Origin of the sequence: uncultured Sphingomonas sp. (genome assembly GCF_964235535.1) — a bacterium.
Lineage (GTDB): Bacteria > Pseudomonadota > Alphaproteobacteria > Sphingomonadales > Sphingomonadaceae > Sphingomonas.
The window spans coordinates 1-81833 of record NZ_CAXSBH010000008.1; the positions used below are offsets into that span (position 1 = coordinate 1).

Below are 81833 nucleotides of genomic sequence, written 5' to 3' on the forward strand. Positions count from 1 at the left end.
ATGCCGCACAAGCGCAACCCGGTGCTGACCGAAAACCTGACCGGCCTCGCGCGCATGGTCCGCGGCTACGTCACGCCCGCGCTGGAGAATGTGGCGCTCTGGCACGAGCGCGACATCAGCCATTCGTCGGTCGAGCGCTACATCGCCCCCGACGCGACGATCACGCTCGATTTCGCGCTCGCTCGACTGACGGGCGTGGTGGACAAGCTGCTCGTCTATCCCGACCGGATGCGGCGCAACATGGACCGGATGGGCGGTCTCATCCACTCGCAGCGCGTGCTGCTCGCGCTCACGCAAGCGGGCGCGCCGCGCGAGGACGCCTACCGTCTCGTCCAGCGTAGCGCGATGAAGGTGTGGGAGTCGGACGGCGCGCTGTCGTTGCGCGAGCTGCTGTTGGCCGACCCGGACGTCACGGCCCTACTCTCGGCCGAGGAGATCGACGACAAATTCGATCTCGACTACCACCTCAAGCACGTCGACACGATCTTCACGCGTGTGTTCGGGCCAACCGAGTAAAAGCCGTCAACCACGAGTGCGTTTGTTGCACTTGCGATAGCCCGCAACAAAATTGCGCCGAGCTGAAATAAAACCCACATGCGTCCGTGCCGGACCGTTCCGGCATGGAGACCGAACCATGCGTACCTTCGAGACCGTAGTCAGCAGCCTGCTGGCGCTCGCGGCACAGGCGCTGGTGGTCGGGGTGGTTGTCACTACCCTTTAATCCACCTGCCCGACCGCCCCTTCCCGCGAGGGGGCGGGATGGGTTCCGGCAATTACGTGACATGGCGGCACGGCTTAAGACGTGCGGTATGGATCGGCCCATAACTTCGACCCAAGCGAGCGATCATTTTGGTGACGTCCTCCGCGACGTTGAAAATGGCGATACATTCGTGGTGACATCGGCGGGTGAACCCGTCGCCAAGATTATCCCGGTCTTCAAGAGTCGCAAGCAGCAGCAGCACGGCATGCTAGAGCTTCTGGACTATTTAGAAGCACTGCCGACCCGCGACTCGGGCGAGTGACAGCGGGATGATCTGTACGCGCGGTGAGGATCGCGTTCGACACCAATATTCTAGCTTACCTCGCAGGCGTGAAACGCGCCTCGGCCGATCCCGAAAAAATCCACAGGGCGCGGCATGTCGTTCGTCATCTTAACAATGAACATCATTTCGTTGTCGCTACCCAGGTGCTTGGAGAACTACTCAACGTTCTTCTAAGAAGCGGTATCGAGCACCAAGATGCTCGAATGATAGTTCGACGCTATTCCGATCAGTACGAGATTGTAGCATCTGACCAAGCCTGTTTCGAACAAGCGTTCGAATTGGTGGTTGATCATCGCATGCAGGTCTGGGACGCATTGATCGTCACTACTTCGGCTAGAGCAGGCTGCGAGCTGCTTTTAAGTGAGCACATGCAATATGGCTTTGCCGTCTTGGGTATTACCGTCCTCAACGCAGTTGCAACACATCCGCACTCCCAGCTTGTCGCACTTCTGGACGGCTGACACCTACCCCGCGATCGCCGCCTTCAGCTTGGCGAAGAAACCCTGGCTGGCCGGGCACTCGTCGCCTGTTTCCGTTTCGCGGAACATCTCCAACAGTTCACGTTGGCGGACCGACAGCTTGGTCGGCGTTTCGACCTCGATCTGTACGACCAGATCGCCCGCGCCCCGGCCTTGGAGGACCGGCATGCCCGCGCCGCGTTGGCGGAGCTGCTTGCCCGACTGGATGCCGACCGGGATGCGGATCTCGTGATGCTCGCCGTCGAGCCCGGGGATCTGGAGCGTGCCGCCCAGCGCGGCCGTGGTGAAGCTGATCGGCGCGCGCGCGAACAGGGTCGTGCCCTCGCGCTCGAAGATCGCGTGCCGCTTGATGTGCAGGAAGATGTAAAGGTCGCCCGCCGGCGTGCCGCGCGCGCCCGCCTCGCCCTCGCCCGACAAGCGGATGCGCGTGCCCTCGTCGACGCCCGGCGGCACGTTGACTTCAAGCGTCTTGGTCCGATCGACGCGGCCGTCGCCGCGGCACTCGGCGCACGGATCGGCGATCACCTGACCGGCACCCTGGCAGGTCGGGCAGGCGCGCTCGACCACGAAGAAGCCCTGCTGCGCGCGCACCTTGCCGTGCCCCGCGCAGGTCCCGCACGTCTTCGCCTTGGTTCCCGCCTTCGCGCCCGATCCGTGGCAGGTGTCGCACTGCGCCGACACGTCGACCGTGATCTCGGTCGCCTTGCCGTGATAGGCCTCCTCCAGCCCGATCTCCATATCGTAGCGCAGGTCGGCGCCGCGGCGCCCCGAGCTACGCCCGCCGCCGCCGCGCTGGCCCCCCATGAATTCGCCGAACACCGATTCGAAGATGTCGGAAAAGCCGGAGAAGTCCTGCGCGCCGCTCCCGCCGCCGCCCTGGCGGAAGGCGGCGTGGCCGAACCGGTCATAGGCCGCGCGCTTCTGCGGATCCTTGAGGATGTCGTAAGCCTCGCTGACCGCCTTGAACTTGGCTTCGGAGTCCTTGCACCCGGCGTTCTTGTCCGGGTGGAACTTCATCGCGAGCTTGCGGTACGACGCCTTGATCGTCCCCGCATCGGCGGTCCGCTCGCATTCGAGCTGTTCGTAGAAATCGATATCGGCCGTCACTTGCTTCTACTCCCTCTCCAGCCCTCTCCCCCGAAGGGGAGAGGGAGAAGAGATTACGCTTTCTGGTTGTCGTCGACTTCCGAGAACTCGGCGTCGACCACGTCGTCGTCCTTGGGCGCGTCGCCGTCCGACTTGGGTGAAGCCTCGTCCTGCGCCTGCTTCTCGTAGATCGCCTGGCCCATCTTCATCGCCGCAGTCGCCAACGCCTGAGCTTTCTCCGACATGCGGTCGGCGTCGCCGCTCTCCACCGCGGCCTTGGCCTCGGCGATCGCCGCCTCGATCTCGCCCTTAAGCGACGCGTCGATCTTGTCGCCATTGTCGGCCAGCTGGCGCTCGGTCGTGTGGATCAGCGACTCGGCATTGTTCTTCGCCTCGGCACCCGCGCGGCGTTTCTTGTCGTCCTCGGCGAAGCGCTCAGCGTCGCGGACCATCTGGTCGATGTCGGAGTCCGACAATCCGCCCGACGCCTGGATGCGGATTTGCTGCTCCTTGCCCGTGCCCTTGTCCTTGGCGGACACGTTGACGATGCCGTTCGCGTCGATGTCGAACGTGACCTCGACCTGCGGCACCCCGCGCGGCGCGGGCGGGATGCCGACCAGATCAAACTGACCGAGCATCTTGTTGTCCGCCGCCATCTCGCGCTCGCCCTGGAAGACGCGGATCGTCACCGCGCCCTGATTGTCCTCGGCGGTCGAGTAGGTCTGGCTCTTCTTGGTCGGAATCGTCGTATTGCGGTCGATCATGCGCGTGAACACGCCGCCCAGCGTCTCGATGCCGAGCGACAGCGGCGTCACGTCGAGCAGTAGCACGTCCTTGACGTCGCCCTGCAGCACGCCCGCCTGAATCGCGGCACCCATGGCGACGACCTCGTCCGGGTTGACCCCCGTATGCGGTTCCTTGCCGAAAAAGGATTTCACCGCCTCGCGGACCTTGGGCATGCGCGTCATGCCGCCGACCATCACCACTTCGCTGATGTCGTCCGTCTTGATCCCAGCGTCGGCCAAAGCCTTCTTCATCGGCTCGATCGTGCGCTTGATCAGGTCGTCGACCAGCCGCTCCAGGTCGGCGCGGTTGATCGCCTTAACCAGATGCTTGGGGCCGTTCTGGTCGGCGGTGATGAAGGGCAGGTTGACCTCGGTGGTCGCGGCCGAGCTCAGCTCGATCTTGGCCTTCTCGGCAGCTTCCTTCAGCCGCTGAAGGGCGAGCTTGTCCTTGGCGAGGTCGATGCCCTCGTCCTTCTTGAAGCCCTCCGCCAGGAACTCGACGATCTTGTTGTCGAAATCCTCACCGCCCAGGAAGGTGTCGCCGTTGGTCGCCTTCACCTCGAACACGCCGTCGCCGATCTCCAGGATCGACACGTCGAACGTGCCTCCGCCCAGGTCGTAGACCGCGATCGTCTTGCCGTCCTGCTTCTCCAGGCCATACGCGAGCGCCGCCGCGGTCGGCTCGTTGATGATGCGCAGCACTTCGAGGCCCGCGATCTGGCCGGCGTCCTTGGTCGCCTGGCGCTGCGCGTCGTTGAAATAGGCCGGCACCGTGATCACCGCCTGCGTGACCGTCTCGCCGAGATAGGATTCGGCGGTCTCCTTCATCTTCTGGAGCGTAAAGGCGCTAATCTGCGAAGGCGAATAGTCCTTGCCGCCCGCCGAGACCCACGCGTCGCCGTTCGACCCGCGCGTGATCTTGTAGGGGACCAGCTCGGTATCCTTCTTGGTGATCGGATCGTCGAACCGCCGCCCGATCAGCCGCTTGACCGCGAAGATCGTGTTGTCGCCGTTGGTGACGGCCTGGCGCTTGGCGGGCTGACCGACCAGTCGCTCGCCGTCCTTGGCAAAGGCGACGATCGATGGCGTGGTGCGCGCGCCTTCCGCATTCTCGATCACCTTGGGCTTGCCACCCTCCATCACAGCGACACAGCTGTTGGTGGTGCCCAGATCGATGCCGATGACTTTAGCCATGTTTACTGAATGCCCCTCGAGATTAAATGCATGATCGCACCCCGTTACGGCGGCGCAACCTTCTTGGATGACGGCGGCGATATAGGTTGGGTTCGGCTTGCGACAAGATTTGCCCGCCGCTAGTCGGTGCGGCCGAGAAACGCCGGTCGCCGAGGGAGTGCGCGCGTGTCCAGATTGATGAGGTCCGGAGCCGCTGCGCTGCTGCTGTTCGGCTGCTCGGGACCGGGTGAGGTAACGGTGGACGATGCGTGGGTCCGCCTTCCCGCCGCGCCGGGTCGTCCGGGTGCGGGCTATTTAACCGTCCATGGCGGTGCGACCGACCGCACGCTCGTGCGCGTCACCGCCGACTATGCGCTCCGGTCGGAGATGCACGAGTCGATGGGGACCGGCAGCCGCATGTCGATGCGCCCGCTCGCGCGCGTTGCCGTCCCCGCCGATGGCGAGGTGGTCTTTGCGCCGGGCGGTCGCCACCTCATGCTTTATGATCTCGATGCGCGCGCCAAGCCGGGCACGAGCACGCTCTTGACGCTGACCTTCGAGAACGGCGAACGCCTGTACCGCAAGGCTTACATCATCGGGCCGGGCGATCCGGCTCCCGAGTGAGCCGCTCTCCGCCATGAACGCCCGTCGCCCGCTTACTCCCGGCGAAACCGACCTCGCCCGCTCGGTCTTCGGCGACACGGTCGATTATTCGCGGGTGACGCTGTCCCGCACGAAATGGGCGTTCTTCCAACCCCGGCGCGTCGTCATGGCCCCGCTCGGCTGCATCCACTTCCACCCCAAGGGCGATCTATGGCGTGAGGATTTTGCGGCGGCCCCGCTCGGCGACCAGGGGCTGTTCATCCATGAAATGACGCATGTCTGGCAGCATCAGTGCGGGGCCTGCCTGCCGCTCGCGCGCCATCCCTTCTGCCGTTACGGATATGTCTTGAAGCCCGGGCGGCCGTTCTCGCGCTACGGGCTCGAGCAGCAGGCGGAAATCGTCCGCCACGTGTTCCTGCTCCGTAACGGCGCGACCGTTGCGGCCGCTCCGGCGCTCGCGCAATACGAGACATTGATGCCGTTTCGGCCTCGATAAGCGGCCGGCCCGGCCGGCGGCGCATCAATGAAAAAGCCGCCGAGCGGGTGTCAATCCACCCGGTCGACGGCTTTCGATCAAGCCCGCCCGACGGGCCAGGGATCAGTTTTTGTCGGCGCCGTCCTTGTCACTCTTGCCCTCGGTCACCTTGAGCTTGGGCACCTCGATGACTTCCTTTTCGGTCGTCAGGTCCACGCTCTTGGAATCGACATCCACGTCGGGCAGCGCGCCGCCCTTGACGCTGACATCGACGTTGGGGATCGCGCCGCCGTTCACGTCCGCGCGGAAGAAGCCGGTCGCGAACAGCACGGCCGCGATGATCGCGGCGATCGCGGCCAGGATCAGCAGCGTACGGCCTATGCCGCCGCTCTTGCGCTCGACGACATGATCGGTCCGATTGCCCGATACGTCTACCCGGCGCGGGCCGTTGTCCGTGCCCGTTCCGTTGCCCCGATAATCACTCATGACGATCCTCCTGTTGATCTAGGTAGCCGAACGACGCGGGACGGGCGATTGTTCCTGTTGCGCAACGGAAATGCGTCGAACGGCGTCCGTACGACCTCCTTCGCCGCAAAGTTATTCCATGGTTCCCAGCGGTTGCGCCAAGTGGTACGGGCCGCGACGTGAATCCCAGCCTCCCGCATAACTACCGGATCGGCATCGATCCCGCCGACATCGATTTCATGGGTCACGTGAATAACGCCAGCTATCTCAAATGGGTGCAGGAAGCGGTGATTAGCCATTGGCAGCGCATCGCCCCCGCCGACGCGGTCGCGGCGCACCTGTGGGTCGCGCTCAAACATGAGATCACCTACCGCAAGCCGACGTTTCTGGATGACGACGTGATCGCCACCGTCCTGCTCGAAAAGGTGCAGGGCGCGCGGGCGTTCTACCAGACGGTGATCCGCCGCGGCGAGGAGGTGCTCGCCGAGGTGAAATCGAGCTGGTGCTGCCTGGATGCCCAGACGCTGCGCCCTGCACGCCTCGCCACAAGCGTGTTGGAACGCTTTTTTCCGAAGGACTGAACCCTCTCCCGCTTTCGCGGGAGAGGGAAAGACGCGCGTAGCGCGGCGAGGGTAAGAACCGGGCCTTTCCGGGAGAGGTCTGGCCCTCACTCTGGCGCTCCCGCGCCTGTCCCTCTCCCGCGAAGGCGGGAGAGGGTTATCCGAACATCTCGAAGTCGATCGCCTGATGTCGGTCCAGCCATTGCGGCGCATCCGGCAGCGGGTACTTCAGCCCCGTCGCGCAATTGAACAGCACCACCCGCTCCTCCGCTTCGATCAGCCCGTCGCGCACCGCCTGCCCGTACGCCGCCAGCGTCGCGCCGCCCTCCGGGCACATCAACAGCCCGTCCTTCGTCGCGCACTCGTCGACCGCGCGCAGGATCGCCGGGTCGCCGACGCCCAGCGCCCGCCCGCTGCTTTCACGCACCGCGCGCAGGATTAGGAAATCGCCCACGGCGCGCGGCACCCGGATGCCCGCCGCGACCGTCGCGGCGTCCTCCCAGCGTTCGGCGTGCTCCGCGCCGGCTTCGAACGCTCGGACGATCGGTGCGCAGCCCGACGCCTGCACCGCGTACATGCGCGGGCGCTCCGGGCCGATCCAGCCGAGCCGTTCCAGCTCGTCGAACGCCTTCCACATCCCGATCAGGCCCGTGCCGCCACCGGTGGGATAGAAGATCGCGTCGGGCAGCTTCCAGCCGAACTGGGCCGCGAGCTCCAGCCCCATCGTCTTCTTGCCCTCGATCCGGTACGGCTCCTTCAGCGTCGAGAAATCGAACCACCGCCCCTCGGCTGCGCCTTTGCCGACGATCGCGCCGCAATCGTCGATCTGGCCGTTGACCCGCCACACGCGCGCGCCCTGAGCGGCGATCTCGCGGACGTTGATCTCGGGCGTCTCCTCCGGGCAGAAAACGATCGTCTCGATCCCGCAGCGCGTGGCGTAGGCGGCCAGCGCCGCGCCCGCATTGCCGTTGGTCGGCATGGCGATCCGCGTCACGCCCAGCTCGCGCGCCATCGCGACAGCCATCACCAGCCCGCGCGCCTTGAACGAGCCGGTCGGCAGGCGACCCTCGTCCTTGACGAGCACGTTCGGTCCGCCCGACTTGGGGATCGGCACCAGCGGTGTCTCGATCTCCCCGAGCGATACGATCGACGCCGTCCGCCGTACCGGCAACAGCTCGCGCCACCGCCATAGATCGGTGTCGCGAGCCGCCACCACGTTACGCGACAACGCCGCCCCGACTGCCGGGAGATCGTACCGCACCAGCAGTGGCCGCCCGACGCGCGACAGGCCGTGCGGACGGTCCGCCTCATACCGCTCGCCGGTCATCGAGCATTCCAGGTGCGACACGAAGGTCGCGCGGTCGGCGGTGATGTTCGAATTCATACCGCTACTAATCCAGTGATCGCGCGACCCCGACCATCGCCGGCCTGAGCAACCGGTCGCGAATCATATAGCCCGTCTGCATCTCCTGAACGATCGTGCCCGGTGCCGCGTCGCTCGGGACCTCAAGCATCGCCTGATGCCGATTTGGGTCGAGACCCTCGCCAAGCGCGCTGATCTTGGTGATGCCGTGCCGCTGAAACACGCTCTCTACCTCGCGTCCGGTCGCGTCGAGGCCGATGACCAGCCCCTTGAACTTATCGTCGCCGCGCAGCTCTTCGGGGATCGCCTGGAGCGCGCGCGTCAGATTGTCGGCGACCGACAGGATGTCGCGCGCGAACGCGGTCGCGGCATAGGTGCGCGCGTCCGCCGCCTCCTTCTCCGCCCGGCGACGCACGTTCTGCACCTCGGCCTGTGCGTAGAGCACGGCCTGGCGCGCCTCGGCGAGCTCGCCCTCCAGCCGGGCCGCGCGGTCGTGTTCGGCGAGTTCGGGGGAGGCGTGCGCGGTTTCGTCTCGCAGGGCCTTGGCGTCGGTGGTGCTGATGTCTTCCATGGCTGCCCCAATTAGGTCGGCTTCAATGGCCCATCAAGCGCGCAAGCGTCGCGGCGGTGAAATCCACCATCGGCACCACCCGCGCATAGTTCAACCGCGTCGGCCCGATCACGCCGACCACGCCCACCACCCGCCCATCCAGCCCGCGGAACGGCCGGGCGATGACCGACGAGCCCGACAGCGCGAACAGCTTGTTCTCCGCGCCGATGAAGATGCGTGTGGCGTCGCCCGCCCGCGCCGCCTCCAACAGTCCCGCCACCTCCTGCTTCCCCTCCAGATCGTCGAGCAGTTCGCGCACCCGGTCGAGGTCGGCCGCCGCGCCCTCATCGATTAGTCGCGACTGGCCGCGCACGATCAACACCGGCCGCCGGTCGCCGTCCTCGCTCCACACCGCGATCCCGCGCTCGACCAGGTCGCGCGCGGCACCCTGGATGGCGGTCAGCCCCTCCGCCAGCTCGCGCTCGATCCGCGTACGCGCCTCCGCCAGCGTCAGGCCCGACAGGGTCGCCGACATGTAGTTGCCCGCCTCGACCAGCGCCGACGACGTCATGCCGCCCGACAGCGCGATCACGCGGTTCTCGACGGCACCGTCCTCGCTGACCAGCACCGCGAGCGCCTGCGCATCCCCGAGCGGCACGAACCCGATCGACCGCAGCCGCGCCTCGCGCTTGGCGACCATCACCAGCCCCGCGCACGCCGACAGGCCCGACAGGGCGGCCGTGGTGGCCGCGAGCGCCTGCTCCACCGGGCCGCTACCCGGCCCGATCCCGACTTCCAAAGCCGCGCGCTCTTCCGCCGACGGCTCCGACGCCTGCATCATGCCGTCGACGAACAGCCTGAGCCCACGGTCGGTCGGCATCCGTCCCGCGCTGACATGCGGCGAACTGAGTAGCCCGCGCTCTTCCAGCTCCTGCATGACGTTACGGATCGAGGCGGGCGACAGGTTCAACCCCGACGCCGACGCGATCGTCTTCGACCCGACCGGCGCGCCGGTGGCCACATACCCATCCACCACCGCCCGGAAGATATCCCGCGCGCGGTCGCTCAGTTCGGAAACGGGAGGCGGAGTCACAGGGAGGGTGTAGACGGTCACGGACCAAGCGTCTCCCCTCCCTATCCAGGGAGGCGAGTAGAAAGGTGGACGCTCCTCCTCACCCCCGCTACGGCCCGGCCCGAACAACAGGAGCCACCCCATGCGCCCCAGCGGTCGCGCCCCCGACCAGATGCGCCCGATCACCATCGAGGCCGGCTATACGCGTCACGCGGAAGGGTCGGTCCTGATCGGTTTCGGCGACACCCGCGTGCTCGTAACCGCGTCGGTCGAGGAGCGCGTGCCGCCCTTCCTGCGCGGCAAGGGCGAGGGTTGGGTCACGGCGGAATACGGCATGCTTCCCCGCGCCACGCACACCCGCTCCAACCGCGAGGCCGCCAAGGGCAAGCAGTCGGGCCGGACTCAAGAGATACAACGACTTATCGGCCGATCCTTACGCGCCGTCACCGACTTGCGCGGGCTTGGCGAACGTCAGATCACGCTCGATTGCGACGTGCTCCAGGCCGACGGCGGCACCCGCACTGCCTCGATCTCCGGCGCGTGGGTCGCGCTGCGCCTCGCGGTCGACGGCCTGCTCAAGAGTGGCAAGCTCACCGCCGACCCGATCCGCCAAAAGGTCGCGGCCGTTTCCTGCGGCATCTTCGAGGGCACCCCCGTTCTCGACCTCGACTATCCGGAGGATTCCTCCGCCGACGCCGACGCGAACTTCGTCCTGCTCGAGAACGGCCACATCGCCGAGGCGCAGGCGACCGCCGAGGGCGCGACCTACGACGAGGAGGCGCTGCTACGCCTGCTTCGCCTGGCGCGCATCGGCTGCACCAACATCTTCGCCGCCCAAGCCCGCGCGCTCGCATGAGCCTTGAGGTTCTTGGGGCCCAAGCCGTGCGCAAGCTCCGGCCGGGCAAGCTCGTCATTGCCAGCCACAATATCGGCAAGGTTCGCGAAATCAGGGCGTTGCTCGGACCGTATGGGGTCGAGCCCGTCTCGGCCGCAGAGCTCGACCTGCCCGAGCCCGAGGAGACCGGCACCACCTTCGTCGCCAACGCCGAGCTGAAGGCGCGGGCCGCCGCCGACCTGTCCGGCCTGCCTGCGCTCGCCGACGACAGCGGCTTGTGCGTCGAGGCGCTCGGCGGCGATCCGGGCATCTTATCGGCGCGCTGGGGCGGGCCGGAGAAGGATTTCGACGAGGCCATGCGCCTTGTCGAGCGGGCGATCGCCGCGACCGGGCCCGACGCGTCGCGCGACGCACACTTCGTCTGCGCGCTCGCGCTCGCCTGGCCGGACGGGCATGTCGAATGGTTCGAGGGTCGCGTCGACGGCACGCTCGTCAATCCGCCCCGTGGACAGCGTGGCTTCGGTTACGACCCCATGTTCGTCCTGAACGGCATGACCGAGACCTTCGGCGAGATCGACCCCGATCACAAACATGCGGTCAGCCACCGCGCCCTGGCATTCGAGCAACTCGTCGCTGCGGCGTTCTAGGCGGCCGCGCGCACCTCGGTAGCGTTCAACCCGAACTCCTCGACGCTGTAGCGATGTCGCTCGAGACCTCGGCCCGCGCGAGCTAGGTAGGCGGCCATGCGCGCCTCCAGTCCCGTATCGAGTTCAAGCCTCAACATCACGTAAACACGCCGCATCTCGGCTCGCCAGTCGCGGTTTATTGCGTCAAACGCGACCGTTACTTGCGGCAGATCGAGCCGTTCCGCCAGCGCCGCCTCGAGCCGTCCGCGCCGAAGCGCGACCTTGCGCAGCCACTCCCGCCCGATCCAGCCGTCGTCGACCGCGCCCGATTGCACGCGCATCTGGTGACGCACCAGCGACGCCGCCGATGCGACCACCGCCACCGGCTCGCGCTCGACCCGCACGACGCGCGCATCCGGGAACAGCTGGAGCACGGTGCCCAGATCCTGCGTCAGCTGCGGCACCTTGAGCACCCAGGGCCGCGCCGTCCGGTCACGCCGCAGCCACGCCAGCGTCTGAAGCATCAACCGGAACTCACGGTAAACGCCCGACGAGTCCGCATTCTCGCAGTGGCGCGCGAAGCTCGGCACCCGCCACTGCGCCTCGAATACCGATCCGTGGAACGACAGCGCGTGAAGCCCGATCTCCTCGTCCGGGCCGTCGAGGCTACTCGAATGAATCGCGTCAAAGCCCGGGTTCAGCATGCGCATCCCCGCCAGCATCGCGCCCGCCCGCATCCGCCGATCGTCCACCGGCCAGCCCGTCGCGGGCACCGGACACCAGCTCTCGTAGAACCGCGTCCAGTTCAAGCGAGGATCACACGCCAGCAGCCGCTGCATCCGCGTAGTCCCCGACCGCATCTGCCCCAGCACGATGACGGGCGCGGGGAGCGACACGTCCGCGATCTCCGGATGCCGCGCCCACAATGCGTGCGCGCGCAGGCGGTCGCGCAGGGCCGCCGTCAGCTGGCCGTACGCCATCGTCCGCCCCAGCGGCGACAGATCCGCCTCCTCCGCCAACGCGCGGCACAGCAGGGCCAGCCGCTCGCGCCACACACCCGCATCGCCCAGATCGCGCAGGCCGGTCGATGCGCGCGCACCCGCGATCAGCACTTCCGGCTCAAGCAACGGCTCGCTCGACCAGCCCCGTTCCCACGCTCGCGACAGTGCCCTGTTGGCCAGCGCCACGCGCCGCGATCCGGCTCTCGCCTCGATCGCCGCAGCCGGCGCGAACCTAAGTGCGCTTGCCCCCGTCACCGTCGCGGCCATGCCTCGCCTGCCCTGCGAACGCCAATCAATATTCGCCTGCGATGTCGCGGATCTCGGCCGTCCGGTCGGCATAGGCCTGGGCTACGCATGCTTCGCTCCCGCACCGGTCGCGGAACCGCAGGAACCGGTCGCGACTCCCGCGCAACTCGGCGCGCGTGGGCCCGTCGGCATCCGCCAGCGCCGAGTAGAATGTCGCGCTCATCGCCCGGTCCGCGCGCGCCAGCCCGTCGCTCCCGCACACCATACGCTCCACCCGGCTGCGCCCGCGCCGGCAGTCGAAACTCGGCCGCGCCGCCGCGGGCCTTGCGAGTTCACGCCGCGGTGTCTCCTGCCGTTCGCGCGGGATGATGGGAGCCGGCCGTACTACTTGCTCCGAGCGCGGCGGCGGGATCGGCGCGCGCGGTACCGGTCGTGGCTGAAACTCGGTCGATTCGGCGTCCATCGGAGCCGGCACGGGCTGCGCGACCGCTGCCGTCTCCATCTCCGCCGCCGGCGCGGTGCCGCGTGCCAGTCCCACCGCCGCGAGCCGGAACACGATCGGCTCGGCACCGTCCATCTGGTATACCAGCCCGCTGCCGTCGACCGCCTCCTGCGCGGCATATTCGACGTCCGCCTCCAGCCGCCGGTCGCCGTCGAACGCGTCCTCGGCTCCCGGCGGCAGCTCGAGCACCAGTCGGCCCCTGCACACCGTGACGTTGAGCGCCTCGTCGCGGCTCTTCACCACCGGGCGTTCCATCCGCACGACGCTGCCCGCTGCCAGCCGGTCGAGGGAAGGCGAGCCGGCCTTGCGCACCCGCGCCGCGTCCTCGAACGCCACCGCCTTCAGCCGGTCGTACGTCTCCGCCGACCCGCAGGCGCGCTTGAGTCGCCGCGCGTCCGCCTGCTGCGCCTTCGTCGCGCGCTCGGCCGCGCCCGGCACTTTAGGCTCCACCGATCCGCATCCCGCGACCAGCACCGCCGCCAGCACCCACCCCGTCTTCATACGCACACCTTTACTCGTCATGCCCCGCCCAACGCCCGACCGCGCGGTTCAGCCCACCGAGTCGTCCGGAATGGCCTCCGTAGCCCATATATGCTCGACGGACATGACGGAGCGCCCCGGTCGCCCTTGCGAGTCGCGCCACGGCCGATAGCGAAAGCGCTCCCCCACCAAACGCACCGTCGTCCTGTCCAGCGCCGCGTTACCGCTCGATTTCTCGATCCGGCAGTTGGAGAGACGCTCATCGATTTCGACGACGCAGCGGACCGAGACCAGACCGCTCGCCGCCGCTCCCTCCGCTTCCTCCGGATAGTCCGAGTCGCGTATCCGCCCACGTCGCCAGCGCGGCGGCGTCTCGTCGCGCCAGCCGCCCCCGTCGCCGTCGCCGTCGCCGTCGCCGTTCCCGCCGCTTCCCGTCCCGTTCCCCTGCCCGCCCGCGCCCGTCCCGGGTCCGACCGCGGCCGCCGCGCCTTGGCTCGGGTCGCTCCCCGGCCCCGCGACCGGCGCTGCGATTACCGGCGAGGGCAGCCGCACGACCACGATCGGCACCGGCGCGACGATGGGCGTCGCGGTCGACCGCAGGTTCGGCGGCGCGGCCTCACCCTCCGGCCGTCGGTTCCGCGTCGGCGCGGGCGTGATCCGCACCGGCGGTGGGGGAAGCGGCGGCGCGACCTCGAATACGTCCAGCGCCCGCTCGCTCACCCCGGGCACCCGCACCCCAAGCCCGACCACGAGCAGCCAGCCGAGCAGCGCCACAAGCGTGGCGGACAGCAGAGCTGAGATGGCGCGGTCGCGCGGAGCCGGACGGAAAGCATGCACGGCCTAGGACTGGCGCTTGAGCCGCATCGCCGCAACAGGCCATTTACATTGTCGCCCGGCCGCGTCCCATCTCGGCTCCGGACGCGCAGCTCGACCGCGCGCGGACGTCAAGCCGCCTCCCTCGGCATCACCGTACTGAAGCCCCCGATCTTCGTCAGTCCCTGGTGGCCGTCGATGCCTGTATAGCGCAACGAGGCGTCCTCGTACCGGCGGAAGACGAACACGGCCTCGTTCATCCACTCGGTGTCGAACACCTTCAGGTCCACCAGCAGGTGGAACTCCGCGACGAGGCTCCAGAAAGCGCGAGTCGATCCGTTCGGTCTCGCCCTTGACCAGGTCCAGCATCTTCTCGACCAGGCAGGACGGCGTGAACACCTCGGCATGGTCGGCGACGCGCTTTTTCGACCGGATCAGGTCGGACGACCGGCCCGCCGCGCGGCGAAGGACGGTTGGTCAGCGGGCACGCGCGAAGCTCACGCGTCGTCACCCATCCTGAGCGCGGCGATGAAGGCTTCCTGCGGGATCTGCACCGATCCGTACTCCCGCATCCGCTTCTTGCCTTCCTTCTGCTTGTCGAGCAGCTTCTTCTTGCGTGAGATGTCCCCGCCGTAACACTTTGCGGTAACGTCCTTTCGCATCGCCGCGATCGTCTCGCGCGCGATCACCTTGCCGCCGATCGCCGCCTGGATGGGGATCTTGAACAGATGGCGCGGAATCAGGTCCTTCAACCGCTCGCACATGCCCCGCCCCCGCGCCTCGGCGGTCGCCCGGTGGACGATCATGCTCAGCGCATCGACCGGTTCCGCGTTGACCAGGATGCCCATCTTGACCAGGTCGCCCTCGCGGTAGCCGATCTGGTGATAATCGAACGACGCATAGCCCCGGCTGATCGATTTCAGCCGATCGTAAAAATCGAAGACGACCTCGTTCAGCGGCAGCTCGTAGGTCGCCTGCGCGCGTCCCGCCACGTAGGTTAGGTTCTTCTGAATCCCGCGCCGGTCCTGGCACAGCTTCAGGATCGATCCGAGATACTCGTCGGGGACGTAGATCGTGGCCTCGATCCACGGCTCGGCGATGGTCGCGATCTTGTTGGGATCGGGCATATCGGCCGGGTTGTGGAGCTCGAGATGCCCATCCCCATGCGTCAGCTCGATCTCGTACACCACGCTCGGCGCGGTCGTGATCAAGTCCAGGTCATATTCGCGCGTCAGCCGTTCCTGGATGATCTCTAGATGCAGCAGCCCCAGGAACCCGCACCGGTAGCCAAACCCCAATGCCGCCGACGTCTCGGTCTCGAACGAGAAGGAGGCGTCGTTCAGCCGGAGCTTCGAGATGCTTTCGCGAAGCTTCTCGAAGTCGTTGGCGTCGACGGGAAACATCCCGCAGAACACCACCGGTTGCACTTCCTTGAACCCCGGCAATGCCTGCGCCGCGGGCTTCTTCGCGTCGGTCAGCGTATCGCCCACCCGCGCCTGCGCCACGTCCTTAATCTGCGCGGTGATGAAGCCGATCTCGCCCGGACCCAGGTCCGCCAGCTGCTCGATCTTGGGCCGGAAGCAGCCGACCCGGTCGACCAGGTGCTTGGTGCCCGCCTGCATGAACTGGATTTCCTGGCCCTTCTTGAGCGACCCGTCGATCACGCGCACCAGGATGACGACGCCCAGATACGGGTCGTACCAGCTGTCGACCAGCATCGCCTTGAGCGGCGCGGCCACATCGCCCTTGGGCGGCGGGATACGCCGGACGATCGCATCCAGGATCTCGGTAATGCCGATGCCCGCCTTGGCCGATGCCAGCACCGCGTCGGACGCGTCGAGCCCGATCACCTCCTCGATCTCTTTGCGCACCTTCTCGGGCTCGGCGGCGGGCAGGTCGATCTTGTTGATGACGGGCACGATCTCGTGGTCGTGCTCGATCGACTGGTACACGTTGGCCAGCGTCTGCGCTTCGACCCCTTGCGCCGCGTCGACCACCAGCAGCGCGCCCTCGCACGCCGCCAGGCTTCGCGACACCTCGTAGGCGAAGTCGACGTGCCCCGGCGTGTCCATCAGATTGAGGACATAGCCCTTGTAATCGAGCCGGACCGTCTGCGCCTTGATCGTGATCCCGCGCTCACGCTCGATATCCATATTGTCGAGGACCTGCGCCGACATCTCGCGCGCGGTCAGCCCGCCCGTTTCCTGGATCAGCCGGTCGGCGAGCGTCGATTTGCCGTGATCGATATGGGCGATGATCGAAAAGTTGCGGATGCGGTCGAGCGATGTGGCCATGATCGCCCGCGCTTAGCGCGGCCCAGATAGCCGTACTAGTCGCCGATCGCCCGCGTGTAATCCATCATGGTGGGGGCGAGGTGGCCTTTCGCGTCCGCGCCACCATATACTCGCCGTCGTCGGCCGGAGTTCGTCAGCCGCGACGATCAGGAGACAGCCGCCTTGACCACCGATCCCGATACGACCGAAGTGGACGGCGCGACCCCGGCGGCGAAGAAGCCCGAGTTCAAGCGATTTCGGAGCAAGTTCAACGCGGTCAAGCTGTCCCCCGACCAGGCCAGCCGTCAGGGGCAGGTGGCGCGCGTCGCCTGGGCCGCGCTGGGCGACCGCGAGGCCGTCATGGCGTTCCTGAATACTCATGACGACGCGCTCGGCGCGCGTCCGCTCGATCTGGCCGTCGCGAGCGCGGAAGGGCTGGTCGCGGTCGAACAGGCGATCGCGGCGCGCGCCGCGCCCAGGGCTTGAGCGGTCGACGGCGACCGTCGACCGGAACACCCGCCGCCCACGCCGCCCTGCGACGCGGGATCGCCTTCGTCTCGGCGAGGATCGGCTGCGGCGGCTTGGTCGGCCGGCATGGATCGGCATGTTCGGTCCGGGTAGTCGGCAACATGCTTGCGGAGATCGACCGCCTGCTCGTCGTGCTCATATCCGAAGTCGCCCGCGACCGCGACCTACCCTTCACCGGACGATCTCGCGATCCCGGCGTGATACTTTCGGCCCTGCGCGGTCCACGTCACTCCGCATCGCCGGACGGGACGCGGCTGAGGGCGCTGTACCGGTCGACCTCCTGCTTGCGGCGCGATGACGGCGTGGTCACGCGCGTCGATCGACGCGGCGGCCGATCGATGACGGTGGGGTGGCCGAGGGTAGAGACGGACATCGCTCGAACCCATACCGCAGCGTTAGGCTCATCGATCCTGCCCTCGGCGGTCCAGCTGATCGACGTCTGCGCATTCTACGATCGTCTTGGCCGCGAGATCGTCGCGACCGACATAGCGGTCCGGCCGGCCCGTCCTTTCCATGGACACGCGCCCCACCCCGTCTAAGATCGGAGCCGACGGGAGAACCAGGGCTATGCGGCACATCGTCATCGTCGGGTCGGGGCCCGCCGGATACTACACCGCCGAGGCCGCGCTCAAGCTGTGGGGCGACGGCGTCCGGGTCGACATCATCGACCGCCTGCCCGTTCCGTACGGCCTTATACGCAGCGGCGTCGCGCCGGATCACCAGTCGATCAAGGGCGTGACGCGTCGTTACGAGGCGACCGCGTCGTCCGACAACGTCTGCTTCGTGGGCGGCGTGACTCTCGGGCGGGACGCGACCGTCGCGGAACTGCAGCATCTGTACGACGCCGTCGTGCTCGCGACCGGCGCGCCGTCGGATCGGCCGACCGGCGTGCCCGGCGGCGATCTGCCCGGCGTGATCGGATCGGCGGCGTTCGTCGGCTGGTACAACGGTCATCCCGATCACGCGGCGCTCGCGCCGCCCCTCATCGGCGCCGGCGCGGTGATCGTCGGCGCCGGCAACGTCGCCCTCGACGTCGCGCGCATCCTGGCCAAAACCGGTGAGGAATTCGACGGCTCGGACATTGCCGCGCATGCGCTGGGCCAGCTCGGTCGCGGCGGGTTCGAGACGATCACGATCCTGGCGCGGCGCGGACCGCACCAGATAGCGATGACGCCTAAGGAGATGGGGGAGCTCGGCCATCTCGCGCGCGCCGCCCCGGTCGTCGATCCCGCGGACCTGCCGCCGGTCGAGGACGACGCCGCGCTCGATCCCGGACAACGCAAGTCGGTCGCACTCTTGCGCGAGTTCGCGGCCCAGGACGAAGCCAAGCCGGTCCGCATCCTGTTCGACTTCTACGCCGTGCCGCTCCGGATCGAGGGCGAAGACCGGGTCGATCGTGTGATCGTCGAGCGCACGCGCCTTGACGACGTGGGCCAGGTCGTGCCTACCGGTGAGACCTACGAGGTGCCCGCGAGCTTAGTCGTCAGCTGCATCGGATACAGGACGCCGCCGATCGACGGCATTCCTTACGACGCCAAGCTGGGCCGGTTCGCCAACGACGACGGACGGATCGGACCGGGGCTGTACACCGTCGGTTGGGCCAGGCGAGGCCCGACCGGAACGATCGGTACCAATCGTCCCGACGGCTTCGCGATCATCGACCACATCGCCGCGGATCTCCCCGCGGAAGGCGGCAAGCCGGGTCGCGCCGGACTGGACGCGCTGTTGGCTGAACGCGGCGTCGAGGCCGTGACGTTTCGCGATTGGCGGCGCATCGACCAGGCCGAGATCGCGGCCGCGCGCGCTGGGTCGCCGCGCGAGAAGCTCGTCAGCATCGAGGCGCTGCTCGCCGCCCGCGCATGACGCTTGCACGGGACGGGGGCGCTGGGTATGAACGCGCGTCCAAGCAAACCGGTCGATCCGCGCGACCGGGCTCCGTCGGGGAGTAGCTCAGCCTGGTAGAGCACTGCCTTCGGGAGGCAGGGGCCGGAGGTTCGAATCCTCTCTTCCCGACCATTATCCAGCCGCTCGGCGCGACCATCCTCATGAATAGCTGGGTACCGCGCCGGACGCGGGACGTTATGACCTTGTCGTCCACGGCCGCGATAATCCCGAATTCCAGCTCCTTTGCCAGGAAGCCGCGCCAGAGCGCGAGGAGATCGGCGGCGGCGAGCAGCGGGTCGTCGATCTCGATTTCCCCTCCCGGTCGGCCTCGGCGAGCATCGCGCCGATGCGCGCGCGGCAGTGGCCGGGGCCGGCGTCGAAGAACCGGCGCGCCAGGCCGGGGGATTGATCGAGGTCCTGCGCAAGCATTCGGTCGAGCGGCAGATGAGCGGGACTGAAGAGGAAGCGCAGCAGGACCATTCCGAACGCGTCGAGACGGTCGGCGAGCGTACAGTCACCGTGCAGGGCGTCATCGAAGGCGCGCTCCATACGCTCCATCTCGGCGCGCACCGTGGCCTCGAACAGCGCCTCCTTATCGTCGAAACGCTTGTAGATCGTCACCTTGGAGACGCCGGCGCGGGCGGCTATGTCCTCGATCGTCGAAGCGGTGAAGCTGCAGCCGATCCGCACCCCCGCCTCCGCCCCCGCCGGTGCCGGCGCGGTCGTGGCCGAAGCGGGCGTGGTCGAGCCGTCGAGCGAGCTGATCGAGATCGGCGCGCAGATCGGCGGCGTGATCGACCGGATGTATGTCGAGGTCGGCCAGCGGGTCGCCGCGGGCGCGCCGCTATTCTCGGTCGACAGCCGCGAGGCACGTGCGTCGGTCGTGGAGGCCGAGGCCCGGCTCCGGCGCATCCGGCAGGGCGTAGCGGCGGCGCACACGAGCTTGGGCGTCTCGCGGCGGCAGGACGCGCTGTACCGATCGGCAGGCGATCCGCGCGCGGTGAGCCGGCAGGAGGTGATCGCCAGCGGCGGTACCGTCGAGGAAGCGGCCGCGCGCGTCGCGGTGGCGCAGGCCGAGGCGAACGAGGCCGCTGCGCAGCTGGCGGCGGCGCGGGTGCGGCTGGCCCGGCACACCGTCCGGGCTCCCCGCGCCGCGACCGTGCTGCAGGTCAGCACGCGCGCGGGCGAGTACGCTAACGCCGGCAATCAGGGCGGCGACTCGGCCGGCCCGCTGATCACGATGGGCGTCACCGACCCGCTGCATGTCCGCATCGACACCGACGAGAATGAGATCGATCGCGTCGCGCTGACCCGCCCGGCGATGGTCACGCCGCGCGGCGCGGCGAACAAGCGGATCAGCGTGACGTTCGTACGTGCCGAGCCGCTGGTGGTGCCAAGCGGTAGCTGACCAACACGTCAACCGAGCGGGTCGATGTACGGGTGCTGCAGGTGACCTTCGCCTTGCCCGGCGACGGCGCGGGCTTTTTCGTGGGGCAGCAGGTCGACGGCTTCGTTCCGGCCAAGGCGACTCGGTGAAGTACCCGGCCCTACTCGCGCTGCTGCTCGCCGGGTGCGCCGTCGTCGAGCGCGCGCCGCCCGCGTCGAGCGCGGAGGCTCCCCTGCCCGCCGCGTTCGCGCTGCTCGACCGCGAGCGGGTGGCGACGGGGACGATCGCGCAACTGCTGCCGCGCGGCGACGGGGGGCTATGTCGAGCTGGAGCGGCAAGCGTTAGGCGGTGTGCCTACACTCGCCGCCCCCGTCGCGCGGATCGACGCGGCGCGGGCTGGATTACGCGGCGTGCCGGCCGAGCAACTGCCGAGCGTGAACGCGTCTGGATCGGTCGTGCGGCAACGGTTCAACCCGGGCGCGCAATTCGGCGGCGGGCTGCCCGACGGCATCGCGATCAGTCCCAACCGCACCAACTTCAACACCGGCATCGATGCGAGCTTCGACGTCGACCTGTTCGGGCGGCTGCGTGCAAGCCGGCGCGCCGCGGCGGCGCGGCTCGACGCGGCCGGGGCGGACGCGGCGGGCGTGCGGCTGTCGCTCAGCGCCGACACCGCGCGCGCGGTGGTGGACGTGCGGACGCTCGACCTGCGTGAGGCGGTTGTGCGGCGCGACATCGCCAGCGCGGCCGACCTCGTCGCGGTCACGCGGGTCCGTGCGCGCGCGGGTGTTGCGCCTGAGTTCGATCTGGTGCGCGCGCAATCGCTGGAAGCGGAGGCGCAGGGACGAATCGAGCCGATTCGGAGCGAGCGCGCCGGGGCAACCGGGCGGCTGGTGACGTTGACGGGCGTGCCCGCGCAAGAGGTGCTGGCATTGCTCGCCGCGCCCGCCGGCCCGCCCTTGTCGGTGCTGCCGCCGCTCGGGCTGCCGTCGGTGCTGCTGCGCGCGCGGCCCGACGTCGCCGCGGCCGAGCGTCGGCTGGCGGCCGCCGACCAGCAGATCGCGGCCGCGGTGGCAGGTAGGTACCCGCGGCTGTCGATCACCGCCGCACTGGGGCTGTTCTCGCTCGGGCTGGGAAGTCTGTTCGATGATGATGCGATCATCGGTTCGGTCGGGCCTGGGCTGGCCGGGCCGCTCCTCGATTTCGGGCGGGTGGGCGCGCGGATCGATGCACGGCAGGCGGACGTGCGTGAGGCGTTCGCGAACTACCGCGACGCGCTGTTCACCGCGCTGGGCGACACGGAGGCGGCGCTGGGTCAGGTCGCGGCGGCCGACGCACGCGCGGTCGTGCTGGAGCGGCAGGCGTTCCTCGACCGCGACGCCGCCGGGCTGGCGCGCGAGCGGTATCGGCGCGGGCTCGACACGTTCCTGACGGTGATCGACGCCGAGCGAAGCGCGAACAATTCGAACACAAATGCGATCGACGCCCGGGGCGAGGTGTCGCGTGCGCGCATCGCGCTGTACCGGGCGGTCGGCGGCGAGGGTGAGGCGGGTCGCTGACATGCGGAACCAACCGGTCGCGTCGAGGCTTCCGGGTTCATGACACAGAACAGCAACGACGCCGCCGCCCCGACCTTGCTTAAGCGCATCGGCATGACCGCGCTCGGCGTCGGCGCGGCCGGGGCCGGGCTCGCCGCGATATCGGCGCTGCTGGGACGCGACGCCGAGCGCAAGGTGCCCGCGGACGGCGGGTTCGTCGAGATCGACGGTGCACGGCTGCATTATATCGACCGTGGAACGGGGCCGGCGATTGTCATGGTGCATGGGCTCGGCGGACAGCTGCGCAACTTTACCTACGCGCTGTCCGAGCTGATCGAGGGCGAGCACCGGCTGATCGTCGTCGACCGGCCGGGATCGGGTTATTCAAAACCCAAACCAGGAACGAACCCCGACATCCGCGCGCAAGGGCGGCTCGTGGCGCGGCTGGTCGACAAGCTCGGGCTGGAAAGACCGCTGATCGTCGGCCATTCACTGGGCGGCGCTGTGGCGCTGGCGGCGGCGCTCGCCGCGCCGGGCAAGATCGGCGGGCTGCTGCTGCTCGCCCCGCTAACCCAGCCGATGGACCAAGTGCCCGAAGTGTTCCGGAGGCTGCAGCGCGACTCGGCGTTGTCGCGCAAATTGATCGCACGAACGGTCGGCGTGCCGATGGGCATGCTGACGAGCAAACCGAATTTGACCATAATCTTCGCGCCCGATCCCGTGCCGAGTGATTTCGGGACGCGCGGCGGTGGTCTGCTGGCGCTCCGGCCCGGCAATATCGAGGCGGCGATGCACGACATCTTCGCAGCGCGCGACGATATGGACGCGATCACCCGGCGCTACGGCGAGCTCGCGTTGCCGGTGTCGATCCTATTCGGGCGCGGCGACCGGCTGCTCGACCCCGAGCTGCATGGGCGGACGACGGCGGCGGCGATCGCGGGAGCGGTGTTCGAGGTGATCGAGGGCGGGCACATGCTGCCCATCACCCATCCGGACGAGTGCGCGCGAGTGCTACGCGCGGTGCTGGCGCGGATCGACCGCTGACGCGGCGCGATCGAGAGGATGCCGCTAACGCGGCGCGATCGAAAAGATGCCGCTAACGCGGCGGGCGCAGACGTCGGCGGAACAGCCCGCGTTTGGCGAGCGACTCGAACATTTCATCCGGGCCTTCCGGGTCCAGCACCTCGTTGTCGGCGAGCCACCGCGTGACCGCGCCGACGTCGGGCACCTCGTAGGGGTCGAGCGTCTTGCCCGAGCCGCGTAGGCGCTCGATCGTCTGGATCAACGATCTGGTCTCGGCAAAGACCCGGTCGACCTCGGCGGGCGCGACGTCCAGATGTTCGGCGATCAAGCGAGTGCGGATGCGTCCGATCGTCGCGCGAGCCGCGTCATCGGGCGCCTCGAGCGCGAGGTCGCATTCGGTGTCGAGGCGGAGCGAGCGGTTATTCATGTTGGATGAGCCGAGCCGGAACACGTCGTCGTCGGCGATCAGGATCTTGGCGTGAACATAGATGTCGAGCCCGCCCGTCGTAACGGGGTGGTACAGCCGCAGCCGCATGTGCGGATCGCGCGCCCACAGTGCCGTCATCAGCCGTGCGCGCGCGGTGTCCATCGCGATCGGCTCAAGCCAGCCCTGCGCATGGCGCGGGTTGACGATGACGAACTCCGGGCCGTCGGGCTCGACCAAGCGCTTCGCGATCGCCTCGGCGATGCGACGCGAGGCGAAATACTGCGACTCGACGTACAGGTGCCGTTTTACCGCCGCGATCTGGGTCAGGAACAACGCTTCCGATTCGTGGATCGGCTCGCAGTCCGGCATGGCGGGCGCGGTACGGGCAATGCCGACCTCGACGTTCTCAAAATCGACGGCCAGTTCCGGCGGCCAGCAGTCGGGGACTAGCGGCACGGGAACGAGCCGCTCGCCGCCCGCGAGCGACCAGCGGTCGCGTGCGAGCTCGCCGAGCGCGGCAGCGAGCGGCCCCTGGACCGCGCTGGTGGCGTCGTGCCACGGCTTGTACGGACGCCCGAGTGTCGTGCGGCGACCAGGCTCGTCGTCGAGATGCGCCGACGTGTCCCACCGCTCGCTGGTCACGTCGATGCCGCCGCAAAAGGCGAGGCAGTCGTCGATGACCACGATCTTCTGGTGGTGCGACGCGCCCATGGGATGATGCCCGTCCAGAAGCGTGGTAATTCGCGGGTGCGTCATCCAGCGCAGGAGCGAGAAGATCGTGGTGCCGCGGAACAGCGATTTGACCGCGCCCAGATCCCAGCGGAGCAGGTTGACCTCCAGCCCGGGCGTGCGATCGACCAGCCAGCGGACGAAACCGCCCACGGTACGCGGCTCGCCCGGCAGCCGCTCATCCCGATCGAGCGCGATGCGCGCGTCGAAATCCCAACCAACCAACATGATGCGGTGCCGGGCCAGCATCATCGAGCGGCGCAGAACCCTGAAATAATCGTCGGCGTCGATGATCACGGACATGCGGTCGGCCTGCGCCGTCCGCCAGATATCGACCCCCTGCTTCACGGCGTCCTTGTGACGGCCATATGTTACGGTGCCAATTAGATTCGTGTAGGTTTCTTGTTCCTGCTACGTTCTTTTAGTGATGGTGCGCAAGATCATCCATATCGACATGGACGCGTTCTTCGCGTCGGTGGAGCAGCGCGACGATCCCGCGCTCCGGGGTAAGCCGGTCGCGGTCGGCGGACGCGGCGCGCGCGGCGTGGTGGCGGCCGCGAGCTACGAGGCGCGGGTGTTCGGCGTGCGATCGGCGATGCCGTCGGCGAGCGCGGTCAGGCGGTGCCCGGAACTGCTGTTCGTGCGACCACGCTTCGACGTGTATGCGGGCGTGTCGCGGCAGATCAGGGCGATCTTCCACGACTATACCGACCTAGTCGAGCCGCTGTCGCTGGACGAGGCGTATCTGGACGTCAGTGAGGACCGGGCGGGGCTGGGATCGGCGCGCGCGACCGCCGAGGCGATCCGCGCGCGCATCCGCGAGACGACGGGGCTGACGGCGTCGGCGGGGGTGAGCTATAACAAGTTCATCGCCAAGTTAGCGTCCGACCAGAACAAGCCGGACGGGCTGTGCGTGATCCCGCCCGGCAAGGGGGCAGCGTTCGTCCAGTCGCTGCCGGTGTCGCGCTTTCACGGGGTGGGGCCGGTGACGGCCGCCAAGATGGAACGGCTGGGCATCCATACCGGCGCGGACCTGCGCGACCGCGACCTGCCGTTCCTCCAGGCGCAGTTCGGCTCCTATGCCGAGTATCTCCACCGGGCCGCGCGGGGTGAGGACACGCGGCCGGTGCGCGCGCACCGGGTTAGCAAGTCAATCGGGGCGGAGCGGACCTTTCACGAGAACATCGCGGACGGAGCCGAGCTGACCGAGCGGCTGGCGGGGATCGCCGACGCGGCCTGGGTGCGGGTAGACCGGCACCGGGCGCAGGGGCGGACGGTGACGCTAAAGCTCCGGCATCCCGACTTCACCACGATCACGCGGGCCAAGTCCTTCGCCGATCCGGTGGGCGACCGCGACACTTTCCTGGCGGCGGGACGGGCGTTGCTCAAGGCGCAACTGCCCGCGCCGAACGGGGTCAGGCTGTTGGGACTGACCCTGTCGGGGCTGGTCGCGGCCGGGACGGAGGCGCAGCCGGCGCTGCCGTTATGATCCGGGGATGCCCAACGCGAGCCGCCCCAACATGACGGCTCCGAGCGGACCCGCGCGTCCCCCCAGCGCGGCCGGGACGAGGAAGGTCTCGCCGTCGACGATCTCCGGAAACGGCAGGTAGCCGCCCAGGCTGGCCTTGAGCAGCGCGCGCACGCGTGGGAGCAGGTGACCATCGCCCATGACCCCGCCGCCCCAGACGATGCGGCGCGGGACCCCGGTCAGCACCAGCGCATGGGCGAGCTGGGCGAGCGCGTGCGCCACCCCCTCCCATATCGGATCGTCATGCGCGACCTCGTCGCCCGGCCGCCCCGCGCGCGCTGCGATCGCCGGGCCGGCGGCGAGCCCCTCGACGCACGCGCCGTGAAACGGACAGGTGCCGATCCAGTCGTCGCCGGGCAGGCGGACGGGGCGCAGATGGCCGTATTCGCCGTGCGTCAGGCCGTCCACGGGCCGCCCGCCGGCGATCAGCCCCGCGCCGACGCCCGTGCCGACGGTGACGTAGGCCATGTCGGCGAGCCCCTTGGCCGCGCCCCAACACGCTTCGGCCAGCGCCGCGCCGACCACGTCGGTGTGGAAGCCGACGGGCAGGCCATACCGCTTGACCAGACGGCCGGCGATGTCCGCGCCGGACCAGCCCGGCTTGGTGGTGACGGCGACATGGCCCCAATCCGGCGCGCGGCGGTCGATCGACACTGGGCCGAAGCTGGCGATGCCGACCGCCTCGAAGCCGCTCCATCCGTCCAGCACCGCCTCGATCGCGGCGAGCGTCTCGTCGGGCTTGGTCGTGGCGATCCGCACCTCGTCCTCGACCGTATCGGGACCGCTCGCCAGGATGCACACACATTTGGTGCCGCCCAGCTCCACGCCAGCGATCAGGGGGGCGATCAGGGGTGCATCGTCGGTCATGGTAATCTCTCCACTGGACGGGGCACCACCCTAGCGGCATCGTCGGTCGTTACGCATCAGGAGTTCATTCATGCGGCGCTTCGTACTTCTCTGCTCGACCTTCGCCCTCCTCACCGCTCAGACCTCGCCGACCCCCAAGGACGGTCGGACGGCCACTGAAGGCGGGGACGTGCCGGCCAAGTTCGCACCGCCGATCGGCGCGCGCGATTACGTGCGGCGCGAGGTGATGATCCCCATGCGCGACGGGACCAAGCTGTTCACCGTCATCGTAAGCCCCAAAGGTGCGCGGGACGCGCCGATCCTGCTCACGCGCACTCCCTACGATGCCGCCGGTCGGACCAGCCGGACCGACAGCCCCAACATGATCTCCGTCCTGCCGCAGGGCGACGAGGTATTCGTCCGCCACGGCTATATCCGCGTGTTCCAGGATATCCGCGGGAAATACGGATCTGAGGGCGATTACGTCGTCACCCGACCGGTGATCGGGCCACTCAACCGGACAGCGACCGACCACGTCACCGACGCGCACGACACGATCGAGTGGCTGGTGAACAAGGCCAACCTGCCCGAGTCGAACGGGCGCGTCGGTATGCTCGGATCTTCGTATGAGGGGTTCACCGTCGTCATGGCGCTGTTGAAGCCGCACCCCGCGCTCAAGGTTGCCGCGCCCGAGAGCCCGATGATCGACGGGTGGATAGGCGACGACTGGTTCCATTACGGCGCGTTCCGGCTGGCCAACATCGGCTGGCTCGGCTCGCAGACGGGGTACAAGGGCAAGGGGACGGAGCCGCCGTCGGGGATCTACGACGATTACGAGCAGTTCCGGCGCGTGGGATCGGCAGGCGATTGGGCCAGGAAGTCGGGTTACGACCAGCTACCCTATTGGCGGCGGATGAGTGAGCATCCGTCGTACGACGCGTTCTGGCAGGGTCAGGCGCTCGACAAGCTGCTTGCCGCCAATCCGTCGAACGTGCCGACCATGTGGGAACAGGGCCTGTGGGACCAAGAGGACATGTACGGCGCGATCGTCGCCTGGGAGGCGCTCAAGGCGAAAGGGAAACAGAGCAACAACTTCCTGGTCATGGGCCCATGGCGCCATAGCCAGGCGAACTACGACGGCTCGTCGCTCGGCGAGTTCAAATGGCGCGGCGATACGGCGACGCAGTGGCGGGAAGAATATCTGTTCCCCTTCTTCGATCAGTATCTGCGGCCCGGCCGGCCCGCCTTCACACCGCCCCAGGCGCTGGTCTACAACACGGGCGACAACCGCTGGGACGAGCTGGCCGACTGGCCGCTCGCCTGCGAGACGGGGTGTCGCGCGCCGCTGAAGGCCATCTACCTCCAGGCGGATGGCGGGCTGGGCTTCGCCAAAGGAGCGGTTGGGGGCGACGCCTATGTCTCGGATCCGGCCAAGCCGGTGCCCCACCTGCCGCGACCCGTGAACTTCAACGACGGGCGCTGGGGCGCGTGGCTGGTGAGCGACCAGCGGCATGCCGACGGGCGGCCGGACGTGATGACGTATCAGACGCCCGTGTTGACGGAGGCGATGCGCGTGTCCGGCGCGCCGTTCGCCGATATCTACGCCCGCACCACGGGAACCGACGGTGATTTCGTGGTCAAGCTGATCGACGTCCACCCGGACGAGGACGCGACCGAGCCGAAGAAGGGCGGATATCAGCTCGCGGTCAGCCTGGACATCTTTCGCGGGCGTTACCGGAACAGCTTCGAGAAACCCGCGGCGATCCCCGCCGGCAAGACCCAGCGCTACCGGTTCCGGCTGCCGACGGTGAACCACGTATTCAAGCCGGGACACCGGATTATGGTGCAGGTACAGTCGACGCTGTTCCCGCTTTATGACCGCAACCCGCAGACGTTCGTGCCGAACATCTTTTTCGCCAAGCCGGGAGATTACCGCAAGGCGACGGTGACGCTGGAGCGCGGCGGCGCGAACGCCAGCGCGGTGCATCTACCAGTGGTGCCGGTGAGGTAACCCTCTCCCGCTTTTGCGGGAGAGGGACAGGCGCGAAGCGCCAGGGTGAGGGTCGGGCCTCTCGCGGACAGGCCCGCCCCTCACCCTCGCCGCGCTGCGCGCGTCTTTCCCTCTCCCGCGAAAGCGGGAGAGGGTTTGCTTCACTCCACCGTTACCGACTTCGCGAGGTTGCGGGGCTGGTCCACGTCCGTGCCCTTCACGACCGCGACATGGTAGGCCAACAGCTGCACGGGGACCGCATAGACCAACGGCGCGATCAGCGGGTGGACCTGGGGCATCTCGATCGTCGCGATCGTATCCGCGCCGGCTTGCGCAATGCCCGCCGCGTCGGAGATCAGCACCACCTGCGCACCGCGCGCCTGCGCCTCGTGCATGTTCGATACCGTCTTGTCGAACAACGGCCCCGACGGTGCCAGCACGATGAGCGGGACCTGGTCGTCGATCAGCGCGATCGGCCCGTGCTTCATCTCGCCCGAGGCGTAGCCCTCGGCGTGGATGTAGCTGATCTCCTTGAGCTTGAGCGCACCCTCGAGCGCCAGCGGATAGTCGGGGCCGCGGCCGAGATACAGCACGTCGCGCGCGCCCGCGATCTTACCCGCCATCGCGGCGATCTCGTCGTCATGGGCGAGCGCGCGGCTCATCGCCTCGGGCGCTTCGGACAGATGCCGGACGATCTCGCGCTCCTCCTCGGCCGACAGCTTGCCGCGGACGCGCGCGAGATTGGTCGCCAGCGCGGCCATGACGGCGAGCTGGCAGGTGAACGCCTTGGTTGACGCGACGCCGATCTCCGGCCCGGCATGCGTCGACAGCAACAGGTCGACCTCGCGCGCCATCGACGAAGTGGGGACGTTGACGATGCCGGCCGTGGTGACATCGTTCGCCTTCATGTGCCGGAGCGCCGCCAGCGTGTCGGCGGTCTCGCCCGATTGCGACACGACGACGCCGAGCATGTTCGGCGTCAGGACGGGGTCGCGATAACGGAACTCGCTGGCGACATCGACCTCGACGGGGATCCTCGCGAACTGTTCGATCCAGTATTTACCTATCATCCCGACATAGGACGAGGTGCCGCAGGCCACGATGGCGACGCGCTCCACCGACGACAGGTCGAACGTCATGTCGGGGAGCGCGACCTGCTCCTCGAGCGGGCGGAGATAAGAGCGGAGCGTCTGCGCGACGACGATCGGCTGCTCGTAGATTTCCTTGAGCATGAAATGGCGGTGGTTGCCCTTGCTGATCAGCTGGCCCGATGCGCCCGACTGGACGGTTGGACGGTCCACCGGGCGGTCGTCGGCGTCGGTCACGTCGATCCGGTCGCGCGTGATCGCGACGCGGTCGCCCTCCTCCAGATAGATCACGGATTGCGTGAACGGCGCCAGTGCCAGCGCGTCGGAGCCGAGGAAGTTCTCGCCCTCCCCCACCCCGACCGCGAGCGGCGAGCCGACGCGTGCGCCCAGCAGCAGGTCGGGATGCGTGCGGACCATGATCGCGAGCGCGAACGCGCCGTGCAAACGCGGCAACACCACCGACATGGCTGCGCGGGGTTCGGCCCCACGCTCGATCTCGCGGGCGAGCAGGTGGGCGACGACCTCCGTGTCGGTCTGGCTCAGGAGCTCGCGGCCGTCGGCGGTCAGCTCGTCGCGGAGCGCCTTGAAGTTCTCGATGATGCCGTTGTGGACGACCATCACGTCGCCCGCGATATGCGGGTGCGCGTTGTTCACGGTCGGCGCGCCGTGCGTCGCCCAGCGCGTGTGCGCCACCCCACCCTCGCCCGGCAACGGCTCCTCGCGCAGGCGTTCGGCCAGGTTCGCGAGCTTGCCCGGGGCGCGGCGGCGGTCGAAGTCGCCGTGGTGGACGGTGCAGATGCCCGCCGAATCGTAGCCGCGATATTCCAGGCGCTTGAGCCCGTCGAGCAGACGATCGGCGACCGGACCGGCCCCGAGTATCCCGATGATGCCGCACATGGACGCCTACTTTCCCGAACCGTTCTTGGCGGCTTCCTTACGCGCGCGCATCGCGTCGCGAAAGCGCGCGGCCCAGCCGGGGCGCGCTTCCTGCCGGCCGCGCGCGACCGCGAGCGCGTCGGGAGCGACGTCTCCGGTGATCACCGACCCCGCCGCGACGATCGCGCCCGCGCCGATCGCCACCGGGGCGACCAGCGCCGAGTTCGAGCCGACGAACGCGCCCTCCCCGATCATCGTGCGGTACTTCAGGAAGCCGTCGTAATTGCAGGTGATCGTGCCCGCGCCGATGTTCGCGCCCGCGCCGATCTCCGCATCGCCGAGGTAGGTCAGGTGATTGGCCTTCGCCCCGCGGCCAAGCGTCGCCTTCTTCATCTCGACGAAATTCCCGACGCGCGATCCCTCTGCCAGCACCGCGCCGGGGCGCAGGCGGGCATAGGGGCCGACGCTCGCACCCGTGGCGACCGTCGCGCCCTCCAGATGCGAGAAGGCGTGGATCACGGCTCCGTCGGCGACGGACACACCCGGGCCGAACACGACATTCTGCTCGACGATCACGTCGCGGCCGATCGTAGTGTCGTAACTGAACCACACCGTCTCGGGCGCGAGCAGCGTCGCGCCCTCCGCCATGGCGCGGGCGCGGCGGCGTCGCTGCCAGTCGGCCTCGACCGCCGCCAACTCGGCGCGGCTGTTGACGCCGGCGACCTCGCCCGGCTCCGTCTCGATCACGGCGGAGCGGCGGCCGTCAGCGGCGGCGAGCATGACGATGTCGGGGAGGTAGTATTCGCCCGCTGCATTGTCGTTGCCGACGCGGGCGAGCAGCGCGAACAGGTCGGCGGCGCGGACCGCCATCAGCCCGGAATTGCACAAGGTCTCCGCGCGTTGAGCGGCGTCGGCGTCCTTATACTCGATCATCCGCTCGATGCGCCCGTCGGCATCGGCGATCACGCGGCCGTACGCGCCGGGATCGGCGGGGCGGAAGCCGAGCACGACGGTCGCCGGTTCGTCAGGGGCGTGAAGCCGCTCGACCATGCGCCGCATCGTCTGCGCGCCGACTAGCGGCACGTCGCCATAGAGGATCAGCACGTCGCCCTCGAAGCCGGCGAGCGCTGCCTCGGCCTGCGCGACCGCATGGCCGGTGCCGAGCTGCTTCGCCTGAACCGCTACGCCCACGCCCAGCGGCGCGACCGCCGCCTCGACCTGCTCACGCCGTGCGCCCGCGACGACGACGGTGCGGGTCGGGCAGAGCTCGCCCACGCTCGCGAGCAAATGGAGAAGCATCGGCCGCCCCGCGACGGGGTGGAGCACCTTGTGCAGGTCGGACTTCATGCGCGTGCCCTGACCGGCGGCCAGGACGATCGCGGCCAGGGGCGCGGGCGTGATCATGGCAAAGGCGAGTGCCACAGGGTCCTTGCCAATTCCATAGCGGGGCTGGCAGGCGCTCGGCTCATGGCGGACTTCCCTTTCGATATCATCGGTTTCGACCTCGACGGCACGTTGCTCGACACCAGCGGCGATCTGGCGGCGGCGGTCAACCATGCGCTGGCGAGCGCCGGTCGCCTCCCGCTGCCTGTCGAGCGGGTGCGCCCGATGATCGGCGGCGGATCGCGGCACATGCTGGCGCAGGGCATGGCCGCGACCGGCGGATGCGACGAGGCGGAGCTGGACGTGCTGCAACGGCGGCTGCTCGATTTCTACGAGGCTAACATCGCGGTGCTGACTCGGCCGTTCGCCGGTACGCTCGACGCGCTCGACGAGCTGAAGCGGCGCGGCGTCGCGCTCGGGATCGTGACCAACAAGAACAAGCGGCTGGCGCGACTGGTGCTGGGCGAGCTCGGGCTGACCGCGCGCTTCGCGAGCATCGTCGGCGGCGACACGCTCGGCCCCGGTAGGTCCAAGCCCGCGCCCGACCTGCTGCACCTCATGGTCGAGCGATGCGGCGGCGGGCGCGCGGCGTTCGTCGGCGACTCGATCTACGATGTCGAAGCGGGCCGGGCCGCGGGGCTGCCGACGGTGGCGGTCAGCTTCGGCTTCCTTTCCGGCCCCGTCGAAGAGCTCGGCGCGGATGCGGTCATCGACGGGTATGTCGAGCTGATCCCGACGCTCGAGCGGCTGAGCGCCTAGCCGCGCCGCCACTTGGTCCATAGGTGGCGGGCGAGGAGGAGCGGCGGCATCCGCATCCAGTGCGAGCGCAGGTAGAAAGCGAAGCGGGTGGCGGGCCGCGTGCCCCTGCCCCAGCCGTCGCGGGCCAGGAGCCGGCGGCGGAACGGCGCGTCGCTGCGGTCGCGCCCGCGCCAATCCTCGGGGATCGTCGTTCCGAACAGATCGTCCGACAATCGTGCGGCGCGGTGGACCTCTCTCCATAGGCCATGGCGCTCGGCGCGCCCTCGCAGGCCGTCGGTCCCGAACTCCTCGATCAGGCAGTGTAGATCCCACAGGTTGCGCAAGCCGCCGCTCAGGTCGCCGTCGGCGAACAGGTGCGCGGCACCGTGGCAGATCATGTCGGCGGGCGCGAGGACATGGAGGCCGTTGCCGAGCGGCGGCGCATCGGCGAGGAGCGCCGCCGCGTCGGGCGCGATGCGAGCGGTCGGCGGCAGGATCGTATGATGGACGTCGACCATCCGGTCGCGCTCGCGGTGGATGAGCGGGGGCAGCTCGTGCATCCAGCGGCGGTAATAGTCGTCGTCATACGGGTCGGGCTTGACCCATTCCCACCCGGCCACGAGCAGCGCCGCCTCGACCGCGTCCAGCGCCGCGCGGGGCACGAGTATGTCGGTATCACCGATCGACCGCCCCCGCCCCGCCTCCAGCCCCGCCGCGACGAAGGCCGTGCCCTTCAGCAGCACGACCGGAACGCCGAGCGGGGCGAGCGCGCGGCGGACGGCCTCCGCCTCCCAAAGCGCGGCGGTGCGCCCGTGCTCGGCCGTGCGGGTCGCGTCGGTGAGGATCGCCCGAACGGTCGGCGGGAGCGTCAGTCCGTCCACGCGCGAGGCGAGCGTGCCCAGCAGCAGTTCGGCGCGCGCGACGGCGATCACCGCCTGCCAACCCGGCGTGGTCAGATCGAGCGTGGACGCCGGGTCGCGGAGCGAGCGGACGAGGAGTTCGGCCGGACTCAGAGCGCGGCCCACAACGCCTCCACCGCCTGGACGCCGGCCTGACCGTCCGGATAGTCCACCGCGAGCGCCGGGACATCGCGCACTAGGCGGATCAGCGTCTCGAACCCGACCCGGCCAAGCGCGGTGTAGTTGGTTGACGCCTGGGTGAGCCGCACGAACGTCTCGCTGAGCGGGACCGGACGGACTTCGGGCGCGAAGCCGTAGCGCGGGAAGAGCAGCAGTGCGGGCTTGGCGGGCCGGTTCATGACCGCGATCGCCGCCGACCCGGGCGCGAAGTGCTGGACATCCCCCTTCGGCGTGGCCGTCAGCAGCGGGCCCGTCACCGCGTCCGGCCAGGCGGCGCGACCTACCGCGATGCTGTCGTTCTTCAGGCTGACCGGGCGCGGAACGGCGAGGACTTCGCCCGTATCAAAATCGATCAGCGCGAACTCGTCGCCCATGAAGCGCCAGCCGCGCGCGGCGAGCGCCACCGACAATGTCGATTTGCCCGCCCCCGATTCGCCCGTCATCAGCAGCGCGCGCCCATCGCGCTCGACGCTCGACGCGTGCAGCAGCAGGTGCCGACGCCCGCCGAGCGCGAGCTGCAGGTTCATGCCCATCTCGGCGGCGAGCAGCGCGTGGGCGAGCGGAAGCGGCGCGGCCTCCGGCAGCGTCCAGTCGCCCGCGATCGCGACCGACGGCCGCACGAAGCGTCGCCAGGGCCGCACAGCCTCGAGCCGCACGGTGAAATCGGCGACGCCGTCCGGTTTGGGATAGCCGGCATACAAACGCTCGAGCGCGGCGATCGGCGCGCGCCAGTCCGATCCGACGCGAAAGCCGTACGGCCCGACCCGGACCGTGTGGACGTGCTTCATGACCGCTCGACGAGGCCCGCCGCGACCAACTCGTCCAGGCGGGCGTCGAGCGCGGCGGCATCGCGATCGGCGAGGTCGAACCGTTCGCTCAGGCGCGAGAGCAGTTCGTCGCGTGGCGCGGGCTCCTGCAACGCTTGGATGATCTCGGGCGCGGGGGAGGCGAGCATGTGCGTGATGCCGGACGCGCGGTGGAAGACGGCGGTCAGATCGTCGAGCGGCTCGATCAGGAGCGAGTGGAGCGGCGCGGCGCGGTACATCGGGGGCCGGAGTAGCCGACCGTTCCCCTCCCCGACATCCCAAACACAAGCCCTATCTGGGAGATTGCAGGGACGCGAAGCAGGTGAACCCGCTCGTCCCGTGTTGCAGCCGCCGGATGTAGTTCATGTACGCCCGGCTGCGCTCGTAATCCGTTCCCGGCAGCGTGCCGCCGTTCATCGCGCGGCGGACCTCTTCTCCCTTGAACGGGCGCGAGGCGGGCGGGAAAGCCCCGGCCGTGCCCGACTGCACGACCTTGCCGTCGCCGGCGATATGGCCGCCCGCGCGGCTGGGATCGGGGACGGGGATGTCGCAGTTCAGGACCGATCCGGCCGTTTGCGCGAGCGCGGGTCGGATCGAAACCACCGCCGACGCGCCGACCGCGCCCAGGACCAGCACGCGCCGCCGCGTGGGGACCGCGCCTGCGTCGTCCTGCCCCTCGTCGGATCGGTCGGTCATCCTGCTCCCCTACTCCCAAGCCCTTTCACAAGCGTGAAACAGCCGCAAGCGGGCCCGCGGTACCGATTCGGCACGGCCGCCGGTCGCCCCGCGCGCCCTTCTGCGATAGGGCCTGCCGCGATGCCGTCGCGCCCCGATTCCCGTCTGCTGTGGGCGCTCGTCCTCGCCCTGGTCACCGCGATCGTCACAGGCGTCGTGGGCGATAGCCTGCAGGCCGCGCTGATCGCGGGCGTGGGTGGGGTGGCGGCGGTGCTACTCGGCGGGCTCGAGCACGCGGAGTCGCCGTCCGCGGCCGAGCCCGAGCCGGAGCGACTTCCCGAGCTGCTCGGCCAACTGCTCGACGCGGTGGTGCAGCCGGTGCTCCTCGTCGAGCAAGGCCGCGTGCTGTTCGCCAACCGCGCCGCGGTCGCCGAGCTCGGGCGGCACATCGTCGGCGAGGACGTGCGCGTCGCCATCCGGCATCCCGCGGCCGCCGCGCGACTCGGTACGGTGGGCGCCGTGCCGGTGGAGCGCCCGATCGAGCTGGTCGGGCTCGGCTCGATCGACCGGCGGTGGGAGATGCGCGTGGGCGAAGCGGGATCGTTCCGCATCGTCCAGCTGATCGACCGCACCGGCGCCTACGCGGCCGAGCGGATGCGGATCGACTTCGTCGCCAACGCCTCCCACGAACTGCGCACTCCGCTCGCGTCGATCCTGGGCTTCATCGAGACGCTGGGCGACGAGGCGGGCGCGGACCCGGATGTCCGCGCGCGCTTCCTGAAGGTTATGTTCGACGAGGCGCGGCGGATGCAGCGTCTGGTCGAGGACCTGATCTCGCTGTCCCGGATCGAGGCGGAAAAGCACGAACTGCCGAGCAGCGCGGTCGACATCGCGACGCTGGTGGCGGAGGTGCGCGCCGAAATCTTCGACATGGGCGACGACCGCGGCCATGCGGTCGCGCTCGATCTCGATCCGGACGTTCCATATGTTTGCGGCGACCGCGCGCGACTGTCGCAGATGCTGCACAATCTGATCGGCAACGCGGTGAAGTATGGGCGGCCCGGGACGCCGGTGAAGATCGCGCTCCGGCGGGACGGCGGGATGGTGCGGCTGGCGGTCGCCGATGAAGGCGAAGGCATCGCCGCCGAGCATATCCCACGCCTGACCGAGCGCTTCTATCGCATCGACGCCGGGCGGAGCCGGACCCTGGGCGGCACCGGCCTGGGCCTCGCGATCGTCAAGCACATCGTCGAGCGGCATCGCGGTCGTCTGGACATCGCGAGCAAGGCCGGGGTTGGCACCACCGTGACGGTACTGTTGCCGACAATGGACGACGTCGTCACAAATCTGTAGGAAGATCGTCACATAAGCGTGAAGCTACGCTGCTAGTTCGGCTGGACTGCGGACGCCGTACGGACGCTCGCTACCCGGAAAACCGAAGTTTGCGCGTCTTCGTCACCCTCCTCCTCGCATGCCTGCCGCTCGCCGCGTGCCATGATCAGGCGCGTGGCGGAGGCGCGGGCGAGCGTCACGAGATCAGGGCGGTGGGATCGTCCACCGTCTATCCGTTCACGACGCTGATCGCCGAACAGTTCGTCGCGAGCGATCCGGCCGCCGCCGCCCCGGTGATCGAGGCGACCGGCACCGGCGCGGGTGTACGGCTGTTCTGCGCGGGCCTGGGCGCAGGGCATCCCGACATCGTCAATGCGTCGCGCCGGCTGACCGCGGGCGAGTACCGCCGCTGCGCCGCGCGCGGGGTCGGCCCGGTAATCGAAATCCAGGTCGGCATCGACGGCGTCGCCTTCGCCGAGGCGCTGAACGGTCCGCGCCTCGCGCTCACCCCCGCCCAAATCTATCGCGCGCTCGCCGCGACGCCCGGCGGTCGGCCCAATGCCGCGCAGCGGTGGAGCGACATCGATGCGGGCCTGCCCGCCGTCCCCATCAGCATCTACGGCCCGCCCGCGACGAGCGGAACGCGCGACGCGCTGGTCGACCTGATCATGATCCCCGGCTGCGAGGCCGCCGACCCGGACGCGCGAGCGCTGGCCCGCAGCGACCCGGACGCATATCGCGCCCGCTGCGCCCGGGTCCGCGAGGACGGGGCCTATGTCGACGCCGGCGAGAACGACAATCTGATCGTACAAAAGCTGGCCGCCAACCCGACCGCGATCGGGGTGTTCGGATATAGCTATCTCGAGGAGAACGCGGCGTCGGTGAAGGGCGTGCCCGTCGGCGGGGTGCTTCCCACCTACGCCGCGATCGCCGACGGCAGCTATCCGGGATCGCGGCCCCTGTACCTGTACGTCAAGCGCAACCACCTGGCCGCGGTACCGGGGCTGCGTCGTTTTCTGCGGTTGTACGCGGCGGGCTGGGCGCCCGGCGGTCCGCTCGCGCGGCGCGGGCTGATCGCGGCACCCGCGCCCGTCCGCGCCGACGCGGCCGCGGCGATCGCGACCGAGCGCCCGCTCGACCCGGCGACGCTTCGATGAGGAGCGGCCAGCGGTGACGACGGGCGCGCTGTTTCTACTTCTGGCCGGGCTGGCGCTGGTCGGCTGGCTGTCGGCGCACGCACGGGCAGCGGCGTTCCGGCGCGGCGATCGACGGTTCGGCTCGCTGCCCGGCCACCATGCCGCGCATGTCGCGCTTTGGTGCCTGCTGCCGCCGCTGCTGTTCCTGGGCGTCTGGTCCGCCGTGTCGCCCGGGCTCGTCACCGACGCGGTGCTGGCTACGCCCGGAGCCGCGCAGCTGCCCCCGCCCGGCTTCGACCGCGCGTCCATCCTGTCCGAAGCGCGTGGGCTCGCCGTGGGCGACGCATACGGCGCGTTCCAGCCGCTCGCCCGCGCGCTCGCGCCCGCCTACGCCGCCGCGCAAAGCCGCTACGATTGGATCGCGACCGCGCTGGCGCTGCTGCTGGCGTTCGGCGGCGGCGGCTACGCCTTCACCCGCGTACGGCCGGACTTTCCCGCGCGTACCCGGACGGAACGGGTCGTGATGGCCGCGCTGCTCGCGGCGTCGCTGGTCGCGATCCTGACGACGATGGGCATCGTCATCTCGCTTGTCTGGGAGGCGGGGCGCTTCTTCGCGCTGGTGCCGGTCACCGACTTCCTGTTCGGCACGCATTGGAGCCCGCAGGTCATCAACCCACGCGATCCGGGCGCGTCGCTGGGCGCGGTGCCGCTATTCTGGGGCACGTTCTTCATCGGCGCGGTGATCGCGATGGCCGTGGCGCTTCCCTTCGGCCTGCTCAGCGCGGTCTATCTGACGCAATACGCCACCCCGCGCGTGCGGAGCTGGGTCAAGCCGCTGCTCGAGATGCTCGCGGGCGTGCCCACGGTAGTCTACGGCTATTTCGCCGCGCTGACCGTCGCGCCCGCCGTACGCGACTTCGCGGTCGGGATCGGCGTCGAGAACGCATCGTCGGAGTCGGCGCTGGTCGCTGGATCGGTCATGGGGATCATGATCATCCCGTTTATCTCGTCGCTCGCCGACGACGCGCTCGCCGCCGTCCCGTATGCGATGCGCGACGGCAGCCTGGCGATGGGCGCCACCCCGTCCGAAACGATCCGCCGCGTGCTGCTGCCCGCCGCTTTGCCCGGCGTGATCGGCGGCGTGCTGCTGGGCGTCAGCCGCGCGATCGGCGAGACGATGATCGTCGTCATGGCCGCGAGCGGGGTCGCCACGCTGACGCTCAACCCGTTCGAAAGCACCACCACCGTCACGCGCCAGATCGTCGACCTGCTGACCGGCGAGGCGGAGTTCGACAGCCCCAAGACGCTCGCCGCCTTCGCGCTCGGGCTGACGCTGTTCGCGATCACCTTCCTTCTCAACATGATCGCGCTGTCGGTCGTGCGCCGGTACCGGGAAGCGTATGAATAGCGCGGTCGCCATCGACACCCGTCCGCTCGATCGGCGTCCGACCGACTGGTCGCACGCCGCCATGCGAGGGCGCGTCCGCCGTCGGTACCGCGCCGAGCGCCGGTTTCGGCTGCTCGGGCTCGGGGCGGTGCTGCTTTCGGCCGGGTTCCTGGTCTTCCTGCTCGGATCGATGCTCCTGCAGGGGGCGAGCGGGTTCCTGGAGACGCGGGTCGCCATGCCGATCGACTTCGCCGCTCGTCCGCTCGGGCTCACACCCGCGCGGCTGAAAGGCCGGGGTGCGGACCTGGCGCTCGCGGGCGCGGGGCTGGAGGGCTTGGTCGACGACGCCGCGATCGGCGCGTTCGGCCCCGATCTGGGCGCGCGCATCCTGTCCGACGGCGCTTGGGTGCGCGTGCGCGAGGCGGTCAAGGACGATCCGTCGATGCTGGCGCGCCGCGTCGTGCTCGACCTCCCCGTCGCGAGCGCGCTCGATATCGCCGCCAAGGGGACCGGCACGGTCGCGGCCGAAGCGGTCGTGGCCTCGCTCCGGTCGGACGATCTGCTGTCGACCGGGGTCGATCGCGATTTCCTGTTCGCGTCCGATTCGACCGACCCGACGCGCGCCGGGATCTGGGGCGCGCTCAAGGGATCGCTGCTGACCATCGCGGTCACGCTCGCGCTCGCTTTTCCGGTCGGGCTGCTCGCGGCGCTGTATCTGGAGGAGTATGCGCCGCGGAACCGGTTCACCGACCTGATCGAGGTGTCGATCAACAATCTCGCGGCCGTGCCGTCGATCATCTTCGGGCTGCTCGGGCTGGCGGTGTTCCTGGGCACGTTCGGCCTGCCGCGCTCCGCGCCGCTCGTGGGCGGGCTGACGCTCGCGCTCATGACGATGCCGGTGATCGTCATCGCCGCGCGCAACGCGATCAAGGCGGTGCCGCCGTCGATCCGCGACGCCGGGCTCAGCGTCGGCGCGTCGCCGGTGCAGGTCGTGTTCCACCATGTCCTGCCGCTCGCGATGCCCGGCGTGCTGACGGGCACGATCCTGGGGCTGGCGCGCGCGCTGGGCGAGACCGCGCCGCTGCTGCTGATCGGTATGCGCGCCTTCATCGCCGCGCCGCCCGGCGGCGTGACGGAGCCCGCGACGGTGCTGCCCGTACAGATCTTCCTGTGGTCGGACGAGGTCGGGCGCGGCTTCGTCGAGAAGACGTCGGCGGCGATCGGCGTGCTGCTCGTCGTGCTGCTCGCCATCAACGCGCTCGCCATCCACCTCCGCAACCGTTTCGAGACCCGCTGGTGAGCAACTATCCTCCGAAGATCACCGCGACCGGCGTCAACGTCTGGTACGGCGCGGTGAAGGCGATCGACGACGTGTCGATCGACATCGACCAGGACCGCGTCACCGCGCTGATCGGCCCGTCAGGCTGCGGCAAATCGACCTTCCTGCGCACGCTGAACCGCATGAACGACACGGTCGCCAGCGCGCGCGTCGAAGGCGACATCCGCCTGGATGGCGAGGACATCTACTCGCCGCGCATGGACGTGGTGCAGCTGCGCGCGCGCGTCGGCATGGTGTTCCAGAAGCCCAACCCGTTCCCCAAATCGATCTACGAGAACGTCGCCTACGGTCCGCGCATCCACGGCCTCGCCCCCTCGCGGACGGACCTGGACGGCATCGTCCAGACCTCGCTCAAGCGCGCCGGGCTGTGGGACGAGGTCAAGGACCGGCTGACCGAGAGCGGCACCGCGTTGTCGGGCGGCCAGCAGCAGCGGCTGTGCATCGCCCGCGCGATCGCCGTCGATCCGGAGGTGATCCTGATGGACGAGCCATGCAGCGCGCTCGACCCGATCGCCACCGCCAAGATCGAGGAGCTGATCCACGCGCTGAAGGGGCAATATGCGATCGCGATCGTCACCCACAATATGCAGCAGGCCGCGCGCGTCTCGCAGGCCTGCGCCTTCTTCCATCTCGGCCGACTCGTCGAATACGGCTCCACCACCGAGATCTTCACCAATCCGCGCGAGGACCGCACGCGCGACTACATCACCGGCCGGTACGGGTGAGCGCCCCCATGAACGAACATACCGTCAAGGCCTTCGACGCGGAGATCGGTGAGCTGCGCGGCCTGATCTCGCAGATGGGCGGGTTGGCCGAGGACGCGATCGCGCGCGCGATGCTGGCGCTCCAACGCGGCGACCTGGCGCTTGCGGCCCAGGTCAGGGCCGACGACAAGGCGATCGACGCGATCACGGCGGAGGTCGAGCGGCTCGCGGTCCGCATCATCGCGCTGCGCGCCCCGCTCGCCAACGACCTGCGTGAGGTGGTCGCCGCGCTCAAGATCGCCAGCGTCGTCGAGCGGATCGGCGATTACGCCAAGAATATCGCCAAACGCGTGCCGATGATCGAGGGCGAACATGGTGGAGTCGGCCGGATCGAGCCGATCTCGATCCTCCCCGCCATGGGCCGCATGGCCAGCGAGATGGTCCACGACGTGCTCGACGCGTTCGCCGCCCGCGACCCCCAGGCCGCGGTGCGGGTATGCGAGAGCGACAACGCGCTAGACGATTTCTACGACTCGATCTTCCGCACGCTCGTCACCTTCATGGTCGAGAACCCACGCACGATCAGCCAGGTCGCACACCTGCTGTTCGTCGCCAAGAACCTGGAACGCATCGGCGACCATGCCGGCAACGTCGCCGAGATGGTCTATTTCGCCGCCACCGGCACGCAGATCGCCGATCGCCTGAACCGGCCCCAAGATCCGCATCTATGACCGATATCCTCCCGAGCAACGGAAAGGCTTGAGAAATGCCCCGCGCCAAGATGCTCCTCGTCGAAGACGACGCCGCCCTGTCCGAGCTGCTCCATTTCCACTTCACCCGCGAGGATTTCGAGGTCCGCCGCACCCCCGACGGCGAAGAGGCGCTGCTGCTCGCACGCGAATCGACGCCCGACATCGTGCTGCTCGACTGGATGGTCGAGGGCCTGTCCGGGATCGAGGTATGCCGCCGCCTGCGCCGCACGCCCGAAACGCAGAACGTCCCCATCATTATGCTCACCGCGCGCGGCGAGGAGGAGGACCGGGTGCGCGGGCTGGAGACGGGTGCGGACGATTACGTGACCAAGCCCTTCTCCCCGCGCGAGCTGGTGGCGCGCGTCGGGGCGGTGCTGCGCCGCGTCCGTCCCGCGCTCGCGGGCGAGGCGCTGACCTACGCCGACATCGAGATGGACACGGTCGGCCACAAGGTCCGCCGCGCGGGCCAGGTCGTGCCGCTCGGCCCGACCGAGTTCCGGCTGCTCAAGCATTTCCTTGAACATCCCGGCTGGGTGTTCTCGCGCGAACGGCTGCTCGATGCGGTGTGGGGGCATGACAGCGATATCGAGTCGCGCACCGTCGACGTTCATATCCGGCGGCTGCGCAAGGCGATCAACATCGGCGAGTGCGCGGACGTGATCCGCACCGTCCGGTCGGCGGGTTATGCGCTGGATGCGGGGAACTGAGGCGCGCGCGACCGGTGCGGGGGCGAAACGAGGACACAACCGGTAACTAGTGCGTTCACCATCCTGCGCGAACGCGACGTTGCGCTCGAAATCAGGAGTATCCCGATGAAGCACCTTCTTCTCGCCGCGGCCGCGTTGATCGCCGCTCCCGCCCTCGCCCAGACGACCGGCGGCACGACGGACGGCGGCACCGGCACGATGTCCGGCACGCCGCAGACCTCGACCGAGTCGCCCACGACCGCGTCCGGCCAGACGATGGAGGGCCAGACCGGCTCGACCACCCCGGCCCCGACCGACGGCACGGCGACCCCGCCAGCCGCGGACCAGACGATGCAGACGGCCCCGACCGATCCCGCCGCGCAGGGCCAACCGATGCAGCCCGCTCCGACTGACCCCGCCGCGCAGGGTCAGCCGATGCAGGGAGCGATGCAGCCGCCGATGGGCGCCGCCGGGGGCTCGCCGATGATGGCGGCTCCGGGCACGGGCGGCATGATGGGCGGTGCGGGCATCGCCGCGCAGCCGGTCGCAGCGCCCGAGGCGGCCAACCCGAACCCGCCGGTCTGCCGCGCGGGCCAGTTCGACGATTGCATCCAGGCCGCCTCGTCGCGCGGCAGCCGCAGCCGCTCGCGCCGCCGTCGCTGAGGCGAGGCGTCGCGTAGCGCGACGGATCGCCCGGCCGGCGTCGGGTCCGCCGACGTCCGACGGAGCGAGCCGGTTGCGCTGAACGGACCGGGAACTAGAGAGGGCGCTTCTTTTCGAAGGAGCGCCCTTTTCCATGTCCATCCGCTTTGAAGGCCGCGTCGCCATCGTCACCGGCGCGGGCGGCGGCCTCGGCCGCGCCTATGCGCTCGAACTCGCCCGGCGCGGCGCGAAGGTCGTCGTCAACGATCTGGGCGGCACGCGCGACGGCACCGGCCAGTCCGACGCTGCGTTGCGGGTGGTCGAGGAGATCGAGGCAGCGAGCGGCGAAGCCATGGCAAACGGCGGCAACGTCGCCGAGTACGACCAGATGGTCGCCATGGTCACCGCCGCCCGGGAACGCTGGGGCGGCGTCCATATCCTCATCAACAATGCGGGTGTGCTTCGCGACAAGAGCTTCGCCAAGATGGAGCCCGCGGATTTCGAGTTCGTGGTCCGCGTCCATCTGCTCGGCTCCGCCTACGCCACCAAGGCGTGCTGGGACGTGATGCGCGACCAGAACTATGGCCGCGTGCTGATGACCGCGTCGTCGACCGGATTGTTCGGCAATTTCGGCCAGGCGAATTACGGCGCGGCCAAGATGGGGCTCGCCGGTCTCGCCAAGACGCTGGGCATCGAAGGCGCGAGAAACGACATCCGCGTCAACACGATCGCCCCGACCGCGGGCACCCGCATGACCGCCGACCTGTTCCCCGACGCCGCGTTCGAGGCGTTCGCACCCGAGAAGGTGGCCCCCGCCGCACTGTACCTGGTGTCGGAGGACGCGCCGTCCGGCGTGATCGTCGGTGCCGGCGCGGGCGTCTTCCAGGCGTCCCATGTCACGCTGACCCAGGGCGTCCTGCTGCAAGGCGACGAGTTGTCGCCCGAGGGCGTCGCGGCACGCTGGGCCGAGATCACCGATCGCACGGGCGAGATCGTGCCCAAATCCGGCGGAGAGCAGGCGATGTCGATCGGGCGGAAGCTCCAGGGGTGACGCCGCCGGCGATCAAGGTGTATTGATCAAGCGACACACCGGGAGTAGGCCGGCTTCGACGACAGGGGAGCAGGCATGTATAGCGAGTCCGACATAGACGGAGCGGTCGCCGCCGGGGCGCTGTCGCCCGAGGGCGCGCGCGGGTTGCGCGACCACATCGCCGCTTCCCGCGCCGCGCCCGCGGTCGACGAGGAAAGCTTCCGCCTCCTTTCCGGCTTCAACGACATCTTCGTGTCGATCGCCATCGTCCTGCTCCTGGCCGCGCTGCTCCAGATCGGCACCAGCATCGATGCCGCGCGGTGGCTGGGCGGGGCAGCCGTTGCCGGGGCGTCGTGGGCGCTTGCCGAGTATTTTACCGCGCGCCGCCGCATGGCGTTGCCGAGCATCCTGCTGCTGCTCGCCTTCGTCGGCGGCGTCGGCGCGGCGCTCGCCGGGTTGATCGAGGCGATCGAACCCGACCTGTCCGAGCGTCAGGGCGCGCTCGCGGTGGCGGGCGTGGCGCTGACCGCGGCGGGCGCGGCCTGGGCGCATTGGCGCCGGTTCGCCGTGCCGATCACCGTGGCCGCCGGCATGGTCGCGGCGGTCGGCGTGCTCGCCGGGCTGTTGGTGGCGGCGGTGCCGGACGCGGTCGATGCGGTCTGGCCGTTGCTGCTCGTCGCCGGGCTCGGCGTGTTCGCGGTGGCGATGCGCTGGGACCTGTCCGACCGCGAGCGCCGGACGCGACGCGCCGACGTGGCGTTCTGGCTCCACCTCGCCGCCGCGCCGATGATCGCGCATCCGATCTTCAAGTTGTTGGGCGTGTTCGACCGGGAGGTGACCGTCGCGACCGCGCTGGTGGTGGTCGCGCTGTACCTGTTCTTCGCGTTCGTGGCGTTGGCGGTCGATCGGCGGGCGCTGCTCGTTTCGGGCCTCGGCTACGTCCTATACGCGATGATCGCGCTGTTCCGCACGGCCGGCGCGGTGGAACTGAGCTGGGCGCTGACCGCCTTCGTCATCGGCTCCGCACTGCTGACGCTGTCCGCTTTCTGGCATCCGATGCGCGCGAAGGTCGTCGGCACGCTCGGCGATCTCGGACGCCGCCTGCCTCCGACCACGAGTCCCGCGACCGCTTAGTCGACGAGCTTCAACAGCCGCCGTTCCAGCGGTGCCAGTATGCTCGCCAGTTCGTGACCGCGCTTGAGCACCGCGCCCGCCTCGCCGACCAGCGCCCACATGCCCTGCTTGCCGCGCAGGTCGGGGCGTTTCTCGATCCGGTATTCCGGACGCTCGGCCGCACGACGGAAGGCGGCGAACACCGCGGCGTCGCGACCGAGTTCGATGGCATAGTCGCGCCACATGCCCGCCGCGACCATGCGGCCATACACGTCCAGGATGCGCGTCAGCTCGGCTCGGTCGAACCCGATCTGCGTGACAGGCCCGCGCGGCAGCGGAAACGGTGTGACGACGCCCACTAGGCCCGATCTCTCCCGACGCCCCGCTCGCCCTCGCCGCTGAGCGCGTCCAACTGCTTGCGCAGCTGCTCAAGCTCGCAGCGCAGCAGCTCGATCTTCTGCGTCTGCGGGTCGAACATCTCGGCGCACGGCGTGCCGTAGGGCACGAACTTGCGCGGCGACGCGGCCCCTCCGTCGACCATCGTGGGGCGCGCCGGAATGCCGACCATCACCGCGCCCTCGGGAACGTCGCGCGTGACCACCGCGTTCGCGCCGACCCGCGCGCGCGGACCGACGATGATGGGTCCGAGCACCTGCGCGCCCGACCCGACGATCACGCCGTCGGACAGGGTCGGATGACGCTTGCCGGCAACGCCGTTGTCCGGGCTGGTCCCGCCCAGCGTCACGCACTGATAGACCGTGACGTTGTCGCCGATCTCCGCCGTCTCGCCGATGACCACGAAGCCGTGGTCGATGAAGAAATGCCGTCCGATCTTCGCGCCGGGATGGATGTCGATCGCCGTGGTCGCGCGCGACCAGTGGTTGACGCACCGCGCCAGGAAGAACAGCCGCCGCCGGTACAGCCGGTGCGCGACGCGGTGCCAACCGAGTGCCCACACGCCGGGATAGGTCAGCACCTCCGCGCGACTATGCGGGGCCGGATCGCGCGCCCGGATCGAATCGAGATAGCTGGCAAGGCGTCTGAACATGAACGCTCCCTTATCCGCACAAATAGGCCAGGACTGACGCGATTTCCAGCATGCGCCCGGCTCGCCGCTTTACCCGCCTAAACTCCACCTCGCTTGTGGGAATGGCGCGCGGCGCTAGGGGCGGAGGCGAAAGGACGCGGATGCCCGACCTCGCCACCATCGACTGGTCCGCCATCGTGCCGTTCGTCGCGATCGGCTTCGCCGCGCAGATCATCGACGGCGCGCTCGGCATGGCGTTCGGGGTGGTGTGCAACGTGCTGCTCGTCGCGGTGCTGGGGATCGCGCCGGCTCGCTCCTCGGCGAACATCCATCTCGTCGAGGTTTTCACGACGGCCGCTTCCGGTATCAGCCATGCGCTGGCCGGGAACATCGATCGCGCGCTGTTCCTGCGCCTGCTGCTGCCCGGCATGGTCGGCGGCGTGACGGGCGCATACGTGCTTATCAATCTCGACGGCGACACGGTGAAGCCATACATTTTAGGCTATCTCGTTCTGATCGGCGTCTATCTGCTCGTGCGCGGCATCCTGTTCCCGCCCAAGCCCGCCAAGCCCAAGGTCGTCGAGCCGCTCGCGCTGGTCGGCGGGTTCCTGGACGCGGTCGGCGGGGGCGGCTGGGGACCGGTCGTCACCTCAAACCTCCTCGTCCAGGGCGTCGAGCCGCGCCGCGTGATCGGCACCGTCAGCGCGGTGGAGTTCTTCCTGACCATTACCGTGTCGGCGACCTTCATCTACCATTTGGGGTTCGAGGCGTTCGCGCTCGCCACGGTCGGGCTCATCGTCGGCGGGGTCGCCGCCGCCCCGCTCGGCGCGGTGATCGCCAGGCGCGTGTCGACGAAGGCGCTGTTGATCCTGGTGGGCGTCGTGCTGATCGCGACGAGCGGATACGGCTTCGTCCGCGCGGTGTTGTGACTGCCACCTACACGCCGACGCTCAAGCAGCTTCACTACCTCGTGGCGCTCCGCGATCACGGCCATTTCGGACGCGCGGCGGCGGCGAGCTTCGTCACGCAATCGACGCTGTCGGCGGGCTTGCGCGAGCTGGAGACGCTGCTGGGCGTGACCCTGGTCGAGCGCACGCGCCGCGTGGTCCGCTTCACCCCCCTGGGCGAGGCGATAGCGGACAAGGCCCGCCGCGTCCTGCGTGAAGCCGACGAGCTCGGCGACCTCGCGCGCGCATCGGGCGGGCCGTTAGCGGGCGATCTGCGCATGAGCGTGATTCCGACCATCGCGCCCTTCATCCTGCCCCGCATGCTCCCGCGCCTGCGCCGCGATTATCCCGAGCTACGTCTGTACCTGCGCGAGGAGCCGAGCGGTCCGGCCTGCGAGGCGCTCCAGGCGGGACGCGCCGACTGCGTGCTCCTCGCCCTCCCCTACGCCTGCGGCGACGTGACCGCGTTTCCCCTGTTCGAAGACCGGCTTTTCGTCGCTTATCCGGGTGACGACGACGACGCCCCGCCGATGCTGAAGCCGGGCGATATCGACGAGACGCGGCTGCTGATGCTGGAGGACGGGCATTGCCTGACCGAGCATACGCTGGCCGCGTGCGACCGGCCGGAAATGCGCGCGCAGGCACGGATGGTCGGCACGTCGCTCCACACGATGGTGCGGATGGTCGACGGCGGGCTCGGCGTGACCATGCTCCCCGAAATGGCGCTGACCGCGGGCATCCTCGACGGCACGACCGTGGCGACGCGCCCGCTCGACGTCCCGCACGCGGCGCGCACGGTCGCGCTCGCCTGGCGACGCGGATCGCCGCGCGAGCGCGACTTCCACCTGCTCGCCGAAATGTTCGCCGACGGAGTCTGAGTTAACCGCGCGCAACCATTTCGGGCCGGAGACGTATCTCGGGGCGTGCGGAGTTTATCGCACGGGGGCCGAACGCGTCCCGTCACTCAGGAGAGACTCATGTCCCATCCCCGCCTTCCCCTACTCGCGCTCGTCGGGTCGCTCGGCCTTGCCGCCTGCGCGCCGATGAACGCCGACACAGCCGGACCCGCGGCGACGAGCGATCCCGCGACGGCCTCCGGCAGCAGCGCAGCGGCGAGCGCGGGCGCCAACCCGACCGTCGGCGGCGCGCCCATGATCGCCAGCCGCACCATCGTCCAGAACGCCTCCGCGGCCCCCAACCTGTCCACGCTCGTCGCGGCGGTGAAGGCGGCAGGCCTGGTCGAAATGCTGTCGGGTCCCGGCCCGTTCACCGTCTTCGCGCCGACCAACGACGCCTTCAGCCGCCTTGCTCCCGGCACGGTAGACACGTTGCTCAAGCCCGAGAACAAGGCGTCGCTGACCAAGGTCCTGACGTACCACGTCGTGTCCGGCAACGTCTCGGCCGCGCAGCTGCAGCAGCAGATCAGCGCGGGCGGCGGCACCGCCACGCTTTCGACCGTGGCAGGCGCGCCGCTGACCGCGCGCGTCGAGAACGGCAACGTCACCCTGACCGACCAGGGCGGTAACAAGAGCTATGTCGAAACCGCCGACGTGCGCCAGTCGAACGGCGTCGTCCACGTCGTCAACGGCGTGCTCGTCCCGACGCTTCCCTAACCGGTCCAGCGCGCGGCGGCGGCTCCGTCGTCGTCGCTCGCTTCGACCCAGCGGTGCTCAGGCCCCCGCGTCTCGCGCTTCCAGAACGGCGCGTCGGTCTTGAGCCGGTCGATCAGGAACGCGCAAGCCTCCAGCGCCGCCGCCCGGTGCGCCGCCGCCGTTCCGACGAACACGATCCGCTCGCCCGGCCGCATCGGTCCCACCCGGTGGACGACGCTCACCGCCGCCAGCGACCACCGCCCCCGCGCTTGCTCCGCCAACCCGGCGAGCATCGTCTCGGTCACGCCGGGATAGTGCTCCAGCTCCAGCAACTCGACGCCGTCGTCGGCGCGCACCAGCCCAGAAAAGCTGGCGATCGCGCCGATCCCCGCCGGCTCGATGCGCCCGAACTCGGCGGCGACGTCGATCGGGTCGGGCGAGACCCGGATGTGGATCACCCGCCCGTCACCGGCGGAAACAGCGCGACTTCGTTCGCGTCCCCGAGCGGCGCGTCCAGCGGCACGAACGCCTGATCCACCGCGGCGCGCAACCGTGCTGGCTCCGCGAAAGCCCGCGCATGGCCCTCGCTGCGCCCGGCCAGCCACGTCACGAGCGCGGCCACCGTCGCGACCTCGGCGGGCGGCGACACGCGTTCCTCGTCCACCCCCACCAGCTCGCGGACCCAGGCGAAATACAGCACCCGCACCCCGTCGTCAGTCCATGTGCTTCAGGCCGACGCGCAGGTAATCCCACCCCGTCATCAGCGTCAGCACCGCGGCTCCCCACAGGCTCGCCAGGCCGACGGCAGCGATCCAGCCCTCGCCCGGCAAAGCGCCGGCCAAGATCATCGCACCCAGCGCGATCAGTTGCAGCGTCGTCTTCCACTTGGCGAGCTGCGACACGGGCACCGATACCTGCACCTGCGCCAGGAACTCGCGCAGGCCCGATACCGCGATCTCGCGCAGCAGGATCACGAGCGCCGCGATCACATGGATGCCCGCGATCACCTGCGTCGCCACCAGCATCAGGATGACGGCGGCGACCATGATCTTGTCCGCGATCGGATCCAGGAACACGCCCAACCGCGACACCGCCCCTTGCGCGCGCGCCAGGTACCCGTCGAAATAGTCGGTGATCCCCATAGCGCAGTAGAGCACGAACGCGATCCCGTACCCCAGCTCCCACCGCGGGTTCCACAACAGCGCGACCAGCAGCGGCAGCGCGACGATCCGCGACAGGGTCAGCAGGTTGGGCAGCGTCCACATCGCGCGCGACCGTAGCGCCGGGCCCGCCCGCGCGATAGCCCGCCAGGGGTTTCAAAGACGGCTTTGGCGTTGGCGCGGCGCGAGCGCTGGGCTATGTCGCCATCGTTCCCGACACACCAAGGCCGGCCGTCAACCCATGATCAACGCCCTTGGGCTATTCAAGCGACGCCGGTTCCTGCCCCTGTTCGCCACGCAGTTCATGGGGGCGTTCAACGATAATCTGTTCAAGACGTCGATGGTGCTGTTCGCGACCTACCGCATCTTCGCGGACGAGCGGCAGGAGGGGTTCTTCAACGCGCTGGCCGCCGGGCTGTTCGTGCTCCCGTTCTTCCTTCTGTCGGCGCTGGCGGGGCAGCTCGCCGACTCGAACGACAAGGCGCGCATCATCCGCGTCGTGAAGCTGGCCGAGATCGGCATCATGCTCGTCGGCTGCGCGGGGCTCGTGCTCGCGAGCACGGGCGCGGTTACGGCGCCGCTCGTGCTGATGCTCGTCGCGGTGACGGGCCTGGGCGTCCATTCGACCTTCTTCGGCCCGATCAAATACGCGATCCTGCCGCAACATCTGGACGATGACGACGTGCTTGGCGGCACGGGGCTGGTCGAGGCGGGGACGTACCTGTCGATCCTGCTCGGCACGATCGTCGCGGGCTTCGTCTATCAATCGGCCTTCATCGTCGCCGGACTGACGCTGGCGATCGCGGTCGGCGGTTACCTGATCGCGCGCGCGATACCGCCCGCCCCCCGGCTCGGCCCCAAGCTGGTGATCGACTGGAATCCGGTGCGCGCGTCCTGGCGGTTGATCGCGGCGACGGTGCACATCCGCCGGCTGTTCCTGGCGATCTGCGCGATCTCGTTCTTCTGGACGATCGGCTCCGTCCTCATTATCGCTTTTCCGCCGCTGGTGAAGAACGTCCTCACCGCCGACGCCGGGGTCGCCAGCCTGGTGCTCGCGGTCTTCTCGATCGGGGTCGCGATCGGGTCGGTGGTGATCAACCTGCTGCTCAAGGGCACGATTTCCGCGCGTCATTCGCCGGCTTCGGTGATCGCGATGGGCGGGGCGGTGCTCGCCTTCTGGGCGGCGGTGCGGCTGTGGACGCCTGCGGCGGGCGGGCGGCTATACGGCATCGGCGAGTTCGTCGCCCAGCCCCAGGCCGCGCCCGTGCTGCTGGCGCTGCTCGCGGTGGCGGTGTTCGGCGGCATGTTCGTGGTGCCGCTCTACGCGTTCCTGACGACGACCGTCCCCAAAGACCAGACCGCGCGCACGGTAGCGGCGAACAACGTCGTCAATTCGGGCGCGATGACCGTCGGGTCGCTCGCGGTCGCCGCCATGACCGCGGCGGGCGTCACGGCCGAGCAGTTGCTGCTGCTCGTAGCGGGCATGTGCCTGGTCGCCGCCTGGATCGCGGCTAAACTACACCGGGCGTGCGATCACGAGATGAATGTGTAGAAGCAGGTGAAGAAGGCCGAAAAGCTCAGCACGAACAACCTCCAATCATTGTCCTGGTCAGGCACGCGCTTGACCTCGGGCGGCGGCAGGTTGCGGCGGAAAGGGTGACCGGCACCCTCGCTGGTCAGGACTAATCTTCTGGTCATGGCGGACCCGTTAACAAACGGTTTACGAGGTCGACCAGCGTTAAAGAAGGTTAAAACTGTCCCGTCCTAATAAGGGACAGCGCCTAGATACCCGCGTACCAGGCGTAGTCGTTCGAATCCTCCCAGTAGCCGCCCTTGCCCGCGCCGATCCCGGCCAGGCTCGCCACCGCTTCGACGCGCACGACATACTTGGCGTGCTTGTAGCCGAGCTGGCGCTCGACCCTCAGCCGGATCGGCGCGCCGTTGGCGATCGGCAGCGTCCGCCCGTTCAGCCCCCAGGCCAGGATCGTCTGCGGGTGGAACGCGTCGACCAGGTCGATGCTCTCGTAATATTTGCCTGGCCCGTAATCGTCGGCGCAGTGAAACACGATGAACTTGGCCGCGGCTAACAGCCCCGCCTCGTTCAGCAGCCCGCGCAGCGGCGTCCCCATCCACCGCCCGATCGCGCTCCACCCCTCGACGCAGTCATGGCGCGTGATCTGGGTGCGCGCAGGCAACGACCGGAGCCGGTCCAGCGACACAGACAACGGCCTCCGAACGAGCCCGTCGACCCGCAACCGGTAATCGGCGAAATTCCCGGCCGCGAGCACGCGGTAGTCCGCCGCCGCCGGATCGCGCGTACCGTTGGCTCGGAACACCGGCGACAAATCGGCGGCCGTGAACTCCCTCGCGAGCGCTCCCCGATCCGACACCAACCGCGTGAAGTCGGACGTCAGACCCTCCGCGCCCTCGGTGAAGCCGCGAAAGGCGGGCGTCGCCGCGATCCGGTCGCATCCGGACAACAGCAGCCCGCCCGCGCCCAGCCCGATCGACCCGACGAGCCCGCGCCGCGTGATCATGCCGCATCCTCCTTGACCGCGCGGACATGGAACCAGCCCGTAATCATCGACCGCATCTCGTTCACCGGTCCCGCCAGCACCACCAGCACGAGATGGACGACGATGAACCCCGCCAGCCCGGCGGTGCACAGGAAGTGGATCGACCGAGCCGACTGCCGCCCCCCGAACAGATCGAGCATCCACGGCCAGGCGGCGTTCAGCCCCGGCGACATGCTCACCCCCGTCAGGATAACGACGGGCAGCAGCACGAACAGCACCAGCCCGTAGGTCAGCTTCTGGAGCACGTTGTAATGCGCGGTCCCGTCGGTCGGGTGGAAACGCAGCCGCAGATGGTCGGTCACATCCTTCCATAGATGTCGGGGCGTCAGCTCAGCGCGGTGCGGCAGCAGGTCGCGGCGGATGTGCCGGTTGAAAGCGCTCCACAGCAGATAGCCGAACGTCGCGACCACGAAGAGCCACGCCACCGACAGGTGCCACCGCCGCGCCGCCGCCAGATTGTACCCCGACGGGATCGTCGCCCACCACGGAAAGGCCTGCGTCCGCTCGACGCCCTGCCGGTCGGTCCACCGTCCCAGCACGCCCGTGGTGGGGATGCGCGTCGACCCGATCACCACCTGCCCGCCCGTCGCTGTCGGCCCGATCTGGAGCCACGCGGCATCGGTATTTGCCCCGTATTGCCCCCAATAGAGCCTCGGGTGCGCGTTGAAGATCATCAGCCCGCTCATCAGCATGACGACGAGCACGACCGCGTTGACCCAGTGCCAGACACGCGTCGACACGCGGTGACGATAGATGCGGTTCGGTCCGCCGGTCGTCGCCTCGTCGCTCAATCCCAACCTTCCGGTCCCGTCGCCGGAGCATATAGGCGCATTTGGACCCGATCGTGAGGGCCGGGCACGTGCCGGGCGACGACCGACACCGAACGGAGCAAGGCATGCCGAGAAGAAGCTTTCTGACCGGCACGGCCTGCGCGACCGCCGCACCTGGCCCTGATGATGTGGCGACCCTGTGGCCGCCCGGGCGCAAGCCCGTCCCCGTCGCGAGCTACATCGCCGATAGCCCGCTCGACCTCGCCCGGTCCGACGTCGTCCACGCCAGGCTGGGCGCTCCGATCGCCGAAGCGGTCGGCTGATGCGGAACCAAAGTCGTTCCACGCGCGTCACGTGAATATGCCTAATTTCGTCCAGCAAGCCGAACTGCTCGACGCCGATGCCGGTCCGCGATCCGCGCGCAAGGATGGTCTGGAACAGCGCGTGTTCCGCGCGACCGCCGTCGTGCTCGCCACGGTCGCCGCGGCCTACGTGCTCTGGCTGCTAGTGGACCTGCTTCTGCTGCTCTTCGCTTGCGCGCTCGCCTCGCTGATCCTGCTGACGATCACCAACGCGATCCGCAGGCGCACGCAGCTGCCGTTCGGCATCTCCCTCGGACTGACCGTCATAGGGCTGCTTGCCCTCATCATCGGCGCGGTGACGTTCTTCGGCGCGACCATGCAGGGCGAGTTCGCCGAGCTTGCGACGCGCCTACCCGCCGCCTGGGCCGGTCTGCAGGCACGGATGCAGGGCTCCGTGATAGGCGCGACGATCCTGGAGCGCGCGCAAGGCCTCGCTCCCAGCGGTCAGACGATCATGAACGCGGCCACGACCGCGCTGGCTGCGATCGGCGGCGCATTGTCGGGATTGGCGATCGTGCTGGTCGGCGGCCTCTATCTCGCGGCGCAGCCGACGCTCTACGCGGTCGGCCTGCTCCGGTTGTTCCCCAAGGGCGCGCAAGGACCCGCCGCCGAGACCTTCGACGCGATCGCCGTCTCCCTGCGCAATTGGTTAAAGGGTCAGGCGCTCGGCATGCTGTTCGTGGGTGTCGGCACCGGGCTGGGCCTGTGGCTGGTCGGCGTGCCCGCGGCTTGGGCGATCGGCCTGGTCGCCGGCCTAGCCGAGTTCGTGCCCTATGCCGGCATCATCCTGGCGGGCATCCCGGCCATCATCCTGGGGTTCGGTCAGGGCACCGACACCGGCCTGTGGACGATCGGCGTGCTGCTCCTCGTCCAGCAGCTTCAGGGGAATCTCGTTATGCCGCTGCTGCAGAACAAGATGGTCGACTTGCCGCCCGCGATCACGATCTTCGGCATCATCGCGGCGGGCATCCTGTTCGGCGTCGCGGGCGTGCTGCTGGCGACGCCGCTCACGATCGTCGTGCTGGTGCTGGTGCGCCGCCTGTATCTCGACGAGGAGAAGCACGAAGTGCTGGCGAGCAACGAACCGCTACCACCTCCGCCCGTGACCGACCCGCACACAGCCTAACCGACCAGAGACGAATTGCCATCGGTGAAAGCTTGTGAATCAGGCCGCACAGGGCCTGGATGGTGGAGCCGAGGGGGATCGAACCCCTGACCTCTGCAATGCCATTGCAGCGCTCTCCCAGCTGAGCTACGGCCCCATATCGTACCGGATCGGTTCTATTTAAGACACCCGGTCCGGGAGATGCGCCCCTAGCGAGGCTCCTCCGGCTTGGCAAGCGGCGGCGTGCGCACCGCCTCTCGCCCGCCCCGCTCAGCTCTCGTCGTCTTCCTTGTTCGTCTCGACGCCCAGATCATCGTCCCCGCCCAGATCGACCTCGTCGTCGGCCGACGGCTCGCCGTCATCCGCCGCCAGGGCCTCCGTATCCTCGTCGCCGCCCGCCAGAGCCGCGTCCTTGGCGGGATCGGCCTTGACGATCTCGTACGCCATCGGCTGCTTGGACTTCAGGATCGTCTCGGGCTGGAACGTGTTCGAGCACTCGATGCAAGTGACGGGATCGTTCTTGCCGAGGTCGTAGAAGCGCGTCGCGCATTTCGGGCACGTGCGCTTGGTGCCCCATTCCGGCTGGATCATGCCAGGGTGCCTTTCGGATCGGTTCGGGTGGATGGCGCGCGCCTTGCCATGGGGCGACCCGGCTGTCAAAGCGCCCCGCCTCACCCCATGCCGCATGTCCCCGTCCCCAGAACCCCCCTCCCCCGACGCATCGCCGCGAGCGGTCCGCTCAGGGGTGAGATCGCCGTTCCCGGCGACAAGTCGATCAGCCACCGCGCGCTGATCCTGTCCGCGCTGGCGGTGGGCCGCAGCCGCATCGCGGGCCTGCTGGAGGGTGAGGACGTCCTCGCCACCGCCGCCGCGCTCCGCGCGATGGGCGTGGGCATCGAGCGTACCGGCGAGGGCACCTGGACCGTCGACGGCGTCGGCGTCGGCGGCCTGCTCCAGCCCGCGGGCGCGCTCGACATGGGCAACAGCGGCACCTCCGCGCGCCTGCTCATGGGCCTGGTCGCGAGCCACCCGATCACCGCCACCTTCACCGGCGACGCCAGCCTGTCCCGCCGCCCCATGGCCCGCGTCGCGGATCCGCTGCGCACGATGGGCGCGGATGTCTTCGCCAGCCCGGGCGACACGCTGCCGCTGATGGTGCGCGGCCTGTGCCCCGCGGTGCCGATCGCCTACACGCTTCCCGTCGCCTCCGCGCAGGTCAAGTCCGCGATCCTCCTTGCGGGCCTGAACACGCCCGGCATTACCCGCGTGACCGAGCCCGTCCCCACCCGCGACCACAGCGAGCGCATGCTGACGGGCTTCGGCGCGCACGTAACCGTCGAGGATACCCCGGAGGGTCGCGTGATCTCGCTGACCGGTGAGGCCGAACTCCGACCGCAGGACATCGTCGTCCCCGGCGATCCCTCGGCGGCCGCCTTCTGGCTGGTCGCAGCCGGCATCGTGCCCGGCTCCGACCTGCTCGTGCGCGGCGTGGGGCTGAACCCGACCCGCACAGGCCTGCTGACCGCGCTTCGCCTGATGGGCGCGGACATCCAGGAAGCGAACCCGCGCACCGTCGGCGGCGAACCCGTCGCCGACCTCCGCGTCCGCCACGCGCCCCTTCGCGGGATCGAAGTGCCGCTCGAACTCGCGCCCTCGATGATCGACGAGTACCCCGCCCTCTTCGTCGCCGCAGCCTTTGCGCACGGCCGCACCGTCGCGCGCGGCGCGGCCGAGTTGCGCGTCAAGGAGTCGGACCGCATCGCCGCCATGGCCGCCGCGCTCGGCGCGAACGGCGTCCCGGTCGAGGAGCATGACGACGGCCTGACCGTCCAGGGTTCCTGCGGCGACCCGATCCCGGGCGGCGGCACCGTCGCCACTCGCCTCGACCACCGGATCGCCATGAGCATGGCCGTCGCCGCGCTCCATGCCCGCGCGGCCATTACGCTCGACGACGCGTCGCCCGCCCTGACCAGCTACCCCGCCTTCTTCGCCACCCTCGCCGACATCGCCACCCAGGAGTCCGCCGCTTGATCATCGCCGTCGACGGTCCCGCCGCGAGCGGCAAGGGCACGGTGGCGCGCGCGCTCGCGCGTCATTACAACTTGCCGCACCTCGATACGGGCCTGCTCTACCGCGCGGTCGGCTACACCGTCCGCCGGCTCGAGCTCGATCCCCGCAAGGAGGCCGACGCGGTCGCCGCCTGCGACCTGGACGAGCTCACGCTCGCCGACCCGGCGCTGCGCGACGATGATGTCGGCCAGCTCGCCTCGATCGTCTCGGCGCATCCGCTCGTCCGCGCCGCCCTGTTCCAGCGGCAGAAGCGCTTCGCGAACCAGGTGGGCGGCGCGGTGCTCGACGGGCGCGATATCGGCACAGTGATCGCGCCGGACGCCGACGCCAAGCTGTTCGTGAAGGCAAGCGCCGCTGTCCGCGCCCGTCGCCGCTTGGCCGAGCTGACCGCGCGGGGCCGGGAAGTAACCTACGAGCAGGTCCTGGCCGACATCCGCGCTCGCGACGCGCGCGACAGCGCCCGGTCGACCGCGCCGCTCACCCAGGCCGCCGACGCCGCCTCGCTCGACACCAGCGCGCTGTCCATCGACGCCGCCGTCGCGCGCGCGGTTGCGCTGGTGGAGGGCCGGGTGCGCGGGCGGTCCACCGCCGCCTGATCGCCCCGCGAAATGCTCCGCCTCACCGAACTGACGCTGCCGCTCCATCATCCCGACGAGGCGTTGCCCGCCGCGATCTGTCGGCGGCTGCGGATCAAACCGCGCGAGCTGGTGCGCCACGTCGTCGCGCGCCGCGCCCACGACGCGCGCAACAAGCACGACATCCAGCTCGTCTATTCGGTCGACGTGAACCTGCGTGACGAGGCGGCGGTGCTCGCCCGCTGCCGCCGCGACCGGGGCGTCGCGCGCACCCCCGACACCCGCTATCGCCCTTCCCCACCCGCCCCGGCGGACGGCCCCCGCCCCGTGGTGATCGGCGCGGGCCCGTGCGGTCTCTTCGCGGCGCTGATCCTGGCGCAAGGCGGTCACCGCCCCATCATCCTCGACCGCGGCAAGCCCGTGCGCGACCGGACCAAGGACACCTGGGGCCTGTGGCGGCGCGGCGTGCTCGACCCCGAGTCCAACGCCCAGTTCGGCGAGGGCGGCGCGGGCACCTTCTCCGACGGCAAGCTCTACAGCCGGATCAAGGACGCCCGCCATCTCGACCGCAAGGTCCTGACCGAATTCGTCGCGGCCGGCGCTCCCCCCGAGATCCTGACGGAGGCGCGTCCGCATATCGGCACCTTCCGCCTGGTGACGATGGTGGAGCGGATGCGCGCGTCGATCGAGGCGCTGGGCGGCGAGTACCGCTTCTCCACCCGCGTCGATGGGCTCGACATCGACATGCGCGGCGAGCGCCGGATGCGCGGGCTCCACCTGAGCAACGGCGGCTATCTGGAGGCGAGCCATGTGGTGCTCGCGGTCGGCCACAGCGCGCGCGACACCTTCGCGATGCTCCACGCCGCGGGCGTCCATGTCGAGGCCAAGCCGTTCTCGATCGGCGTGCGGATCGAGCATCCGCAATCCTGGATCGACCGGGCGCGTTTCGGCGCGAACGCCGGCCACGAGGTGCTGGGCGCGGCGGAGTACCATCTGTCGCACCATTGCCGGAACGGCCGCACCGTCTACAGCTTCTGCATGTGCCCCGGCGGCACCGTGGTCGCCGCCACGTCGGAAGAGGGCCGCGTCGCCACCAACGGCATGAGCCAATATTCGCGCAACGAACGCAACGCCAACTCCGGGCTGGTGGTCGCGGTCGATCCCGCGCGCGACTTCCCCGGCGATCCGCTCGCTGGCATCGCGCTCCAGCGCCACTGGGAGGGGATGGCCTACCTCGCGGGCGGATCGAGCTACCGCGCGCCCGCCCAGCGGCTAGGCGATTTCCTGGCGGGGCGGCCGTCGGAAACGCTCGGGTCGGTCGTCCCCTCCTACCGGCCGGGCGTCGAGCCGACCGACCTGGCGCGGTGCCTGCCCGGCTATGCGGTGGACGCGATGCGCGAGGCGTTGCCCGTCTTCGGCCGCCAGATCCCCGGCTACGATCACCCCGACGTCGTCATGACCGGCGTCGAAACGCGCACCTCCTCGCCGGTCCGCCTGGCGCGCGGCGCGGACGGGCAATGCCTGAACACCGCCGGGCTGTGCCCCGCGGGCGAGGGTGCCGGCTATGCGGGCGGCATCCTGTCGGCGGCGGTGGACGGGATCAAGGTCGCCGAGGCGCTGGCCGCCAGCCTCGCCCGCTAGCGCCGCGCGGGCGATGGCGCGGCTGATCCTGTTCAACAAGCCCTACGGCGTGCTCTGCCAGTTCACCGACGAAGGCCCGGCGGGCGGCGGACCGCCCCGCCCGACTCTCGCGGACTTCATCGACATGCCCGGCGTCTATCCCGCCGGCCGTCTCGACCGCGACAGCGAGGGCCTGCTGCTCCTGACCGACGACGGCGCGCTGCAGGCCCGGATCGCCAACCCTCGCTTCAAGATGCGCAAGGAGTATCTCGTCCAGGTCGAGGGCGACCTGGGCGATCCCGCGCTCGCGGCGTTGCGGCGCGGCGTGCAGCTTAAGGACGGCCCGACCCGCCCCGCCGAAGCCGAGCGCATCCTCGCCCCGCCGCCATGGCCCCGCGACCCGCCCGTCCGCTACCGCAAGACGGTCCCCGATAGCTGGCTCCGACTGACGATCACCGAAGGCCGCAACCGCCAGGTCCGCCGCATGACCGCCGCCGTCGGCCACCCGACGCTCAGGCTCGTGCGCTGGAGGATCGGCGACTGGACGGTCGAGGGCCTAGCACCGGGCGAGTGGCGGGAGGTTGCGCCGGCGATGTAGCCGGATCCATCGGCGGCCTCCTCCGTTACCGACGCTTACCGGGCATCACAGCCGCTTGGTCGTGACATCCTTCCGCAAATGTCCGCACCGATCGAAAAACCAGCAATCGCCATACACTTGCCCACAGCCGGATAGGCTGACACACAGCCGTCGAACAGGAGAGTACGGATGGCGACGATCAACGGAACTGAAGGCGCGGACACGCTGGCGGGTACAAGCGCCAACGACATGTTGAACGGTTTGGGCGGAAACGATTTACTCGAGGGTGGCGGCGGATCCGACAGGTTCGACGGCGGCGCGGGTGCCGACACGATGGTCGGCTCCGGCACTTTCTTCGTTGATGATTCAGGTGATGTTATCCGCAGCGACTCTGTCGGTAGCACAGTTATCGCATCCGCCAATTTCTCGACGCCTCAACAAGTGCAGGCGGGCCGCATCGTAAATATTAGCGCCGCGCCGGGCACCGCCGCCATCAACCTGACGGGCGGGTTCGGGCCGGAGACGCTGACGGGCAACGATGGCCCTAACGTGATCGACTCGGGACCGCTGCTCGCTCAGGGGCGCGACTCGGCGTACGGCCTGGGTGGCGACGACACTTACATCGTTTATGACACTGCGAACTTTGTGTTTGAGGATGCGGATCGAGGTTTTGATACCGTGCTCGTCGCCATCAGTCCGGAAATCAGCCAGCGGGAGTATTCGCTGATCGAGTTCCGAGGACGGACGGGCGACATGCAATCGATCGAGCTGCTCGCAATGGCCGATCCGACGGGGACCGAGGCGTTCCGCTTAGCCGGAAACCGGATCAACCAGACAATTGTCGGCAACGCCGGTGCCAACGTACTCGCAGGCAACGGCGGCCAGGATACTCTTGTCGGCCTTGGCGGTGACGACACCTATGATGTGCAAAATACCGGCGTCGTCGTTCGCGAGAGTCCGGGTGAGGGGTTTGATACGATATTCGTTTCGTCGGTCGAGCAGACCTACGTGCTGTCCGCTGGCACTTCGATCGAGGCGATGACCCTGGCGGGGGGCTTCAACGTCAATGCGATCGGCAACGAGCTATCGCAGCGGATCACCGGGACCGCAGGGAACAACATACTGAACGGCGGCGGCGGTTCGGACACCTTGGTCGGCCTGGGCGGGGATGACACTTACCTCGTGCGCGGGCCGGGCGACTTTGTAATCGAAGCGAACGGCGAGGGTGCCGACATCGTCTACACCACCGTCAGCTACAACCTCGGCGAGAACGAGGTCGAGGCGCTATCGACCGTCGACAACTCCACGACCGACGCGATCGATCTGATCGGCAATTTCGTCAGCCAGACGATCGTGGGAAACTACGGCCGCAACATCCTGAACGGCGGCTCGGGCGCGGACACGCTGATCGGCCTGCGCGGCGATGACCTGTATGCGGTCGGCGACAGCCGCATCATCATCCGCGAGGCCGCCGGCGAGGGCGCGGACACGGTCGTCACCAGTGTCTCCTACGCGCTCGGTGCAGGCGTGTCGGTGGAGGTGCTCGCCGCGCAAGACCGGGCGGGAACCGCGGGCCTCGCGCTCACCGGCAACGAGCTCGGCCAGACGCTGGCGGGCACCTCGGGCGCGGACACGCTCGACGGCGCGGGCGGGGCGGACCTGCTGATCGGCGGCGCGGGGGCGGACCGGTTCAGCTTCACGAGCGCACTCGGGGCCGGCAACGTCGACGCGGTCACGGATTTCGGAACCGGCGACCGGATCGGCCTGTCGTCGGCGATCTTCGGCGCGGTCGGCACCGCCCTCGATCCGGGCGAGTTCGTCGTCGGTACGGCGGCCGGCGACGCCGACGATCGTATCGTCTACGACGCCGCCAACGGCCGGCTGTTCTACGACGCGGACGGCAACGGCTCAGGCATCGCCGTCCTGTTCGCGCTGCTCACCCCCGGCACCGCGCTGACCAGCACGGGCTTCGACATGATCTGAAAGGCTATGCGCGGGGTCGGGACGACGTTCGGTTTGCGTTGTAATTGGGCTTGAAGAAAACCGCTGTCCTACAAGCTCCGGCCCATGCCATCGTTCCCGCTATGTCCAATCCCGATTCGCCCGAACCGCCCGACGGCCTGCTCCTCTTCACCCCCGTCCCGACCGCCTATTGCGGCGCGAACGGGTGGTCGTCGGAGGTGCAGCGCGCCTTCGTCGCCGCGCTCGCGCGGTGCGGGGTGGTCGCGGCCGCCGCGCGGTCGGTCGGGCGTTCGCCCTCGTCGGCCTATCAGCTCCGCCGCCGCGCTGGCGTGGACGGCAACTTCACGCGCGCCTGGGACGAAGCGCAGGCGCGCGGGAGCGAGCAGGCGATGGGCAAAAGCATGGCCGGCGGCATGGCGGTGCGCAGGACCGAAATGTTCCACCGGGACCGTTCCGTCGGCTGGCGGACCAGCTACGACAATTGCCTCGCCTATGCCGCGCTGCGCGCGCTCGATCGGTACAACTTGCAAAAGACCGCTGACGTCGAGACGCAAGAAAGTTGCTGGGCGCCGCAACGGAATTACCGAACGGGCGTGACCTTCGTTACCTTACGCCGCCGTTGCCCGCCTTGCTCCTTCGCCGCCGTTCGGCTAAGCGGGGATCGTTCGGCGGGCGGTGCTCGCGGAGGTCGGCGCGGAGACTCGTTCTCACGCGCCCTTTTCGCATATGATGCGGCTTGCTCCTCCAACCGCGCCACCCTCCCCGGACGCCGCGCCGGCACGGGGTCGTCGCGGCGGTGACCAGGCCAAGACCACCGGACTCAACCGGTTGGCCGGAACATATCTCGAGGACTGACAGCTCTTTATGGCGACCCAAGCTCCGGCTCAAGTGATGCCCACCCGCGACGATTTCTCTGCGATGCTCGACGACATGTTCGGCGGTGCCGACAGCTTCGAGGGCCGCGTCGTCCACGGCACCGTGACCGCGATCGAGAATGATCTCGCCGTCATCGATGTCGGGCTCAAGTCGGAGGGCCGCGTGCCGCTGCGCGAGTTCGCCGCGCCGGGCCAGAAGGCCGATCTGAAGGTCGGCGACGAGGTCGAGGTCTATGTCGACCGCGTCGAGAACATGCACGGCGAGGCCATGCTCAGCCGCGACCGCGCCCGCCGCGAGGCCGCCTGGGACAAGCTGGAGACCGAGTTCGCCAAGCAGGCCCGCGTCGAGGGCGTGATCTTCGGCCGCGTGAAGGGCGGCTTCACCGTCGACCTGTCGGGCGCCGTCGCGTTCCTGCCCGGCAGCCAGGTCGACATCCGCCCCGTGCGCGACGTCACCCCGCTGATGGACCTGCCCCAGCCGTTCCAGATCCTCAAGATGGACCGCAAGCGCGGCAACATCGTCGTCTCGCGTCGCGCCATCCTCGAGGAGACCCGCGCCGAGCAGCGCACCGGCCTGATCCAGTCGCTCGCCGAGGGCCAGATCATCGAGGGCGTGGTCAAGAACATCACCGATTACGGCGCGTTCGTCGATTTGGGCGGCATCGACGGCCTGCTCCACGTCACCGACCTCAGCTACAAGCGCGTCCAGCACCCGTCCGAGGTGCTGAATATCGGCGACACCGTCCGCGTCCAGATCATCCGGATCAACAAGGATACGCAGCGGATCTCGCTGGGCATGAAGCAGCTCGAGAGCGATCCGTGGGACGCCGCGTCGGTCAAGTATCCGATCGGCGCGAAGCTGACGGGCCGCGTGACCAACATCACCGAATACGGCGCGTTCGTTGAGCTGGAGGCGGGCATCGAGGGCCTGGTCCATGTCTCCGAAATGAGCTGGACCAAGAAGAACGTCCATCCGGGCAAGATCGTGTCAACCAGCCAGGAAGTCGACGTGATCGTGCTCGAGGTCGACGGCGAGAAGCGTCGCATCTCGCTCGGCCTGAAGCAGGCGCAGAACAACCCCTGGGACGCCTTCTCCGCCGCGCACCCGGTCGGCTCGACCATCGAGGGCGAGGTCAAGAACTCGACCGAGTTCGGGCTGTTCATCGGTCTCGACGGCGATGTCGACGGCATGGTCCACATGTCGGACATCGCCTGGGGCGTGTCGGGCGAGGACGCGCTCAACCTCCACCGCAAGGGCGAGATCGTTCAGGCGGTGGTGCTCGACATCGATCCCGAGAAGGAGCGCATCTCACTCGGCATGAAGCAGCTGGAGCGCGGCGCTCCGGTCGCGGGCGGTGCGGCGGCGACCCCGGGGTCCGGGCTCAACAAGAACCAGGTCGTGACCGTGACGGTGCTGGAGGTCCGCGACCCGGGCCTCGAGGTGCAGGTCGGCGATGACGGCGTGACGGGCTTCATCAAGCGCATCGATCTCGGCCGCGACCGCGACGAGCAGCGCCCCGAGCGCTTCCAGGTCGGCCAGAAGCTCGACGCCATGGTGACGGGCTTCGACCGCTCCAAGAAGCCGACCTTCTCCGTCAAGGCGATGCAGATCTCCGAGGAGAAGCAGGCGGTGGCGCAGTACGGCTCGTCCGATTCGGGCGCGTCGCTGGGCGACATCCTGGGTGCGGCGCTCAAGGCGCGCGACAACAACTAAGGGAGGAACGGGCCGGGGCTATATGCGCCCCGGCCCGCGTCGACCGAGCTTGAGGGGGCTCCAAGATGATAAGGTCGGAATTGGTCGATCGGTTGTGCGAACATCATCCCGACCTGTCGGGGCGCGAGATCGAGGCGATCATCGGCTGCTTCTTCGATACGATCTCCGCGCGCCTCGCGGCCAACGGCCGGGTCGAGCTGCGCGGCTTCGGTGCATTCTCCACCCGCGCCCGCGATGCCCGCACCGGCCGCAACCCGCGCACGGGCGAGCATGTCGATGTCGGCGCCAAGCGCGTGCCCTACTTCAAACCCGGCAAGGAAATGCGCGCCCGCCTCAACGTGTGAGTTGATTTCACGAGCCTGATGGGCTTGTCCCCGGGCGTGGGCGGACGTGGCGAAATCGGTAGACGCTGCCGACTTAAAATCGGTTTCCTTTGGAGTGCGGGTTCAAGTCCCGCCGTCCGCACCACCCTTCTGGCCATGACACTGCTCGGCTGCGATCGCCCCGCCGATACCGGCCCGGTGATCGTCAGCGCGGTGACGGGCGAAACCGCTCCGGGCGTAGCCGCTCCGTCAATCCGCCTGCTCGCGGACGCGACCGAACAGGGGCTGGTCCGCTTCGACGCGGCGGGCCGGATCGAGCCCGGCTTGGCCGAGCGCTGGATCGTCATGGACCAGGGCACCAGCTACATCTTCCGCCTGCGCAAGGCCGAATGGCCGAACGACGCTCCCGTCACCGCGGCCCAGGTCGCGGCCGCGCTCACCCGTCGACTGACCGCCCGCGGCAACCCGCTCGGCCCGTTCCTGACCGCGGTGGACGAAGTGGTCGCGATGACCCCGCAAGTGCTGGAGGTCAGGCTCAAAAGCCAGCGCCCCGACCTGCTTAAACTGTTCGCCCAGCCCGAGATGGCCGTCGTCCGCGCGCGGCTGGGCGGCACCGGTCCGATGCGACTGATCGACGACGATCCGTACTTGCTGCTCCGCCCGGCGACCGACCCTGCCCAGGCCGATCTGGCGAACCCGGCCGACATCCGGCCCGAGGACGACGTACACCTGATTCCCGAACGCGGCGCGCTTGCCGTCGCGCGCTTCGCGGCCGGCCGGTCGACACTGTTAGTGGGCGGCACGGCGGCGGACTGGCCACTACTCGCCCGTGCTGGAGTGCGGCCTGCGGACATACGCGTCGATTCGGCCGTTGGTTTGTTCGGTCTGGCGGTCGTATCACGGGAAGGCTTCCTCGCCGATCCGGCGAACAGGACGGCGGTGTCGCAGGCGCTCGACCGGGCCGCGATCACCGCCGCCCTGGCACCTGGATGGGAGCCGGTGGACCGCGTACTTCCCGAGGCGCTCGATAGCGCATCCTCCCCGACCGTGCCCGCCTGGACGGTACTGACGATTGATCAGCGCATCATTGCCGCCCGCGCCCGGGTAGCAGCCCTGGCCGACACGCCGGTGCGGCTGCGGATCGCGCTTCCCGCTGGTCCCGGCGGAACGCTCCTGTACGGCCGCATCGCCGCGTCGCTTCTCGCGGTCGGCCTCGTGCCCGAACGGGTCCGATGGTCGGATCCGGCCGACCTGCGGCTCATCGACGAGGTCGCGCCTTACGATAGCGCGCGCTGGTATCTCGCCAGCGCGTGCCGGCCGTGCGGCGCGGAGGCGAGCGCCGCGCTGATCGCCGCGCGCGATGCGCCCGACATGGCGTCGCGGGCGCGAGAGATAGCTGCGGCGGACCGATTGGTCGACGCCGACGCGGCGTTCATCCCGATCGCTCGGCCGCTCCGCTGGTCGCTGGTCTCGCCCCGGTTGGATCAGTGGCGACCCAATTCCCGCGCCTGGCATCCGTTGAACCGGCTGCGCACGGGGGCTAGATAGTTCTCTATGGACAGCCGTGTCGATACCACCATCTTCGACCGGCTGCCGCTCGGTCGCGACCCCGCCTCGGTTCGCGTCCGGATCGAGACGATGGAACGCCTGCTCGAGCGGCTGTTCGTCGTGCCGGGCATCAATCGTCCGATCGGGCTCGACACGCTGATCGGTTTCGTGCCGATCGTTGGCGATCTCGCCGGGGCGGGGCTTGGCGCCTGGATGGTGTGGGAGGCGCGGAATCTGGGACTGTCCAAATTCAGGCTTGCACGCATGGCGGGCAATGTGGGTCTGGACACGGTGATCGGACTGGTGCCGTTCGTGGGCGACGTCGCGGACTTCCTGTTCAGATCGAACACCCGCAACCTGCGCATGCTCAAGCGCCACCTCGACAAGCACCATCCCGCGACCGCTGTATTCGAGGGCCGGGCTGGGCACTGATCAGCTATTCAGATCGGTTGCCGTTCGGCCTCATCCGACTCGCCGAACCATGCCCGGGAGGAAGGTGCGAACAGTGCGGCCGTGGCGAGCACCATCAGAATTGCGGCCGTGGCGGCAGCACTATGCGACAACGGATGCAGCGTACGACCGAGTGCGAGACCGCCGAGCAGGATGGCGAGCTGCGCGCCGCTCAGCAGCGCGGTCAGAACGGTCAGCCACCGGCCCGCCCTGTTCGCCCGCCGCGCCACCAAAAACCAGACCATCACCGTCCAGGCTATCGTGATCGTGACGCCGGCCAGTTGCGTCCAGTCGGCGACGACCGCGCCGAATGGGTTCGCGCGCAACGCCGGGTCCTCTGCAAACCGTGCCCGAATGCTGTTCTGGACGCGGTCCCAGGAAAGATAGGCGGCGATCAGCGACAGCAATGCTGATATCCACCACATCCGCTCGAACCGGACGATCGACGGCGGCTTGTGCATACGGTCCCTCCACTGCCCCGTGGTGGCGCGGTCAGACTGTGAAGTCGAGGCCGATGTCGGCAGCCGGGGCCGATTGGGTCAGCCGCCCGACTGAGATGAACGTCACCCCCGTCTCCGCAATCTCGCGAACCGTCGCGAGCGTTACGCCCCCCGACGCCTCGGTCGGAACACGCCCGCCCACCGTCGCCACGGCCTCGCGCAGCACCGGCATTGGCATGTTGTCGAGGAGCAGGTGCGTCGCGCCCGCCTCCAACGCGGGGGCGATCTGGTCGATGCGGTCGACCTCGACGATGATGTCGGCGATGCCGGCGGAGCGGGCGCGGCGGACCGCTTCGGCGACGCCGCCTGCGACCGCGACGTGGTTGTCCTTGATCATCGCCGCATCCCACAGTCCCATGCGGTGATTGCGCGCGCCGCCGGTGCGGGTCGCATATTTCTCGAGTGCGCGCAGGCCTGGGATCGTCTTGCGCGTGTCGAGCAGAACCACGCCGGTGCCCGCGATCGCATCGACATAGGTGGCGGTCAGCGTGGCGATCCCAGACAGATGCTGCACCGTGTTCAGCGCCGACCGCTCGGCGGTGAGCATCGCGCGCGCGCGGCCGTGAAACTTGAGCAAGATAGTGCCAGCCCCCACGCGCGCACCGTCCTGGATGGTACGCTCGATGCGGATATCCGGATCAAGGTGGTGAAAAAAGGCTTCGGCTAACGAGAGGCCCGCGACCGTTATTGCATCGCGATTGTCCATGACGCCGTCGAACATAGCATCAGCCGGAATGACCGCGGCCGAGGTGATGTCGCCCACATCGCCCAGATCCTCGGCAAGAGTCGCGCGGACGAAATGGTCTAAGTCGAAATTGGGGATGGTCGGACGATCATTCATCGTCGTCTGCTCGCACGAACGCGGTGCTGTCGAACAGCCCCAATCAGTCGCCGGTTACCCACACGGGGCCCAGATCACCCTGCCCCACCGTGTTGCTCGCCATCGTTAGCATCGCGTCCAGGCTCTTCTTGGCGCGAAGTCGCAAGCCCTCCTCGATCTCGATCCGCGGCTCCAGATCGCGGAGCGCGATATAGAGCTTCTCCATGTTGTTCAGCGCCATGTACGGGCAGATGTTGCAGTTGCAGTTCCCGTCCGCGCCTGGCGCGCCGATGAAGCGCTTGTTCGGCATCGAGCGCTGCATTTGGTGGATGATGTGCGGCTCGGTCGCGACGATCAGCGTGTCGCCCGGCATCGCGTTGGCGTATTCCAGGATACCGCGTGTCGAGCCGACATAGTCGGCGTGGTCGAGGATGATCGCGGGGCATTCGGGATGCGCCGCCACCGGCGCCCCCGAATGCTCCGCCTGCAGCTTCATCAGCTCGGTCTCGCTGAAAGCTTCATGGACGATGCACACGCCCGGCCAGAGCAGCATCTCGCGCCCTGTCTTACGGACGAGGTAGCCGCCCAGATTGCGATCGGGACCGAAGATGATCGGCTGGTCGAGCGGGATCTGCGACAGGATCTTCTCGGCCGAAGACGAGGTGACGATCACGTCGGACAGCGCCTTCACCTCGGTCGAGCAATTGATGTAGGTGAGCGCGATGTGATCCGGATGCGCTGCGCGAAACGCGGCGAACTGATCGGGCGGACACGAATCCTCCAGCGAACAGCCGGCATCCATGTCGGGCAGCACGACGATCTTGTCCGGCGACAGGATCTTGGCGGTCTGCGCCATGAAGCGCACGCCGCAAAAAGCGATCACGTCCGCATCGGTCTCAGCCGCGCGGCGGCTGAGGTCGAGGCTGTCGCCTACGAAGTCCGCCAGATCCTGAAGCTCAGACTTTTGGTAGTAGTGGGCTAAGATCACCGCGTTGCGCTCGGTGCGCAGGCGATCGATCTCGGCGCGGAGGTCGACGCCGGTAAGGTTCAGACTAGGAGCGGTCATCGATATCTCCGGCGTGGCCTATGGCGCCAAGCATAAGTTGATATAGTGCCGATTGCCCGTCCGTCCCAGAACCCCTCTGGCCTTATCCGCCGAGCCCGCGCCAGACTGTTCCCTCCAGCCCGACCCGGCCGCGTCGCTCCAGATCGATCAGATGCGCCAGCACCGATCGCTCGGCGGCAGGGAGCAGCCGTGGATCGAGGCCGGCATACATGCGGCGCGTCATGGCGGGAACGGCGCCCGGCTCCTCACCGAGCAGGCGCAGGATTTGCCCCTCGCGTTGCTTGCGGTGGCCGAGAAGGCCGCGGACCCAGCGGCGGGGATTATCGACCTGCTCGCCGTGACCGGGATAGTAGACGCAGTCCTCGCGGGAGAGCAGCAACTCCAGGCTCGACATGTATGCGGCCATGTCGCCGTCAGGCGGTGACACTATGCTGGTCGACCAGCCCATGACGTGATCGCCCGAGAAGAGCGCGCCTGTTTCCTCGAGCGCGAAGGCGAGGTGGTTCGATGTGTGGCCGGGGGTCGCGAGCGCTCGAAGCGTCCAACTTTCCCCGATGACCGCCTCGCCGTCGGCGAGGATACGCGCGGGAACGTAGTCGTGGTCGAAGGCGGCGTCGGCGCGCGGATCATCCCCGCCGACATGGACCGGAGCCGCACCGACGATCGGCGCGCCCGTTGCCGCGGCCAACGAGCGCGAGGCGGGGCTGTGGTCGCGATGATGGTGGGTGACGAGGATCGCCGACACCGGGCGGCCGCCGATCGCGCGGAGAAGCGCGTCCAGATGCTCCGGTTCATCCGGCCCGGGATCGATTACGGCAAGCTCTCGCGAGCCGACGATATGGCACTGCGTACCGGTATGCGTGAAGGGCGACGGGTTGGGAGCGAGGACCCGGGCGACGAGTGGTTCGAGCCGTATTGCGATGCCGGTCGGAGGTGCGGACATGGGCAGGCTCTGATGGGTCGAGGAACCTATGGCAACTCCCCCCACCGCGATGCGACCGGCCTAGTCGGACTTGGACAGGCCGTCCTCGATTTCGCGAATTCCTTGCTCGATACCGCCCCGGGCGCGACGTTTCTGCTCGCCGGAAAGCTGGGGATTGGCGTCCACCGCCGCCCGTGCGCCGCGAAGGCCGGAGAGCGCGCTTTCGAGCGCATCGCGTTCGATTTGCCCTGCATCGATGATGGCTCGAGAGGCGTGGTCGGCGACCTGCTCGATCCGATCGGTACAGATGATCGTCACGCGCTTGCCGCCTTGCGTCTCGTGCCGGACCAGCGCGCGATCACCCCGCCCGCAACTCGCCTCGCGTACCTCGGGGATCGCGGCGAGATCCAGCTCCCGGCCGTGGCCGGTATGCACGATGCGCCGAGCTGCTTGGCCCTTACGAGTGCGAACGATCGTCACCTGCCGGTCGCCGTAGATGTTGGGTATCGGCGGTACGGGCGGGACCGGCGGCATCGGCGGGACAGGCGGCACGGGCGAGGTTGCGGGCAGCGGCGGCATGGGCGGCACCGGCGGGATGATCGATACGGCGGGCGGCGTGGCAGGAAGGGCTTGCGCGAGCACCAAGCCCGGGTGCGCGAGCGCGACTGGAGGCACGGGCGGCGCAGGTAGGCGCAGCGCCGTCCAGTCGATTTCCGCAGACGCCAGATCGACGCCAACCGTCTCGCCGATGCTGTCCCGCGTAACCGCCGCTGCGCGGCCCCCGGAAGCCGTCAGCGCAAGTGTGGCGGTCGCGGTGAGCGCGACGGCGGCGATCCCCATCCGGACACGGCGGGGCGATGCGGGTGCGGCCTTCAACATGCGGATGCGTCCTTTCAGGTCGGCGATGGAGTGGAGGTGACAGGCGACGGTGTGACCGCTTCCACCCACCGCCTTGACGATGGCGCGGGCGTAGGCATGGACCGCGGCCGGGTCGCGTCCGGCCAGGACACGCGCGTCGTTCGCCATTTCCTGGTCGGCGCGGAATGCGCGGTGCGCGATCCATGCCAGCGGGTTCCACCAATGGATCGCCAGCACCGCCAGCGCGATCCAATTGGCGAGCAGGTCGCCGCGCGCATGATGGCCGAGCTCGTGCGCCAGCGCGAGCGAGCGCTCGTCGGCGTCATAGCGCGAATGGAAATCGGTGGGGACCGCGATCCGCGGCGATAGCACACCGAACGCGATCGGACCGGGCGCGGCCTCGCTCGCCACGACGACGACGCGGCCGACGATGGTCAGAAGTTCGTGATCATGCAGGATATTCGCGCGGAAGCCGGCATACCGGAGCGCATGCCACATGAGAAAGCCGACCGCGCCCGCTATCCACATCAATGGTACGACCGCCTGCCACGACGCGGTCGGACCGACGGGCACCGTGTCGAGAGCGGGCGTAACGGCAAGCACCAGCTCGCCCATCCGCGTAATCGGCGCGGACGGCGCGATCCATTCGGCGGGGATCTCGGCGGGGATCGGCGGCAGCATCAGCCGTGCGGCCGGTAGCGCCCACAGGCCGTAGGCGACGGTCGGACCGAACAGGCGACGGACGGGCCCGCGTAGCAGGAGCACCATCGCCATCAGCAGCGCGGAGGCGAGCGCCGCGTCGATCACCCAGCCGATCACTTCCGCAGGTCCCGAAGCAGCGCCCCGATCTCCGCGATGTCGGCATCGGTCAACTGGTCGCGTTCGGCGAGGTGGGCGACGAGCGGGCTGACCTTGCCGCCGAACAGCCTGTCCATCAACCGCCGCGACTCGCCCGCGACATAGTCGCCGCGCGCGACCCTGGGGCGATATAAATAGCGGCGACCGTCTTCCTGCGCCGAGATCGCCGTCTTGCCCAGCAGACGGCCCAGCAATGTCTTGACGGTGTTGGCGCTCCAGCCGCGGGCGGGATCGACCCGCTCGACAACCTCCTGAGCGGTAAGCGGCGACTCGTCCCAGAGCACCTCCATGACGACGTGCTCGGCATCGCTGATCCGTTCGGCCACCTGCTCACTCCGTCACTGACTACAACCGTGGTTACAGCCGATGACTCGCGTAGTCAAGAATGGTCGCCAGAACCCCTCGATCCCGACATCAGGTCGAGGAGGCGCCCTCCTTCTCGAACAACTCCTTCAGTTCGCCCGACTCGTACATCTCCATCATGATGTCCGAACCGCCGACGAACTCGCCGCCGACATAGAGCTGGGGGATGGTCGGCCAGTCGCTATAGGCCTTGATGCCCTGACGGACGCCCTGGTCCTGAAGCACGTCGACGGTATCGAAATCGACGTTCAGATGCTGGAGGATGGCGACCGCGCGACTGGAAAAGCCGCATTGCGGGAACAGCGCGGTGCCCTTCATGAACAGGACGACGGGGTTCGCCTTCACGAGCGCGTCGATGCGGGTCTGGTCGGGATCAGTCATGGGCATCAGTCCTTGGGGACGGAGGTGGTCAGCTGCAGCGCATGTAGGGTGGTGCCCATGCGCTCGCCAAGGGCGGCGTAGACCGCGCGCGTCTGCTGGACGCGGGTAAGGCCGGCGAAGCTGGCGGCGACGACGCGCGCGGCATAATGGTCGCCGTCGCCGGCCAGGTCGGTGATCTCGACCTGCGCGTCGGGGATCGCGGCGACGATCATGGCCTCGATGTCGGACGCGGCCATAGGCATTCAGCGCGCCTCCAACAGCTGGCGGCGTGCCTCGACCAGCCGCTCGTCCAGGGCGCGGTGGACGGCGTCGTCATCGACCTCGACGCCCGCCGCCGCCAGATCGCCGATCAGCTTGCGCGCGACGTCGTCGTCCCCCGCCTCCTCGAAATCGGCCTGGACGACCGACTTGGCGTAGCTGTCCGCCTCCGCAGGGGTGAGCTGCATCAGCCCCGCCGCCCACTGCGCGGCGAGCCGATTACGGCGCGCCATGATGCGGAACTCCATTTCCCCGTCACGCGCGAACTTCGCCTCGTGCGCACGCTCGCGATCGTCAAAGATGGTCATCGTGGGTCAGGCTCCCGTGTCGTCACGTCGGAGATAGGCGGGGCGGCGGAGGGGAGCAATGGGAACGGCATCGCCCGGCCTGTCGCGGCGAGAAGGCAACGCTAGGTAACACCAAGAAGACTGCGCGGTCGTTCGCGGCGAGCCGCCCGACATCGACGATTTTTACACGTAACGCGGTCCGCGCGCCTCGCGTCAGACGTATCAACTCTCCGACTCCGGGATGGCCCCGCTGGGCGACGTGACGCACATGTCGCGCCCGTTCGGCAATTCCGTTGCGTCGCCGAGCAACTTAGTTGCGTCGACACCCTGCCTCGCCCACGCCAAGTCCTGGTGGTCGAGCGCGCGCAGGGCGGCGTAGGCGAGGCGATTGTCGTAGGACGTACGCCAGCCGACATGGCGGCCGCGGTGGAAGACCTCCGTGCGGCGCGCGGTCATGCCGCCCGCCATGCTGGCATCGAGCGCCTCCTCGCTCCCGCGCCGCTGCGCCTCGTTCCAGGCGCGGGCGAAGCCGCTATCCTCGCCCGCCCGAGCGCGGAGGCGGTAGGCCGAACGCGGGTTGCGCCCCACCGACCGCGCGGCGGCGGCGACCACGCCCGTGCGCGCGAGCGCCCCGACAAAGGCGCGCTGCACCGCCGACGACCACCCGTTCGCGCCGCGATAGGCGGTCCGGACGGGGGCGAAAAGGAGGAGGTCGTCGGGTGGTTCGGTTTGGTCAAGTCTAGACATAACGAGAACGTTGGCACGATTGGGGGTTTGTAGGAAAGAGGTTTTTTGTGACTAGTATTAGGCTGCTTTGCGCCGCTCTCGGACGCTGAACCTAGACTTGGACGGTCTCGAGAGTGGACATTCTGACCCGCGTTTCTGCCCGAGTCCGCACGGCGGAAAAGTCCGGGTCGGGAAAGCGTGTCAAAACCGACCGAGACTGTTGAAAAACTCGGGCGGCGACAGATAATTGCGCTTTCTCGTATGCTTTGAACACCGCAACTATTCGTAGGGAGATATTCGTGCGCTGATCCCGCGTGAGAAGTAATATTGTAATGAATGCCGTAGAAGGACCGACTTTTTCAACAGTCTCGACCGGTTTTGACATCAGCAGCGACTAACCGTCTGCAGTCGACAACCTGCAATTCTCCTCGTCCTGCTCGATCTCGACCCGGAACGTGCCAATGGAATTGTCGGGACCGCGATCCTTAGCCTCTCCGTGGAGGATGGAAGTTGGTTTGATTACCGAAGCATCGTACGTGGCGCTGATAAGCGGGATGGGTTCGTCCCCCGCAGGCTCATTCCGGCTGACTGAGCAAACCGGACACCAGCAGCGTGAGGCTCCGCACGACCTGCTTGGATGCTTCCTTCGGGTCATCAGCGCCGGCTATCCAGAGCGTGCCGCCCAACGCCGCGCCGCTGACAAGCCGCGCCGTCGCATCGACGTCAATCGGCCGGATTGTGCCTTCTTCCACCATCAGCTCCAGGCTGCGCTTTGTGGTTCGGATGCATGCCATCTGGCTGGGCCACCGGGACGGATCGCCGAGCACGGCGGGGCCGTCGAGCAACACGATGCGCTGAATCTCCGGTTCGAGCGACATTTCCATATAGGCCTCCAGTTCGTCGAGAAAGCCCCGCCAGCGCGTCTCCGCCCGGTCGGCGATCGCGTTGAGCCTTTCGGTCATTTCGTCGTCGATCTGCGCGATCACGGCTGCCAGCAGCCCCGGCTTGCCGCCGAAATGATGATATAGCGCGCCCCGCGTCAGCCCGGCCTCGGCCGTCAGATCCTCCATCGCGCTGTCCGCATAGCCCTTCGCCGCGAACTCCCGCCGGGCGGCTGCGATGAGCTTCGCCCGTGTCTCCGCTATCATGTCCGTGCGCTTGCGCACCATGGCCCTCTCCGAGTTCTACATGCACAATGTATGTTAGTTGACATTCAGGATGTATGTATCGATATAGCTCACATACACTCCGCATGCAAAATTGACTTGCGTGCGGCGAACAGGAGATGATCGTGGTCGAATTCCGAAATCAACAGGTCGTCCTAGCGTCTCGTCCCGACGGGGACTTGCGACCGGCGGACCTTCGACTGGAGGATGCCGCGGTGCCGGTGCCCGGCGACGGCGAGGTCCTGCTGGAGACGATCTTTCTGTCGATCGATCCGTATCAGCGCTTCTGGATGCGGCTGGAGAAATCCTACTACGAACCCATCGAAATCGGCCAGGTGATCGTCGGCGGCACCGTGTCCCGCGTGCGAGTGTCGCGCCATCCCGATTGGCGGGTGGGCGAGTGGATCCTGGGCTGGTCCGGCTGGCGGCGCTTCGCCGTGTCGGACGGGAGCGGCCTTCGTCGGATCGATGCGGGAATCGCCCCTCCCTCCACCGCCCTGGGCGTTCTGGGGATGACGGGCTTCACCGCTTATACGGGGCTGCGCAACATCGGCAAGCCAAAGCCGGGCGAGACCGTGGTGGTCGCGGCCGCGAGCGGCGCGGTCGGCTCCGCCGTCGGCCAGATCGCGCGTATCGGCGGCGCGCGGTCCGTTGGCATCACGACGGGCGAGGAGAAGCTCGCTTATGTGCGGGACGAGCTGGGCTTCGACGCCGTCGTCGACTACAAGGCGCCCGACTTCGCCGAAGCGCTGGCGGCCGCCTGCCCGGACGGGATCGATGTTTACTTCGAGCTCGTCGGTGGACCGGTCTGGGATGCGGTGCTGCCGCTGCTGAACACGGGCGCCCGCGTGCCGCTTTGCGGCCTGATCGCGCAATATGAGGTCCATGGTGCCGACGCGAACAGCACCGATCGCCTTCCAAACACGATGGCTCAGATCATGGGCAAGAGCGTGACGATGCGCGGCTTCATCCAGACCGAGTTCGCCGACGAGCAGATGGCCGACTTCTTGGCGGATGCCGCACGCTGGGTTGCCGAGGGCAAGCTCAAGTATCGCGAGCACGTCATGCAGGGGCTCGAAACGGCCCCCGACGCGCTAATTGCGCAGCTCAAGGGGCAGAACTTCGGCAAGATGGTGGTGCAGGTCGGCGATCCCTGACCTTTGTTGCGGCAAGCGGGCTTCGACTAACTAGTCCCCGCTCGCTCGGGAACCGGATACTGCCCACTCGTGCGGCGGAACGACCATTCAACCAGAGGCGACGTAATGCGACCAACGATCCCCGACGCGGCCAGCACTGGTCAAGCTCCCTCGCGGCGCGAACTGCTCGGCGGGTCGATCCTGCTCGGCATGAGCCTTGGCCTGTCACCCGCGCTGGCAGTCGCGCAAGGGGCGGACGCCCGATTCCCGATACGTCGGTCGCAGGTGCGGGCGAACGGGGAAATGTTCCACGTCATTGAACAAGGCAGCGGACCGGCCGTGCTGTTCTGCCACGGTTTCCCTGAGATCGCCGAAACGTGGCGCGGCCAGATGCAGGCGGTGGCGGAAGCGGGCTACCGCGCGGTGGCGCTCGACATGCGAGGCTACGGGCAAAGCTACGCCCCCGCCGACCCGAGCCTCTATACCTCCCTCCACATCGTCGGCGACCTGGTGGGCGTGCTCAACGCGCTCAAGATCGAGACCGCCGTCATCGTCGGTCATGACTGGGGCGCGGAGCACGCCCAGCGCGCCATTTTGTTACGTCCGGATCGCTTCCGCGCGCTGGTCAGCATGGTCATACCGATCGCGCCGCGCGGCGAGATCAGCTACAATGACGAGATGCGCAAAGCGGGTCTGGCGAACCGCTTTTACGCGTTCGACATGATCAAGCCGAGTTCCGACGCGCGTTTCGCGCCTGCCGTGCGGACGATCCCGAGCATCTTCTACTGGCTTTCCGGCAGCCCGCCGACGGGCACGGGGTGGCACCCGAACTATCCGGCGCGCAATATGCTGCGGCCGTCCCCCGTCGCGGTACCGAGTTGGGCGGACCGGGACTATATGCGGCTCGCCATCCGCGCCTTCGAGAAGACCGGGTTTCATGGCGGCCTTAACTATTACCGCGCCGAGCAGGCCACGTTCGATCTCACTCCGGCGTTGAAGGGAGCGGTGATCCGGCAGCCTAGCCTTTACATCTATGGCGCGGAGGACGGCCTCTCCGCCGCCTTCCATCCTACGCCGCCAACGCTCGCCGACTCCCGCATCCAAGCGCCCGGTCTGGTGGACGTGATCCGCCTTGAGAAGGCGGGCCATTGGGTCCAGCATGAGGCTGCCGACCGAATTAACGCTGAGCTGATCAAGTTTTTGGCCATGATTGACCGCCGCTAGCCCGGGTGGCTGGCCGGTGTCTCAACCGAACGGTCGTGACACTGGCCGTTTGGGTCCGCTTACCACGCGAGCCCACCCGGATGCCGCCGTTCCGCTTACGACCTACGGCGCTCGCCAAAGACGTGCGGACCCGCCCCTCACATTTTCACCACCAATTTTCCGATCGCGCCCCGGCTCGCCATCTTGGCGATGGCGTCGCCGCCGCGTTCGAGCGGGAAGGTCTCGGTCACGCGGGGGTTGATGCGGCCTTGTTCCCACAAGCGGAACAAATGGTCGATGTGGGCCTGGTTCGCGGCCGGATCGCGCGCGGCGAAGGCACCCCAGAAGACGCCGCAGACGTCGCAGCTTTTGAGGAGCGTCAGATTGAGCGGGAGCTTCGGGATGCCGGCGGGGAAACCCACGACCAGATAGCGCCCTTCCCAGGCGATCGACCGGAGCGCGGGTTCGGCATAGTCGCCGCCTACGGGATCGTAGACCACGTCCGCGCCGTTCTTGCCCACCGCCGCCTTGAACTGCTCGGCGAGCGCCTTGGACTGATCCTTGTCGAACGGCGCGCGGGCGTAGACGATCGTGTCGTCGGCCCCGGCCTGCCTCGCGGCCTCGGCCTTCTCCTCGGTGGAGACGGCGGCGACCACGCGAGCGCCGAACGCCTTGCCGAGCTCGATCGCGGCAAGGCCGACGCCACCGGCCGCACCCAGCACGAGCAGCGTCTGGCCCTCCTTCAGGTGACCGCGGTCGAGGAGCGCGTGGATGGTGGTGCCGTATGTCAGGACGAGCGAAGCGCCCTCGGCAAAGCTGCGGCCCTCGGGCAGGCGGAACATGCGGGTCGGGTCGATCGCGATCTTCTCGACCAGGCCGCCATTGCCGATCGTGCCCATGATGCGGTCGCCGACGCTCCAGCCCGCTACCCCGTCGCCGACACTCTCGACGACGCCGGCGATCTCGCCGCCCGGCGCGAAAGGGCGCGGCGGTTTGAACTGATACTTGTCCTCAATGATGAGGACGTCGGGGTAGTTGATCGCGCAGGCCTTGACCGCGACGACGACCTGGCCGGGGCCTGCGGTGGGATCGGGGAGCTCGGTCAGCTCCAGCGTGTCAGGTCCGCCGACCGCCTTCGACAGCAACGCCCGCATGTGCACCCACTCCCGTCAGCCAGGGGCGATGCTCGGCGACCATCCCCTCGAACCTGGTTATCTCGGCATCCCTTGCCAGCGTCAGGCCGATCTCGTCCAGTCCCTCCATCAGGCAGCGGCGACGGAACGGGTCGAGTTGGAAGGCGAAGCGATTCTGGTAGGGCGTGGTGACGGTCATCGTCTCCAGGTCGACCGTGATCGGCTGGTCGCGTGCGACCTCAAGCAGGCGGTCGACGGCCGCCTGGGGCAGGACGACGGGGACGATCCCGTTCTTGACCGCGTTGCCGGAGAAGATGTCGGAGAAGGAGGGCGCGATCACCGCGCGAAGCCCCATGTCGAGGAGCGCCCAGGCGGCATGCTCGCGGCTCGACCCGCAGCCGAAATTGTCGCCGGCGATCAGGATCGGCGCGCCGGCATGGGCGGGATCGTCGAACACGTTGCCCGGCCGGGCGCGGACGGTCTCGAACGCGCCGCGGCCCAGCCCCGCCCGGCTGATCGTCTTGAGCCACCGGGCGGGGATGATGACGTCGGTGTCGATGTTGGCCGCGCCGTACGGGTAGGCGCGGCCCTCGACGCGGACGACGGAGCGCATCAGTCCGCGGCCGCCGGGAAGGGAGGGAGCTTGGCGACGTCGCGCGGGTCGTGCTGGATGATCACGGTCGCCTTCAGGTTGCGCGCCATGGTCTTGAACCGGTCGAGCGAGGCGATCGTATCGGCGCGGTTGGTGTTGAAGCTCGGGAGCCCGCCCGTGTCGTAATTCTCCTGGAAATGCGCGAGGTCGCCGGTCAGGAGCACCGGTCCCCTGCCCTTGAGCTTGACGAGCAGCGAATGGTGGCCGGGCGTGTGGCCGGGCGTGTCGAGCATGACGACGCTGCCATCGCCGAACACGTCCAGGTCGCCCCGCACCTGCTCGACCTTGCCGCCGCCCGAGATCCAGTGCGCGACCGGCACGGGGTCGGGCGCGCCGAAGCCGGTGGCGGCGGGCGTGGCGGTCAGCGCGGCCCAGTCACCCTGCCCGATCAGCAGCGTCGCGCCGGGAAAGTCGCGCGTTTGGCCGATATGGTCGCCGTGATGGTGGCTGATCCCGAGGCGCGCCACCTGCGCGGGCGCGACCCCGAGAGCGCGGAGCTGTTCGACGACCGTGGACCGCATCGCGATCGGCGACTTCGGGTCGGTCTTGGTCGCGGCCGGATAGCCGGTGTCCCATAGCATCAGATCGTCGCCGTGGCGGATCAGGTAGCAGCTGGCGACCAGCGATTTTTTCACGCCCTCATAGGCGCTGGTGTCCGAGAAGATCGCGACGTCGCGCGGCTCCTTGGTCGCTCCGCAATCGAGGCGGGTCAGCGTTACCCGGGCGGGCGGCTCCTGCCCGCCCGCGGCGAACGCGGCCACCCCGCTGCCGACGCATCCCAGAACCAACGCCGTCAAAGCACGCTTCATGTCCGTCCCCCCATCAAATCCCGTACGTCGCTCAATCGCCCGGTCACCGCCGCCGCCGCCGCCATGGCGGGCGAGAGCAGGTGCGTACGGCTGCCCGGCCCCTGCCGCCCGACGAAATTGCGATTGGACGTCGACGCGCAGCGCTCGCCCGGCGGCACCTTGTCCGGGTTCATCGCCAGGCACATCGAGCAACCGGGCTCGCGCCACTCGAAACCGGCGGCGGTGAAAATGCGGTCGAGGCCCTCCGCTTCCGCCTGGCGCTTCACTAAGCCCGAGCCGGGAACGACGAGCGCGCGGACGCCGTCCGCGACGCGGCGACCATCCGCGACGAGGGCGGCGGCGCGCAGATCCTCGATGCGGCTGTTGGTGCAGGAACCGATAAAGACCTGGGTGACGCTAACATCCTGCATCCGCTCGCCGGGCGTAAGGCCCATATAAGCGAGCGAAGCGCGGGCGGCGGCGCGCTTGGCGGGATCGGCGAAGGCGTCCGGATCGGGGACGACGCCCGTGATCGGCACGACGTCCTCCGGGCTGGTGCCCCAGGTGAGCGCGGGCGCGATGTCGGTCGCCTCGAGGCGGACGGACTTGTCGTACGCCGCGCCCGCGTCGCTCGGCAGCGTGCGCCACCAGGCGACCGCCTCCTCCCACGCCGCGCCGCTCGGGGCCATGGGACGGTCCCGCAGGTAGGCGTAAGTCGTGTCATCCGGGGCGACGAGTCCGGCGCGCGCGCCCGCTTCGATCGACATGTTGGCGATCGTCAGGCGGCCCTCGACCGACAGCGCGCGGATCGTGTCGCCGGTGAACTCGATGACGTGACCCGTGCCGCCCGCCGCGCCGATCCGGCCGATTACAGCGAGGATCACATCCTTTGCCGACACGCCGTATCCGAGCGCGCCGTCGACGCGCACTTCCATCGTCCGCGAGGGCTGGAGTAGCAGCGTCTGGGTGGCGAGCACGTGCTCGACCTCCGACGTGCCGATCCCGAAGGCGAGGCTGCCTAACGCTCCGTGCGCCGAAGTGTGGCTGTCGCCGCAGACCAGCGTCGTGCCGGGGAGCGTGAAGCCCTGTTCGGGGCCGACGACATGGACGATCCCCTGATCGGCGGACAATGCGTCGATATAGGGCACGCCGAATGCGGCGACGTTGGTCCGCAGCGCGGCGAGCTGAGCGGCGGAGTCCTGGTCGGCGATGGCGAGCGCGCGGCCCTGCCTGTCGACCCGCGGCGTGGTGGGCAGGTTGTGGTCGGGAACGGCGAGCGTCAAGTCGGGGCGACGGACCCGGCGGCCGGTGGCGCGCAGGCCTTCGAACGCCTGCGGACTCGTCACCTCATGAACGAGGTGGCGATCGACATAGAGCAGGCAAGTGCCGTCGTCCCGCCGCTCGACGACGTGCGCGTCCCAGATCTTCTCATAGAGTGTGCGCGGGCGGTTGGTCATTCCGAGGCGGTGTTAACCACGGTTGCGGCGCGACGGCTAGTGCGCGCCGCCGGCGGCAGCATTTGCGACAAAGATCATGCCGGGGCATCCGCGGCGGTGAAAAACGGCACGGCCCATCTATCGACCTGACGCTTGAAGGCCGGATCGCGTATTTCGTCGTAAACGGTCAGATTCCAGAAGATGCTCAGGTCGCTGTCCATCAGATCAAGATCGATGCGGCCGATCAGGTCGGGCGAGGTTACTCCATAGAAGGCCAGATCCACATCGGACCCCGGACGCGCCCGATCCTGCGCGCGCGAACCATAAACGGCGGCCGACCGGAAATCGCTCGCATGGTGAGTTAAAACGTCGCGCAGCACGTCGCGCTGCATGGGGCTAAGGTCGATCGTGCTCATCGACTTCCGGCCCCAACGTACGCTCCAGATCCTCGAGAAGTTCGAGATGCTGGTCCGCTATCTCGCGAGTGATGCGTTCAAACGCGGTCGGATCATACTCGTGCGCCATCTGGTTGCGGGATCGTTGCGCCTTGATCCATCCGTCGCCGTCCTTGATCAATCCGGTTTCGTTGGCGGCCCGTATCACATCCGCCGGTACCATGATCTTGGTGCCGTAAGCGGCATCGATCAGGTAATCGCGCATGACCTTCCACCCAAGTTCCCACGTATATTCGAAACGCTGGATCAGGCCTTCCCGCTCCAACATGGATAATTGTCCGGCGCGCAATGCGACGACGGCCTCGCGCAAGAGCGACAGCGCGCGACGGTAGTTCCCGAACCGCTGCTTCCACCGGGTAATCGCCATCAGCCTTCATACCGCGCGGTCGTCTTGGCCGCCACCTCGTCGGCGGGCACGCCGGGAGCGAGCTCGGCCAGCCTGAACGGCGATTGGTGGTCGGGACGGCTGAACACGGCCAGGTCCGTCACAACCATG

The 81833-nt window shown here is 68.6% G+C and carries 90 protein-coding genes, 3 tRNA genes and 3 pseudogenes; 47 read left to right on the forward strand and 49 right to left on the reverse strand.

The window, feature by feature from the left end; all coding sequences use genetic code 11:
* From ACFE7F_RS04165 to ACFE7F_RS04175, 3 genes and pseudogenes are all read left to right on the forward strand, one after another.
* A pseudogene (locus ACFE7F_RS04165) lies at positions 1-516 on the forward strand (adenylosuccinate lyase); the annotation flags it as partial.
* 293 nt (positions 517-809) lie between these two features.
* The gene (locus ACFE7F_RS04170) at positions 810-1022 is read left to right on the forward strand and encodes a type II toxin-antitoxin system Phd/YefM family antitoxin (protein WP_375402584.1); all 213 of its coding nucleotides are present in this window, start codon (positions 810-812) and stop codon (positions 1020-1022) included.
* Between the two features lie 23 nt (positions 1023-1045).
* Positions 1046-1504: a PIN domain-containing protein gene (locus ACFE7F_RS04175; RefSeq protein ID WP_375402585.1), complete on the forward strand. Its 459-nt coding sequence runs from the start codon at positions 1046-1048 to the stop codon at positions 1502-1504.
* A gap of 3 nt (positions 1505-1507) precedes the next feature.
* On the opposite strand, the gene dnaJ is transcribed toward ACFE7F_RS04175, so the two are convergent.
* A complete protein-coding gene (dnaJ, locus tag ACFE7F_RS04180) occupies positions 1508-2629 on the reverse strand; it encodes a molecular chaperone DnaJ (RefSeq protein WP_375402586.1) in 1122 nt (373 codons plus the stop codon).
* A gap of 53 nt (positions 2630-2682) precedes the next feature.
* Positions 2683-4587: a molecular chaperone DnaK gene (gene dnaK, locus ACFE7F_RS04185; RefSeq protein ID WP_375402587.1), complete on the reverse strand. Its 1905-nt coding sequence runs from the start codon at positions 4585-4587 to the stop codon at positions 2683-2685.
* Between the two features lie 165 nt (positions 4588-4752).
* Between dnaK and ACFE7F_RS04190 the strand changes: the two genes are divergently transcribed.
* Together ACFE7F_RS04190 and ACFE7F_RS04195 are read left to right on the forward strand one after the other, a co-directional pair.
* On the forward strand, positions 4753-5190 hold the full coding sequence (locus ACFE7F_RS04190; RefSeq protein ID WP_375402588.1) for a copper chaperone PCu(A)C: 438 nt from the start codon (positions 4753-4755) through the stop codon (positions 5188-5190).
* Positions 5191-5203: 13 nt separating this feature from the next.
* The gene (locus ACFE7F_RS04195) at positions 5204-5665 is read left to right on the forward strand and encodes a vgr related protein (protein ID WP_375402589.1); all 462 of its coding nucleotides are present in this window, start codon (positions 5204-5206) and stop codon (positions 5663-5665) included.
* A 102-nt stretch (positions 5666-5767) separates the two neighbouring features.
* Here ACFE7F_RS04195 and ACFE7F_RS04200 read toward each other — a convergent pair whose 3' ends face one another.
* Positions 5768-6130: a hypothetical protein gene (locus ACFE7F_RS04200; RefSeq protein WP_375402590.1), complete on the reverse strand. Its 363-nt coding sequence runs from the start codon at positions 6128-6130 to the stop codon at positions 5768-5770.
* Positions 6131-6348: 218 nt separating this feature from the next.
* Between ACFE7F_RS04200 and ACFE7F_RS04205 the strand changes: the two genes are divergently transcribed.
* Positions 6349-6690 (forward strand): acyl-CoA thioesterase, encoded by a 342-nt coding sequence (locus tag ACFE7F_RS04205; protein ID WP_375402667.1) that lies wholly within the window; start codon positions 6349-6351, stop codon positions 6688-6690.
* Between the two features lie 136 nt (positions 6691-6826).
* Here the strand turns inward: ACFE7F_RS04205 and ACFE7F_RS04210 are convergent, their stop codons facing one another.
* From ACFE7F_RS04210 to hrcA, 3 genes are read right to left on the reverse strand one after another with little or no spacing between them, the layout of a single operon-like run.
* Complete coding sequence (locus ACFE7F_RS04210) at positions 6827-8053, reverse strand: threonine synthase (protein WP_375402591.1); 1227 nt, start codon at positions 8051-8053, stop codon at positions 6827-6829.
* A gap of 7 nt (positions 8054-8060) precedes the next feature.
* The gene (gene grpE, locus ACFE7F_RS04215; RefSeq protein ID WP_375402592.1) at positions 8061-8603 is read right to left on the reverse strand and encodes a nucleotide exchange factor GrpE; all 543 of its coding nucleotides are present in this window, start codon (positions 8601-8603) and stop codon (positions 8061-8063) included.
* A gap of 22 nt (positions 8604-8625) precedes the next feature.
* Positions 8626-9675 (reverse strand): heat-inducible transcriptional repressor HrcA, encoded by a 1050-nt coding sequence (gene hrcA / locus ACFE7F_RS04220; protein WP_375402668.1) that lies wholly within the window; start codon positions 9673-9675, stop codon positions 8626-8628.
* Between the two features lie 121 nt (positions 9676-9796).
* Here hrcA and rph point away from each other — a divergent pair, with 121 nt between their 5' ends.
* On the forward strand, positions 9797-10510 hold the full coding sequence (rph, locus tag ACFE7F_RS04225; RefSeq protein WP_375402593.1) for a ribonuclease PH: 714 nt from the start codon (positions 9797-9799) through the stop codon (positions 10508-10510).
* On the forward strand, positions 10507-11136 hold the full coding sequence (gene rdgB / locus ACFE7F_RS04230; protein WP_375402594.1) for an RdgB/HAM1 family non-canonical purine NTP pyrophosphatase: 630 nt from the start codon (positions 10507-10509) through the stop codon (positions 11134-11136). The genes rph and rdgB overlap by 4 nt, the downstream gene beginning before the upstream one ends.
* Here rdgB and ACFE7F_RS04235 read toward each other — a convergent pair.
* From ACFE7F_RS04235 to lepA, 5 genes are all read right to left on the reverse strand, one after another.
* Positions 11133-12383, reverse strand: a complete 1251-nt coding sequence (locus ACFE7F_RS04235) for a sulfotransferase (protein ID WP_375402595.1) — start codon at positions 12381-12383, stop codon at positions 11133-11135. The genes rdgB and ACFE7F_RS04235 overlap by 4 nt on opposite strands.
* 25 nt (positions 12384-12408) lie before the next feature.
* Positions 12409-13365 (reverse strand): lysozyme inhibitor LprI family protein, encoded by a 957-nt coding sequence (locus ACFE7F_RS04240; protein WP_375402596.1) that lies wholly within the window; start codon positions 13363-13365, stop codon positions 12409-12411.
* 48 nt (positions 13366-13413) lie between these two features.
* A complete protein-coding gene (locus ACFE7F_RS04245) occupies positions 13414-14181 on the reverse strand; it encodes a TonB family protein (protein WP_375402597.1) in 768 nt (255 codons plus the stop codon).
* 107 nt (positions 14182-14288) lie between these two features.
* Positions 14289-14435 carry a hypothetical protein gene (locus tag ACFE7F_RS04250; RefSeq protein WP_375402598.1) on the reverse strand — a complete coding sequence of 49 codons (147 nt, stop codon included), beginning with the start codon at positions 14433-14435 and terminating at the stop codon, positions 14289-14291.
* A 219-nt stretch (positions 14436-14654) separates the two neighbouring features.
* A complete protein-coding gene (lepA, locus tag ACFE7F_RS04255) occupies positions 14655-16451 on the reverse strand; it encodes a translation elongation factor 4 (protein ID WP_375402599.1) in 1797 nt (598 codons plus the stop codon).
* 162 nt (positions 16452-16613) lie between these two features.
* Between lepA and ACFE7F_RS04260 the strand changes: the two genes are divergently transcribed.
* From ACFE7F_RS04260 to ACFE7F_RS04275, 4 genes are all read left to right on the forward strand, one after another.
* The gene (locus tag ACFE7F_RS04260) at positions 16614-16916 is read left to right on the forward strand and encodes an antitoxin Xre/MbcA/ParS toxin-binding domain-containing protein (protein WP_375402600.1); all 303 of its coding nucleotides are present in this window, start codon (positions 16614-16616) and stop codon (positions 16914-16916) included.
* Complete coding sequence (locus ACFE7F_RS04265) at positions 16913-17497, forward strand: hypothetical protein (RefSeq protein ID WP_375402601.1); 585 nt, start codon at positions 16913-16915, stop codon at positions 17495-17497. The genes ACFE7F_RS04260 and ACFE7F_RS04265 overlap by 4 nt, the downstream gene beginning before the upstream one ends.
* Positions 17498-17525: 28 nt before the next feature.
* Positions 17526-18821 carry an FAD-dependent oxidoreductase gene (locus tag ACFE7F_RS04270; protein ID WP_375402602.1) on the forward strand — a complete coding sequence of 432 codons (1296 nt, stop codon included), beginning with the start codon at positions 17526-17528 and terminating at the stop codon, positions 18819-18821.
* A 76-nt stretch (positions 18822-18897) separates the two neighbouring features.
* Positions 18898-18974: transfer RNA gene (locus ACFE7F_RS04275), tRNA-Pro, on the forward strand.
* An 85-nt stretch (positions 18975-19059) separates the two neighbouring features.
* On the opposite strand, the pseudogene ACFE7F_RS04280 reads toward ACFE7F_RS04275, so the two are convergent.
* A pseudogene (locus ACFE7F_RS04280) lies at positions 19060-19532 on the reverse strand (TetR/AcrR family transcriptional regulator); the annotation flags it as partial.
* On the opposite strand from ACFE7F_RS04280, the gene ACFE7F_RS04285 reads away from it, so the two are divergent.
* Positions 19510-20250 carry an efflux RND transporter periplasmic adaptor subunit gene (locus tag ACFE7F_RS04285; RefSeq protein WP_375402669.1) on the forward strand — a complete coding sequence of 247 codons (741 nt, stop codon included), beginning with the start codon at positions 19510-19512 and terminating at the stop codon, positions 20248-20250. The pseudogene ACFE7F_RS04280 and the gene ACFE7F_RS04285 overlap by 23 nt on opposite strands.
* Positions 20251-20389: 139 nt before the next feature.
* Here the strand turns inward: ACFE7F_RS04285 and ACFE7F_RS04290 are convergent, their stop codons facing one another.
* Positions 20390-20521, reverse strand: a complete 132-nt coding sequence (locus tag ACFE7F_RS04290) for a hypothetical protein (RefSeq protein WP_375402603.1) — start codon at positions 20519-20521, stop codon at positions 20390-20392.
* A 34-nt stretch (positions 20522-20555) separates the two neighbouring features.
* Here ACFE7F_RS04290 and ACFE7F_RS04295 point away from each other — a divergent pair, with 34 nt between their 5' ends.
* Both ACFE7F_RS04295 and ACFE7F_RS04300 read left to right on the forward strand, forming a co-directional pair.
* Complete coding sequence (locus tag ACFE7F_RS04295) at positions 20556-21788, forward strand: efflux transporter outer membrane subunit (protein ID WP_375402670.1); 1233 nt, start codon at positions 20556-20558, stop codon at positions 21786-21788.
* Between the two features lie 39 nt (positions 21789-21827).
* Positions 21828-22811 carry an alpha/beta fold hydrolase gene (locus tag ACFE7F_RS04300; RefSeq protein ID WP_375402604.1) on the forward strand — a complete coding sequence of 328 codons (984 nt, stop codon included), beginning with the start codon at positions 21828-21830 and terminating at the stop codon, positions 22809-22811.
* Between the two features lie 52 nt (positions 22812-22863).
* On the opposite strand, the gene ACFE7F_RS04305 is transcribed toward ACFE7F_RS04300, so the two are convergent.
* Entirely contained in the window at positions 22864-24249 is a 1386-nt protein-coding gene (locus tag ACFE7F_RS04305) for a phospholipase D-like domain-containing protein (RefSeq protein ID WP_375402671.1), read from the reverse strand.
* A gap of 124 nt (positions 24250-24373) precedes the next feature.
* Between ACFE7F_RS04305 and dinB the strand changes: the two genes are divergently transcribed.
* Entirely contained in the window at positions 24374-25435 is a 1062-nt protein-coding gene (gene dinB / locus ACFE7F_RS04310; protein ID WP_375402605.1) for a DNA polymerase IV, read from the forward strand.
* On the opposite strand, the gene ACFE7F_RS04315 is transcribed toward dinB, so the two are convergent.
* On the reverse strand, positions 25430-26341 hold the full coding sequence (locus tag ACFE7F_RS04315) for an ROK family protein (protein ID WP_375402606.1): 912 nt from the start codon (positions 26339-26341) through the stop codon (positions 25430-25432). The two genes, dinB and ACFE7F_RS04315, sit on opposite strands and share 6 nt — an antisense overlap.
* Positions 26342-26411: 70 nt before the next feature.
* On the opposite strand from ACFE7F_RS04315, the gene ACFE7F_RS04320 reads away from it, so the two are divergent.
* Positions 26412-28331, forward strand: a complete 1920-nt coding sequence (locus ACFE7F_RS04320) for a CocE/NonD family hydrolase (RefSeq protein ID WP_375402607.1) — start codon at positions 26412-26414, stop codon at positions 28329-28331.
* Positions 28332-28471: 140 nt separating this feature from the next.
* On the opposite strand, the gene glmS is transcribed toward ACFE7F_RS04320, so the two are convergent.
* Together glmS and glmU are read right to left on the reverse strand one after the other, a co-directional pair.
* Positions 28472-30295 carry a glutamine--fructose-6-phosphate transaminase (isomerizing) gene (gene glmS, locus ACFE7F_RS04325; protein WP_375402608.1) on the reverse strand — a complete coding sequence of 608 codons (1824 nt, stop codon included), beginning with the start codon at positions 30293-30295 and terminating at the stop codon, positions 28472-28474.
* A gap of 6 nt (positions 30296-30301) precedes the next feature.
* Positions 30302-31675, reverse strand: coding sequence for a bifunctional UDP-N-acetylglucosamine diphosphorylase/glucosamine-1-phosphate N-acetyltransferase GlmU (gene glmU, locus ACFE7F_RS04330; RefSeq protein ID WP_375402672.1), 1374 nt, complete (start codon positions 31673-31675; stop codon positions 30302-30304).
* A gap of 66 nt (positions 31676-31741) precedes the next feature.
* Between glmU and ACFE7F_RS04335 the strand changes: the two genes are divergently transcribed.
* Positions 31742-32416: an HAD-IA family hydrolase gene (locus ACFE7F_RS04335; protein ID WP_375402609.1), complete on the forward strand. Its 675-nt coding sequence runs from the start codon at positions 31742-31744 to the stop codon at positions 32414-32416.
* Here ACFE7F_RS04335 and ACFE7F_RS04340 read toward each other — a convergent pair.
* The 4 genes from ACFE7F_RS04340 to ACFE7F_RS04355 are packed head-to-tail and all read right to left on the reverse strand — an operon-like array spanning position 32413 to position 34976.
* Complete coding sequence (locus ACFE7F_RS04340; protein ID WP_375402610.1) at positions 32413-33420, reverse strand: nucleotidyltransferase family protein; 1008 nt, start codon at positions 33418-33420, stop codon at positions 32413-32415. The genes ACFE7F_RS04335 and ACFE7F_RS04340 overlap by 4 nt on opposite strands.
* Entirely contained in the window at positions 33405-34262 is an 858-nt protein-coding gene (locus ACFE7F_RS04345) for an HprK-related kinase A (RefSeq protein WP_375402611.1), read from the reverse strand. Before ACFE7F_RS04345 ends, ACFE7F_RS04340 begins: the two co-directional genes overlap by 16 nt.
* The gene (locus tag ACFE7F_RS04350) at positions 34259-34519 is read right to left on the reverse strand and encodes an HPr-rel-A system PqqD family peptide chaperone (RefSeq protein ID WP_375402612.1); all 261 of its coding nucleotides are present in this window, start codon (positions 34517-34519) and stop codon (positions 34259-34261) included. The genes ACFE7F_RS04345 and ACFE7F_RS04350 overlap by 4 nt, the downstream gene beginning before the upstream one ends.
* Positions 34520-34571: 52 nt before the next feature.
* Positions 34572-34976 carry a hypothetical protein gene (locus ACFE7F_RS04355; RefSeq protein WP_375402613.1) on the reverse strand — a complete coding sequence of 135 codons (405 nt, stop codon included), beginning with the start codon at positions 34974-34976 and terminating at the stop codon, positions 34572-34574.
* 120 nt (positions 34977-35096) lie between these two features.
* Between ACFE7F_RS04355 and ACFE7F_RS04360 the strand changes: the two genes are divergently transcribed.
* From ACFE7F_RS04360 to ACFE7F_RS04405, 10 genes are all read left to right on the forward strand, one after another.
* Entirely contained in the window at positions 35097-36308 is a 1212-nt protein-coding gene (locus ACFE7F_RS04360) for an ATP-binding protein (protein WP_375402614.1), read from the forward strand.
* 89 nt (positions 36309-36397) lie between these two features.
* The gene (locus ACFE7F_RS04365) at positions 36398-37444 is read left to right on the forward strand and encodes a substrate-binding domain-containing protein (protein WP_375402615.1); all 1047 of its coding nucleotides are present in this window, start codon (positions 36398-36400) and stop codon (positions 37442-37444) included.
* Between the two features lie 13 nt (positions 37445-37457).
* Entirely contained in the window at positions 37458-38831 is a 1374-nt protein-coding gene (gene pstC / locus ACFE7F_RS04370) for a phosphate ABC transporter permease subunit PstC (RefSeq protein ID WP_375402616.1), read from the forward strand.
* Positions 38824-40110, forward strand: a complete 1287-nt coding sequence (gene pstA, locus ACFE7F_RS04375; RefSeq protein WP_375402617.1) for a phosphate ABC transporter permease PstA — start codon at positions 38824-38826, stop codon at positions 40108-40110. Before pstC ends, pstA begins: the two co-directional genes overlap by 8 nt.
* Positions 40107-40874 carry a phosphate ABC transporter ATP-binding protein PstB gene (pstB, locus tag ACFE7F_RS04380; RefSeq protein ID WP_375402618.1) on the forward strand — a complete coding sequence of 256 codons (768 nt, stop codon included), beginning with the start codon at positions 40107-40109 and terminating at the stop codon, positions 40872-40874. The genes pstA and pstB overlap by 4 nt, the downstream gene beginning before the upstream one ends.
* Before the next feature lie 8 nt (positions 40875-40882).
* Entirely contained in the window at positions 40883-41584 is a 702-nt protein-coding gene (gene phoU / locus ACFE7F_RS04385) for a phosphate signaling complex protein PhoU (protein WP_375402619.1), read from the forward strand.
* Positions 41585-41619: 35 nt separating this feature from the next.
* Positions 41620-42312 carry a phosphate regulon transcriptional regulator PhoB gene (phoB, locus tag ACFE7F_RS04390; protein ID WP_375402620.1) on the forward strand — a complete coding sequence of 231 codons (693 nt, stop codon included), beginning with the start codon at positions 41620-41622 and terminating at the stop codon, positions 42310-42312.
* A 105-nt stretch (positions 42313-42417) separates the two neighbouring features.
* Positions 42418-42954, forward strand: a complete 537-nt coding sequence (locus ACFE7F_RS04395; RefSeq protein ID WP_375402621.1) for a hypothetical protein — start codon at positions 42418-42420, stop codon at positions 42952-42954.
* A 133-nt stretch (positions 42955-43087) separates the two neighbouring features.
* The gene (locus ACFE7F_RS04400) at positions 43088-43984 is read left to right on the forward strand and encodes an SDR family NAD(P)-dependent oxidoreductase (RefSeq protein WP_375402622.1); all 897 of its coding nucleotides are present in this window, start codon (positions 43088-43090) and stop codon (positions 43982-43984) included.
* Between the two features lie 75 nt (positions 43985-44059).
* Positions 44060-45097: a hypothetical protein gene (locus ACFE7F_RS04405; protein ID WP_375402623.1), complete on the forward strand. Its 1038-nt coding sequence runs from the start codon at positions 44060-44062 to the stop codon at positions 45095-45097.
* Here the strand turns inward: ACFE7F_RS04405 and ACFE7F_RS04410 are convergent.
* Both ACFE7F_RS04410 and epsC read right to left on the reverse strand, forming a co-directional pair.
* Positions 45094-45435, reverse strand: a complete 342-nt coding sequence (locus ACFE7F_RS04410) for a DUF2794 domain-containing protein (RefSeq protein WP_375402624.1) — start codon at positions 45433-45435, stop codon at positions 45094-45096. The two genes, ACFE7F_RS04405 and ACFE7F_RS04410, sit on opposite strands and share 4 nt — an antisense overlap.
* Positions 45435-46124: a serine O-acetyltransferase EpsC gene (gene epsC, locus ACFE7F_RS04415; RefSeq protein ID WP_375402625.1), complete on the reverse strand. Its 690-nt coding sequence runs from the start codon at positions 46122-46124 to the stop codon at positions 45435-45437. Before epsC ends, ACFE7F_RS04410 begins: the two co-directional genes overlap by 1 nt.
* A gap of 140 nt (positions 46125-46264) precedes the next feature.
* Here epsC and ACFE7F_RS04420 point away from each other — a divergent pair, with 140 nt between their 5' ends.
* The 3 genes from ACFE7F_RS04420 (at position 46265) to ACFE7F_RS04430 (ending at position 48663) form a co-directional block, all read left to right on the forward strand.
* Positions 46265-47032, forward strand: coding sequence for a sulfite exporter TauE/SafE family protein (locus ACFE7F_RS04420; RefSeq protein WP_375402626.1), 768 nt, complete (start codon positions 46265-46267; stop codon positions 47030-47032).
* Positions 47029-47928 carry a hydrogen peroxide-inducible genes activator gene (locus ACFE7F_RS04425; protein WP_375402627.1) on the forward strand — a complete coding sequence of 300 codons (900 nt, stop codon included), beginning with the start codon at positions 47029-47031 and terminating at the stop codon, positions 47926-47928. The genes ACFE7F_RS04420 and ACFE7F_RS04425 overlap by 4 nt, the downstream gene beginning before the upstream one ends.
* 99 nt (positions 47929-48027) lie before the next feature.
* Complete coding sequence (locus ACFE7F_RS04430) at positions 48028-48663, forward strand: fasciclin domain-containing protein (protein WP_375402628.1); 636 nt, start codon at positions 48028-48030, stop codon at positions 48661-48663.
* Here ACFE7F_RS04430 and ACFE7F_RS04435 read toward each other — a convergent pair.
* The 3 genes from ACFE7F_RS04435 to pgsA are packed head-to-tail and all read right to left on the reverse strand — an operon-like array spanning position 48660 to position 49907.
* Entirely contained in the window at positions 48660-49100 is a 441-nt protein-coding gene (locus tag ACFE7F_RS04435; RefSeq protein ID WP_375402629.1) for a molybdenum cofactor biosynthesis protein MoaE, read from the reverse strand. The genes ACFE7F_RS04430 and ACFE7F_RS04435 overlap by 4 nt on opposite strands.
* Positions 49097-49348, reverse strand: a complete 252-nt coding sequence (gene moaD / locus ACFE7F_RS04440; RefSeq protein WP_375402630.1) for a molybdopterin converting factor subunit 1 — start codon at positions 49346-49348, stop codon at positions 49097-49099. The genes ACFE7F_RS04435 and moaD overlap by 4 nt, the downstream gene beginning before the upstream one ends.
* A gap of 7 nt (positions 49349-49355) precedes the next feature.
* The gene (gene pgsA, locus ACFE7F_RS04445; RefSeq protein ID WP_375402631.1) at positions 49356-49907 is read right to left on the reverse strand and encodes a CDP-diacylglycerol--glycerol-3-phosphate 3-phosphatidyltransferase; all 552 of its coding nucleotides are present in this window, start codon (positions 49905-49907) and stop codon (positions 49356-49358) included.
* Positions 49908-50043: 136 nt separating this feature from the next.
* On the opposite strand from pgsA, the gene ACFE7F_RS04450 reads away from it, so the two are divergent.
* Positions 50044-51354, forward strand: a complete 1311-nt coding sequence (locus ACFE7F_RS04450; protein ID WP_375402632.1) for an MFS transporter — start codon at positions 50044-50046, stop codon at positions 51352-51354.
* On the opposite strand, the gene ACFE7F_RS04455 is transcribed toward ACFE7F_RS04450, so the two are convergent.
* The 3 genes from ACFE7F_RS04455 to ACFE7F_RS04465 form a co-directional block, all read right to left on the reverse strand.
* Positions 51336-51500, reverse strand: a complete 165-nt coding sequence (locus tag ACFE7F_RS04455; RefSeq protein ID WP_375402633.1) for a hypothetical protein — start codon at positions 51498-51500, stop codon at positions 51336-51338. The two genes, ACFE7F_RS04450 and ACFE7F_RS04455, sit on opposite strands and share 19 nt — an antisense overlap.
* A gap of 83 nt (positions 51501-51583) precedes the next feature.
* Positions 51584-52339, reverse strand: coding sequence for a molybdopterin-dependent oxidoreductase (locus ACFE7F_RS04460; RefSeq protein ID WP_375402634.1), 756 nt, complete (start codon positions 52337-52339; stop codon positions 51584-51586).
* Positions 52336-53169: a cytochrome b/b6 domain-containing protein gene (locus tag ACFE7F_RS04465; protein WP_375402635.1), complete on the reverse strand. Its 834-nt coding sequence runs from the start codon at positions 53167-53169 to the stop codon at positions 52336-52338. The genes ACFE7F_RS04460 and ACFE7F_RS04465 overlap by 4 nt, the downstream gene beginning before the upstream one ends.
* Positions 53170-53273: 104 nt before the next feature.
* Between ACFE7F_RS04465 and ACFE7F_RS04470 the strand changes: the two genes are divergently transcribed.
* The gene (locus ACFE7F_RS04470; RefSeq protein ID WP_375402636.1) at positions 53274-53471 is read left to right on the forward strand and encodes a hypothetical protein; all 198 of its coding nucleotides are present in this window, start codon (positions 53274-53276) and stop codon (positions 53469-53471) included.
* A 37-nt stretch (positions 53472-53508) separates the two neighbouring features.
* Entirely contained in the window at positions 53509-54636 is a 1128-nt protein-coding gene (locus ACFE7F_RS04475; protein WP_375402673.1) for an AI-2E family transporter, read from the forward strand.
* Between the two features lie 60 nt (positions 54637-54696).
* Here ACFE7F_RS04475 and ACFE7F_RS04480 read toward each other — a convergent pair.
* Positions 54697-54772 (reverse strand) — tRNA-Ala (locus ACFE7F_RS04480).
* Between the two features lie 113 nt (positions 54773-54885).
* Positions 54886-55206 carry a TIGR02300 family protein gene (locus ACFE7F_RS04485; RefSeq protein ID WP_375402637.1) on the reverse strand — a complete coding sequence of 107 codons (321 nt, stop codon included), beginning with the start codon at positions 55204-55206 and terminating at the stop codon, positions 54886-54888.
* 87 nt (positions 55207-55293) lie between these two features.
* Between ACFE7F_RS04485 and aroA the strand changes: the two genes are divergently transcribed.
* The 11 genes from aroA to ACFE7F_RS04540 all read left to right on the forward strand — a co-directional run bounded on the left by aroA (position 55294) and on the right by ACFE7F_RS04540 (position 66311).
* Positions 55294-56646, forward strand: a complete 1353-nt coding sequence (gene aroA / locus ACFE7F_RS04490; protein ID WP_375402638.1) for a 3-phosphoshikimate 1-carboxyvinyltransferase — start codon at positions 55294-55296, stop codon at positions 56644-56646.
* Complete coding sequence (locus tag ACFE7F_RS04495) at positions 56643-57281, forward strand: (d)CMP kinase (protein WP_375402639.1); 639 nt, start codon at positions 56643-56645, stop codon at positions 57279-57281. Before aroA ends, ACFE7F_RS04495 begins: the two co-directional genes overlap by 4 nt.
* Positions 57282-57293: 12 nt before the next feature.
* Positions 57294-58901: an NAD(P)/FAD-dependent oxidoreductase gene (locus ACFE7F_RS04500; protein WP_375402640.1), complete on the forward strand. Its 1608-nt coding sequence runs from the start codon at positions 57294-57296 to the stop codon at positions 58899-58901.
* A 13-nt stretch (positions 58902-58914) separates the two neighbouring features.
* Positions 58915-59478 carry a pseudouridine synthase gene (locus ACFE7F_RS04505; RefSeq protein ID WP_375402641.1) on the forward strand — a complete coding sequence of 188 codons (564 nt, stop codon included), beginning with the start codon at positions 58915-58917 and terminating at the stop codon, positions 59476-59478.
* Between the two features lie 168 nt (positions 59479-59646).
* Positions 59647-61440: a hypothetical protein gene (locus tag ACFE7F_RS04510; protein ID WP_375402642.1), complete on the forward strand. Its 1794-nt coding sequence runs from the start codon at positions 59647-59649 to the stop codon at positions 61438-61440.
* Between the two features lie 101 nt (positions 61441-61541).
* Positions 61542-62219, forward strand: coding sequence for a hypothetical protein (locus ACFE7F_RS04515; RefSeq protein ID WP_375402643.1), 678 nt, complete (start codon positions 61542-61544; stop codon positions 62217-62219).
* Positions 62220-62310: 91 nt separating this feature from the next.
* Positions 62311-64008: a 30S ribosomal protein S1 gene (gene rpsA / locus ACFE7F_RS04520; RefSeq protein ID WP_375402644.1), complete on the forward strand. Its 1698-nt coding sequence runs from the start codon at positions 62311-62313 to the stop codon at positions 64006-64008.
* Positions 64009-64073: 65 nt separating this feature from the next.
* A complete protein-coding gene (locus tag ACFE7F_RS04525) occupies positions 64074-64352 on the forward strand; it encodes an integration host factor subunit beta (protein ID WP_375402645.1) in 279 nt (92 codons plus the stop codon).
* Positions 64353-64392: 40 nt separating this feature from the next.
* Positions 64393-64476: transfer RNA gene (locus tag ACFE7F_RS04530), tRNA-Leu, on the forward strand.
* A gap of 11 nt (positions 64477-64487) precedes the next feature.
* Positions 64488-65879 carry an ABC transporter substrate-binding protein gene (locus ACFE7F_RS04535; protein ID WP_375402646.1) on the forward strand — a complete coding sequence of 464 codons (1392 nt, stop codon included), beginning with the start codon at positions 64488-64490 and terminating at the stop codon, positions 65877-65879.
* A 6-nt stretch (positions 65880-65885) separates the two neighbouring features.
* Positions 65886-66311 carry a DUF4112 domain-containing protein gene (locus tag ACFE7F_RS04540; RefSeq protein ID WP_375402647.1) on the forward strand — a complete coding sequence of 142 codons (426 nt, stop codon included), beginning with the start codon at positions 65886-65888 and terminating at the stop codon, positions 66309-66311.
* Between the two features lie 8 nt (positions 66312-66319).
* On the opposite strand, the gene ACFE7F_RS04545 is transcribed toward ACFE7F_RS04540, so the two are convergent.
* The 11 genes from ACFE7F_RS04545 to ACFE7F_RS04595 form a co-directional block, all read right to left on the reverse strand.
* Positions 66320-66790 carry a hypothetical protein gene (locus ACFE7F_RS04545; RefSeq protein WP_375402648.1) on the reverse strand — a complete coding sequence of 157 codons (471 nt, stop codon included), beginning with the start codon at positions 66788-66790 and terminating at the stop codon, positions 66320-66322.
* Between the two features lie 31 nt (positions 66791-66821).
* Positions 66822-67670 (reverse strand): carboxylating nicotinate-nucleotide diphosphorylase, encoded by an 849-nt coding sequence (gene nadC / locus ACFE7F_RS04550; RefSeq protein WP_375402649.1) that lies wholly within the window; start codon positions 67668-67670, stop codon positions 66822-66824.
* A gap of 43 nt (positions 67671-67713) precedes the next feature.
* Complete coding sequence (nadA, locus tag ACFE7F_RS04555) at positions 67714-68715, reverse strand: quinolinate synthase NadA (RefSeq protein ID WP_375402650.1); 1002 nt, start codon at positions 68713-68715, stop codon at positions 67714-67716.
* Between the two features lie 82 nt (positions 68716-68797).
* A complete protein-coding gene (locus ACFE7F_RS04560; RefSeq protein ID WP_375402651.1) occupies positions 68798-69658 on the reverse strand; it encodes an MBL fold metallo-hydrolase in 861 nt (286 codons plus the stop codon).
* Positions 69659-69718: 60 nt separating this feature from the next.
* Positions 69719-71314, reverse strand: coding sequence for a M56 family metallopeptidase (locus ACFE7F_RS04565; RefSeq protein ID WP_375402652.1), 1596 nt, complete (start codon positions 71312-71314; stop codon positions 69719-69721).
* The gene (locus ACFE7F_RS04570) at positions 71311-71679 is read right to left on the reverse strand and encodes a BlaI/MecI/CopY family transcriptional regulator (protein WP_375402653.1); all 369 of its coding nucleotides are present in this window, start codon (positions 71677-71679) and stop codon (positions 71311-71313) included. The genes ACFE7F_RS04565 and ACFE7F_RS04570 overlap by 4 nt, the downstream gene beginning before the upstream one ends.
* A gap of 88 nt (positions 71680-71767) precedes the next feature.
* Complete coding sequence (grxD, locus tag ACFE7F_RS04575; protein ID WP_375402654.1) at positions 71768-72097, reverse strand: Grx4 family monothiol glutaredoxin; 330 nt, start codon at positions 72095-72097, stop codon at positions 71768-71770.
* A gap of 5 nt (positions 72098-72102) precedes the next feature.
* Positions 72103-72339 carry a BolA/IbaG family iron-sulfur metabolism protein gene (locus ACFE7F_RS04580; RefSeq protein WP_375402655.1) on the reverse strand — a complete coding sequence of 79 codons (237 nt, stop codon included), beginning with the start codon at positions 72337-72339 and terminating at the stop codon, positions 72103-72105.
* Positions 72340-72663, reverse strand: a complete 324-nt coding sequence (locus tag ACFE7F_RS04585) for a DUF1476 domain-containing protein (RefSeq protein ID WP_375402656.1) — start codon at positions 72661-72663, stop codon at positions 72340-72342. It abuts the gene before it with no gap.
* 201 nt (positions 72664-72864) lie between these two features.
* Complete coding sequence (locus ACFE7F_RS04590) at positions 72865-73389, reverse strand: hypothetical protein (protein ID WP_375402657.1); 525 nt, start codon at positions 73387-73389, stop codon at positions 72865-72867.
* 554 nt (positions 73390-73943) lie between these two features.
* Complete coding sequence (locus ACFE7F_RS04595; protein ID WP_375402658.1) at positions 73944-74537, reverse strand: TetR/AcrR family transcriptional regulator; 594 nt, start codon at positions 74535-74537, stop codon at positions 73944-73946.
* A gap of 122 nt (positions 74538-74659) precedes the next feature.
* On the opposite strand from ACFE7F_RS04595, the gene ACFE7F_RS04600 reads away from it, so the two are divergent.
* On the forward strand, positions 74660-75691 hold the full coding sequence (locus ACFE7F_RS04600; RefSeq protein ID WP_375402659.1) for an NADP-dependent oxidoreductase: 1032 nt from the start codon (positions 74660-74662) through the stop codon (positions 75689-75691).
* A 105-nt stretch (positions 75692-75796) separates the two neighbouring features.
* The gene (locus ACFE7F_RS04605) at positions 75797-76894 is read left to right on the forward strand and encodes an alpha/beta fold hydrolase (protein ID WP_375402660.1); all 1098 of its coding nucleotides are present in this window, start codon (positions 75797-75799) and stop codon (positions 76892-76894) included.
* 137 nt (positions 76895-77031) lie between these two features.
* Here ACFE7F_RS04605 and ACFE7F_RS04610 read toward each other — a convergent pair whose 3' ends face one another.
* The 7 genes and pseudogenes from ACFE7F_RS04610 to ACFE7F_RS04640 form a co-directional block, all read right to left on the reverse strand.
* Complete coding sequence (locus ACFE7F_RS04610) at positions 77032-78027, reverse strand: NADPH:quinone oxidoreductase family protein (protein WP_375402661.1); 996 nt, start codon at positions 78025-78027, stop codon at positions 77032-77034.
* Positions 77990-78619, reverse strand: coding sequence for a 3-isopropylmalate dehydratase small subunit (leuD, locus tag ACFE7F_RS04615; protein WP_375402662.1), 630 nt, complete (start codon positions 78617-78619; stop codon positions 77990-77992). Before leuD ends, ACFE7F_RS04610 begins: the two co-directional genes overlap by 38 nt.
* Positions 78619-79467, reverse strand: coding sequence for an N-acyl homoserine lactonase family protein (locus ACFE7F_RS04620; protein ID WP_375402663.1), 849 nt, complete (start codon positions 79465-79467; stop codon positions 78619-78621). Before ACFE7F_RS04620 ends, leuD begins: the two co-directional genes overlap by 1 nt.
* Positions 79464-80903 (reverse strand): 3-isopropylmalate dehydratase large subunit, encoded by a 1440-nt coding sequence (gene leuC / locus ACFE7F_RS04625; protein WP_375402664.1) that lies wholly within the window; start codon positions 80901-80903, stop codon positions 79464-79466. The genes ACFE7F_RS04620 and leuC overlap by 4 nt, the downstream gene beginning before the upstream one ends.
* Before the next feature lie 74 nt (positions 80904-80977).
* Positions 80978-81298, reverse strand: a complete 321-nt coding sequence (locus ACFE7F_RS04630) for a nucleotidyltransferase domain-containing protein (RefSeq protein ID WP_375402665.1) — start codon at positions 81296-81298, stop codon at positions 80978-80980.
* On the reverse strand, positions 81279-81704 hold the full coding sequence (locus ACFE7F_RS04635) for a nucleotidyltransferase substrate binding protein (RefSeq protein ID WP_375402666.1): 426 nt from the start codon (positions 81702-81704) through the stop codon (positions 81279-81281). The genes ACFE7F_RS04630 and ACFE7F_RS04635 overlap by 20 nt, the downstream gene beginning before the upstream one ends.
* A pseudogene (locus tag ACFE7F_RS04640) lies at positions 81704-81833 on the reverse strand (succinyl-CoA--3-ketoacid-CoA transferase); the annotation flags it as partial. The pseudogene ACFE7F_RS04640 and the gene ACFE7F_RS04635, both read right to left, overlap by 1 nt.

Excerpts from the sequence above, each read along its gene's own strand:
- ACFE7F_RS04605 (WP_375402660.1), top strand. The coding sequence starts at position 75,797 with ATGCGACCAACGATCCCCGACGCGGCCAGCACTGGTCAAGCTCCCTCG.
- pstA (WP_375402617.1), top strand. The coding sequence starts at position 38,824 with ATGAATAGCGCGGTCGCCATCGACACCCGTCCGCTCGATCGGCGTCCG.
- rpsA (WP_375402644.1), top strand. The coding sequence starts at position 62,311 with ATGCCCACCCGCGACGATTTCTCTGCGATGCTCGACGACATGTTCGGC.
- ACFE7F_RS04485 (WP_375402637.1), bottom strand. The coding sequence starts at position 55,206 with ATGATCCAGCCGGAATGGGGCACCAAGCGCACGTGCCCGAAATGCGCG.
- ACFE7F_RS04580 (WP_375402655.1), bottom strand. The coding sequence starts at position 72,339 with ATGCCTATGGCCGCGTCCGACATCGAGGCCATGATCGTCGCCGCGATC.
- ACFE7F_RS04620 (WP_375402663.1), bottom strand. The coding sequence starts at position 79,467 with ATGAAGCGTGCTTTGACGGCGTTGGTTCTGGGATGCGTCGGCAGCGGG.
- ACFE7F_RS04300 (WP_375402604.1), top strand. The coding sequence starts at position 21,828 with ATGACACAGAACAGCAACGACGCCGCCGCCCCGACCTTGCTTAAGCGC.
- ACFE7F_RS04355 (WP_375402613.1), bottom strand. The coding sequence starts at position 34,976 with ATGACCGACCGATCCGACGAGGGGCAGGACGACGCAGGCGCGGTCCCC.
- glmS (WP_375402608.1), bottom strand. The coding sequence starts at position 30,295 with ATGTGCGGCATCATCGGGATACTCGGGGCCGGTCCGGTCGCCGATCGT.
- pgsA (WP_375402631.1), bottom strand. The coding sequence starts at position 49,907 with ATGTGGACGCTGCCCAACCTGCTGACCCTGTCGCGGATCGTCGCGCTG.
- ACFE7F_RS04560 (WP_375402651.1), bottom strand. The coding sequence starts at position 69,658 with ATGTCCGCACCTCCGACCGGCATCGCAATACGGCTCGAACCACTCGTC.
- grpE (WP_375402592.1), bottom strand. The coding sequence starts at position 8,603 with ATGGAAGACATCAGCACCACCGACGCCAAGGCCCTGCGAGACGAAACC.
- nadA (WP_375402650.1), bottom strand. The coding sequence starts at position 68,715 with ATGACCGCTCCTAGTCTGAACCTTACCGGCGTCGACCTCCGCGCCGAG.
- ACFE7F_RS04305 (WP_375402671.1), bottom strand. The coding sequence starts at position 24,249 with ATGTCCGTGATCATCGACGCCGACGATTATTTCAGGGTTCTGCGCCGC.
- ACFE7F_RS04610 (WP_375402661.1), bottom strand. The coding sequence starts at position 78,027 with ATGCGGGCGTTGCTGTCGAAGGCGGTCGGCGGACCTGACACGCTGGAG.
- ACFE7F_RS04360 (WP_375402614.1), top strand. The coding sequence starts at position 35,097 with ATGCCGTCGCGCCCCGATTCCCGTCTGCTGTGGGCGCTCGTCCTCGCC.
- aroA (WP_375402638.1), top strand. The coding sequence starts at position 55,294 with ATGCCGCATGTCCCCGTCCCCAGAACCCCCCTCCCCCGACGCATCGCC.
- ACFE7F_RS04350 (WP_375402612.1), bottom strand. The coding sequence starts at position 34,519 with ATGTACCGCGCCGCGCCGCTCCACTCGCTCCTGATCGAGCCGCTCGAC.
- ACFE7F_RS04470 (WP_375402636.1), top strand. The coding sequence starts at position 53,274 with ATGCCGAGAAGAAGCTTTCTGACCGGCACGGCCTGCGCGACCGCCGCA.
- ACFE7F_RS04510 (WP_375402642.1), top strand. The coding sequence starts at position 59,647 with ATGGCGACGATCAACGGAACTGAAGGCGCGGACACGCTGGCGGGTACA.
- ACFE7F_RS04630 (WP_375402665.1), bottom strand. The coding sequence starts at position 81,298 with ATGAGCACGATCGACCTTAGCCCCATGCAGCGCGACGTGCTGCGCGAC.
- ACFE7F_RS04270 (WP_375402602.1), top strand. The coding sequence starts at position 17,526 with ATGCGGCACATCGTCATCGTCGGGTCGGGGCCCGCCGGATACTACACC.
- ACFE7F_RS04210 (WP_375402591.1), bottom strand. The coding sequence starts at position 8,053 with ATGAATTCGAACATCACCGCCGACCGCGCGACCTTCGTGTCGCACCTG.
- ACFE7F_RS04200 (WP_375402590.1), bottom strand. The coding sequence starts at position 6,130 with ATGAGTGATTATCGGGGCAACGGAACGGGCACGGACAACGGCCCGCGC.
- ACFE7F_RS04595 (WP_375402658.1), bottom strand. The coding sequence starts at position 74,537 with ATGGTGCGCAAGCGCACGGACATGATAGCGGAGACACGGGCGAAGCTC.
- ACFE7F_RS04450 (WP_375402632.1), top strand. The coding sequence starts at position 50,044 with ATGATCAACGCCCTTGGGCTATTCAAGCGACGCCGGTTCCTGCCCCTG.
- ACFE7F_RS04395 (WP_375402621.1), top strand. The coding sequence starts at position 42,418 with ATGAAGCACCTTCTTCTCGCCGCGGCCGCGTTGATCGCCGCTCCCGCC.
- ACFE7F_RS04240 (WP_375402596.1), bottom strand. The coding sequence starts at position 13,365 with ATGAAGACGGGGTGGGTGCTGGCGGCGGTGCTGGTCGCGGGATGCGGA.
- ACFE7F_RS04540 (WP_375402647.1), top strand. The coding sequence starts at position 65,886 with ATGGACAGCCGTGTCGATACCACCATCTTCGACCGGCTGCCGCTCGGT.
- lepA (WP_375402599.1), bottom strand. The coding sequence starts at position 16,451 with ATGGCCACATCGCTCGACCGCATCCGCAACTTTTCGATCATCGCCCAT.
- ACFE7F_RS04545 (WP_375402648.1), bottom strand. The coding sequence starts at position 66,790 with ATGCACAAGCCGCCGTCGATCGTCCGGTTCGAGCGGATGTGGTGGATA.
- ACFE7F_RS04635 (WP_375402666.1), bottom strand. The coding sequence starts at position 81,704 with ATGGCGATTACCCGGTGGAAGCAGCGGTTCGGGAACTACCGTCGCGCG.
- ACFE7F_RS04430 (WP_375402628.1), top strand. The coding sequence starts at position 48,028 with ATGTCCCATCCCCGCCTTCCCCTACTCGCGCTCGTCGGGTCGCTCGGC.
- ACFE7F_RS04590 (WP_375402657.1), bottom strand. The coding sequence starts at position 73,389 with ATGTCTAGACTTGACCAAACCGAACCACCCGACGACCTCCTCCTTTTC.
- ACFE7F_RS04475 (WP_375402673.1), top strand. The coding sequence starts at position 53,509 with ATGCCTAATTTCGTCCAGCAAGCCGAACTGCTCGACGCCGATGCCGGT.
- ACFE7F_RS04335 (WP_375402609.1), top strand. The coding sequence starts at position 31,742 with ATGGCGGACTTCCCTTTCGATATCATCGGTTTCGACCTCGACGGCACG.
- ACFE7F_RS04205 (WP_375402667.1), top strand. The coding sequence starts at position 6,349 with ATGGGTCACGTGAATAACGCCAGCTATCTCAAATGGGTGCAGGAAGCG.
- rph (WP_375402593.1), top strand. The coding sequence starts at position 9,797 with ATGCGCCCCAGCGGTCGCGCCCCCGACCAGATGCGCCCGATCACCATC.
- ACFE7F_RS04170 (WP_375402584.1), top strand. The coding sequence starts at position 810 with ATGGATCGGCCCATAACTTCGACCCAAGCGAGCGATCATTTTGGTGAC.
- leuD (WP_375402662.1), bottom strand. The coding sequence starts at position 78,619 with ATGCGCTCCGTCGTCCGCGTCGAGGGCCGCGCCTACCCGTACGGCGCG.
- ACFE7F_RS04320 (WP_375402607.1), top strand. The coding sequence starts at position 26,412 with ATGCGGCGCTTCGTACTTCTCTGCTCGACCTTCGCCCTCCTCACCGCT.
- leuC (WP_375402664.1), bottom strand. The coding sequence starts at position 80,903 with ATGACCAACCGCCCGCGCACACTCTATGAGAAGATCTGGGACGCGCAC.
- ACFE7F_RS04535 (WP_375402646.1), top strand. The coding sequence starts at position 64,488 with ATGACACTGCTCGGCTGCGATCGCCCCGCCGATACCGGCCCGGTGATC.
- dnaK (WP_375402587.1), bottom strand. The coding sequence starts at position 4,587 with ATGGCTAAAGTCATCGGCATCGATCTGGGCACCACCAACAGCTGTGTC.
- ACFE7F_RS04525 (WP_375402645.1), top strand. The coding sequence starts at position 64,074 with ATGATAAGGTCGGAATTGGTCGATCGGTTGTGCGAACATCATCCCGAC.
- ACFE7F_RS04420 (WP_375402626.1), top strand. The coding sequence starts at position 46,265 with ATGCCCGACCTCGCCACCATCGACTGGTCCGCCATCGTGCCGTTCGTC.
- ACFE7F_RS04345 (WP_375402611.1), bottom strand. The coding sequence starts at position 34,262 with ATGAAGCACGTCCACACGGTCCGGGTCGGGCCGTACGGCTTTCGCGTC.
- ACFE7F_RS04235 (WP_375402595.1), bottom strand. The coding sequence starts at position 12,383 with ATGGCCGCGACGGTGACGGGGGCAAGCGCACTTAGGTTCGCGCCGGCT.
- ACFE7F_RS04505 (WP_375402641.1), top strand. The coding sequence starts at position 58,915 with ATGGCGCGGCTGATCCTGTTCAACAAGCCCTACGGCGTGCTCTGCCAG.
- ACFE7F_RS04500 (WP_375402640.1), top strand. The coding sequence starts at position 57,294 with ATGCTCCGCCTCACCGAACTGACGCTGCCGCTCCATCATCCCGACGAG.
- ACFE7F_RS04315 (WP_375402606.1), bottom strand. The coding sequence starts at position 26,341 with ATGACCGACGATGCACCCCTGATCGCCCCCCTGATCGCTGGCGTGGAG.
- ACFE7F_RS04585 (WP_375402656.1), bottom strand. The coding sequence starts at position 72,663 with ATGACCATCTTTGACGATCGCGAGCGTGCGCACGAGGCGAAGTTCGCG.
- phoB (WP_375402620.1), top strand. The coding sequence starts at position 41,620 with ATGCCCCGCGCCAAGATGCTCCTCGTCGAAGACGACGCCGCCCTGTCC.
- ACFE7F_RS04460 (WP_375402634.1), bottom strand. The coding sequence starts at position 52,339 with ATGATCACGCGGCGCGGGCTCGTCGGGTCGATCGGGCTGGGCGCGGGC.
- phoU (WP_375402619.1), top strand. The coding sequence starts at position 40,883 with ATGAACGAACATACCGTCAAGGCCTTCGACGCGGAGATCGGTGAGCTG.
- ACFE7F_RS04405 (WP_375402623.1), top strand. The coding sequence starts at position 44,060 with ATGTATAGCGAGTCCGACATAGACGGAGCGGTCGCCGCCGGGGCGCTG.
- dinB (WP_375402605.1), top strand. The coding sequence starts at position 24,374 with ATGGTGCGCAAGATCATCCATATCGACATGGACGCGTTCTTCGCGTCG.
- ACFE7F_RS04515 (WP_375402643.1), top strand. The coding sequence starts at position 61,542 with ATGTCCAATCCCGATTCGCCCGAACCGCCCGACGGCCTGCTCCTCTTC.
- ACFE7F_RS04400 (WP_375402622.1), top strand. The coding sequence starts at position 43,088 with ATGTCCATCCGCTTTGAAGGCCGCGTCGCCATCGTCACCGGCGCGGGC.
- epsC (WP_375402625.1), bottom strand. The coding sequence starts at position 46,124 with ATGTTCAGACGCCTTGCCAGCTATCTCGATTCGATCCGGGCGCGCGAT.
- ACFE7F_RS04455 (WP_375402633.1), bottom strand. The coding sequence starts at position 51,500 with ATGACCAGAAGATTAGTCCTGACCAGCGAGGGTGCCGGTCACCCTTTC.
- nadC (WP_375402649.1), bottom strand. The coding sequence starts at position 67,670 with ATGAATGATCGTCCGACCATCCCCAATTTCGACTTAGACCATTTCGTC.
- grxD (WP_375402654.1), bottom strand. The coding sequence starts at position 72,097 with ATGACTGATCCCGACCAGACCCGCATCGACGCGCTCGTGAAGGCGAAC.
- rdgB (WP_375402594.1), top strand. The coding sequence starts at position 10,507 with ATGAGCCTTGAGGTTCTTGGGGCCCAAGCCGTGCGCAAGCTCCGGCCG.
- ACFE7F_RS04195 (WP_375402589.1), top strand. The coding sequence starts at position 5,204 with ATGAACGCCCGTCGCCCGCTTACTCCCGGCGAAACCGACCTCGCCCGC.